This window comes from Acerihabitans arboris (assembly GCF_010131535.1).
GTDB lineage: Bacteria > Pseudomonadota > Gammaproteobacteria > Enterobacterales > Enterobacteriaceae > Acerihabitans > Acerihabitans arboris.
On the sequence record NZ_WUBS01000007.1, the window covers coordinates 1 to 115,343 of the forward strand.

The window sequence follows — 115,343 nt, forward strand, 5'->3', positions numbered from 1 at the left end:
ATGACCGGACCGGCAATGCCATGCAATCCCGGCGCATCGTCGGTGATAATGGTGAGCACTCTGGACATCTTTTCCCTCCGCCGTTAGTGTTAGCGTAGTTTAACGGCGTTTCAGCGCCTGGTGACGTTATATTCAAGCACGATTTTGCGGACTAACGGATAAATGAACGATAAAAACGCGGCTAAACCGCAACAGAGCCACAACATAACCGTTATCGACGAGTTCGACCGCCGTATCCTGGCGCGTTATCAGGATAATACACGTCATATCGCACAACTTATCGGTGAAGAGGTCGGTCTGTCGGCTGCCGCGGTGCAGCGACGGCTTAAACGGATGCGCGCGAGCGGCATCATCGAGCGGGAAACCGCCACGCTGGACGCCCGCGCACTTGGTTACCCGGTAACCTGCCTGGTGGGTGTCGATTTGCTTGAAGAACGCAACGAACAGATCAAAGCGTTTAAACAAGCTATGCTCAAACAAGAGCAGGTCCAGCAGTGTTATTACGTCACCGGAGAATATGACTTTATCCTGGCCGTGGTTTGCCGCGACCTGCAGGATTACGAACGCTTCACCCAGGAAGCGATCATGGCCGAACCCAACGTGCGTAGTTTCACTACCTGGGTGGTGATGGACAAGGTAAAATACGGCACTGCCCTCCCCCTCGCGCCGGACCAGGCCCCGCAACGATAACAACCGCTATCAGCACGGCAAATAAGATGGATGTCCCATGCGGGTTAGCCGCCAATGCCCGGATCATGGCTAACAAGACCAGACCGCAGGATGCCAACGTCCCCCGCGCCGCCTATAATGTCAAAGTTCGCAGATCAACTACCTGCAACGATAATGGCTTATGATTATTCCTGACCCCAACTGCGGTAATAGCAATATAGTCATCTTCCATCCACTCAATTTTATCCATATCATCATGAATACTGCCGATAGCTTCAAAGAAACCCAAGTAAAATCAATGCAACCGGCCAGCAGATCTTCCAGCGCAACCTTCCGATCGTTGCCGAGCAGGCGCGCAAGCCTGAATTGCGGCAATTAAGGCGAGAAATACATAAAAAACCGTATAATCAGTTACGGAGAAAATAACTGCTCATGACTCTGCGCGGGCTTAAAGCGGGGATGTTTATCTATACCTTTTTCCAACGTTCGTAAGCTGTCGATAATAGTATCGGACAAGCCTACCGCAAATACCGTTGGGCGCATTTCCTGACCGGAGCGATAAAACAAATCGCCATTGAACGTCTTGCGCAGCCGGCCCAACGCTTGGCGTAACACCGAATTGCTCATTGCAACTTCACTGGCCGCGCGGGTGGCGGATTGATGTCGAAAAACAGTATCAAAGACTTATAACAGGTTGAGGTTGAGGCCGAGACGACGAAGAGCGGAATGCGTAATATTCACCTTAAATTGATAATATTGCACTTCATGCAGCATAAATAATCACTTATGATTTAGCCTCTTTTCTTCGTTGATCGTAGGACGTAAAGCATGACATTAACTATTCGCCCGGCTGAAAAGCGCGATTCGGCCATTATCCTGGCCTTTGTACGTGAATTGGCTGAGTATGAAAAAGCTCTACATGAAGTTAAAACCAATCAGCAAGAAATAGAAAAAACGCTGTTTGGCGATTGTTCGCGTACCGAGGCGCTCATCTGCGAATGGAATGCTGAACCGGTCGGATTTGCTGTCTTTTTTACCAGTTACTCTACCTGGCTTGGTCGCAACGGCATTTACGTCGAAGATTTGTACGTATCACAACCGTATCGTGGTAAAGGCGCCGGAAAAGCGCTGCTTAAACATATTGCACAACTGGCCGTTGCGCGGGATTGTGGACGCCTGGAATGGAGTGTGCTCGACTGGAACCAACCTGCGATAAATTTTTATGATCGGCTTAGTGCAGAACCGGTGCCTGAATGGATCCGCTACCGACTGGAAGGGGCTTCCCTGCAACAAATCGCCCGTAGAGAGTAACTCCTAAAGCTTTTTTCAACCGCTATAGGTGACGAACAGTGATGGCGCGAAAATAGGGTGAAATGGAGCAATTTTAGACTTGTCAGCATCTCGCTAAGGATGTAGCACATTCTGGTGAGCGGAGACATGCTGTGAATATCGGGAAACAACGTCCAATAGGCAACCTATACGCACGTTATGCGATTTTGGTCTTACCCTGGCAGCCATTGGGCTGATGACCCTGGCATGGATAGATAAACTCTGCTTCGTCGGTCGCTGCTAGCAGAAACCCAAAATTTTTCTGGCAAGCGCGAAAAGATCCGCCGAAAATTGCTTCGCTAGAACGATGCGTTGCCAAACCGCTATCCCCGTGAGTTGCCCCATGGCGTTTTCCACAAGACCGTGAACCTCCGAAGCAGTGTTAAGGGTGCGATGCAATGACTGCACGCAAAGTTAGCCAATCGCCAAGCGGCCCGAATGAAAAGAATTGGTATTGCCGTTTCCCCCACGGCAGGCGAAAGTTGGAGGTTTTTGTCGACGATGAATATTTATGAACAGTGTTATCGGCAACTCAAACAGAGCGGTCAGCAGGCCTGGACCGGAGAGGGTTATGAGCGCGCCTGGAGGAAATTGACGGCGATCCTTCAAGCACTGAGTAAGAAGCATGTGTTGCCGGCCCCAGGTAGCGTATGTCTGGAGCTGGGATGCGGTAATGGTGCCATGGCGTCACTGTTTATGGCGCGCGCGGGCTATCAAGTTTATGGTGTCGATATTTCACCTACCGCCATCGGCTGGGCACAGGAAACCTTTTCCACTGCCGGCTTAGCCGCTGATTTTCAGCAGGGTGACGTATGTACTCTGGGCATGTATCACGATCACCAGTTTGACCTGGTCTTTGACGGCAGTTGCCTGCACTGCTTGATCGGAGACCAGCGACAGCGCTGCTACCGGCAAATTAAGCGCATCCTGAAACCAAATGGGGTATTTATCGTCAGCAGCATGTGCGGCCAGCCGAAAAGACCGGAGGATCGCCAGCACTATCGCGCAGAAAAGTATCAGTTAATGCGTCAAGGGCAGCCCTGGCGGACACTGATGCCTTTGCCGCGGCTGACAGCGGAACTGGCCGCCAGCGGTTTTATAGCGTTCAAAACTTCGGTCAGTGAAAACCCGTGGTGGGATCACGCAACGCTTTGCTGCCGGCTGATCTGAATAAAATTAATCGCCGTAAAACGCACGTCTTACTGCAAAAATGTTCGCTGGTATGATGAGATCCCGTCAAATTGCGGAAGATTCGGATTTTAGCGTCCACACATAATGAACCAGTTCACTCATGCCGCTCTATGGCGGAGAAATAATCGTAATCCCGATGATCTCAGCATCCTACCCCAGCGTTACCCAAAGAAAAAGAGAGCATTAGCCCTCTTACGCTCGTGAGGTAGCATGTCAGTAAATAAGATCCGGTGAGTTCAGGCCTTTGATTGGCGGGAAGGGATTAAGGACGCATATTCATGAAAAATAAAATCTGACAATCTCGAGAAAACTTCAACTAATTCATCCGATGGCGCCGCGGTTGTCAACGCCTTAATATTAAAAAAATATAACGCAGCATCACTTTCACCCTTGATACAGTGTTTTTTCCAGTCCTTACGGCATTCCTGAAGATAGTTATGGAGGTACTCATCACCATTGTTGACATCGGCATCATCGACAACATAGACACTAATATTGATATTCTGCTTTTTTCCTGCTCCCAATCTTCCTGACATGCAAGGTTAAAATCGCTTGACCCAATTAAAAAGGATCTCTTTCTTTTTTTCTTTATCGGGCTCATTGAAAAGAAGTTCATTGGCTTTGTCTATATCTTTACCGAAAGAGTCAAGATGGCTCCTCGGAATTTTACCGAGTCATTGTCGAATTTCCATACTTTTCTCCTTACAGGAATTTTCAGATTTACATTACATTAATGTTCACCTTTCTTACTTAATAACATACTCATCATAAGCAACGCGCAGACTGTAATAAGACTTCCCACTATCTGAATGCTTTCCATCTTTTCTCTCAGAAACAGGTATGCGCCGAAGATCCCAAAAACAGGCACCAAATTAAGAAACATCCCCGCCAATCCTGCACTGATATTTTTTAATGAAATTAAATAAAATGTGAATGCGAGAGCATATTGTAGAATGCCGGATGTAATCGCCAGCAATAGAATACCTATCGACGGCATAGAAAATGTATAATCGGTAACGATATACTCAAAAGAAAAGGCTAATATTGTAGCCAGAAGTGCAGTAACCTGTTGAAAGGCAACTATGATAATGGCATCTGCAATCGCTATCGATCGGGATGTCAACACAACATATACGGCAGCGGCAAGCATGCCTGAAATGATGAGAAGATTCCCTATCATACCATTATGTATCAATCCTGACAGACTACTTCCTATTGAAAAATAGAGTCCAATAAGAATGAAAAACGATAACATGATGAACAAGTTACCTATTTTTTCTTTAAAAATCAACGAGGCAATGATCACTATAAATATTGATTCTAACGACTGTAATAGTGCCGCATCTGTTGCTCTGGCGAACGTGAGGCCAACCAACACCAGGATATAGGTCAAAAATGGCTCAAACAGACCGAGAGAACTGACCTTTTTTAATGATCGGATATCTGGGACTTTTATTTTTTTGATAAGGACAATACACCAAATAAAAATAACGCTGGCTGTAAGTTGTATTAATAAGAGCAATATCGGCGGAAAACTTTGCAATGCACCCTTTGACATGACTAATGCCATACCCCAGCAAAAAGCTGCCAGGATAGCAAACGCAGCGCCCTTAACATGAACGTTTGGTATCATAAGTCCACCCGGTGTGTATTAAATTAAATAATACCTATTTTAACGGTTCTGCTGGACAACACTCCTGCGGACAGGCATCCAAATCGCAAAGGCGGCACACCGAATCTGACGTCTGGCGATCGGTTACTGTTTTTTCTAATATTTTTGAAATAAGCTCTAAAAAAATGTCTTTTTCTTCCTCTTTTAATGGGGAAATAAGCTGTTCTAACACGCTATATCGTTCTTTGAGGATTTTTTGCATTTTTCCCGAACCTTTATTGGTTAAATGCAACGTGGCTGAACGACTGTCCGTGACCGCGCGCTCTTTATAAACTAAACCCTGCTCTTCCAGCTTCTGAACCAGGCGCGTGGCAGCGGACTGTCCCAAAGTTAATGCGGACTGTAAATTGCTCAGCTGATTAGAGAAAAGCCCAATTTGCACCAGCGCCGAAGGATAAGATGCATTCATTCCCAATGCTTCGCTTGTTGCGGCAGAGATACGATCGGAAACCGAGAGACAAAAAGCCCCCATGATGTTAAGTAGGCGTAGTTCGGACTGATTCATCAGCACACCCCAGTGGGTTAACAATACTTAGCTTGCTATACATGTATCACTCATGCATTTACTTGGCAAGTATTATCCACTACCTTTGTAGGTGTTCTTATCCAATGCTGTTCTGCGGGATCTTCAACATCGCCCTCACCATCTAAACTGATCGGCATAGCGCCAGTGAGCAAACAACATCAGGCGCCGAACCCATTCAGCCCGGTTGGCTGCATGTCGATTTCTTTCAACGTGTCCAGCCATTCTCCTTGTTGCCAGCTGTGGCTCCTGAGCCCCCTGCTCTGCTGCGGCCGCCACTCTTTCAGCTTGGCCACTGCACGATCAACATGATGGGATAAGTTAAGCCAAGGTTTGGGTGGTAATACTTTTATTATATTAATTTCTTTGAAATTCTCCTGCGGCATGTCTTGATTCATACTTGCTTTTCAATTACGAGGAGAAATGACGATGCGAATGAGAAAACCAGGTAAAGATTTTACCGTTTCGGCTATGGGGTATGGCGCCATGAGCTTGAGCGAATTCTACGGAGAGGCCAAGGATACTGATTCTCTTTGCAATGCCGGGGCCACTTTACGGGTTATCATGGCAATGGGAAAATTCCACGGCGTGATGGCGGCGGCAACGCCGACCGGCTGTTTCAGCACCAGAATGCGGCGATCGGCGGTCGGCGCCGGGATGGTGTCGCCATAAACGCGTCGCCCTTCCTCGGCGAACCATTTAACAAAACCGGCGCCATACAGGACTTCTCCTTTGGCCTCGGCCAGCGGTTTGCCCTGCTCCGCGGTCATGATGATGGCCAAATCGCAGGCATTATCCAGGATCAGTTTGTGCCATTTTTCCAGCAGCTCGGCCCGCTGCGCATGGGGCATGCTTGCGAAGTCGTGGCGCATCCCATCGGCCGTGGAAATCTCCGTCAGCGTCTCTCGCTCGCCCAGGGCCGGAACGGTGCCTATCTGTTGCTGTGTGGAGGGATTGAATACCGGCAGCGTTTCACCGCTAACTGCCGGTTACCATTTGACCGCCAAAGCAGACCAGCTGGCGCAGGAGGTATGGATCGTTCAAGCGTTGTTCTAGCATAGCGTCCCCTTTTTACGATAGTTCCACTCTACTAAAATCTGGCAATCGATGATGCTCAAGAGACCGTGCCAATATGCAGAAAAGAAGGTTTTACGCCTTATACCGACATTTTATGCCGCGGACGCGGGATGTCGCTGAATCATCACCGCATACAGGGATCGGCACGGGTCAGAGATTGCTATTTACGACCAGGATAGGTGATAAATGCACAACCAAGGGAACAGGCATGCCGTAACCCAGTCGCACTCCCTGCCTCGTCAAATGGAGGTGAACTATGGATATCTGCTGCGTTTATTATTTATGCCATGGTGATGGCCGTCATTGCGGTCAACGTGCGGGATTGACCTCCTCCCAGCCGTGGATGACGGTATTTTAGCGTATCGGATAAGCCAAGGTAGGGTTCAGTTGATTCCTTCAAGGCCGATAAACTGTCGAACACGACTCAAGCTTTGCCCAGATGATGGCCGGCTGATGGCCTGCGGCGTGGCATCGGCTAAAATGTTGCCTTGCTCCATAAAGACCACCCGGTGTGAAATCGCCATGGCGAATTCCATTTCATGGGTCACTATCAGCATAGTCATCCCCTCATTGGCCAAGTTCTGTATCACCTTGAGCACTTCGCCTACCAGTTCCGGGTCCAGCGCGGAGGTCGGTTCATCAAATAACATAATATCCGGCGACAGCGCCAGGGCCCGAGCAATCGCCACCCGCTGCTGCTGGCCCCCGGAAAGCTGATGTGGATATTTCCCCGCATGGGCCAGCAGGCCGACTTTATCCAGCAGATGTAACGCCTGGGCCCGGTTGCGCGCCCGGTCCGGCGGTTGATGATGATAACGGGGCGCCAGCATCACGTTTTCCAATAGGGTGTAGTGCGGAAATAGATTAAATCCCTGGAATACCATGCCGATACGTCGGATGCCCTTTTGCATCGCGGAGCTAACCCGCGGATTGCCGGCGGAAATAAAGTCCTCGCCGAAAAGAACAATCTCGCCCTGATCAACGGATTCAAGACCGTTGACGCTACGGATCAGCGTGGTTTTCCCCGAGCCGGAAGGGCCGATAATGCTGACCACCTCGCCTGGCGCCAGCGCCAGGTTAACCCCTTTAAGTACCTGATGCCGGCCATAGGACTTGTGGATATTGGTCAGTTTCAGCGCGACGGGCTCGCCCGGCCGCGCCGCTTGTCGCCTGGCGGGTATAGGATGGGCAACCTGTCGCAGTCCCGCCAGCGCCACCTCGTCTAGGGTCTCGGTGCGACTTGCCTGTACATCCATCTTTCGCTCGAATAGCTGGAACAACAGCGTAAATCCGGAAACGATCAACACGTAATACACCGCCACCGCCGCCAGAGTTTCCATGACCAGAAAATTTTCCGCATACAGCCGCTGGCCGGTCATCAGCAGCTCCGGCAGGGAAATAACCGAAATCAGCGAGGTCTGTTTCACGATGGTGATAAATTCATTGATAAGCGACGGCAGCGCGATACGAAATGCCTGGGGGATAACGATAAGCCGCTGCACGCCGAGAAAGCGGATGCCCAGCGCGCGTCCCGCCTCATGCTGTCCTTTGTCCACTGAAATCAGGCCGCCGCGATGGATTTCGGCCATATAGGCGGTTTCCGCCGTCACCGTCGCCACCAAGCCGGCAAAAAAAGCGTTGCCGAGCACCACACCGGTAGATGGCAACATTTGCGGCAAGTTATAGATAAACACTACCAGCACCAGCAGCGGCACGCTGCGAAACAACCAGATATACACTTTGCTGAGGGCACGCAGCCACCAGGGGCCGGACTGGCGGCTATTGGCCAGCACAAATCCCAGCACCAGGCTTATCAGCCAGGAAAGCACGCTGAGCTCCACCACCGTCACGCACGCCTGCCAGAACGAACGCATGGAAAATAAGGAGAAAAAATAGGTCCAGTCAAAAATCATGGTATGCCTCAACGCGTCCATCAGCTGTTATATCTTTATCATGCCAAGCTGAGCCGTTATGCCGGCGCGCTTTATTGAGCGGCGGCCGTAATGCCGAATGCCTGGTATTTGGCGATAAGCTGTTCGTAGTCGCCGTTGGCGCGCAGCGCCGCCAGGGCGACGGTCAGGCGGTCAAGCAGCTCCCGGTTGCCTTTTTTGACATAAATACCGAGCGTCTGCGGATAAATTATCGCCGGCGAACTGATCACCGCCCGATCGTGGCTGCGTCCGGCAAACAGACGCGCGGCGCCCGCCATATCCACCTGGGCCTGGATATGGTTGGCGAGCAGCGCCTGCAGCGTTTCCGGCGCGGTAGGGTATTCCTTTACCAGGATAGCCGGCTTACCGCTGGGCTCGCAGTAGGCCCCCGACAGCTCTCGCAACTGTTTAACCCAGGCGGTGCCCTGTTGCAGCCCCACTGTCAGGCCGCAAAGATCTTTTTCGGTCTTCGGCATCGCCTCGCTTCCACGGCGTACCAGGATATACGCGCCGGTACCGGCATAGGCGATGGCATCCGCCTGGGCGGTTCGCTCAGGCGTAACGTACAACGCCGAGATTACCGCGTCGTGCCGCGCGGAATTGAGCCCCAGGATCAGGCCGGAGAATTTCGTATCCGCCAACTGCAATGTCGCGTTCATTTGCTTACTGAGCAGGGCGGCCAGTTCGGCGTCAAACCCCACCACCTGATCCTGTTGCCAAGACTCAAAAGGCGGATAGGCCACCTCGATGCCGACTTTGAATACCCCGGGAGTCAATGTGGCCGCCTGGCTGGCATGTGCCGGCGCGGCAGTGACGGCGCCTAGGGTCAGCGCGCACAGCGCGGCCGTGAAAATACCACGCAGCAATGGGATTAATGTCATGGGTGACTCCTTAAAATGTGGACGGCGCCGGTGAAGGGTACCGGCAGATTGGCAAAAGCGGATAAAAAGGACGACGGTACCGGCACCTCCGGCATTGACGGTTCATCTGCCGGGGCCCGCAACCAGCATCACGCGGGCGGGGGCGGAATAACCCGTCCGCGCCTGGATCTGCCTGCCCGCTGCCATCAGCGATACGCCACGCCGGGCAGTACGCAGAGCATTTCATACAGCAGGTTGGCACCCAGTTGCGCGGTCACGCCGCTGATATCATAGGGCGGCGAGACTTCCACCAGATCGCAGCCCACCAGGTTAACCCCCCGGCAGCCTCGCACAATCTCCAACGCCTGGATTGAACTGAGCCCGCCCACCTCCGGTGTGCCGGTGCCGGGCGCCCAGGCGGGGTCGAGACTGTCGATATCAAAGGAGAGATAGACCGGACCACTGCCCATGGAACGACGAATATCCTCCATCAGCGGCGTCATGGAATGATGCCAGCACTGCTCCACCGGAATGAGGCGAAACCCCTGAGCCACTCCCCAGTTAAAATCATCTTTGGTATAGCCTTGCGCCCGCTGGCCTATCTGCACCACCCGGCGGCAGTCCAGCAGCCCCTCCTCCACCGCCCGGCGAAAAGTCGTGCCATGGGCAATTTTTTCACCGAACATCTCATCATTGGTATCGGTATGGGCATCGACATGGATAAGCCCAATCGGGCCATGTTTTTTGACCAGCGCCCGCAATATCGGCAGAGTCAGTGTATGATCGCCGCCGAGCGTCAGCGGAACCAGCGGCCAGGTATTGAGTGCGGTATAGTAATTTTCGATGATATCGACAGATTTCAGCAGGCTGTAGGTATTGATCGGCACATCGCCGATATCGCCGACGCGCAGCGAATCGAACGGTGCTGCGCCGGTGGCCATATTATAAGGACGGATCATCACCGACTCGCTGCGGATATGGCGCGGACCGTAGCGGGTTCCCGCACGCTGGGAGGCGCCGATATCCAGCGGAATGCCGATAAACGCCGCATCCAGATCGGCCGGCCCGTCGCTATAAGGCAAGCGCATCATGGTCGCGCGGCCGGCAAAACGCGGCATGTCATTGCCGCCCTGAGGTTGATGATAGTGTTTTTGCATCTGTTTTCCCCTGCAATATCGCATGGCCGCGGCTTTGAGCGCCGGCCTTTGTCGTCTCCGGATATTGCGGTACGCTGGGCAGCCGAAAAATAGCAAAAAACAAAAAATCAGTTCAGGAATTTCTAAACTAACAGGCTCATCTCCGTGGACGCAGACAGATGTCAATTGGAAAACTGCCCAACCTCAGATTGCTGCACATTTTCACCTCGGTGGCAAAACATCAGGGTTTTGCCCGTGCCCAGCAGGAACTCAACCTGACGGTATCCGCCATCAGCAACTATATGAGCGAACTGGAGGAAAAACTGGGATTCGTGCTGTGCCAACGCGGGCGCGGCGGCTTTTCATTAACGGCAAAGGGCGAAGCTTTTTTGCAGCAAAGCCTGCAACTGCTCGAAAACCTGGACGATTTTGAAAATTATGCCTGTGCGCTGAAAGGCGATCAGGCCGGCACGCTAAGGCTGGGCATTATCGACTCCACCGTCACCGATCCCATGTTATCCATCGCCGATTCAATCGGCCGTTTCAGTGAACATTTCCCAGCGGTGCATCTCAACCTGCTGATTCGCAGTCCGCATGCGTTGATCCAGGGCATCCAGGATAATGAACTGGATCTGGCCGTGGGCAATTTTCCCATGAGCGGCAGTAATGTGATTTCCCATGCCCTCTATCGCGAACAACACTGGCTGTACTGCAGCGACTCACACGAGCTGTTCCGCGAACATCCCATTGGCGTTGATCGCATCGCGCAGATGCGCATGGTCAGCCGTAGCTACTGGAATTCCCTGGAGCTGGGCAAACGTGGCTTTAAACAGAGTATCGCCACAGTGGACAGCATGGAGGCGCAGCTTATCCTGATCCTGTCGGGCAAGTATATTGGCTATTTACCGGAACATTACGCCCTACCCTGGGTACGCGATCGCCGGCTCAGGGCGCTGTTGCCCACGGAGTACGGCTATCAGGCGCCTTTTTCGCTGATCTTTCGCCGCGGACGCAGCAAGGAAATCCTTATCCGCACTATGCGTGATTTGCTCAGGGCGGCATCCCGGCTGCGAAAAAACCGCACGCTGGCGTTGTAAACCTCATTATTCGCTTCGGTAGCGTTAATTATTCCCGTGTATTCGCTTGAAGTTAATTCGTCCTTAACGTAGTCGCGGTTTCGGTCTCATTATATGGAATCCGCACAGCGTACTGGGCTAAGGTATGGTTCATGGTATCTGCCAACAGCGTATGGGACAGATCCTCGCGGGCGTATCGCAACATACGAGCGACCTCACCTTTGCCCTTATCGTAGAAAAAGGTATGCGGCGCATTGTACAGGTAGGTGACGTTATCGCTGTGCTGCGATTTCACCATAAATCTCTTGCCACCTTATTTAAATAAGTCCAGAATTGAGTCCAGTCGTATTTGATTAATATGTAAAATTGTTTATTCAACAAATGGTTAGTGCATAAATTCAGGTCCAGTCAGAGGAGCCAAAATTCTAGAAAAGCCCGCCTTGGGAGACCAAGGCGGGCTTTTTGCTTTCAGCGATTTCTGGTAGCCAGCTAAGAGCGAGAAGCGGAAGCTTAGCTGCGGCTTAAAAACCTCCTAGCAGTCTGGCTCATGCATAGTGTTTCTCTTGTCGTAATATTCTCATGTTATGAGATATGTTGACTATTTTACTTCAAATGTCATGATGATTCATATTAGGCTGACACGATCCGCATGTATTGTTAGTATTTTTATATTTGGACGATAAATTATATGGTTACATTAATTATGTCCATATTTTTAGCTTTGACAAATGCGGACACAGTCCGTTGAAAAAACACTGTTAGGAGTTATAGATTGAACAGTCCAATAAGATTATGTTTTAAGTGTGCAGAGTTGTACGAAGGCGATAAATGTCTTTTTTGCGGGGAAGCGTATCCTGATGATTATGAAGCTATACTTGAACGCTCAGAGCAAACGTATGAAATGGGGATTAGGTATAGACAATTTTTCGAAGAGCAAGTTAAATCAAAAGGCAAGGTTGACTGTTATGCTTCATTGGTACCTCCAGAACAATAGTTAATATTTATCGGTGTTGCTGCTTTGAGCGGTGTTATTGGAAACGCTACATATGATTTAGTAAAAAGTGTAATCAAGAAGATTATCGAGAAAGCAAAAAGCGAAGGCGCAAATGAAATCGCAGACAAATATGACTCAGATGAAAAAATTGAAATATTAATAATTAAAATTAATGAATATGTTAACTTTCCCGAGAAAATTCATCCTGAGGTACTGCGAGGAATCAAAGAAGAGGAACGAGTTGATGACTATATGTATGGATTTTCAGAAATTATGGAGATTAAGGGTAATAAGAAGATTCCTCCCGAAGAAGTAGAGAAAAAAATTAAAAAAATAAAAGATAGAAAATCAAAGGCGAAGTCAATTGATGAAAAAATCTTTGCCCATTTTTGGGATAATCACAAGAAATAAAACTCTTAACAAGGCGAGGCAATTGATAAAATACATGTCACGAATTTTGGTTCCCCAAATATAGCTGACATTTGCCCGTAAACTAACATACCGCGATGCAAACAACGTCCGCTTATGGTATATTATGCTCTCTATAATTGACAAGATATATCGTCATTTAGGTTTTAAAAGTTTAGTATGTTTTATTTTTTTACAATAGGAGTGGGAGATGATGGGTATAAGACTAGAACTGAACACTGGAGCGCCAAGATGAAACGAGAGTGATATTAGAATTTCTGACGGCAAGAGCAATTGCTGCTTGTCCTGCTTTAATACAGTCGTCAGGTGGGCAGACTGTTTCTGCGGGTTTATGCATAAGATTATTTCGGAGGCGTCGTAAATGGTCCAAACACAACTCAGTTTCTTCAGAAATTAGACCCTCAATACGAAGAAAGTCTATCATTTCGACTGTACGAGTTTTTTGTTTTCCAGGAGCTGAGGCATTGAATAACCACTGAATACTTGATTCGATCACAAACCATGAGAGGATAAATGACATTCTGTAATCGTTTTCGGCGTAAGCTGTTTTTGCTTTGACTAAATAAGAAAGCCATCTGACTTGTTGTTCGTCATTAGCTACGACCGAAAAAGTCTCAAGTGCATTTTTGGCTGCTTCGATACTAATAAATTCATGTGGCAACCGCCATCCGTTGACTTCGAGAGGAGAAGGCCATGTAGCGCCCTTTGTAATCCATATCTTTAATTCATTCATGACGACAAACTGTGATTGTCCATATCTATGGTTGAAACTGCTGCTGCGGGGAGTGCCATTAAGCATACCTACTTTACATATATCATTCGCTCTTGTTGCTGTTGATTGTATTTCGTATGAGTTAACACATTTAATTGATTCGGACTCGACGCAAAGTTGCATAGTATTTACATAGTCTAGATATTTGTCCATCCAATGTGCTGAAAAATTATATTGAATTGGATCAGCTATGTATGGCATTGATCGAGCAAGATGTTCTATTCGCAACAGCATCAAACCGTTAACGCAAATCGCGGCTTTGAAGTATTCATTTTTCAGCTTGACAGCGAAATCAGGAATGATACCACGAAAAAGTTCAGCTTGTTCTGGATCATAAATATCTATGTGATTTCCAACCCAAAATGGGTGGGCACCATAGGAACCGATGTAGAAATCCGTTAAGTTGAGCAATTCGAAGCCATCCATTGAGATTTTCCTTTTGTACAAGTTCATAGAGTCTTATTTATCTTGGTGTGTCGACCTGTATTCTTTAACTGATGATGGAAATGCCAGAATTGTAGCCCGGAGAATCGCTCTATCTCTCACACCTATAAATGCAAAAGATGTGTGCTTGCCTATAATATAGATTTAGATTGATCACGGTCATTTCCTTTAAATAAGCAGGGCGTGAGATTGTTGTGGGTGACAGATATGGCAATCTTTTCAGTAAGGTAACCTTCCGCTGACATACGCCTACGATAGTTTTGGTTCTGTAAAATAATTGCATGACAAACGTACAGCATTTTCCCTTAAGTCGATAACGACACCTGCCCGAACGTTACCCCTAAACAGTTTTCAACAAATATTGGCAGATGACCTTGATGTCCATTTCTTTAACAGACGGGCAACTATCATGGAAACTTCTTAGACTTAGACGGACCGGCGTTCAGGACCGCACCAGTTTTACTTTCAAGGGTTTAAGTTAAAGCCGATGCAGCTCGCACTTCAGTTAAAAGGGTCAAATAGAGAATTTTCGCGCTTCCTCCATTTGCTCATGTTCAAACGCCGCAGCAAAATCTTCCAGCTCATTCTCCCTAAGCCCCACCGCAGGGCTGACCGCTATTCTGCGCCATTGAGCAACCGCAGCATACACATCCGCCAACACAGCCAAAGCGGCGGTTTTACTCAGGGAAAAATAGGAACTGCGGGCCAGCAGCATGCCCACATCGGTTATCGGCCCGTCCTCCTCGGACAACCATGTTTTGGATTCACGCTCTTTGTCAGGAAAGGGGTTAAGGTCGAAAGCCGGCGCCAATCGCCAGAGACCATTTTGCACATGCAGGAAACCGTGATTTTGCAAATGATCGTCAACGTTGGTAATCAACAGGTTAAAAACCAACCTACGCCATAACTGCTGCAAATCCGCAGTCGGCGCAAGTCCGATTGATCGTATGGCATCGGCGATTTCGGTATAGCTGCGCTCTTCCTCCCGCGAAGCTTGGAGTATGGTGGCGGCTGATTGATAGGGAATACGTCCATCGGCGCCGTCGCGATCAAATCGGCGAATGATCGCAACCGGGATTCCCTCAAATTCAACAATACGCGCAGGGGCAGACTCAATGCCGGCCTGTTGTGCAAGGCATAGGGCAAGCACTTCACCACGGGTCACACTTCGCGTGTCACCTACGCTCGGGAATTTTCCAAGAGCAAGTGAACCATCCTCATCTATCACCGTGCTTTTCGGCCGCATGCCGCCCAGAGAGGTACCTTTACCCTGGAGATAGCGCAAATCCTGAAGACTTTCCCGTCCTTGCTCAACAGCGCGACTGGCTTGATAAATACGGTTCAATTCAACCAGCGGCGGCGTACTACGTCGCCCCTCCTCTACGGTGCGATAATATCGTCCATCCAGGTCGCGCAGACGCAGGGCCCCTACCCGGCTGAAATCATCCACCGCGAGCAGATAATCCATTTCGGTCAGCGGTGCTATCACGTGATTATCTTTGCGGCGTTTTGCATGATCGCGCGCGATAACCCGCCGACCCCAGGCGTCGGGGGCCGTATCGGCAATGGCGCTATGAAAGGCGGAATCCTGGGCTGACAGTGCCTTATGCGGCTGATATCCAGCGACCAGATTCAGATCGGCGGAAACATTGAATCGTTCCGGATTGGTGAGCCAATCATAATGATAGGCAAAGGCGGTATTCTCACGGCGACCTTGTTTGACATAAACCAGAGTACCGATTGCAATGCCTGCATTGCCCAAACAGACCTGTATTTGCTGGCGGATCGAGGTCAACGCTTTCATAACGCTCCCGAAGAGGATGATTTAGCCCGTATCCGTTTGGGGAGATCCTCATCCATCATCGTCAAGCCAATATCATCACGCACCGTGTCCAAAATATCCGCCAGGACTTGTATCTCGCCAAACACATGCAAAGCCCGAGCGAAAAAGTGTATCGGCACCCGGACATCGCCTTTTTCCATACGCCGCACAGTCGATACAGACGCCCCCATACGTTCGGCCAGCGATGCCTGGGACAGATGCCTGCGTCTACGCGCCAGCGCCAGATCGCTACCTAACTTGTAAATGGCGCGTTCCACCGGCAGCGGTATAGGAACTTCTGCTTTATCGTTCCGTTGAGAATGCTTATCGACTTTATCTGTCTTCATGAAGATGATTATAACCGCTCAGATGCTCAATTTCAATATCTGCGAAATGGTGGTCATTTTGGTGGTCTTGACATGATAGCTATTTCCCTTTAGCTTAATTATTAGCCAGTTACTGGCAAAGGCGATCCCAGTCAGAGGAGCCAAAATGCTAGAAAAGCCCGCTTCAGTTCCCTGAAGCGGGCTTTTTGGTTGCCGGACAGCTGCCGCTTCAGGAGCAGAAGATTGCGCTAGAACACGTGGCGAACCGTGCAAAAGATCGTGCTCAGAAGCGTAAGATTTACGCAAGGCGGTCCGGCGAGCATTGCAAAGAGGTCAGGTTCAGGGTCTGAGGCTAATTCCCGTTTCCTGGCGCAGCCTGCGTCTGTTATTGCTGATGCGGCGAGGTTAAGAATGACCTCGCCTTGCGCCACTCAGATTGTCTGACCACCGGAAACTTCAATCCTTTGTGCGTTCACCCAACGATTGTCACTGCCCAGGAGGGAGGCGATCATCGGCCCGATATCGTCGGGAACGCCCACCCGGCCAAGCGCGGTCATGTCAGCAAATTGCTGATTCAGATCGGGAATATCGCGTACGGCGCCGCCAAGGAAATCCGTTTCAATGGCTCCCGGCGCAACGGTGTTTGCCGTAATGCCGCGGCTGCCAAGCTCTTTGGCCAGATATACCGTTAGGATTTCAACGGCGCCTTTCGCCGCTGAGTAGGCGGAGAAGCCCGGGAAAGAGATACGGGTCAGACCGGATGAGAAATTAACAATACGACCGCCGTCGGCGATTAAAGGCAGCAGCGCCTGGGTCAGAAAGAATACGCCCTTCACATGTGTATTGAACAGCGCATCAAATTGTTCCTCCGTGGTTTCATCAAAACTGGCCATTACGCCCTGACCCGCATTATTAATCAGATGGTTAAAGCAATTCCTGTTCCAGACGGAAGAGAGCGCGGCGCTGACCTCGTCGGTGAAGCGTTTTAAGGACGAGAACTGGGTAACGTCAAGATGCAGCGCCACCGACTTTTGACCCAGCGCCTCAATTTCCGCCACCACGGCTTGCGCGCTCTGTGCGTCGCTGCGATAGGTAAGGATGACATCACCGCCATGTCGGGCGATACTCAGTGCCGTATTACGACCCAGACCACGATTGGCCCCGGTAACGAGGGCGATTTTTGCCGTTGTCATTTGGCTATCCTTCTTAAGGGTTAAATGTGTGACTATGATGTGTCTGTTAAACCCTTTATGGAATACCTGAAACCGCCCTGTTTTTTGCCTAATCGTTCAATATTTTCTCGTGTCAACCGGCCGAAAAAAAATGCAATTTTCCTCCCTGCTTTCCCGATACTTTAATTATTACATATAAATTAATGAGTTATTATGTTTCATTGCCAGCGTGGGGAAAGTAATGATAAGGTTGTTCCATTCCTCCACTTACCTTTTTTCCTGACATATGCAGGGTCAACTCCTCAACGACGTCCGGCAATATGCTGAGACACATTCGCCTGGCGCCTCGGTTATCCAGACGCCCATTGCCGGCATGGTGATTTTGCGGGAACTGCGGCCCGGCGAGTTGCAGTATGCTGTATCGAAACCGCTGATTGCCGTGGTCCTGCAGGGCGGTAAATACGTTTCCATCGGCAATCTGGCATTTGATTTTGGCGCGGGGGAGTCGCTGTTGATTACCGCAGAAGTTCCCACAGTTAGCCAGATAACCCATGCCACACCCGCCGCGCCTTACTATTCGCTGGTTTTAGAACTGGATATTATGGTGATTGAAAGCCTACTGGCCGAGATCAGCTCATCTTCCGCTAAGTTGAATGGCGCGCTGCAGGTTGAGAGAACTGAGGATGAGGTGGTAGATGTGTTATCGCGGATGTTGAAGCTATTCAGGCGTCCTGCGGCATTGCCAATCCTGCAACAGTCGCTGGTGCGTGAACTCCATTATTGGTTACTCACGGGCAGCCATGGCGGAGCCATTCAGGCGCTTGGGGCGATCGATAGCCATACCCAAAGGTTGGGACGCGCAATTGGGCTGATAAGGGCAGAATATGCCAGCCCGCTACGCATGGAGCGTCTGGCGGCCTGTGCCGGAATGAGCCTTTCTGGTTTTCATACCCACTTTCGCGCGTTAACTTCGCTTACGCCGCTGCAGTTCCAAAAACAGCTGCGGCTGATTGAGGCCAGACGGATTATGCTGGCGGACGGCGCGACAGCCAGTGACGCCGCGTTTGCCGTCGGCTACGAGAGCATTCCCCACTTTACCCGCGAATATAGCCGGATGTTTGGCAATTCTCCCGGACGCGATATCCGTGAGGCGCGCGGTCGTAGGGCGAACGCGGCTTAAATCGGCTATTTCTCGCGATAAAAGACCATGCCACCGTGGTGGAGCTCGTCATCCTCGACAAAAGTACCGTCGGCCGTGAACCCTGTATCGTCCCAATAGTCAATGTGATTACCCTTGACGTCATAACGGCCCTGGTAGGCATTGCGGCGATGACCTCTGGCCTCCTCATACCGGCCGTTCGGCAGAAGCTCCTGGCGGACGTGACCGTCAGCGGTGACCCACATGCCGGTATAGAGATGTTTCATTTTGCTCTCCTGCCGATTCGCGGTGCCTTTCATCCCGTCACGCCCGTCGGCCCGGAACTGTCGCGCCGCCAAACATCAGCTGCTGCGCCATCGGGCGCCCCATGAACCGTTCCGGAAAGATTGGGGCCTGAGCGCTGGCGTTGTCGAGACGCTCGAGTTGCTCGTGAGTGAAAGCGATGGCCAGGGCGCCAAAATTGTCCTCGGCCTGGGCGACAGTGCGGGCACCCACAATCGGCGAGACCACGGCTGGATTCAGTAACGTCCAGGCAAGCGCCGCTTGCGAACTCGTGGCGCCCAGTTCTTCGGCGATCTCGCCCACCACGTCAGCAATATTCAGCGCGCGCCCGGTCAGGCGCCCGGTGGATGCGATGACTCCCTTGCGGGTCGGCGAGACGTCGGCCACATTCTCGTCCGATAGGTCGGCGCGGCTGTATTTGCCGCTCAGGATGCCGCCGCCAAGCGGGGACCAGGGTAATACGGCAAGACCCAGCGCCCGCGCCATCGGGATCAGCTCATGTTCGACGGAGCGCTCAACCAGGCTGTACTCAATCTGCAGCGCGACGAACGGGGACCAACCGCGCAAATCCGCGATAGTCTGCATCTGCGCGACGCGCCAGGCGGGTGTATTGCAGATCGCTACATACAGAATCTTTCCGGCACGTACCAGATCATCGAGCGCCCGCATCACCTCCTCGGGCGTTGTGGTGAAGTCCCAGGCATGGACGTGCAGGAGATCAATACGATCCGTATCGAGTTGGCGCAGGCTGGCCTCGACCGAGCGGACGAGGTTGAAGCGATGATTACCGCCCGAGTTAGGATTACCCTGCTCGCGCGCCATGGTGAACTTCGTGGAAAGGACGATACGATCCCGCTTATCCTTGATGAAGCCTCCCAGGATTTTCTCGGCGCTGCCATTGGTGTAGTTGACGGCAGTGTCGATGAAGTTTCCACCACGATCGACATAAGCGTCAAAGATACGCTTCGCCTCAGCCTTGTCGGCCCCCCAACCCCATTCGGAGCCAAAGGTCATGGTGCCGAGCGCAAGGGGCGACACGCGAAGGCCAGAGCGTCCGAGTAAGCGATACTGGTCAAGAGATGTTGATTTCATCATTCTTCGCTCTCCTTAATGACTGCGTACGGTTTGCGGTAGGTTCGCTTAATCTTCGTCTGTTTTCAGTCGCGGCAGGTAGCCTGCTAGTCCACATAACTTGCACGATCGTCCAGGATTATATAGCGTTGGGTTTTATGTTTTACCGTTGCCGCTATAACAAGAAGGCGTATGAACAGACTCGATATGCTCGTTGACATCATCGGCCGTCATGCTCCGGCCGATGGCGCCTATGTAAGCGCCATTGCAGGGGTGAAACTGCTTCGCGCGTCTTTGCCTACAATGCCAATGCCGACAATCTATGTGCCAACGCTCTGCCTTGGCGCCGATCACCATTCGCGAAATTCTCTACCGCCTCCTGACCGGGCCGGGCGGCGGCTTCATCCGGCATATGGCGCGGGCAGACAGTCGGCTCAATCAGATCGCCCGTGCGATTGTCTGGATCAAGACACACTTTCGGGAATCTTGTCGCATCGAACAAGCCGTCGGGATTGCCGGCATGAGTCGCTCCGCATTTCACCTTCACTTCAAGGCCATCACCACCCCATCACCACCATGAGCCCCGTCAAGTTCCGCACTCATTTGCGAATCCAATCATCAAACGCAAACTCGCGAGCTTGCCCATATCGGTGAAAGCCGCTTCTTTTGCATAAAAGCTTCATATCGGTTAACTTTCCTATTACAAAATCACCATGCCCCGTGGTTTAGCCCACGCAAAAGACAAAAATATCAAGGGAGTTTGTACGTGTCGCAACAACAACCGCGCATTTTAACCACCCATGTAGGCAGCCTGCCGCGCCCAACCCGATTGCTTGATCTGATGAAGGCCAATATTGAAGGCGCCGGCAATCAGGCCGAACTTGAAACCTGTATGCGGGAATCGGTCATCGAATCAGTTCAACAACAATTGGCCGACGGTATTGATATTGTCACCGATGGCGAAATGTCCAAAGTCGGTTTTTTTGCCTATGTACGCGATCGTATCTCTGGTTTCGAGCCTCGTCCGGGCATGGGCTATTCAGCCTTTGACGCTGAAGTGGAAGCGTTCCCCGAGTATTATAGGGAGTATTTTGGCGCGGCGATGCTGGGCGGCAACCTGGTGCCTTTCGTTCCGGTAGTCTGCACCGGGCCGGTGTCATACCATGGCGTCGCGCAGCTCAAGCGCGACCTCGCCAATCTGGCGCAGGCGCTGAAAATAACGCCCGCAACGGCTGCGTTTGTCCCTTCCGTCGCGCCTACAGGCGTTGGCGGCAATGCTTTTTATCAAAAAGAAGGTGACTACCTGTCAGCCGTGGCCGAAGCCCTGCGCGTGGAATATAACGCCATTATCGATGCCGGGTTTCTGTTGCAGATTGACGACCCCTTTTTGCCCGATCTTTTCGCGGACCGAAATCTCACCAGCGCCCAGATCCGCCAGAAAGCAACCGATTATGTCGGTATCCTGAACCATGCGCTGCGCGGCATCCCGCAGGAGAAAATACGCTATCATACCTGCTATAGCATCAATGAAGGCCCACGTATCCATGATGTGCCTTTTATTGAATTTGTACGTTATATGCTGGACATCAATGTAGCGGATTACTCATTTGAAGCCGGAAATGTTCGTCATGAGCACGAATACCATATATGGGAACAGGTCAAATTACCGCAAGGAAAACGCCTGATCCCCGGCGTCATCTGCCACGCGAGCAATACCGTGGAACACCCGGAATTGATCGCGGAACGCTTGATTCGCTTCGCTGAACGGGTTGGCCGGGAAAATGTGATAGCCGGCGCTGATTGTGGTTTTTCCTCACAGGCAACCTATAAAACCGAGGTGCACCCGACCATAGTCCGGGAGAAGTTCAGGGCATTACGCGCCGGGGCGGATATCGCCAGCAAGAAATTATGGCAACGCTAAGCGTCCATGACGCGGGCTCGCGGCGGCATTCGCCCGCTTGATTACGCCGTCATTCAATGCGGAATGCCTGTTCGATCATCTTCCGGCGCTGCGCCGGCGGATACTCAAGCAGTGAATTCTTACTATTGGATTTTTCCAGGCTGACCGCCAGCTCCCGCCGGCTGAGCGGCAGATCGTCCCGCCAGAATGGGGCGATGGCGTGGCGGGTGATAAATTCAAGCAGATAACGCGCCGGGTTGTCCCGCCGGTCGGGGAACAGCCGGGCGGCCAATCCGGCCATCAGCGCCCGCTGCCGCGGCTGTTCGCTTTCCGCCAGCAGCGCCAGGAACGGCAGCAGCAGGCGGCCGCATACCTGCCCATGGTGATAGCTGCGCAGGGCGCCGACTTCGCCGGCGATGCCGTGGATCACCCCCAGCCCCGCCATGCTCAGCGTCAGGCCGCCCAGGTAGGACGCCTGCATGATAGCTTCGCGGGCATCATCATCGCGGTTTAACGCCGGCCAGGCCTCCAGGAAAAGACGGATGCCGGTCAGCGACATCTCACGCGACAGGGCGCTCGCCGTTTTGGACAAATAAGCCTCGAATAGATGGGTGAAGGCGTCGATGGCGCAATAGGCCAGGACGCGATCAGGCGCGCCGGCCAGCAGCTGCGGATCGAGGATTGCCACCTGCGGCACGAAGTTGTTGTGGCGCAGCGAGGCCTTGACCATATTGACCCGGGTGTCGGTGACAACGGCGTTCTGCGTGACTTCACTGCCGGTTCCGGCCGTGGTGGGTATGGCGATCACCGGCAGCGTTGCGCCGCTCACCCTGCTGTCGCCGACTTTTTCCATATAGCGCAGCGTCGGCAGCGGGTGCTCCACCAGGGCGGCAAACGCCTTGGCGGCATCCAGCACGCTACCGCCGCCGATGGCCACCACGCGCCGCACTTTACCGCGCCAGCGCGCAACCCACTGGTCAATATCCCGCGGCGACGCCTCGTGACCGACGGTCTCGGTGCCCACCAGCAACAATGCCAGCGTTTCCGCCAGCCCCGCGTGTACCGCGCCGCCAAGGAACGAACGGCAGCTGAACAATAGCGTCGGCTGCGGATCGGCCTCCAGCAAGGGAATCAGCTGGTTAATGCTGCCGGCGCCGAACCAGGTTTGCCGGTTGGCGATCATCAGGCTGGTAGTCATGTTCTTTCCTCGGCGCGCGGTAAAACCACAGCATAATGCAGCGTTGTCAGGCAGACCAGGGCTTTTGTCATCGACGGCGACCCTGGCCGGCGATGTTTTCCCGGCAGCTTTGCTAGGGCGCGATGGCATGCCGCAGTGAAATTTGCCATCGGGGCTGAGACTCGCCGCACCCATGAAAGCGGGTCATGGACATGTGATCATCGGGTTCGTTACCGATATCGGTTAACACAAACACGCGGGGCCTGGAACGGAAAGGTTTTGGCGGCTGAGGCGGTAAATAAGCTAAGAAAGGTAATTACAATGATTTTTTGGACGCAGGCGCATTATTACCGCGATGATTCCTGCGGTTAACCGCGGCTACAAACGCTCGATAATCATCGCCACGCCCTGCCCGCCGCCGACGCAAAGCGTGGCCAGCCCCAGCGTTTTGTCCCTGGCGGCCAGCGCATGCAGCAGCGTCACCAGGATGCGGGCGCCGGACGCGCCGATGGGGTGGCCGAGCGCGATGGCGCCGCCGTTAACGTTGGTGTTAGCCATATCCAGCTTCAGTTCGCGGCTGACGGCGATAAACTGGGCGGCAAAGGCCTCGTTGGCCTCAATCAGATCGAGATCCCCGACCGTCAGCCCCGCCTTGCTTAACGCCAGCCGGGTCGCCGGCACCGGGCCCATCCCCATCACCGCGGGATCGACCCCGCAGGCGGCATAGCTGAGGATGCGCGCCAGGGGTTTAACCCCCTGGGACCGCGCCCAGTCCTCGCTCATCACCACCAGCGCCGCGGCGCCGTCGTTAACGCCGGACGCATTGCCGGCGGTTACCGAGCCGGCGGGATCAAATGCCGGCGGCAGCGCGGCCAGGCTTTCCGCCGAGGTATTCGCGCGCGGATGCTCATCCACGGCAAAAATGCTGTCGCCCCGCTTGCCTTTCACCGTAACCGGGATAATTTCTCGCCGGAAGGCGCCACTCTCAATCGCCGCCGCGGCCCGCCGCTGCGAAAGCAACGCCGCCTCATCCTGATCCTGGCGGCTGATATGCCAGCGTTTGGCGACATTCTCCGCGGTGATCCCCATATGGTAATGGTTGATGGCGCAGAACAGGCCGTCGTTGACCATGACGTCGGTCACCGACTGGTCGCCCATGCGGTATCCCCAGCGGACATTGTTCAGTACATAAGGCGCCGCCGACATGTTTTCCATCCCACCCGCCAGCGCCACATTCGCGTTACCGGCGGCGATGCCCTGCGCCGCGTAAATCACGCTGTTCAGGCCGGACCCGCATACCATGTTAACGCTGGTCGCCGGCGTGGCATCCGGCAGCCCCGCCAGCAGCAGCGCCTGGCGGGCGGGGTTTTGTCCCAGTCCCGCCTGCAGTACGTTACCCAAAATCACCTCATCGACCGCCGAGGGCTCAAGGCCGGCCCGGCCGACCGCTTCCCTTATCACCAGCGCCCCCAGCTCGGGCGCGGTGATGGCGCCCAGGCTGCCGCCAAATTTGCCGATAGCGGTACGCACCGCGCTGGCGATAACAAGTGATGTCATAATTGCCTCTTAAGTTAGCTATTATCAGCGGCGGTACCGGCTTCAACCGGCGTCACGTCGGTCAGCCAGATCAGCAGCAGCGCCACGGCCCCGACCGCCACCAGCAGCAGGTAGGCGCCGGTATAGCCGCCCAGATACGCCAGGCCGAAGGCCAGGATGGAAAATGCAAAGCAACGCACCACGGATTGAATGGGATGCACGATGCCGAGGGCGCGAACGTAGAGACGGCGCGGGAACTTGGTGGCGATAAGCGATGTGCTTAAATTGGTGGCGCCGGGCAGGCTGAAGCCAATCATCAGCAGCGAGACCCACAGCGTCACGCCCTGGTGGGCGAACAGGTTGATCACCACCGCCGCCATCCACCAGCCGGTGTAGGCCAGCAGCGCGCGCTTGACCCCGATCCGTTGATTGAGCCAACCCCAGCCGTAGGCCCCCAGGGTGCCGAACAGCGCCGACACGGACATATAAAAGATGGCGGTGTTCAATTCGTAGCCCAGCGCCATCAGCCGGGGCACGATCTGGCTGACCACGCCGACCAGCATGATGTAGATGGCGCCGGTAGAGAGCCCCATAAACCAGACGTCGCGCATGCGCAGCAATTGCCAGACGCCCAGCGGACAAACATAGCTGTCGTGCCGGCGCACCCGCTCGCCCACTTCGGCGGCGGTGACCCGATCGTTATCCGGGGCCAGGCCGACGTCCTCGGGTTTATTGGCGACGAACAGCAGCACCAGCGCGGCCATGATAAACATCAGCAGCGAGATACCCCAAAAGCCACGGCTCACCCCCAGCCAGATAAACAGCGCGGCCAGCGCGGGGACAAAAAAAGCGCTGGAAAAGGTCTGACCCACCGTGCACCAGCCCAACGCCAGCCCGGCCTTGCGCACAAACCAACTGGTCATCACGGCGGTGCCGCCCACGTAGGCAAAACCGGTGCCGAAGAAACATACGCCGGCGAACAGCAGGGTAAAGCCGATCAGCGATCCGCAGTGCCCCAGCAGGCCGAAGCATATTCCGCAGGCGATTAAGCAAAGGATGATATTGAATTTGGCCCCTTTCTTCTCGCACAGCCAGGCGCACAGGGGGCCGGCGGGAATAGATGCCCAGGAGGCCGGCGTCGCCAGCGCCAGCAGTGTGTTGTAGTCCAGGCCGTAAGTGCGCGACAGCGCGGGCAGCATCACGTTCAGGCCATGGGTCACCGCGCCGGCGGCCAGCCAGAACATTACCGCCTGGAAGACGATAAGGACCCAGCCGCGCGCGCCGAAACCGTTGCCGGCGGCGGTGCAGGGAGGCAAATCCTCCCGGCTGGGACAGTCTGCGATTTTTTCTAACACAATGTTATCTAACGCAATATTATTTTTGTTCCCAGTCATAAAATTCCATCCCCGCGGCGTATCACGCCGGCATAACGGCCAATCGCCCGGCGACGATCAGCCGGGGTTCGACCTGGCGCTGGATATCTTCGGGCGTTAGCCCTTCCAGCAGTTCAACCAGCACCAACCCATCCTGCGTGACGTCAATCACACACTGCTCGGTGACGATATGATCCACGCAGCCTTTGCCCGTCAGGGGGTAGCTGCATGCGTTGACGATTTTCGGCTCGCCCTGCCGGGTACGGAGTTCCATGGTGATGATCACCTTGCGGGCGCCGTTGACCAGATCCATCGCCCCGCCCATGCCGAAGACCCGACCGGGCTGCGCCCAGTTGGCCAGATCGCCGTTTTCCGCCACCTGCAGCCCGCCCAGCACCGCGGCGGCCAGCTTGCCGGAGCGAACCAGGGCGAAGGATTCGGCGCTGTCAAACGCGCTGGCGCCGGGCGCCGGCCTAAAGCGCATGGCGGTGGCATTGGAAAACCCTTCCACCGCCAGCATTCCCGAGACCAGAGGCCCCATGCCCACCAGGCCGTTTTCCGTGTGGATCATGACGCCGGGCAAGGCGTAATCACTGCACAGGCTGGGAATGCCGATGCCCAGGTTAACCACGTCGCCGGCCGAGAAATAGCCGGCGGCGCGCCGGGCTATCCTGTCACGCGCGTTCATTGGCGAGCTCCTTGGTTGTCAAAATGTTGCTTACATAAACGCCGGGAGTGACAATGCTATCCAGGCTCATCTCATCCACGTCCATCAGCATGTCGGCCTCCACCAGCGTCAGGCCTGCCGCTTTCGCCACCAGCGGGTTAAAGTTGCGCATGGTGCCGCGATAGGTCAGGTTGCCCAGCGGATCGGCCGTACGGGCGCGGACCAGGCTGATATCCGCCCGCAGCGCCGTTTCCAGCAGATAGGCCTCGCCGTCCACCATGATCAGCTGTTTGCCTTTCTCCACCACCGTGCCGATGCCGGTTTTGGTCAACACCCCGCCCAGCCCCGCGCCGCCGCAGCGTATGCGCTCAGCCAGGCTGCCCTGCGGCACCAGTTCCAGTTCAATTTTTCCGGCGTCCACCAGCGCCACCGTTTCGGTATTACGGCCGATATGCGACGCAATCAGCTTGTCCACCAGGCCGAGATGGATCAGGCGGCCCACGGTCAGATCCGCGTCGCCGGAATCGTTGGATATCAGCGTAAAATGCCTAGCGCCGCTGTCTATCACACATTGAAGCAGGCGATTCGGGACGCCGTGGTTGGCGAAACCGCCGCACATCAGCGTCTGTCCGTCTTTAAACAGACGGGTGATATCGTCCGCGGACGTTAATTTTCCCAACATGATTATTCCCTCGTCAGCAGCACCGCCACACCCTGCCCGCCGCCGACACAAAACGTGATAACGGCGTTGTTCAGATGGCGACGCCGCATCTCATAAACGGTTTTCGCCGTCAGGATGGCGCCGGTACCGGCCAGCGGATGCCCCAGGGCGATAGCGCCGCCGTTGGGATTAACGCGTTCCGGATCCATGCCGATCTCGTGAATACAGGCCAATGACTGGGCGGCGAAGGCTTCGTTCAATTCCCATAAATCAATGTCCTTGACGGCGCGGCCGGTCTGTTTCAGCAGCTTCGCGGTGGCGGGAATCGGGCCAAGGCCCATGACGTTGGGATCGACACCTACCGCCGCGTAGCCGCGGAATACGGCCAGGATATCCAGGCCGGCTTTTTCCGCCGCGCCGCGTTCCATTAACACCAGCGCGCCTGAGCCGTCGCTCATGGGCGAACTGTTGCCGGCGGTGACCACCCCGTCGCTGCTGAAACTCGGCCGCAGGGCGGCCAGGGTAGCCAGGGAACAATCGGCGCGCACCGATTCGTCACGGGTAACAAGGGTTTCCCGTCCCTTTTTGTCCATCAGCGGCACCGGGACAATTTGCTCGTCAAAGCGCCCCGCCTGCCAGGCGGCGCTGGCGAGCCGGTGGCTGCGCACGGAAAATTCATCCAGCTGCGTACGGGTGATTTCATAACGCCGGGCGATATTCTCGGCGGTTATGCCCATGGAGGGGTTGCCGATGCGGTCCGGCGACGTGTGGATGTCGACAAAGCGCGGCGGTAGTACCGACCAGGCGGTGTCGGTCTTTTCCAGCGACCAGGTACGGCGCGAGTCGCTTTCCACCCCGCCGGCGACAATGACCTCGGCGAAACCGGCCATGATTTGCATCGCGCCGTAAGCCAGGGCATTGAGCGAGGCGGCGCACTGACGGTCGAGCGTAATTCCCGGCACCGCCAGGGGCAGTCCGGCCTCCAGCGCCACCATACGGCCCATATTATTGATTTCGTTATTCATTAAATTGGCATAAATAACATCATCGATGCGCGCCGGATCGATTTTCGCCCGGCGCACCGCCTCCTTGACGGTCAGCGCGCCGAGAACATGCGCCGGCACCGGCGCCAGCGCGCCGCGACAGCGGCCAATAGGCGTACGAACCGCGGAAACAATGACTGCTTCTCTCATAACCACCTTCTTTATCCAGATTCAATCCGCCCGCCGGAACGGGTTCGCTAGCGCCGCAGCGCGGGGATGCCCAGCATGGCCCTGGCCTGGGCGGAGGTGGCCACCTGTTTGCCGGATAAGCGCACGGCCTGCGCCGCGCGTTCCACCAGCTGTGCATTGGTGGCCTTGATGCCTTTGCTGAAATAGACATTGTCTTCCAGTCCCACCCGCACATGCCCTCCCAGCGCCAGGGCGGCAAACAGGATCGGCAGATGGTGCCTGCCGACGCCGAAGGCTGACCAGGTGGCGTCGGCCGGAATATGCGCGACCAGGTAGAGCAGGTTCTCCACCGTGGCGGGCATGCCGCCCGGCACGCCGAGGCAGAATTGATAATGCAGGGGGGACGACAGTTTGCCCTGCCCGGCGAAATAGTCGGTTATGCCCAACATGCCGCTATCGAAGATTTCGATCTCCGGCTTGATCGCCCGCTCCGTCAGGATTTCACCCAGTTGCCCCAGGAACTGGGGCGAGTTGATAAATACGCCCCCGGGCATCCAGTTAAACGACCCGGCGTCCCAGGACGCCATTTCGATGCCATCCAGACCGGCGACATGCGCCATCCGCTGCGCGTCGCTGGCCCGACTGTCGCCGGAGGTGGTGCAGTTGATGATCACGTCGCAGTCGTGGTGGCCGCGCAGCAGGCGGATCGTGTGGGCAAACTTATCGCGGTCCATGGTGCCCAACCCGCGATCGTCGCGCATATGGAGATGCACGATGGCGGCGCCCCGCTGCCAGCACTGATAAGCGTCCGCGGCAATTTCTTCCGGTGTCAGGGGAATATGTTCATTGATATCTTTTGGAGTTACCGCGCCGGTCAGGGCGGCGGAAATAATAACGTCGTTTCCTGTGTTCATAGACCCACTCCCGCGCATAGCCATTAATGTTAAATAAGCCGGCATCGCGCAATATGCAGGCTGTAAATTTAGTTTCGCCACCTATTTCATGGTCCGGCGGTTTTTATTTACCGCCGCCTGCTTGAGAAAGATGTTGAATTTTACATGTGACGATCCCCGGCGATTAAAATAAATAATCGGCCCATGGCGATAAGCGATCTTTATTATTTCCCGGGTCTGCCGGGACCGTCGGCCCTTACTTTATTTCGTTTTCTTCCTGTCCGCCGCCCAGCCGTGGACGAACGACCTTGCCTTTTTTCTCGGCGGCCATGACAAGTTCGGCCTCTTCATGCGCCCAGTTCCAGTAGTTGACTTCATGAGGCGAGTGCTCGGTGGCGGTCACGAACATTTCGGTGGCGAAGGCGTTGCGCAGCTCGTTGGCGATGTCTTCCTTCCAGGCCTTGCGCAGTTGCTGCGTGGTGATGCGCCGGGTAACGCGGGTGCCGGTGCGCATGATAAGCTCGGCGATTTCCCGGGCCCGGTCATAGCATGCTTCCGTGTCAGGGCAAATTTCGTTGACCATGCCGAGGGACAAGGCCTTGCGGGCGGTGATGATCTCGCCGGTCAGCTCGGCGTAGGCAAATCTCTTGCGGCCCATCAGCTCGCGCCAGGCAATCTGGATGCCGTCGCCGGGCACCATGTTGACCCGAAAGTGCATGTCGGTGGTCCAGGCGTCCTCGGTGCACAGGGTGATATCGCTGAACAGCACCAGGTCGGTGTGGAAGGCGGCGCCGTTCCATACGCCGATGGTGGGAACCTCGATATCGAAGACCTGGCCTTCGATGTCGTTGGTGCCATCATAATATTGATACTCGTACATCTTCCACGCTTCTTCCGGCGCGGAGGCGAACTCGGTGGCCGGCTGCCATTTCCCCTGCCCATCCAGCCGGCCGATGCCCTTCATAAAGTCCTTGCCGGTTCCGCCGAGGATGATGACCTCGTTTTCCGGATCCCGTCCGGCCCAGTCGAAGAAATAATGCAGGGCCTGGTGCGCGGGGGCTCCCCACTGCAGGCTGTCGCCGTTGGTATGCAGCCGGGCTTCGAGGATGCCGTTCGTGCGCTTCATGGTGAAACAGTGTTTGAGTTTTTCCGCATATTCTTCAAATGGCATAGGGGGAATGGTGCCCAATTCCTTATGTGACATTTCTTTGCGTTTTCCGTGATCAGATTCATAATTGGCTCTAATCGTCATGATTGACTCCTTTTTTATTAAAGTTTAGTGAAGCGCATCCGACCCTTTCATCAACGTTGGCGATCCATTTTTTGCCTGACGCGAATTAAGTGATGTCTTTTATATGTTAGGGTTGGGTGCTTCCCGACGGGAAAAACATATCATCGCCCATCAAACCCCAGAAATTCTTTTAATTTTTTCGGTTATGCTGTTTCAACATAACCCGGTAGGCGCAGGCGCGGGATAATAAAAAATAAACCAGCGTTATGAATGTTTTGTGCTCTCCACCCCATTTCCCCGGCCGTGCCTCTGACAAAATCCTTATCTATAACCTCAAGATTCTCCAGGGATGCTTAATGAGTGATATTGCACTAACGGTCAGTATGCTGGCATTGGTGGCGGTGGTCGGGTTATGGATAGGCAACTGGCGAATCTACGGGGTGGGCCTGGGCATCGGCGGCGTACTGTTCGGCGGCATTATCGTCGGCCACTTCGCCCAAACGGCGGGGTTGAGCCTCAATGGCGATATGCTGCATTTTATCCAGGAATTCGGCCTTATCCTGTTTGTCTATACCATCGGCATCCAGGTCGGGCCGGGGTTTTTCTCCTCGTTGCGCGTGTCCGGCCTGCGCCTCAACCTGTTCGCCATGCTGGTGGTGGTATTGGGAATGCTATTGGCGGCCGTTATCCATAAAGCATTCGACGTGCCGTTGCCCGTGGTCCTCGGGGTGTTTTCCGGCGCGATAACCAATACGCCGGCCCTGGGCGCCGGACAGCAGATCCTGGCCGATCTCGGCACCGAGATGGTACAGATTAACCAGATGGGGATGGGGTACGCCATGGCATACCCCTTCGGCATTTGCGGCATTCTGCTGACCATGTGGCTTATCCGCTTTGCGCTGCGCATCAATATCGATCGCGAAGCCGAGCAATACGACACCGACAGCGGCGCCAGCCACGCCCAGCTGCAGACCATGAATATCCGCGTCATCAACGCCAACCTAGAAGGGCTGGCGATCCAGGATGTCCCGGTGCTGAACGGTAGTGAAATCGTCTGTTCACGCTTAAAACGCGGCGAGGCGTTGATTGTGCCGCTGCCCACCACCGTTATCCAAGGCGACGATCTGCTGCATCTGGTCGGTTTGAAAACCGATTTGGAAAAAGCGCGCCTGGTGATCGGCCAGCAGGTCGATACCTCGCTTTCCATGCAGGGCACCGACCTGCGCATGGAACGGGTGGTGGTGACTAACGAGAAAGTTCTGGGCAAAAAGATCCGCGACCTGAATTTTAAACAGAAATACGACGTGGTGGTATCGCGCCTGAACCGCGCGGGAGTGGAACTGGTGGCCGGCAGCAACGCCAGCCTGCAATTCGGCGATATACTCAACCTGGTGGGCAGGCTGGAGTCGATTAACGCCGTGGCCGCTGTGGTGGGCAACGCGCGGCAAAAACTTCAGCAGGTGCAGATGCTGCCGGTATTTATCGGCATTGGCCTTGGGGTGGTGCTGGGATCGCTGCCTTTGTATGTTCCGGGGTTCCCCGCAGCGCTGCGCCTGGGCTTGGCGGGCGGGCCGCTGGTGGTGGCGATTATCCTGGGACGCATCGGCAGCATCGGCAAGCTGTATTGGTTTATGCCGCCGAGCGCCAACCTGGCGCTGCGCGAGCTGGGCATCGTGCTGTTCCTGGCCGTGGTGGGACTTAAATCCGGTGGGGATTTTGTGCATACCTTGATAAACGGCGACGGATTATCGTGGCTGGGTTACGGGGCGTTGATGACCGCCATCCCGCTGATTAGCGTCGGTTTGCTGGCGCGGGTGGTGTTCAGGATGAATTATCTCAGCCTGTGCGGCATGCTTGCCGGCTCGATGACCGACCCACCGGCGCTGGCTTTCGCCAACGCCCTCCACGGCACCAGCGGCGCGGCGGCGCTCTCCTACGCCACCGTTTATCCGATGGTCATGTTCTTGCGTATCCTGTCGCCCCAGTTGCTAGCGTTGATTTTTTGGGTATAGCGGCGGCGGGTTCCCAGCAACGGCATCGGCCGCGTCCTCCCCGGCGGGAATTTTTTGTGGCAATTTCTGGCGTTGGCTGACGGGAATGTCAGGAAAATGTCAGCCTGGCGTTGGTGATAAGCGGCTACACTGGCAAAAAAAACGGATACCGGGCATTAACGTCGCCATGATTAACTTAATCATTTTCCTACTTCACCTCGCTTAAGTGAGCCGGCCAGGGTGTTTGCCGGTTTAAACAGTCTATCGGCGGGCACCTGACCCCAGCATGACGCGAAGATAACATTTTTGTCAGATAGTCCATTTACGCATCACGTCCGGATATTATTCGCCGCGCAGGCGCCATTTCTGACAGTGATGTCAGCCCGCGGTAAGCATCATGACCAGATAATTGCCATAAAATAGCGCCACGGCGCGCCTCCGGGTACAGGAACCACGACTATGCATGTCAATATCATTCATGAAATGCTTCAATGGCTGGAATTATATTTGGAAAAGGGCCTGTCGCTGGATGCGGTCTCCGAAAAGGTAGGCTACTCCAAATGGCATTTGCAGCGGGAATTCAAAAAAAAGACCGGCCGGGTACTCGGCCACTATATCCGCGAACGCAGGCTGTCCAAAACCGCGCTGGCGCTGCGCCTGACGCATCGTTCGGTATTGAACATCGCGCTGCACTATAACTTCGATTCGCAACAGACGTTTACCCGTGCGTTTAAACGGCAGTTCGGCATGCCCCCCGGCAGCTACCGCCGGGGAAATATCGCGGATATGACCGAGATGTGCCCGCCGATTCAACTGCCGGCGATTGCTCCCCCGGAACCTGAGTTTATCCATTTGCCCGGCAAGCAATTACAGGGCGTGACGCATCGGTTTTCCAGCACATTGGAGCAGTATCATCATCAGCAGGAGCGACAACGCCGGCTATTCTGGGAAAGCTACCTGGCTAAAATGGATAGCCTACCGCCGGTAGTTTATGGCCTGCGCCGTTCGCAGCCCAGCAGGGACAAGGATGATGAACTGGTTACGCAGTTTGCCACCGCGCTATCGGCAGACGAGACCCTGGGCGACGCATCCTCCGGCGACGCTATCTATATCCAGCCAGGACAATATGCCCTGTTTCGTTATGTTGGCGGCCTCGACCGATTGCAGGATTTCATTTTGTCGCTGTATAAAAGCAGCCTCCCGTCCTATCAGCTGATTGGCACCGGGTGTTCATACAAGTTCGGCGGCAAAGGCGGCAACCAGGCCATCGCCGCGGCCAAGGCGGGGGCCGGCGTGGCGTTCCTGGGCGCCGTGGGCGCGGACGACAACGGCCGGTTCCTGATCGCAACGCTGCGGGATTGCGGCGTCGACACCACGCATATCGAAACTATCGGCTCGATAGCGTCCGGCATGAGCGTGGCCATGACCGACGCCGAAGGTGATTATGGCGCGATAGTGGTCTCCGCCGCCAATACCCGCATCAATACGGACAGATTAGCGCATGATGACGTCTGGTCGGGCGTCGGCATGCTGATTTTACAAAACGAAGTGCCGGAAAGCGTCAATTTATCCGCCGCGCGGGAAGCCCGCAGGCGTAAGATCATGGTGTGTCTAAATGCCGCGCCCGCCACCGCGCTTTCCGCTGATTTCGAACGATGCATCGACGTATTGGCGGTCAATTCGGTGGAGGCGCGCGATATGTCCGGCGTGGCGGTAAACGACCTTGATTCAGCCGGCGAGGCGGTCTTAGCCTTAAAAGCGCGGTTCCCCATCGTGATGGTCACCGCCGGCGGGCATGGAGTCGCATTTTCCGATATCGCTGATGCTTATGCGTTTTTTCCAGCGGAACCCGTAGAACTGGTCAGCACTCACGGCGCCGGCGATTGTTTTATGGGCACATTTTGCCAGGCGTTTAATGACGGCGCACCGCTCGGCGAGGCGATTAAGGCCGCCAACCACGCGGCGGCAAAACACGTTTCCCAGCCCAAGACCGATTCGTAGCGGCTTTACCCTGCCCTGCCGGCGGCAGGTTATGCCTGGCATTCCCCAGTCATGACCGGCAGGCCCGTTTAGCCCGGCAACGCCGCCACAAAACGTTCGGTGATCTGCCTTGGGCGCGTAATCGCCCCGCCCACCACCACCGCATGGGCGCCGAGCCGTAGGCAGCGCGCCATCATCTCCGGCGTGGTGATATTGCCCTCCGCAATCACCGGTTTATCCACGGCGGCCAGGACCGCGCCGAGAAAGGCGAAATCATCCATCGGCAGCGTGCGGCCCCGGGTTTCCGCGGTATAGCCGTGCAGGGTGGTGCCGATACAGTCGAAATCCAGCGCCGCCGCGGCGCGCGCCTCGTCCACGGTGGCGATATCCGCCATTAACAGCAACTGCGGATAGCGCAGGCGAATGGTGCGCACCAGGTCGCCGAGCGTGACCCCGTCCGGGCGCGGATGCGCCGTGGCATCCAGGGCTATCATCGCGGGGGCGGCGGCCATCAACTCATCTACCTCGGCTATGGTCGCGGTGATATAGACATCGCAGCCGGGATAATCGCGTTTGAGAATGGCGATCACCGGTAACTCCACGCCGGCCATAATCGCGCGCACATCCGCCAGGCTGTTGGCGCGGATCGCCGCGGCGCCGCCCTGTTTCGCCGCCAGGGCCATGCGGCCCATGATAAAGTCGCTGTGTAAGGGCTCATCTTCCAGCGCCTGGCACGACACCACCAGTTGTCCTCTAATTGCCTCCAGCATGGAACGACTCATAACGCCAATATCTCCTCAATTTCATTTTTAATCACCGTCACGTGCGGCCCGTAGATAACCTGTATGCCTTTACCATGCCGCACCACCGCCCGCGCGCCGGTCTGTTTCAGCACCGCTTCGTTGACCCGCAGGCCATCCTTCACCGTTACCCGCAGGCGGGTGGCGCAGCAGTCCAGCTCGCTGATATTGTCCCTGCCGCCCAGCGCGCTGATGACCAGCGCCGCCCGCGAGCCTCGTTCGGCAGGCTCTCCGTCGGCTATCGCCGCATCGTCTTCGCGTCCCGGGGTTTTCAACTGAAAGCGGGTAATCAGGTAGCGGAACGAGAAGTAGTAAAGGAAGAACCAGGGCACGCCCACCAGCGGCACCAACAGCCAATGGGTTTTCGCTTCGCCTTGCAAAATACCGAACAGGATAAAATCGATAAACCCGCCCGAAAACGTCTGGCCGATGGTGATGTGCAGCATGTGCGCCAGCATAAAGGCCAGCCCGTCGAATACCGCGTGCAGCACATATAGGAACGGGGCGATAAACAGGAACGAGAATTCAATAGGCTCGGTGATGCCGGTCAGGAACGAGGTCAGCGCCGCGGAAAGCAGCAGGCCGCCGACCCGACTTTTATTTTCCGGTTTCGCCGTGTGGTACATCGCCAAACAGGCGCCCAGCAGGCCAAACATCATGGTAATAAAGCGGCCGGACATAAAACGCGACGTGCCGGCATAGAATTGCGCGGTATGCGGATCGGCCAACTGGGCAAAAAAGATGCGCTGCGTGCCCTCCACCAGCTGTCCGTTGATGATTTCACTGCCGCCCAGCGCCGTGGTCCAGAACGGCAGGTAGAAGATATGATGCAGCCCGAACGGCCCCAGCATGCGCAGGATAAAACCATACAGGAAGGTGCCCGGGTAGCCGGTTTGATCGACCAGTGCGCCCAAACCGAAAATCACCTTCTGGAAGTGCGGCCACACCACCACCATCACGCCGCCGAGCACGATCCCCGCCAGGGAACAGACGATGGGCACAAAGCGCGAGCCGCCAAAAAAACCGAGGAACTGCGGCAGGGCGATCTTATGGTAGCGCTGATGCAGCCAGGCGCTGGCCAGCCCCACCACCACGCCGCCGAACACGCCGGTTTCCAGGGTTTGGATACCCAGCGACATTCCCTGTCCCACGGCGCCGGGATTGCCGGCGGCCAGCTGGCCGGACAGGGTCAGCAGCGCGTTGATGGTGGCGTTCATGATAAGGAAGGCCAGCAGCGCGGCGAGGCCGGCGGTGCCTTTATCGTTACGCGCCAGGCCAACGGCCACCCCCACGGCAAACAGCACCGCCAGGTTGGCGAAGACAATGGTGCCGGCGCTGCTCATCACGGCAAAAATACCCTGCAGCCAGGCAATGTTGAGGAACGGATACGCGGTGATGGTGTTGGGATTTGAGAGCGCGCCGCCAATGCCCAGTAATAATCCCGCCGCCGGCAATATCGCGATCGGCAACATAAAGGATTTGCCGAAGCGCTGGGCTTTCTCGAACCAGGCGCTCTCGCCGCCGCTGTGAAATAGGGACATGAAAATTTCCTTCGGGAATCCAAGTATTGATGATAATTTTTACCACTATAAAATAAAAAAGAAATAATTATCGTCATAGCATTTAATTATCCGCCCGGGACAAGAATCGGCTGGTGAAAGTCCCGCCGTCAGGCCAAACTACGCTTCCAGGCCAGGAACCAACGAGGATCGGATGAACGAAAAAGAGAATCTGCTGCTGAATCTCAGGCTGGATATGCCGGGCCTGAGCCCGGCGCTGCAAAAACTGGGGGGCTTTGTGATGCAGCAGGCGGAACGCGTGCTGTATATGACCATCACTGAACTGGCGCGGGAAAGCGACACCAGTGAGGCGACCATCACCCGTTTTTGCCGTCACCTCGGCTGCAAGGGTTTCACCGAATTTAAAATGGCGCTGGCCATCAACCTGCAGCAGGCGGCGCCGGCGCAGCCCGATGAAAGCCGCGACGATATCGCCACGCTTATCGACGAGTGCGCGCTGGCGCTGCGCGATACCGGCAGGTTAATCAAGCGCGGCAATCTGGACGCGGCGGCGGACCTGCTGCACCATGCGCGCCATATACAGATCTTCGGCGTCGCCGCCAGCGCCACCATGGGGGATTACCTGCACTATAAGCTGCTGCGGCTCGGCATGCCGGCCCAGGTATTCACCGACGCCCATCTGGCCGCCATGAACAGCGTCAGCTTTGCCGCCGGCGATGTCACGCTGGCCATTTCCAGCTCGGGCTCGACCCGCGATGTGCTCTATGTCGTTGAACAGGCGCGCAAACGCGGTAGCCGCATCATCGTGCTGAGCAACACCTCGCGCAGTCCGCTGGCCGCCATGGCGGATGTGCTGCTGGTGGCCGCTAAACCGGAAGGGCCCTTCACCGCCGGCGCCCTGCATTCCAAGGTGGGCGTCATGCTGTTGGTGGAGCTGGTGATTATGTCGCTGCTGAAGTGCGACCCGCGTTACGCGCGACGTAGCCGGGAAACGGCCGGCGTCACCCTGCCCATGCTGCTGTAGGCGGTCATATTTATTTCCTATGACGGTTTTCCCGCGCATAAAACCGTCATTTCACGCCCAGTCCAAACCGCGCCATGCCGTAATCCCTGATTTCTCCCGCGCGCCGCCCCGCCGCTAGATGCGATAGTCGGCCTTGATCATTTCCGCCGCCCTTTCGCCGATAACCACGCACGGTGCCATCGTATTGCCGCTGGTGACATCGGGCAGGATCGAGGCATCGGCGAGGCGTAGCCGATCGACGCCGTAGACTTTCAACCGGCCGTTGACCACCGACATCGAATCACGCCCCATCTTGGCCGTGCAGCACTGGTGCCAGTAGGTAACCGCCGAGTTACGCACATAGGCTTTCATCGCCTGGGGACTGAGTTTGCCCGGCAGGACCTCACCCTTTACCAGGGTGTCGAAGACGGGGGCGTTGCCAAGTTCACGGCAAAGCTCGATATTGGCAAACGCCATCCTGAGATCGTCCGGATGCGAGAGCGTATTGGCTTCTATCCGGATCGGATCGTCCACATCTGGACCGGAAAGCAGAAGCAATCCCCGGCTCTTGGGGTGGGCAAGGCCCGCGAACATCGTCCATCCGTGCTCGGGCACGCCCAGGGCCGCCGTTTCCGCGCTCGGCACCGGGAACTCGACCTGGCAATGGAACATATCGGGACGCGCCAGGCCGGCATCGCTTTTCCAGTACAGCGTGGCTTCGGAACCGCCATGTCCGATCGGCTGCGGTTCGCGGTACTCGAAGATGCAGCCGAATGAAACGTGGTCCTGGTGGTTCCGACCCACGCCCGGCAAATGCTGCAACACCGGGATGCCGTGCCGTTGCAACTCTTGCGCGGGTCCGATGCCGGACTGCATCAATACCTTGGGCGTTTGGATCGCGCCCAGGGAGAGAATGACTTCATGCTCCGCCATATAACGACGCGTCGTCGAGCCCTCGATCGCCTCCACGCCGACGACCGCTTTGCCCTGGAAAATCAGCCTGCTCACTAGGGTCCGCGTCAGTACCGTCAGGTTGGGCTGCCCCATTAGCGGATACACATACGAACGGAAAATAGAGGAGCGCCGCCCGTCCTTGATGATCAGATCGTTGATCGCCACGCCCCCCCGGCCTTCCATCATTTCCCCGTTGGGACTTTCGAAAGCCGGTAGGCCCAGGGACTGGGCCGCTTCCACCATCGCCCTGGCGATCGGCTGCGGTTTGGCGGCGGACTGCACGTGCACCGGTCCCCCCACGCCGCGACGTAACGGATCGGGGATGCCCTGCCAGTCCTCGATACGGCGATAGATCCCGAGGACCGATTCGTAGCCCCACCCCTTATCCCCCGCTTCCGCGGCGTAGTGTTCCCAGTCGTTTCGATGCCCGCGCGCCCACACACAGACATTGATACTCGACCCGCCGCCGAGCACCTTGCCCATGTTAAGGGGGATGGCCCGGCCGTTCAAATGCGAGTTAGGCTGCGCGAAAAATGCCCAGTCACGCTCCGATCCCAGGTTCAGGGGCCATTGGGCCGGGTTCATGACTTCCGACACATCGTCGCTGCCGCCGGCCTCGATCAGGAGCACGCGCACCTGCGGGTTCTCCGCCAGCCGCGCCGCGACGACCGAGCCGGAAGGCCCGGTCCCGCAAACGATGAAGTCGTATCGTCCATGCACATCGCTGCCGTCCATGTCCACTGTCATGGTGGTGGAATTTTTCTCAGGGGTAGAATGGGTCATCAGGGCACTCCGTCTTCAAGTCTTATAGGTGGACCGGGAGGCAGCGCGAGATTCGGACGAACCATGTAATGAAGAGACGACAACTCCGGCGCCCGCTGCCAGCGAACATGATCGCCGCGGTTTGCGCGGCGCGGAGAAACTATATGATCGGGTATCAATTATGTCAAATATATCAAATTTTACCGATTTTTCATAAAAAATTGATATTTTATCAAAAATGGACCAAGCTTCGGAAAGAACCCAGCCCCCAAGCGTTAGAGACCTATGGAAAAAGATATACTGACTACGTCCCAGGCCGCGCATTTGCTCGGTATTTCTGTACGCACCGCCCAGTTGTTCATGGAAGGCGGGACCTTAACCTCGTGGAAGACCCCTGGGGGTCATCGCCGCGTGTACCGCGCCGATGTCCTGGCCTTTATGGCGAAGAAGAAAGATCATTCGCCGGCGTTTTCATCAGCGCGGGTCGTCCTGCTCGCTTCGCCGGCGCGCCGCCCGCTGCTTGAAGGGCTGCTGTCCACGGTCGGCGAATGCGCCGTCGAGGCCTACGGGGACGTCTACGCGACCTCTTTCGCCATCGGCTACCGCTTACCGGCGGTGGTGGTGGTCGATCTGGCCGACGCGCGCGCTGAGCGGCGATCCTTGTTGTATCACCTGGCCGACCATCCCGCCCTGGGACAGACGCGGCTGGTGGCCGTGGGCCGCGCCGACGCCATGGCAATGGCACCGGATCGCGCCCCGTTGCCCGTCCGGGTTGTGCCGCCCGAGCAGCTCCCGGACGCGATTCTCACCGCCTTAACTGATGCCGACGCCCCCTTGGAGCACTTTGAATTCCCGTTGTCTTTCCCCCTGGCGGACAATGAAGGCCAGCGCCTCGTGGCGGTGGATCGTTCCGGTTTGGTGGATACGGCGCCCGAGGAAGCTTTCGATCGTCTGACCTGGCTTGCCGGTCAGAATTTGCGGATGCCCATCGCGCTGATGACGCTGCTGACCCCTACGCGCCAGTGGTTTAAGTCACGCCAGGGGCTGGAACTCACGCAAACTCCGCGCAGCTGGGCTTTCTGCAATCACACCGTCCTGCAAAAAGGGGTCTTCGCAGTAGAGGACCTGTCGCGCGCGACGCTTTTTGCCGACAACCCGGCGGTCGCGAACTCCCCCCACTTCCGGTTCTATGCCGGCGCTCCGGTAGTCGATCCCGATGGCTTTGCGTTGGGGTCATTGTGTGTAATGGATTACCAACCGCGCGCGCTGAACGCCACGCAGGAGCAAACGCTGCTCGCGCTGGCGGGGTTGGCTTCCGACGAGGTCAGGCTGCGCGCCGCCAATCGCCAGTTCCGCTGGGCCCGTGATATGCTGGAGCGCCGGCAGCAACATTGAGCAGTGGCGCGATCGCCGGACGATCGCGTTTTCACACGGCTGGCTATCGCCGCGCATCTTCGCCCATCATGCCATGCCCTGCGCCGACGGGCTGGACCGCCAATCGCTGTATGTGTGGCTGGAGCAACGGTGCGGCTGCCGGATCGTCGGCGCATGGCCCAGCCCCTGGAATTCGGCCAGGGGAGCGTACGGGATCGTTTTTGCCGCCTGCCCCACCCTCCGGCGGCAACGCTGAAAATACCCATGGCATCACCAGACCCTTTCATTAAATAAATGTTATTGATTTGTGATGTCGCTCATCCACACCTTTCTGTCACTGCCATGATCGGACAAGAGCTGGCAATGGCATAAAGGCGGCGTACCGCCCTTGGTCCTAGAGTCATGATAACGCCTTCCCGGGAGGTTAATGCTTGTGATTACCGGCCATAACCTCGCAGCAACCCCGTCCCCGCGATCGCAAGTGCGCCGGGCGTCACGATCGTGCCGCATCAGTTTTAATACCCTGTATTTTCCATGCATTATTATGATCAGCTGGAGTACATACGATGAAATTAAAACGAATTCTCAGTTGTACCCTGATGTTGTCCTGCCTGGCGCTGGCGGGCACGGCCTACGCCGAAGTCAAAATCGCGCTGGTGGCCAAATCGCTGGGCAACGGCTTCTTCGAGGCGGCGAACGTCGGCGCGCAGCAGGCCGCCAAAGAGCTTGGCGATGTCAAAGTGATTTATACCGGCCCCACCACCACCACGGCGGAAGCGCAGATTGAAGTGCTTAACGGCCTGATTGCGCAAGGGGTGGATGCTATCGCGGTGTCCGCCAACGACCCGGACGCCCTGGTGCCGGTGCTGAAAAAAGCCATGCAGCGCGGCATCAAAGTAGTGTCCTGGGATTCCGGCGTGGCCAAGGAAGGCCGTCAGATACATCTCAATCCGTCCAGTAACGACCTGATCGGCCAAATGAATATCCAGCTGGCGGCGGATGCCGTCGCGGCGCTGGGCCTGCAAAAAGGGGACGCGGCGATATTAAGCGCCACCCCTACGTCGACTAACCAGAACCTGTGGATTGCCGAAATGAAAAAGGTGTTGCCGAAGTACCCTTCGGTGAACCTGGTCACGGTCGCCTACGGCGATGACCTGTCGGATAAAAGCTACCGCGAGACCATCGGCCTGCTGAAGACCTACCCCAACCTGAAGGTCATTATTTCCCCTTCGTCGGTGGGTATCGTGGCCGCGGCCCAGGCGGTCAAGGACCAGGGTAAAATCGGCCAGGTGTATGTGACCGGCCTTGGCCTGCCGTCGGAAATGGCCGGCGCGGTGAAATCCGGGGCGACCAAAAGTTTCGCCATCTGGAATCCTATCGACCTCGGTTATGCCGCTACCTATATCGCCTATGATTTGGTCAAGGGCAAGACCAAGCCCACGCAGGCCAATATGGGACGGCTGGGTCAGGTGCAGCTGGATGCGGACGGCAATGGCGCGATGTCCAAGCCGTTTGTCTACGACGCCAGTAATATCGATCAGTATTCTAAAATATTCTGATGCGCTCGCCGGCTCGCCCCCGCCGGGGATGGGCCGGTTTTTAATGCCGGGAGGGTAATACGGGGGACGTGATGACCGATACCACACCATTATTGTCATTAAAAGGGATCACCAAAAAGTTTCCGGGGGTCCGGGCGCTGGAAAACGTCCGGGTCGACCTTTATCCCGGCAGGGTGACGGCGCTGATTGGCGAAAACGGCGCGGGTAAATCGACGCTGGTCAAGGTAATGACCGGGATTTACCAGCCGGAGGAAGGCGAGATCCTGTATAAAGATATCCCGATAAAGCTGGCGAACCCGGAGTCCGCCCATAAGCTCGGCATTACCGCCATCCATCAGGAAACCGTGCTGTTTGACGAGCTGTCGGTTACGGAGAATATTTTTGCCGGGCACTACCTGTATAGCGGGATATTCAAACGCCTCGATTGGCCGGCGATGCGGCAAAAAACCACGGAGATCCTGGCCCGGCTGGACGTGCAGATTGACCCGCGCGCCGTATTAAAAGAGCTGAGTATCGCCCAGCGCCATATGGTGGCGATTGCCCGCGCCCTGTCCTTCGAGGCCCAGGTGGTGATCCTCGACGAACCCACCGCCGCGCTGTCCCAGCACGAAATCAGCGAATTCTACCAAATCGTTGCCCGCCTGAAGCAGGAAAGAAAAGCCATCCTGTTTATTTCACATAAGTTCGACGAGATTTTCGCCATTTCGGACTATTACACCGTGCTGCGCGACGGCAGTTATATCGGGTCGGGCCATATCAGCGACATGACCGAGGCAAAAATGGTCACCATGATGGTCGGCCGTGAAATCAGCCAGGCCTATCCCCGCCCTTCCCATATGCCGGGCGAAACCCTGCTGGAGGTCCGCGACCTGTGCCATCCCACCGAGTTTTCGGCCATCGGTTTTTCGCTGCGTAAAGGTGAAATCCTCGGCTTTTACGGCCTGGTCGGCGCCGGACGCACGGAGTTAATGAAAGCCTTGTTCGGCGTCACCAAACCCAGCCATGGGCAGATCATCATCAATGGTAAAGCGCGGCATTTTTCCCACCCCGCCGAGGCCATCGGCGCCGGGATCGTTTACGTGCCCGAAGAGCGCCAGCAGCAGGGGGCGATTATCGAATTGCCTATCTACCAGAATATCAGCCTGCCGCAGCTCAGCCACCTTAACCCAACCGGCATCCTCAATGAAAAGAAGGAGTGGGCCCTGGCGGATGAATACGCCAGGCGCCTGCAGGTCAAGGCGTTCAGCTGGCGGCAATCGGTGGAGACCTTATCCGGCGGCAACCAGCAAAAGGTGGTGATTGGCAAATGGCTGGCGACGCAGCCGCAGATCATCATTCTTGACGAGCCCACCAAAGGGATTGATATCGGCTCAAAAGCGGCGGTGCATCAGTTTATGGCCGAACTGGTGGGCCTTGGGCTGGCGGTGATCATGGTGTCGTCGGAGCTGCCTGAAATCATGGGCATGGCCAACCGCATTATCGTGATGCATGAAGGATTGATGGTTGGGGAATTCAACGCCGCCGACGTGACGGCGGAGATGATTGTCAGCGTCGCCAGCGGTAGCGGCGAGGAGGCCGCGTAATCATGAAAAACCTACTTAAGCACCGCGAGCTATTCCTGGCCGTGGTTATCCTGTTGATGATACTCGGGGTCGGCAGCCGGTCGCCGGAGTTTTTATACCCCGGCAACGTACTGGACATGTTCAACGATACCGCGATCCTGATTATCCTGGCCCTCGGCCAGATGATGGTCCTGCTGACCAAAGGCATCGATTTATCGATGGCCGCCAACCTGGCGCTAACCGGCATGATTGTGGCGCTGCTGAATTTCCATTACCCGGATCTGCCCATCTGGCTGCTGGTGGCCGTCGCCACCCTCACCGGTTTGCTGATGGGCGCCATCAACGGCGCGCTGGTGTGGAAACTCGGCATCCCGTCGATTGTCGTAACGCTCGGCACCATGAGCATTTACCGCGGCATCATCTTTTTGCTGTCCGGCGGCGGCTGGATCAACGCCCACCAAATGAGTTCCGCCTTTCTCAGCCTGCCGCGCGCCGTGTTCCTGCATTTGCCGGTGCTGGGATGGTGCGCGCTGGCCGTGCTGGCGGCGGTCGGCTATTTTATGCGCTACAGCCGTACCGGGCGCGCGCTGTATACCGCCGGCGGCAACCCCACGGCGGCGTACTACGCCGGCATCAATGCCGGGAAAATGCAGTTTATCAGCTTCTGTTTATCGGGAACGCTGGCCGGGTTCAGCGGCTATCTGTGGATCACCCGCTTCGCGGTGGCTTATGTCGACGTCGCCAACGGGTTCGAACTGCAGATTGTCGCCGCCTGCGTGATAGGCGGCATCAGCACCATGGGCGGCATCGGCACCGTGCCGGGCTGCCTGCTGGGCGCGTTGTTCCTGGGCGTCATCAATAATGCCCTGCCGGTCATCGGCGTATCGCCGTTTTGGCAAATGGCGATTTCCGGCGGCGTCATCGTCATCGCCGTCATCATGAATGAACGCGCCAATAAGCGTAGGGGACGCCTGATCCTGCGCGATGTAGCCCTTGCGCAACAGTCCTTACAACAGGACGGACCGACTAAAGGGACCGGTTTATGAACAAGACCTTATCCTCGCACCCGCATCCAGAGCCGGCCCCGCTGCGCCAGAACCCGTTTATCCGCTGCCTGCTGAGCTGGGAAGGTTTCCTGCTGGCCGTGACGGTGGCGGTGTTCGCCCTTAACGCCGCCGCCTCACCTTATTTCCTGAATATCTGGAACCTGTCGGACGCTACGTTTAATTTCACCGAAAAAGCGATTATCGTCCTGCCGATGGCAATGCTGATCATCGCCCGGGAAATTGATCTGTCGGTGGCGTCGATCATGGCGCTCAGCTCCACCATCATGGGATTTTGCGCCCAGGCCGGATTGGCGACGCCCGGTCTGGTGTGCGTCGGATTGGGTGTCGGGCTGCTGTGCGGCATGATTAACGGCCTGCTGGTGACGCGGCTGAATCTGTCCTCCATCGTTATCACCATCGGCACCATGAGTTTGTTTCGCGGCATCACCTATGTATTGCTGGGCGATCGGTCCATTAACCGCTATCCGCCGGATTTTGCCTGGTTCGGCCAGGGTTATGTGTTCGGCGCGCTGTCGTTCGAGTTTGCGTTATTTATCCTGCTGGCGCTGATGTTTTACTTTCTGCTGCATAAAACCAACTTTGGCCGCCGCACCTTCGCCATCGGCAATAATCCGGTCGCCGCCTATTACTCCGGCATAAATGTAAAACGCCATAACCTGGTGCTATTTATGCTGGTGGGCGTATTGTCCGGCCTGGCCGCGGTGCTGCTTACCTCGCGCCTGGGCAGCACCCGCCCCACCCTAGCCCTGGGCTGGGAGCTAAGCGTCATCACCATGGTGGTATTAGGCGGGGTTAACGTGCTCGGCGGTTCAGGCAGCATGACCGGGGTGATTATCGCCGCCTTCCTGATGGGACTGGTGACCTTTGGACTGAGCCTGCTGAACGTGCCGGGCATCGTGATGTCCATTATCGTCGGCCTGATGCTGATTGCGGTAATCTCGCTGCCGATCCTGGCCCGGCGTTTTATGGCGCGCGGCCGCTAACAACTGCGGGGTGGAACAAAAATTGCATGATCTTCCTGCCGGTTTTGGCCAGGAGAACCCATGCGCCACCTTGATAACGATACCCTGGCCGCGTTTATCGCGGTCTACGAGTGCGGCAGCTTCACCATCGCCGCCGAACAGCTGGGCAAAACCCAGGCCGCCGTCAGCATCATGTTAAGCCGGCTGGAAAAACATGTGGGCCAGCGATTGCTGGAGCGTTCGCGCCAGGGCATCTCCCTCTCCGCGTCCGGCGAAAAGCTGATTGGTTATGCCCGCCGCATGCTGGCGCTCGAGCAAGAGGCCCTGACCGCGCTGGGCTGCTTCGCGGCAAAGTCACGCATCCGCATCGGGATGCCGGATGACTATCTGGACACCATCGGCGCCAGGCTGATCGAACGGTTCTCCGAGCCCAACCCGCATTTGCAGGTGGAGATCGTCAGCGATTTTTCCTGCAAGCTGGAAAAACTACTCGGCGACGGCCATCTGGAACTGGCCATTGTTACCCGCCAGCCCGGCGAGGCCAACGGCGAATTTTTGCGCCAGGAGCCGCAGCTGTGGTGCACCGCACCAGGATGCTCCCCCGAACGGCAAGGCACGTTGCCGCTGGTGTTGTTCCCGGAAGGTTGCCGCGCCCGGCCGCAGGTGGTGACGGCGCTGGACCACGCCGGGCTGCGCTGGCGCATCGTTTGTACCTCATCCCATCTGTCCGGGGTGCAGACGGCGGTCAGGATCGGCCGGGCGCTGACGGTGTTGCCCGCGTCGGTGATCCCCGCCGACTGGCGCATTTTGGGCCCCAATGAGCACCTGCCCACCCTAAGGCCGCTCGATCTGGCGCTGCTGGTGCCGGAAGACGCGCATGTCGGCACTCGCCGCCTGGCCCAGTGCCTGCGCGACTGGGTGACCCGGCCCTGCGCGGACCAGGCCGTGCCTATGCTCACAGCGCCATAATCGACGCGCCGCACGCCGCGGCCAGCAGGTCAACCGACTGCTGGTCATGGCTGAACGACAGATAAAACCGGCCGAAGACAAACGGCATGGTTAAGATAAGCCGGCGGCGCAGGGCGATATGCAGGTCGAGACTCCACTGTTTATCGGCCGCCGCCAGCGCCTGTGGATAATCCTCCGGGGCCGACGCCCGGGGCCACAGCGTGAATACCGTGCCGTAGCCGGAGCTGGATAGCGCCACGCCCCGCGCCCGGCATTCCGCCGTCACCCGTTGGCGCAGCGCGTCCCCGCGCGCCAGCAGCTGCCGGTAATCCTGCCGGCGCAGTTCGGCCAGGGTGGCAATCACCGCGGCGCAGACCGGCGGGTTGCCGCTGTAGGTTCCCGCCCGCACCGCCCGCCCGTCGTCAAACACCGCCATATGCCGCGCTTTGCCCACCAGCGCCGCGACCACGGTCCCGCTGCCGATGGCTTTGCCGACGGTGGCGAAATCGGCGTCCACGCCGAGCAGATGCCCGGCCAACCCCGCATGCAAACGAAAACCCATCAGCACTTCGTCCAGGATAACCAGGGCGCCCGCCTGATGCGCGCGTTCGGCCAGGTATTGCAAGTATCCCGCGGCGGGTTCAATGCAACCCGCGTTGGCCATTACCGGTTCGACAATAATGGCGGCGATATCCCGATATGCGGCGAACAGGGCGTCGACATCCTGGAAATCGTTGTAGCGCAGCAGCAGCATGCCTTCTTTTTCCGGGCGCGCGGTCCCCGGCATCTCCGCCGGCGCCGACCCCGCGTTGCCGAAGGCGACGTTATCGAACCAGCCGTCATAACCGGCGGCAAACTTTACCACCAGGCGCCGTCCGGTGGCGGCGCGGGCGGCGCGGGCGGCCAGATGCACCGCCTCGCTGCCCGAGTTGACAAAAATGACTTTATCCAGCTCGCCGGTGAGGTCGCTTAACCGGGCGGCCGCCTCTTCTTCCAGCGCATGCGGAAACGCCGGCATCAGCATATCCTGCTGAGTTTGCCGCACGGCATCCACCACCGACGGCGGATTATGGCCGAGCAGCGTCGCGCCGAAACCCAGCGCGGTATCCAGGTAGCGTTGACCGCGCTGATCCCATAGCCAGGCCCCCGCCGCTTTTTCAATCACCGGCGTGTAACCGTCGATTTCAGGCAAAGCGCGGCCTGCGCTGGATATACCACCGACTAAATGTTTCATTCAGTTCTCGTCCAAGTGCGCGTCAGTAACCCATCAGGCCGGGCAACCACAGGGTTAATGAAGGAAAAAAGATCAGTAGCGCAATGGCGAACGCCGTGGCGAACCAGAACGGGATCAGCCTGCGCGATACCGGACCGATGTCGATTTTGGCCACATTGCACACCACGAAGATATTGGTGCCGATGGGTGGGGTAAACAACCCCCAGCCCAGGGTCAGCGTGAAGATAAGGCCAATCTGGTAAGGCTCGAACCCAGCCGCTTTGGCGATCGGCACCAGGATCGGCGCCAGGATAATCATCGCCGGCCCCAGATCGATCCAGAAGCCCACCACTTTGAGCACCAGGATCACCAGCAGCATGGTGACCACTGGCCCGGTCTGCAGCGCTCCAATCCATGCCGCCGCCATATGGGGCACCTGGGTCACGGTCAACAGCCAGCCGAAAGGAACCGCCACCGCCATGATAATCATCACCGACCCGGTCAGCGCCACGGACTCGATAATCGCCGGGATCAGATCGCGCCAGCCCAGCTCGCGATAAAATAACCCGCCAATCAACAGCGCATACACCACCGACAGACCCGCCGCTTCCGTGGCGGTAACGAACCCGGTGACAATGGCGCCCAGCACGAATACCGGCATAAACATGGCCGGCAATGCGCGCCACAAATCGCGCCGGAACAGGGCGAAATCAAATTTACCCTCCACGCGCGGGAAGTTTTCCCGCACGCCGATAATCCACGCCGTCGCCATAAACACCAGCGCCAGCATGCCGCCCGGAATAACCCCGGCGACAAACAACCCGCCGATGGAGGTATTGGTTAATACGCCGTACAGCAGCAGGATCACGCTCGGCGGCACTATAATCCCCAGAGTGCCGGACGCGGCGGTGACCGCTGCGGAGAAGTCGCGCGGATACCCCTTTTTCTCCATGATCGGGATCATGACCTTGGCCACCGTGCTGGTATCGGCGGTGGCCGAACCGGTCAGACCGCCGTAGACAAACGCCGTGGCGACATTTACCAGCCCCAGCCCGCCGCGGAAGCGGCCGAACACATGCTCCGCCACCTGCATGATGCGGTGCGTTAACCCGCCGCGATTCATCAGCTCCCCGGCAAACAGGAATAACGGAATGGCGATAAGCGTATAGGTGTCGGCGCCGCGAATGGTTTGCTGCGCCAGCCAGGCGACCGGCATCGGAAAATCGCCGAACATCAGCGCCGCGATACTGCCGCCGGCAATGGCCCAGGCAATCGGCACGCCGGCGCACAGAAGGATCAGAAAAGCGCACACCAGGATCAGGACGGTCATAAAGCCTCACCGGAACGCGGATAAAAGAACCGCCGGATGCGCCATGCCGCAAGCCACATCAGCATGGCGGCAAAACTGACCAGCGACAGCGTAATCACGCCGTTCGGCAACCGCAGCACCGGCGTGGGGACCCAGGCGGAGGTTTGCACAATCTTCAGGCCGCTGGCCAGCAGCCAGAGGCTGATGCCCAGCAAGACCAGCGAGGATAATAACTGTAGCCCGCGCCGGACCGCCGGCGGGCACAGCGCCACCAGGCTTAGGAAACGCACGTTTTCGCCGCGGATTTCCGCCAGCACCGCGCCGAGAAAGGTCACCCAGATAAACGAGATTTCCGCGGTTTCAAACGTCCACTCCAGGCCGGACCAGCCGAAGTAGCGGGCGATGATACCCAGCAGCGTGGATAACAACGTCACCATGAACAGCGCGCCGCCGGCCCACATCAATAAGCGGGTCAGCCAGGCGGGTCCGTTGGTGGCGGCATAATGAACGGCGGTCATGCGGGCTACTCCCGGCCGACGCCGGCGCGCAACTGTTTAATAAAATCCGCGCCCCAGGCCTTGCCGAACCGATCGTAGACCGGCGCCACTTTTGCCAGGAATGCCGCCCGGTCCACGTCGTTGAACACCACTTTTTTGGCTTTAAGCTGGTCGGTAAGCTTGCCGTAGACTTCGTCGAGCCGGCCGCGATACCAGGCGGTGGTATCGGCCGCGGCCGACCGCAGCACCTGCTGGTTTTCCGGGCTTAACGCGTCAAAGGCCGCTTTATTCATATACCAATAGTTCGCCGACCAGATGTAATTGGCCATGGAGACGTGTTTCACCACCTCATACCAACGCTGGTCGCTGAAATCACGCAGCTCGGGCTCGACGCCATCGACCACGCCGGACTGGAGCGAGGTATAGACCTCGCCAAACGGGATGGACTGCGGCAGCCCGCCCAGTTGCCTGATGGTGTCCAGGATCACCGGATTAGGCGGCGTACGGATCTTCAGGCCGTTGAGGTCCGCCGGTTCCACGATGGCGCGCTTGTTGTTGGCGAACTGGCGGAAACCGGAATCCAGCGCGGACAGCATTACGTAGCCGCGCGGTTCACCCATGGCTAAAAATTTTTTACCCGCGTCGCTGTCCAGGAAACGATGCACCGCGCCGGCGTCTTTGAACAGGAACGGTAACGACACGGCGTTCAGGCGTGGATCGATGGCGTCCACCACCCCGCCCAGCCCCATGGTAATGGCGCCGGAGCCGGTTGACTCCGCGATGGCGCCCTCGTCCCCCAACTGTCCGTCGGGGAACACCTGGATTTCAAGCGCATCATTGGATTGCTGTTTCACCTCGGCGGCGAAACGCATTACCGCCTGGTTGATCAGGCTATCGCTGCTGGAGGCATGGGCCAGCCGCAGCGTGTCGGCGGCCAGCGCGCCCGCCGGATGCAGCCCGCAACCCGCGCCCAACATGGCCAAAGCGATAAAATGCCGGCGGAATAGGTTATCCGGGGATGAAGCCATGGTCGGTTTCCTTGTTACTGGTTTGCGTGGAGTTTGATCCCAGCATAAGGATTTTGCCGCCGATGAGAAATAAAGAGTTTTAATGGCGGACGACAAATATTTATGCAAAAAATCGCCCGCGGGGACAGACATCCCTCGCGCGGCTAAATCTTCTTTTGGCTGAATGCTACACTGTGAGGATAATCCTTTTCACTATAAGGCAGCCCCGCATCATGTCAGAAAACAGCTATCAGCCACCCAAGGTCTGGACCTGGACGCCTAAAGATGGCGGCGCGTTCGCCAATATCAACCGCCCGATTGCCGGGCCGACGCACGAAAAAACGCTGCCGGTCGGCAAACATCCGCTGCAGCTATACTCGTTGGGCACCCCTAACGGCCAGAAAATCACGATACTGCTGGAAGAACTGCTGGCGTTGGGCGAACAGGGCGCGGAATACGACGCGCATCTGATCCGCATCGGCGAAGGCGATCAGTTCTCCAGCGGTTTTGTGGCCGTGAACCCCAACTCCAAAATTCCCGCGTTGCTCGATCGTTCGGCCTCACCGGCCGTTCGTGTATTTGAATCCGGCGCCATCCTGCTTTACCTGGCGGAGAAATTCGGCCGCTTCCTGCCGCAGGATCGCGCCGCGCGCACCGAAACGCTGAACTGGCTGTTCTGGCTGCAAGGCTCGGCGCCTTATCTGGGCGGGGGTTTCGGCCATTTCTATAATTACGCGCCGGTGAAAATCGAATACGCCATCGATCGCTTCGCCATGGAAGCCAAACGCCAGCTCGACGTGCTGGACCGGCAGTTGGCCGATCATCGCTTTATCGCCGGCGATAGCTATTCGATTGCCGATATCGCCATCTGGCCGTGGTACGGCAGCCTGGTTACCGGCGGCCTGTACGACGCGGGGGAATTTCTGGACGTGGCGTCGTATAAAAACTTCACGCGCTGGGCCGAGGAGATCGGCAAACGCCCTGCCGTGCAGCGTGGACGCAGGGTAAACCGCACATGGGGCGATCCCTCGGAGCAGTTGCGTGAACGCCACGGCGCGTCCGACTTTGAGCACCAAGCCGCGGACAAACGCAGCCCGTCTTGATAAAAAAACGCCCCGCCGGCGCCAGTGTCACCCGGGCGACGGCGGGGCGTTAAACGGCGCGGACCGCGCCTGCATGCCCAATCAATATCCGTCAGGCCGCATCGTTCAGGATGCTCAGTTCCCGGTCTTTCACTTCCGGCATTAACAGGGCGGAGATTAAACCGATACACGAATAGAGGATGATCATCGCGGTAATCGGCCACCAGGAACCGGTCATATTGCAGAAAATCCCCGCCAATACCGGGCCGAATCCCACCGCGACCAACCCACCCGCCTCTTTGGAAATCGCCATTCGGGTAAAGCGGTTACGCGAGCCGAACAATTCCGCCAGGGTGATATTTTCCAGCGCAAACAGCCCCAATACGGCGAAATTATGGATAATAATGATGGAAGCCATAATGGTATTCACATCGTTATTTTTATCCACAATCATCGACAGCATCGGGTAAGCGAGGATGATGGCTGAGATATTCAGCAGGATATACGGAATGCGGCGGCCAATTTTATCCGAGATCCAGCCAAGCAGGGGTATGGTCATAAACCCGATGATGGAACTGATCATCAGCGCATCGGTGGGAATACGCTTTTCAAACAACAGCGTCTGCACTAAATACCCGGCCAGGAATGTTTGGATCAGTCCTGAATTGCCCGCCTGGCCAAAACGCAGCCCCGTCGCCAGCCAAAATGCTTTACTGCCGAACATCGCGCCCAGTGAATGGGTTTGGTCGACGGCGTAAGTAACCGCCGCCCCGCCGTCGCTTTCCTTGGCTCCTTCAAACACCGGGCTTTCCTTCAGGTTCAATCGTAACCATATGGCAAAGATCATGACCACGATGCTGGACAAAAACGGGATACGCCAGCCCCACGCCAGCAGTTGATCTTTATCCAGCACAAAAAACATCAGGGCCCATATGGCGGTGGCCGACAGCGTGCCGCAGTTGGTGCCCATGGCGACCAGGGACGAAATAAGCCCGCGTTTGCCCCTTGGGGCATATTCGGCCAGCATGGTGCCGGCGCCGGATATTTCCGCGCCCGCGCCTAGCCCCTGGATAATACGTAGGGTTATCAACAGCAGGGGCGCAAAAATACCGATTTGGGCATAGGTCGGCAACACCCCGATTAATGTGGTACAGATACCCATCATCGCGATGGTGATAAAAAGCACTCTTTTTCTGCCGACGGTATCGCCCATCCGGCCAAAAACGAACGCCCCGACAATACGGGCGACATACCCCGCGCCGTAGGTTCCCATGGCCAGGATTAGCGCCATGGCCGCGGATTGCTCCGGGAAAAACACTTCATGAAACACTAATGCCGCGCCAAGCGAATAGAGCTGGAAATCCATAAATTCCAGGGCGGTGCCCAACCAGCCGGATACGGAGACTTTTACCAGATCAGAGGTACTTCTTTCAGGCTGTATTATTTCTGTTTTTATACTCATAGCGTTGTTCTCGGCCAGTAGTCTTGGAGGAAAGGACAGGGTTGCGTTATGTGGTGAAAAGATAAGCAGATGACTACTACCATACAAGTATTTTTTAGCGGATTACCGATCCCCATCACATTTATTTTACATTCGGCCTAGGCCGCGCCAGGCCGCTTTCCCTGTACATGCCTTAGTTTCATAAGTCCTTGCCAGCGACTTCACCTGGCGCTCGGGGTTTATCACGCCTACAGTAACTGTACGCATGCTATAGGAGAAACAACATGACCATGAACGTACTGGGTTACGCGGCCCAATCGGCGACAGCCCCGCTCGCGCCGTTCGAATTTACCCGCCGCGATCCACGACCCGATGATGTGGTGATTGAGGTGCTGTATTGCGGCGTCTGCCATTCCGATTTGCATCAGGCTCGCAACGATTGGGGTTTCAGCGCTTATCCGGTGGTGCCCGGTCATGAGGCGATCGGCCGCGTTATCTCGGTGGGAAAAGAGGTGACGAAATTCAAGCCAGGCGATTACGCGGGGATTGGCTGCATGGTGGATTCCTGCCGCGAGTGTTCGCCCTGCCGGCACGGCCTGGAGCAATATTGCGAAGAAGGCAATATACAAACCTACAACGGCATTGACCGCCACGATCGCATGCCCACCTACGGCGGTTATTCCCAGACCATCCTGGCATCGCAGGATTTTGTGCTGAAGATGCCGGCCGGGATAGATCTCAAGGCCGCCGCGCCGCTGTTGTGCGCGGGCATCACCACCTGGTCCCCGCTGCGCCACTGGAAAATAGGCAAAGGCAGCAAGGTGGCGGTGGTCGGCCTGGGCGGTTTAGGCCATATGGCGCTCAAGCTGGCAAACGCCCTGGGCGCCGGCGTCACCCTGTTTACCCGTTCAGCGGATAAAGAACAGGATGCCCGCCGCCTGGGGGCGCACCATATCGTGCTGTCGACCGACGACGCGCAGGTAGCGGCCGCGAAGGGCCAGTTCGACTTGATTATCGACACCGTACCCTACGTGCATGACATCAACCCCTATATGCCGACGCTGAACCTGGACGGCACGCTGGTGTTTGTCGGCTTCCTGGGGGATATCAGCCCGATGCTCAATACCGTATCGATGATCTTGGGACGCCGTTCCGTGGCGGGCTCATGCATCGGCGGCATTGCCGAAACCCAGGAAATGCTCGATTTCTGCGCTGAACACGGCATTGCGTCCGATATTGAGATGATCAGGATGCAGGATATCAACGACGCCTATGAACGTATGCTGAAAAGCGATGTTAAATACCGCTTTGTCATTGATATGGCCTCGCTGAAGGCATAGTCAGCGGCTCATGGCGCGCGCAGATACCCTGCCATATCCCCGCGCCGCCAGGAGCCTGACGCCCGCGACGGCGCCACGCCGTTCAGAACGAGGTGGTCAAGCCGGCATAATAGGCCCGTCCCGGTTCGTTATAGGTTAATGCCCCTTCGTTTTCACGATAAACGCGTTTATCCAGCAAATTGCTGATGCCCACGTTAACCCGGACATTTTTCGTCACGTCGTAATTCAGGCCGGCGCCCACCACGGAGTAGGCGCCCAGCTCTTTGCTGGACAGCGTGCCGACTTCATTGCGGATGTCGGCGTACCCACGCGGTTTCTGGCGGCCGTACATCGTCCAGGCCACATTGGCGGACAGCCTGTCGTTGACCTGCCAGTCGAGCATGGTATTGACGGTGTATTCGGGAATGACCGACAGCGGATTGCCGGTTTCCTTATTCTCGGAGGTGATCATATAGGTTGCGTTGGTGCGCCAGTTCAGCGTATCGGGCATCACCGGCACCACCAGGTTGGCCTCCAGCCCTTCCACCAGGGCCTTGCCGCCGTTTTCCCAGCGCAGGATATTGCCGCTGTCGGACGCGGTGCCGATAACATCGGTGCCGGCCACGATTTTATTGCGGTAGTCGTTACGGAAATAGGTAATGCCGGCGTCATAGCCGTTGGCGGTAAATTCCAGGCCGATCTCTTTATTGATACTGATTTCCGGATCCAAATCGTCGTTGCCGAGCAGGTAGCAGGCGCCGGTGGCGACCCCCGCCGGGCAGCCGTTGCCGTTGGTGCGCAATAGATAGCCCTCGCTGGACTGGTACAGGTTAGGCGCCTTGAATACCCGGGCGATGCCCGCCTTAAGCTGGAAAAATTCGCCGAGTTCCTGCGACATGTTCAGGCTCGGGCTCCAGTTGGCGCCGAATTTGCTGTGATAATCGAAACGCAGGCCGGGGATCAGGTCGGTGCCGGGCAAGGCTTCGATATTGTCCTCGAAATACAGCGCGCTTAATTCCGCGCTGTTTTTACTGCTGCGCTGCGCCGGATCGCCCGACACGCCGCCGATGGTGACGTTGGTCTGGCTGGTGGCACGCATCGAGGCCGGGTCGTTCAGCGCTTCGCGGTTCCATTCGGCGCCCAGCGTCGCGGTTTGATCCACCGGCAGGTCAAGCGGGATATTCAGCTCCGTGTTGGCTTTGTAGTTCTCCAGCCGGCTGGTGGAGAAAGTGTTGCTGTTGATCATGCCCTCGACGCGCCCCGTCGATCCCTCCATCAAACGGGTATTATTGGTTTTTTCATAATAGAAGCCGGTGCGTGACTGGCCCCAGTCCCATACGCCGTTATGGGTTACGCCATAATTCTGGCGGTACATACGGTTGGTTTCCTGGCCATACAGGGTGGGCACCAGGCTGCTGACGTTACCGTTGCTGTACTGGGTATCGCCGGTGTAGATATTACCCTGGCGGCTGTAGCCGTATTCCACGTCCAGGCTTTGCCGGGGATCGATTTTCCATGACAGCAGCGTATTGATGTCCCTGTTGCGCACCCCTTCGCGGCCGGCGGCATAGGAACCGTTCTGCTGGGTGTTGATATCGGGGCTGTCGGCGTCGGTTTTATTGATATTGCCGTATAGCCGCATGGTCAGCACATCATCGATCAGCGGGCCGCTCAGGCTGAAGTTGGCCCGTTTGGTGGCGCCCTCTTTATCATCCTCCGGCTGGTTGGTGTACAGGGATAACGACCCGTGCCAATCGTCGGTCGGCCGCTTGGTGATAATGTTTACCACGCCGCCCGCGGCGCCGGAACCGTAGCGCGCGGCCGCCGGCCCCCTCAACACTTCGATACGTTCGACCATCTCCACCGGCACCCAGTTGGCATCGCCGCGGGTATCCCGTTCTCCCCGCCAGCTATAGCGTACCGCGTTGCGCGAGGTGACCGGTTTGCCGTCAATCAGGATCAGCGTGTTTTCCGGCCCCATGCCGCGGATATCGATTTGGCGATTATTGCCGCGGCTGCCCGAGGCGCTGTTGCCGGTCAGGTTGACGCCGGGCATTTTACGGATGATCTCCGACAGGTCGTTGACCGGCGGGGACTTTTTGATATCTTCAGCCGTGATAATGGATACGCCGGGCTGTTGTTTCAGTTCTTCCTCGGCCGTCGCCTTGACGACCATCACGTCCTCGCCTTCGTTTTCGTCTGTTTTATCTGTGGTTTCGGCGCCGGCGCCGCTGCTGAGCATAGCGGTCAACAGTAATGCAAGGGGGCTATTGGTGAAATTTTTAGTTACACACATTTATTATGTACCTTTACATAATTACCTCTTTTAATATGAATGAGAATAGTAATAATAATCGTTATCATTGTATATGATTGAAAATGATTCTTCACACTTTCTCCACAATGTGCGGGAAAAGCGCCTTCCGCGTGGGTTTGGCTAAGACCCCGGCGTGCTGGGAATAATCATTATTAATTGTTTTTTAACAAAAATATTGGCTACGTTGTTTATTGCGTCATCAGGCGAACGCGTGAAACGGGGATGTCGTTTCCATAGCCGGGGACACGATAGGGGTAGCGGCGGACGAGGGTTCACAGGCTAAAACCACGGGATATAAATGTAATTTTATATGACGGCGTGTCTGGATATTACCGCCAGGCACGCCCGGGCGCGGCCACGAACCGATCGCCCGGACGCCTTCATCATTCAGATCACAAAAAAACCGTGGGTACCGTCTTTGTCCAGCTGCGCCACCAAACCGGCCTCCCAGTCCAGGTAGGCCTGCATGGCCTGCGTGGAATTATCCAGTCCTTCATAAGGACGGCGATAACGATCGTGGCGAGGGGACGGCAATCCCCCCGCCCCCCGCTCCGGCGCGGGCACCGGGGGAACCCAGGCCCCATACTCGGCATCATCGCCGCCGGACGACCCGTCCAGCACCCACACCCGCCAGCCCATTTGCGCCAGCCACGAGGCGGTCATATTGGCGCGCGTCAGGTCGGCGTCATCCACCAGCACGATGCGCGCCCCGCGCACGGCGGCGTAATGGTCGGTTTCCTGTACCAACTGGCCGCCGGGCGCCGGGCGCGACGCGGGAAAATGGCCGGCCGCGTACTCCTCCTCCGACCTGACATCAAACACATAGGTGGTGTAATCCGCCCGGGCAAGCCAGCGCCGCAGGTCGGCCGCGGTTATCTCCCCCGCGCCGGCGCGTTGCGCGACCCCCCTGGCGGCGGCGGCGGCCGCGCGGCGCGCGGCGTCACTGGCCGGGCCATAGCGACGCGATTGATGTTGTTCAAGCCGTTGCCCGGCCAGCATCCAGCCGATGGTGCCGTTGCGCAGCGCCGCCACCGGGTTGGGCACCCCCGCGTTGATCAGGGACTGCGTCCCGATGATGCTGCGCGTGCGCCCGGCGCAGTTGACCAGGATCAGGGTGTTCGGCGACGGCGCCATGTCGCCGGCCCGTAATACCAGCTCCGCTCCGGGCACGCTGATACTGCCGGGAATACTCATGGTGTGGTATTCGTCAAAGCGCCGGACGTCCAGCACCACCAGATCCGCCCGCTCATCCAGCAGCCGTTGCAGCGCCGGCGCCGCCATGGACGGCGTCCGCCGGTGATGTTCCACCAGTTCGCCGAAGGCCTTGCTGGGCGAATTGACGTCGGCAAACAGCTCGCCGCCCGCCGCCTTCCAGCCCGCCAGCCCGTCCTTCAGCAAGGCCACGTCCCGGTAGCCCAGCGCCGTTAAACGACGCGCGGCGGCGAGCGCGAGACCGCCGCCATTATCATACAGGGTGACCGGCGCGCCCAGGCGGGGAATGCGCGACAGCGCCTCGGTGACCAGCCGCTCCAGGGGCATATTCACCGCAAACAGCGGATGGCCTTCGGCAAACAGCGCCTCCGCGCGCACATCCACCAATGCCGTTTCCCGCCGGTCCAGCAGCGCCCGGCGGATATCCCGGTAATCCCGGTAAGGGACGCTAAAAGATTCGGTCACGATTATCCCTCCGGTTAGCAAGCGGCGGACGCCGGTTCATTTCAACGGCGCCGGCTGCCAGGTCGGCACCGCCTGCGTGTCGATGCGCTTGGGCAACAGCCCGGCGGCAAAAAAAGCGTCGGCGATGCGCTGCTGCTCGCCAAGACTGTCGCGGGTCACCGGTTTAACCTGGTAGGTGCGATGTCCGTTGGCCTGCTCGACGGTGGCGACATCCAGGTTTCCCCATAACGGCCCCAGCAACGCCGCCGCCTGCGCGGGATTGGCCTTGACCCAGGCGCCGGTCTGATCCAGTTGCCGGTAGATCAGGTTAAGGATATCGGGATGCTGTTTAGCGTAGCCGGTGGACGCCAGGTAATAGCGCTGATAGCTGGCCAGGCCCTCCCCGCCGGCCAGGACGCGCGCATGATGCCGGCGCTGCGCGCTGGCGACGAAGGGTTCCCAGGTTACCCAGGCATCGACTTTGCCGGTTTCGAATGCCGCCAGGCCGTCGGCGGGCGTCAGGTAGGCCGGCGTGATGTCCTTGAAGGTCAGGTGCGCTTTCTCCAGGGCGGCAATCAGCAGATAATGGCTGCCAGCCGCTTTGGTGACCGCGACGCGCTTGCCTTTCAGGTCGGCGAGAGTTTGCAGCGGCGAGTTTTGCGGCACCAGGATCGCCTGCGCCGCGGGCGACGGTTCCTCGCGGGCAAAATAGGTAAGATCCGCGCCGGCGGCCTGGGCAAATACCGGCACGGTGTCCGCCACGTCGGCGGAGATATCGACGTTGCCGATATTCAGGGCTTCCAGCAGCGGCAATCCGCTGGAAAATTCGTACCAGCTGACGTTAATACCCTGCTGGCTAAGATTTTTTTCCAGCACCCCTTGTAACTTCAGCAGGGTAAATAAGGTCGAGGATTTTTGATAACCGATACGCAGCTCGGTTTCGGCGCGGGCGCTAAATTGCATCAGCAACGTCAACAACGTGACGGCCGTGAGAATAAGACGGCCAAAGGTAAATTTAGGCGACATGACATTTTCCAATATTAATAAGAGACATTAAGCTCTAAAACTTTCCATGGGCTGTCAAAGGATAAAATCGGCATTGGATAGGCGTTTTTATTGTTTAACCCGCGCGCCCGTGCCGGCGCATTATTAATACCCGCATATCCATCCCGGTTCAGGAGCAGGTCATGAAACGCATCACCACCGGCTTAATGGAACGACTGGCGCCCTGGCTGCTGCCGGTGTCGCTGCTGGCCGCCTGGCAATTGGCGGTCGCCACCGGCTGGCTGTCCAGCCGGATCCTGCCGGCGCCCAGCGCCGTAATTGCCGCGGGTTGGCGGTTAACCTATAGCGGCGAACTCTGGCAGCATCTGGCCATCAGCAGCTGGCGGGCGGCGGTCGGTTTCGCCATCGGCGGGTCGATTGGCCTGTTGCTGGGTTTTATCACCGGCCTGTCGCGCTGGGGCGCGCTGCTGCTGGACAGCACCGTACAGATGATCCGCAACGTACCGCACCTGGCGCTGATCCCCCTGGTGATCCTGTGGTTCGGTATCGACGAGACGGCCAAGATTTTCCTGGTGGCGCTCGGGACCCTGTTCCCTATCTACCTCAATACCTACCATGGCGTGCGCAACGTCGACGCCGGGCTGGTGGAAATGGCGCGCAATTACGGCCTGTCGGGCCTGTCGTTGTTTTATCAGGTCATCCTGCCCGGGGCCCTGCCGTCGATACTGGTCGGCGTGCGTTTCGCGCTCGGTTTCATGTGGCTGACGCTGATTGTCGCCGAGACCATTTCCGCCAATTCCGGTATCGGCTACCTGGCGATGAACGCCCGTGAGTTTCTGCAGACCGACGTGGTGGTGGTGGCGATTATCCTTTACGCCATGCTCGGCAAGGCGGCGGATACCGCCGCCCGCGCCCTGGAACGGCTCTGGCTGCGCTGGCACCCGGCCTACCAGAAAACAGGAGTTGCCGCATGAGCCTTAACGTGTACCCGGTGAATCGCGGGGTCGCCCTGACGGTAGGCCAGCTGGACAAGTCGTTTAACGGCCGCCGGGTGCTCGGCGATATCGATTTATCCATCCCGGCCGGCCAGTGCGTGGCCATCGTCGGGCGCAGCGGCTGCGGTAAAAGCACGCTGCTGCGGCTGCTGGCCGGACTGGAGCGGCCCGATCGCGGGCAATTAACCGCCGGCAACGGTCCGTTGCGCGACCTACGCGGCGAAATGCGCTTGATGTTCCAGGATGCGCGGTTGCTACCCTGGAAAAAAGTATTGAATAACGTCGGCCTGGGACTAAACAACGGCTGGCGGGACGCGGCCCTGGCCGCGCTGGCAACCGTCGGGCTGGCCGATCGGGCCGATGAGTGGCCGGCGGCGCTGTCGGGCGGGCAGAAGCAGCGGGTGGCGCTTGCCCGGGCGTTAATCCACCGCCCGCGCCTGCTGTTGCTCGATGAACCCCTGGGCGCGCTGGACGCGCTGACCCGGATTGACATGCAGCGGCTAATCGAAACCCTATGGCAGCAGCAAGGCTTTACCCTGCTGCTGGTGACCCACGATGTGCATGAAGCCGTGACCCTGGCCGACCGGGTTATTGTGCTGGAAAACGGCCATATCGGCCTGGATATCGCCGTCGATCTGCCCCGGCCGCGCCGGCACGGCGAGGCCCGCCTGGCCGCGCTTGAACGCCGGATACTGGACCGTATTTTCTCCAGCGGCGATCGCGGGGCGCGCGACGCCGCCGCGCTGCGTTCCGGCATTAACTGAATATCGCTGGCGGGCGGGCGGACAACCGCCGTCAAATCAGCCGATAGGCGGTGCTCCGCGTCCCATCGATATAAAGATCGCGCGTTTCGCCTGCGGGCAGCAGCAGCGATAGCTCGCGCCAGGCCGGGCGGTAATCGCCCCGCTGCCGAAAACGAATATCGATACGCTGTGGATCGCAGCACATCTCCCACTCCAGCCAGAGCGCGTGCCCGTCCCGCCATTCATGGCTCTCCCCATCATCCTCATACAGCAAACCCGTTCCCCGCCCCGCCCCCGGCCAGGGGAACAGCGCCAGCCGGCGCTCATCGTCCGTGCTAGGGTCTTGGCATTGACAGCACCCGGAGAGGGGGATGGCGGCGCCGGCCCGCGCCAGCATCGGCAGGCGTTCCAACGGCGCGTCCAGCACGATATCCCGGCCGCCGGCAAACCATTGCCCGCTGTGCCAGTCATACCAGCCGCCGGCGTTGTCGGGCAGGTAAACCGCCCGGGTGCGCGCCCCCGGCTCCACCACGCTTGCGATCAGGAGATCGCGTCCCAGCATAAAATCATCGGTTTCAGCAAACGTGCGCTCATCCCGTTCATGGTCAAGGAACGTAGGACGCAGCATCGGCTCGTCGTCGTCGCATGCCTGCCAGAATAAGGTATACAGGTAGGGCATCAGCCGGTAGCGCAGGCGGATCGCCTCGCGCACCATGGCCGTCACCGCCGGATACATCCAGGGTTCGTTGACCGTGCCGTCGTCGTTCCAGGAATGGATGGTAAAACGCGGATGCATCACGCCGTTTTGCACCCAACGGACAAACAGCTCCGCATCCGGCCGGTCACCGGCGAAACCACCGACGTCGTGCCCGATGTTATATAACCCGGACAGGCTCATGCCCAGCCCCATACGGGTATTAAAACGCAGCGTTTGCCAATCGGTACGGTTATCCCCGCTCCAGGTCTGCACATAGCGCTGCATGCCCGCGCAGCCGGAACGGGAGATCAGGTACGGCCGTTTCCGCGGCGCAAAGCGCTGCTGGGCTTCCAGCGAAGCGCGCATCATCAGCAACGGCATCACCGGCCGGATATGCTTGATGGCTATCTCACGGCCAAACCCCCGGCAGCGCGCCTCGCCGTCCCACAGTTCATACTCGTTATTGTCGTTCCAGGTGGCGTCGATGCCGACCTCCAGCAGCTGCCGCGTAACATTGCGCTGCCACCAGGCCAGGGTATCCGGGTTGGTGAAATCGAGATTGGCGCCCTCGTCGTCCCAAAACGCCGAGCCAGCCGGGCCGTCATGCTGCGAATCACGGATAAACAGCCCCTGCGCCGCCGCCGCGTCATACTGGGGATGGTCCCGCAGCAGGCATGGCTTGATATTGGCGGCCAATTTGATCCCCGCCTGGTGAAAAGCCTGCGTCATCGCCGCGGGACGGGGAAATTTTTCCCGATTCCAGTTAAAGACGTAGCGCTTGTCATTGATCGACGTATAACCGGAGGAGAGCTGGAACGAATCGCAGGGAATGGCGTGTTCGCGACATAAGGCGATAAAAGCCAGCAGTTGCCGCTGCGCGTCCGGGGCGTCGGTGTAATGCATGGTCGAACCGCTGTAGCCGAGACTCCATTTGGGACCAAACAGCGTTTTGCCCGTCAGCCGCACCAAAGCCTTGGTGACGTCCAGCACCCGCGGGCCCAGGAACAGGTAATAGTCCAGATCCCCCGCCTCGGCGCGATAGCGCCGATAGGCCGGATGGTAGTTATCCAGCTCGTTGCCCAAATCAAACCAGCTGCTGCTGAGATTATCGTAGAACAGGCCGAAGCTGGCGTCGCTGCGCTGCGTGATGGTGAACGGAATATGTTTATACAGCGGATCGGTGGACGCCGCGTTATACCCCATGGCGTCGAGATTGCGCATTTCAAAGCGCTTGCCCCGGCGATTCAGGTCGCCCGCCTTTTCGCCCAGCCCATAGTAGCGTTCCTGTCCATACCGGCGCTGATAGTGCTCTATGCCGTCGCCGTGGGCGTTAAGCAGGTAGGCGCCGGTGGGGCGATCGCTGGCTAACGGCAGCCAGTTGCCCGGCGCTGCCCGGTATTCCCATTCCAGCCACAGCGGCTGGTGAACCGTCACCCTGAGACGGTCGGTGCTCAGGCGCAAGGCGGCGCCGTCGCGTTCCAGCCGATAGCCGGGCAGGGAAAAATCATCGACGCGCTCGCGCTCGCGCCCTTCCCACGGAACGTCCCCCTGCGGCGCGATGCTCCAGGTGCGATCGAGCGCCAGCTCCCCCCCTCGTTTGATCAGTACGCGGAACAGGCCGCTCTCCAGCACATACAGGCGAAATAGATGTAAACCATCCACCTTGAGCTCGATAAAATGGGCGGTTTGCCGGTTCTCTTCCCAATGCTTCAACGTCTTCATCTTTTTTGCTCCCTCTGCGTCAGGCCGGCGTGCCAACGCGGCGTTCGGCAATAAACATCACCAGGAAAATAGCGCCAATCAGGTCAAAAAAGCCCATGGCGACAAACAGCGGATTAAAACCGATGGTATCGGCGGTGACGCCGATAATTAATGAGAACAGGAAGCTGGCAATCCAGGCGCAGGAACCGCGCATGCCGTTGACCGTCGCCATCTGGCCTTTATCGAAAGATTCAACCACCAGGGCGCTGAGCATGCAGGAAATCACCTGATGGCCGAAACCGCCAATCGAAATCAGCAGGATCGCCAGCCAAGGGCTTTGCACCAGGGTCATCAACGCCAGCGACAGCATCAGGAAGGCGCCGGTAATAGAGCTGGCGACAATGGAATTGACCCGCGTGCAGCCAAACCAGCGGATATACAGGCGTGTCAGGTACCCGCTGGCGATACTGCCTAAATCGGCGGCGAGAAACGGCAGCCAGGCGAACAGGACAATCTGTTTAAGCGCCATGCCGCGCTCGTTGGCCAGGTAGAGCGGCACCCAAAAACTCAGCACGCCCCAGGCGGGCTCCGCCAGGAAGGCGGGGATGGCGATGCCGTAGAAACGCTTGATTTTGGCGATGGTTTTCAGCGATTGCCAGAACGGCTGCCTGACCGGCTCCGGGTCATGATCCTGGCCGATATAGCTGCGCTCCTCGTCGGCCAGGTTGGGATGGGTCTGCGGCGAGTGATAGAGCCACCACCAAATGGCCGCCCACAGCAGCCCAAGGCAACCCGACAGGAAAAAAGCGCCGTGCCAGCCGAAAGACGCATGCGCCAGGTAAATGACCGGCGGCGCCAGCATGGCGCCTATGGAAAAACCGACGCCGGCCCAACCCGCCGCCACGGGGCGCTCTTTTTTAGGAAACCAGTCGCCGATTGCCTTGGCGTTGGCGGGCGTGGCCGCCGCCTCCGACGCGCCCATGAAAAAACGCAGGATGGCCAACTGTATCCAACTGCCGGCGCCGGCGTGCAGCAGGCACATCACCGACCAGATCAGCGCGCAGATGAAAAAGCCCGTTTTTAGGCCGATCACATCAATCAGCCAGCCGCAAAACGGCTGGAACACCGTATAGGCCAATTGGAACGCGGCGATGATCCACGAATACTGTTCCGTGGTCATTTGCAGGCTTGCTTTTAACTCGGGCGCCAGGATCCCCAGCGCGTTGCGCGTGATGTAGTTAACGGTAACCCCCAGCAGGAACAGGACCAGCATCCACCAGCGTAGGTTTTTCACCACCCTTTTACCCGCCAGCGACACCGCTTTGGAATGGCTGTCAAAATTCATGATTTACCCTAGGTTTCGGCCGGCAGCCGCTGGGGAAGAAATGTTCAGGGTTTCTCCCGCTTGCCGTCCATGAGGTTTCAGCAATTCACATCGCCCGCGACCAGACGTAAAACGTGACCATCGCTCGACGGTAAAAGAGCCGAAAATGTGGGTCCATGCAATTTTTTGCAAAAATTTTCATGAAATAGTGACGACAGCGCGGATGTCGGCCAGCCGGGCGCATGGCAGCTATCGGTCGCGTGGTGAAAATTTTTTCATGGGCTAATTTGAAGGCGATCACAAAATGAAAGGAAAGTTAAATATCACCGAAATCGCCCGTGAAACCGGCCTGTCCATCAGTACCGTTTCACGGGTGCTGGCGGGAAAAACCAATACCAGCGCCGGGACGCGCGCCCGCGTATTGCAGGCCGCGCGCCGGGACGGCGTGATGAACAATCTTTCCAGCGGCCGGCTGCTGTTGAACGGTCTGCTGGTTTTTGCCCCGCCCCGGGCCTTCGACGTGCGTACCGATATTTTCTATTACAAGGTGATCCAGGGGATAACACGGGCGCTTGAGCGGCACGAGGTGCGGCTGCGCTACTGCGCGCTGGAGGAAAACGACAGCGACGCCGCCTTGTTCCTGGCAAAGATGAGCCAGCCGGAGACGGAAGCGGCGCTGATTGTCGGCATTGACGATGCCAGGATCCATACCCTGGCGGCCGAGCTGCGCAAACCCTGCGTGCTGATTAACTGTTATGACCGGCGCATGCGCCTGCCGTCGGTTTCTCCCCATCATCAACTGATTGGCGAGTTTTCCACCCATTATCTCATTGAGCAGGGACACCGCAATATATTGACCCTGCAATGCCTGCGGCGCTACACCATGGAACTGCGGATGAACGGCATACGCGAAGCCTGGAATACCCATAACCTGGCGTTTGACGAAGAACGCCACCAACTGGTGGCGCAGGGGTTCGGCACCGCGGAATCGGAACAGCGGCTGGGCGAGTTTATCCGCCGTTGCCCGCCGTCGGAACGCCCGAGCGCCATCCTGGCCGGCGGCGATTTTATGGCGGTGGGCGCCGTCAACGCCTTGCGGGAGGCCGGCCTGCGCGTCCCGCAGGATGTGTCGGTGATGAGCATGGACGGTTTTAACCTGGCGGCGATACATGATATCCCGCTCACGTCGGTGCATGTGCCGCGCGACGAACTGGGGATGGAAGCCGTCAGGATGCTTCAGCAGCGGCTGTTATGCCCCGACGGCCCGGTGGGCAACCTGCTGCTTAACGGCAGGCTGATGATCAGGGATTCCGTGCGCCGCATCCGCGCCAATAAAAATCACTCCGCCGTGCAGCGGGACGGCTTATATGACTGACGCGCGGGACAAGGGTGGCGCATGGGGAGAAACGGCATGAACAGCCGTAAACCTGTATGACGTGGTGCGGCTGCCGGCCTGCTCGGTGATTGTCCTGGCCGCCTCCGTCATCGCGCCGCTGCTATTGATTGCAATGATGCGGCCTGTAAGGCGGGTGACGGCGCGGTTATTGGATAAAATTCTTGAACTCCCGCAAAAAAATGCCCATGCCGGGATTGGCGTTTTTGTTGTCCCAGACCAGCTCCAGGTTAAACCAGCAATCCTCCTCGGCAATATCCACCAGCACGCAATTATCCCCCAGCAGATACCCCCGATGCCGGGGCATCAGCAGCGCCGCCTGTTTATTGAACTCCAGGTTGAAACAGCATGTCTTCAGGTTGGGATATTCCCGGGCCAGGGCGAACTCGACGCCGTGGCCGGTTAAAAACTGGGTGCTGTAGGCCTCGGACAAGGCAAACGCCTGGGGATCCACGCGAATAATCGGCCAGTCGCCGATCTCGCGCAGCGTTACCCTGGCGCGATCGGCCAGGGGATGCTGTTTATTAAACGCCACGCACAGCGGATCGGTCTGAAAGGATAAGGTACTAAACCGGGGATCATGCGCCATAAAGTTGGGCCGGATCAGGAAGCCAAAATCGCAGATATGGCTATCGAGCAGCGCCAAGGCCTCATCCAGCTCGCTGTCGCGGCACTCAACCGCAATGTCGCCATGCGATTGATGAAACCGGTTCAGGAAGCTGATAAGAAAGGAATGGATGGCTTCCCCCAAAAACGCGATTGCCAGCCGGTGGCGACCCTTGCCGCAGAACGCGTGCATAACCGCCAGCGAGGATTCATACTGCGTAATGATCTTGCGCGCTTCCCCGGCAAACAATTTCCCCGCCGTGGTCAGTTCGACCTTGTGCGTATCACGCCTGAGCAGCGCCACGCCCAACCTGTCTTCCAGATATTTTATATGGCGGCTTAACACCGGTTGCGTCACATTCATCATTTGCGCCGTCTTGCTGAAATTCAACACTTGCGATAAAACAATAAATTCGTTAATCAAGTGTATTTTCATACTCATTCTCTTTCGATATTCATTTTACAGTAAAGCGCGGTTTAATGAACGATGATATCAAGGCGCCGGCGGACAAACTGTGCGAAGTATCAAAAGGCGGGAACTCAAAACACCAATATTATTATTTTTGCATAACAGGAATTGAAATAAACATAAACCAAGCCCCCGCCTTTAATGTAATTATTTCGTTAAACAAATAATTTCTCTCCACACTTTTTCACTAAAACGTGATATCGGCTGTTTAATGTGTGATTGATTTCACATTATCGGCAATTTCTTTTATTTATAACAACGGAAATCACGCAATGTTGCATCCTTATGATGCATTATTGTATTGGTCTTGCCGACTAACTCTTGCTATTTTCGTTGAATGCCCTTAGCCGCTCGGCGCTTGGAAAATAGTGTTTGTATTGCGCGTTATGGAGGATACAATGAGCCAGGAACATCTTCTTGATAAAGACTCGATAGACTTTAAGAAAATCGTCGATAATCTAGAATGCCCGGTCTATATCACCAATTCCACCGGCGTCACCAAATATGTTAATAAAGCGTACATCCGGGAAAATCCGCTAATCAATCCTGCCGATATCATCGGCCGGTCGGTAGAGGATATTATTCAAGAAGGTAAATATTTTAACAAATCCATTACACGCGAGGTCATCAATAGCAAAAAGGAGGCGATAGGATTTTTTGCCCATCACCTATTGCCGGATAAAATGGCTTTTGTCTCCGGCAGGCCGGTGCTCGACGATGAGAATGAAATTGAACATGTGGTATCAATCCTGTATGCGCAATCCTTTTTCCGCCGGCTGGAAGCACATTTTAACTATCCCATTTATTCCTTTGACTCATACCGGAGCTTATTACTCAAAAATCATGCTCCTTGCCTGGATCCCTTTGCCAATATGATCGGCACCAGCAAATGCATCGAAGCATTAAAATGGATTTTGCTCAAAGCGGCCAAAACCGACGCCACCATCCTGATCCAGGGCGAGTCCGGCACCGGCAAAGAAGTCGCGGCGACCAACATCCAGAACATCAGCCTGCGGGCCGGCAAGCCTTTTATCAAGATTAACTGTGCGGCCATACCGGCCAACCTGATCGAGAGCGAGCTGTTCGGATACGAAAAAGGCGCGTTTACCGGCGCCGCCGTGGGCAGGGCCGGTTTTTTTGAGCAGGCGAACGGCGGTACCATTTTTTTAGATGAAATCGGCGATTTGCCTTTTGATGCCCAGGCTAAACTGTTGCGCGTTTTGCAGCAAAAAGAGATCCAGCGCCTGGGCGGGAATAAATTAATCAAGCTCGATATTCGCGTGATTGCCGCGACCAATTCCAATTTACGTGAAAAAATAGTCAATAAGGAATTCCGCGAGGACCTTTATTATCGGCTGAACCTGATTCCTGTTTATCTTGCGCCACTGCGGGAAAGAAAAATTGACATTCCATTATTGGTGGAGTTTTTTTGCCATAGGTTTGACGCTATCTATAACCGGATTATCAGATTCGAGGGGCCGGCGCTTAATGCGTTACAATATTACGATTGGCCGGGAAATATTCGCGAGCTGGAAAACTTTCTTGAATACCTGTATATCTGCTCCGACGAAAATATCGTTCCCGACGATGTGATCAACACCCTGCTGACGCAAAAATACCTCCCGCCGGAAGAGAACCTCAAGGAAACGTTGGTGGAAAACTTCTGCCATGGTGAAATAGAAAACAATAAATACCTGAAAGACAGCATGTTGCAAATTGAACGTAAGCTCCTGCAGCTGGCGTTGGATAAATATAAAACCACCTACAATATGGCGGTTGCCATGGGCGTTTCCCAACCGACGGTGGTCAGGAAAATGCACTCCTTAGGCATCGGCCACAAGAGTCATACCCCGGCATGACCCATCCATGGTCATCGCCACGCCGCGCGTGGCGTAGCGGTTTGACCGGGCCGGACAGGCCGGCAGGCGCGCCCGGCCACGGGCTATCGGGCCATCGCCGGGCGGGCGGCCTGCGATCGCGCCCGCCGGCGCGTCGACCAGCAATCAGCGCGCGGGATGGCCGCTCAACCCCAGCATATCGTCGATCAATAAGGTGGCGAACAGCCCAAAGGCCAGTCCGTCGCGCGGTGCGGACCAGGCATAGGGATTCATCCAGGTATTGGCGTTGAAGGTGCGGATCACATAACCGCTGAGGATAACGCCGTCCGTCAGCATAATATTCGCATCCAGGCTCAGGCTATATTCATTACGCTTGGCGCGATAATCACCGGTCCCTCCTGAGGCGGTATACGCCTGCGTTTCAAGACGTTGTTCATCCCGGGTCAGGCGTCCCCAGCCGACGTTCAGTCCATAACTGTCGAACGGCCGGCTTTGCCATGGGCTGGAGATAATCAACCCGGCGTATCCCTGGCTTGCCAAGCCATTGCTGACGTCCTTATCGATGGTTTGGGCAAAACTGGCATAAGCGCTCAGGGCCGTGGGGTTGGCCGCGCCCGCGATGCCGTCATCCCGCCGCCAGAAGGTTTTTTTCCCGCCCATATAATAACCGGAGACGCCGCTGCTGGTGCGCGCCGCAGCCGTCGGATCGCTGACCAGCGACGTGCCGGTGGCGGAATTTTTCCGCTATCAATCCTGTTTTTTGGCATAATATTCCCCGGCGTAATGACGGGGAACATAGGTTGCGAAAAGCTTATTTCCCCAAGGCATACCTGGCGGCGCTTTCGCCGGCGATACGGCCGGAGTTATAGGCAAACCCCAGGGCCAGCCCCTGATACGGCGGGTATGAGTTATAGAAGCCGGAGGCATTATTACCGGTCGCATACAGGCCGCGGACCGGATGTGAGTCAATATTCAGGGCTTCGAGATTTTCATTAACCCTAATACCGCCGATGGAGCTTAAATTGACCACCCGCGCCTTGAACGCGAAAAACGGACCTTGATTGACGGCATAGACCAAATTAGCCGCGCTTTTACCAAATCGCCCGTCTTTTTTAGTGCCGATCGCTTGGTTATAGGCGGTTATCGACGCCTCCAGGACGGCGGCATCCATACCGGCGTTTTTGGCCAATTCCCCAAGGGTAGCGCCTTTGAACACCTGTCCGGAAGCCAGGCTGTCATTGGCCAGCTTCACGAAGTCGCCGGTGCCCTCCGGATTAGGGGCGCCGGCGCCGGAAAGCTCAAAGGGCTGTTTCCCTTTGGTAAAGGCATTTAAGGTATTTTCATCGACGATAATATAATAATCGCCGCCGACGGCGTAGGCGGCATTAGCCCAATAAGCGGTATCATAAACCAATTCTTCATTGGCAAAACGGGTACCGGCCATATCCACCCACATCAGCGGCGTTTTTATCAGCCTGATCAGCAAGTTGCTATTAAAACCGTCGGCTTTGGTGCCGCTTAGCGCCAGGAGTTCGGCGGCGTGGATCAGCGCGGACTGCTGCCCTTTGGCGGCGCCGGCATCCCAGGCCATCTTGACGCCCTCGCCCCTATTCGGCCATGCCAGGGAGGACATATTCGGCACGTTCATTTGCTGCTTGACCCTATTGACGTCGCCGCCGTAGCCGCCGGTCGCCAACACCACCGATTTGGCATGGATGGTCAGGGTACCGCCGTCCTCTTTTAACGCCACCAGGCCGTTAACCGTGCCATCAGCGCCTTTCAGCAGCGATTGCCCGGTCACCCCGGTCATCAACTCCCCATGCATTTTCTGGAAGTTATCATACATATTCTTGAACGCTTCGCCGCTGTCCTTATAACGATGGTACATGCGCCATTTAATCGGATCATCGTTCTGCGCCTGCTGGACATTATGATCGGATAAATACAGTTTCACGCCATATTTAGTCAACCAGTCAATGGTCGAGGGTGATTCCTCGATAATTCTCCGGGTCAGCGGACCGTTTGACAGATAATGGTCATATTCCATCAGCCGGTTGAACAGATCGTCCGTCTTAAACTCTAGTTTTTTCGCTTTTAACATCGGCGAACGCACCGCGAACAGCCCGCTGGCCAGTTTGCCCGCGCCGCCGACGGAAGGAGACCGCTCGACAACCAGCACCCTGGCGCCCGCCTCGGCCGAAGCCAGCGCCGCGGCGGTGCCGGACGCGCCGGCGCCCACCACGACCACATCAACCGTTTTTTCTTCGTTTACGCCGTTTTTAACCACCTTGACCGCTTTTAACGCCTCGACGTCGACGCCGGATTGGGCAATCGCCGCCTGCGCCGCGCGCAGCACGGCGTTGCTGGTCACCGTCGCGCCGGTGACGCCGTCAATGGCCAGGCTTTGATTCCTGACGATTTCCTTCGCCAGTTTCGGCGCCGCCTGGCCGCCCAGCTCCGGGGTTTCCTTTGGCGCGTCCACCTTGATATCCTTGATGACGCCGGCGTCATCCACGGTGGCGGTGACGGTGACATCGCCGCCGATGCCCTGCTCCACCGCCGAATAGCTGCCCGCGGTGATCTTGGCGGCGCTTTTCTGCGCGGCGTCGCCGGCGCCGCCGTCTGCGCCGGCATACCCCGCCGAAAAAGCCAACGTCAGCGATAACATGATCAGTGACCATTTCTTGCTGCCTGCATACCTGTTTAGCGCCTTTATCGACATATTTTTCACCTTTCGGTTTTGTGGTTCTCAATAAAAAAAGTTATCTGCGTTCGCAGGAATGCCATCCGGACATCCGGCAGATAAAACTCATCCTGTTTGTATACATTGGGCAGGTTTACCAACCATAAGGTATTGCCTGATATCATCAGGATATAAATAAACTTATGAAAATAGTGATACCTTTAGTTAATGACCTGTTTTGGATCCGGTAGTTTCTCGACCCCCTGGATAAACCCATCGCCGTCGTTATTTTCCAGCCTCAGGAAAATAAAACAGCACAGCAATAAACCCAGCCCCATTAATGAAAACAAGGCATGGTACGCGTCCATCCCGCCCAGGCTGCCGGCATCCCTTAAATAGCGTAGTGACGAAAAAGTAAAGGCCACGCTGATAATGACCGACAATAATTGGCTCAGCGTCAGGAGGCTGTTGCCGGTATTATAGGTATCGTCGGTCAGGTCGCTGAATGTCAGCGTATTCATTGCGGCATAGAGCACCGAGCTCAGCATGCCGACGACCATGATCAACAGCGCGATTAATGATAACGACGCGGTCAATAACGGACAGGTCAGGGAATACAGGGCCGCCGCCGTCAGGCCCGTGGTCGCCAGCAGCAGGCGGCGATATCCCAGCCGCGCCAATATCCGGCGCAGTAAAAAACGGGCCAGCAGCGCGCCCAAGGCAAACGACAGCATGATGTAGCTCACCGCCGGCGGCGGGTAATTGAATTCCAGCTGCAGCATCAGGGATAACGCCAGGGGAACCGAGGCCAGGAAGATCCGCACGCCAATGTTGCCGGCGATGCCGATGGCAAAGGTGCGGTGGCGGAATAATGACCACGAAAATAACGGATCGGGCGTGGTTATATAATACTTTCTATAAAGATGGACCAATAACAGGGCCAGGGCAAACGACGCCATTATCCAGACGGCCGGAACACCCGGCCTGCCCATGCCATAGAAGCCCAGCATCAGCAGGATGATGGCGGGGGTCATCAGCAAAAAGCCCCTGAGGTCAAAATCGCCGCTGTCCCGCATCTTTATCGGCATATGCGCCCTGGCCAGGAAAAAACAGGCCAGGCAGAGGGGAAGGTTGATCAGGAAAATCAGGCGCCAGGAAAAATGCATCACCAACAGGCCGCTGACCAGCGGCCCGGCCAGGGTGCCCAGCAGGCCGAGCAATGTCATCTTGTTCAGCGCGGCCAGTTTCCGCCGCGGCGCGATGCTTTTAAGCATGCCCACCCTAACGGCCGGCAACATTAATCCACCGCCGATGCCCTGGATAACGCGCGACGCGCTGATGGCGAACAGCGAACCGGACGCGGCGCAAAGACAGGAACCGGCGGCAAACAACGCCAGGGCCAACAGATAGGTTTGCCGGTAGCCGAAGGTATCGTTCAGCCAGCCGCTGACCGGGGTGAACATCACCACCGTCAGCAAATAGGCGCCGACCAGGATGCCCATGTTTAATATGGATTGGTGTAACGATACCGCCATGGTGGGAATGGCCAGATACAGCATGGTGGTATCCATTGACTGCATAAAGAAGGTGATTGAGGCAATGGACAGCAGTGGTGTGGCGTTGTTCATCATGCCGTCACCATCTGGCCGGCGTACAGGATAAACATTCTTAATAGCAACACGCTGCACAAGCCTATCCCCGCGGTGGCCAGCAGAAAGCCCCGGCGATGCCTGAAGCGGCTGTTGCACAGCAGGTTAAGCAACAGCGGCAACACGATGCCGCAGCCAACGATGCCGGCCCAGAATATCGCGCCCCAAAAGCCCTGCAACGCGGTCAGCGCGGCCAGGTGTTTTTTCTCCCCGCCGTAAAACAGGCCGAGGAAAAACAGCATCAGCAGCGACAGCTCCACCCAGATCAAGGGCTTTTCAAACCGCTGCAGGAGCGGCAGGGACGACGGCGCCGGCCCGTTAAAGAATATGCCGCGGCATAAGGTGGCCACGGCCAGCGCCGAGGCCAGTCCGGAGGTTAAAAACAGTAGCGGCAGGATAGGATTATTCAGCAACGGATAGGATTTCAGCGCCAGCAGCAGGCAACCGGTATAAACGCCCAACAGTATCGCCAGCGCGGCCACCAGGGTGTCCAACAGCACGTTAAACCGGCCGATATACCGCGCCGCCCGCGCGTACCGGCCGTTGCCGGTAAAATTTTTATGATAAATATTCAGGATCCAGAGCATCAGGATCACCATGTAGACCTGGAACAGCATGACCCCCAGCGACATCACCGAACGAGGGTTGTAGTAGATCATGAGATACCAGAACGTCCAGGGGCGGGCCAGGTGAAAGATCAGGATAGCCAGCCCCAGCATCACGGCCAGGGGGGCGATGACCGTGGCCGCCCTGATAATGATGTCGTCGGCGACTTCCGCCGGGGGAATACGCCGCTTGAGCAGCACCGCGATAATCACCATGCCGGACGATATCCCCACCAGCAGCAGGTAAATGGCGATCGGCCAGTCCCATACGAGGGTGGCGAAATGAAACGCATTGTTCATTGCGGGATCTCTCCGAACTTGCCCGGGATGTGGTACAGCTTGGGCGCGGTGCCAAGATGGATTTTTGAGCGGTATACCGTCCTGCCGGCAATGGCCTTGGCAATCTCGCTATCGGGATCGTCCAGGTTGCCGAAGGTTAACGCCTTGGTCGGGCACACCGCGACACAGGCCGGCAGCCTGCCTTTCGCCAGGTTGGTATCCCGGCAGAAATTGCATTTATCGGCGGTTTTGGTCACCGGATGGATAAAGCGCACATGGTAAGGACAGGCGGCCAGGCAATAGCGGCATCCCACGCAGCGATTGGCATCAACGTCGACGATGCCGGTCTTGGCATCTTTATACGACGCGCCGGTAGGACAAACCTCGACGCAGGGCGGGTTATCACAATGCTGGCAGGATTTACGCGCAAACTGTTTTTGGGTTTTGCCCTGATCCTGCCAGGTGCCGTTATCCACGATATCCACCCGGGTAACCCCGGCCGGCACATTATTGATGTTATGACAGGCCACCACGCAGGCTTTGCAGCCGATGCACCGGGTTTCGTCGTGGAGCATGCCGTAGCGAACGTTATCAATGACAATGGTTTGCCGGGATAACGTCCCGGCCAAAAAACGATGGACGGGATAGGTGACCAATATCGCCCCGCCTATCCCCCGAATAAAACTACGACGTGAACAGCTCATGCCAGCCCCTTGCTAAATAATTCAAAAACAGCACGTAATTTTTAACCATCCTTGCCGGATTTAATCATTCTTCTTCATCACGACGTCTGCCGTCTGAGGCTATTAAACCGGCGGCCGTAAAGCTAAAAGCATAAAGGGTGCCAATATGGCGATAACCAGGATAAGCGGGCCGGGTTACTATCATGACCTCATATTCAATAGGCCTTTCAGCCGGGAGGACGTCGAAAACAACCCCGCCAATCGCGTGCCGCGTCCCCTGCGCGGCGCTATTTTTTATCGCGGTAAAATACATCCGTGAATTATTCCGATGCAAAAATGCATCGCGTCACGCCGGCGGCGCGGTTTTATCCATGCCGTGGGAAATAAATACGCGGGTAAGCGGGAGAAATATCCCATTAAATAGAGGAAATCAGGTATGACCGGCCATATTGCCGAAAAAGCCGGGATGGCACAATTTATGCTTTATCCCTGCGCCCGCCGGCGCGTGGCGGCGTATTTCACAGGCGCCTCCCGGTCGCGGGCCGCGGCGATGATCCGCCGTACCGGCGGCAAATTACGCTCAATACTTTACGGCATAAGGTGACGGCAATGCGTCTTAACTTCGATGTGGATATCCATTTAGCCCTGGCGTGCGCTTTCCTGTTTTTTTTGGTGTTATTGCTTAACGCGCTGCCTTGAACGCCAGGACATCATGGCCGGTGGCCATGATGCCGCCCCGCCTCCCCGCCGTTCCGGCGAAAAAATCATTACCCCCCGCCACGGTATTGCACTATCTTATGCCGGCACTTATACCGGCGCCTATACCCGCAGGTATCTCAGCAAACCAGCGTTACGACTGAATCTATATCGGCCAGTAGAGCCGCACAATATCACTGACAGGAATATGTCTATATGGTTGATCATTCGACAGAGAACCATTTAACCGCGGAGGAGCCGGATACGCTCCAGCGTAACCTGAACAACCGCCATATCCAGCTGATCGCCATCGGCGGCGCCATCGGCACCGGCCTGTTCATGGGATCCGGCAAAACCATCAGCCTGGCCGGGCCCTCGATTATCTTTGTGTATCTGATCATCGGTTTTATGCTGTTTTTCGTGATGCGCGCCATGGGGGAGCTACTGCTCTCCAACCTGGAATATAAATCCTTCAGCGATTTCGCCGCCGACCTGCTCGGCCCGTGGGCGGGTTATTTTACCGGCTGGACCTACTGGTTTTGCTGGGTGGTCACCGGCATTGCCGACGTGGTGGCCATCAGCGCTTATTTCCAGCTGTGGTTTCCCGGATTCTCCGTCTGGATGGGCGCCCTGCTGTGCCTGGCGGTGTTCTTTTCACTGAATATCGCCACCGTCAGGCTGTTCGGCGAGCTGGAATTCTGGTTTGCCATCGTGAAAATCATTGCGATTGTCGCCCTGATCGCCACCGGCATCGCGCTGGCGGCGGTGCACTACCCTTCCCCGGCCGGCGGCACGGCGTCGCTATCGAATATCTGGCAGCACGGCGGCCTGTTTCCCCAGGGACCCAGCGGCTTTTTTGCCGGTTTCCAAATCGCGGTTTTCGCCTTTGTCGGCATTGAACTGGTCGGCACCACCGCGGCGGAAACCCACAATCCGCATAAGGTGTTGCCGCGCGCCATCAACGCCATTCCCATCCGGGTGATTATGTTTTATGTGCTGGCGCTGATGGCCATCATGATGGTGACGCCCTGGGATAGCGTGGTGCCGGAGCGTAGCCCGTTTGTTGAAATGTTTATGCTGACCGGCCTGCCGGCCGCCGCCAGCGTGGTGAATTTCGTGGTATTGACGTCCGCGGCCTCCTCGGCCAACAGCGGTATGTTTTCCACCAGCCGCATGCTGTACGGCCTGGCGGAACAGGGCGTGGCCCACCGGCGCTTTGCCCTGCTGTCCCGGCGCGCCGTGCCGACCAACGGCCTGATGTTCTCCTGCCTGTGCCTGGCGATCGGGGTGGCGCTTATCTACCTGATCCCCAACGTCATGACGGTGTTTACCCTGGTGACCACGGTTTCCGCCATTCTGTTCATGTTTGTCTGGACGATGATCCTTTGTTCCTACCTCGCTTACCGTAAACAGCATCCGCAGCGTCACCGCGAGTCGCACTTTAAAATGCCGCTGGGCAAGGTGATGTGCTGGGTGTGCATGGCGTTCTTTCTTTTTGTGCTGGCGTTGCTGACGCTGCGGGAAGATACCCGCCAGGCCCTGCTGGCCACGCCGCTGTGGTTTGCGATCCTAGCCGTCGGCTGGCGGCGGCGCGGCAGAAAAATGGCCGGTCGGCGGCGATAGCCTCAATCGGGTCGCGCGCCCGCGCCCGATCTTGATGCGCGCCGGTCAATGCTGGCGCAAATCGGCCAGGAAGCGCTGCGCGCGCGGGTGCCGGGGCGCGGTAAAAAAGGCCGCCGGCGCGGCTTTTTCGAGAATTCGCCCTTCATCCATGAACCAGATGGTATCGGCCACCTCGCGGGCAAGGTTCATCTCATGGGTGACGCACATCATGGTCATGCCTTCGTTGGCCAGGCCCCGCATGACATTGAGCACTTCGCCGACCATTTCCGGGTCCAGCGCGCTGGTGGGCTCATCGAACAACATCACCGGGGGGTTCATCGCCAGCGCGCGGGCAATGGCCACCCGCTGTTGTTGACCGCCGGAAAGCTGGGCCGGATAGGCGTTGGCTTTATTGGCCAGCCCCACCCGGTCGAGCAGCTCGACCGCATGCCGTCGCGCCTGCGAACGCTTCACTCCCAGCACCTTGGCCGGCGACAGCATAATATTGTCGATAACGGAAATATGCGGGAATAAGTTAAAGCTCTGGAACACAAAACCGATGCGGGTACGTAGTTGATTAAGGCGGGTGCTGGTGCCGTGGATATCGACGCCGTCGAACAGGATTTGCCCTTGCCCGATAGGCTCCAGGCGATTGACCGTACGGCTCAGCGTGGACTTGCCGGAGCCGGACGGCCCGCAGATCACCACCACTTCCCCGCTTTTGATCTCCGCGCTCAGGTCGGTCAAGGCTTGGTATTCGCCATACCATTTATTGACCTGGTTAAACAAAATCATCGGGATCATCGAAAGCCTCTGTGTTATCAGGATTTGGGCGACAACAGCGGATCGGCCCGCGCGACCGCCGGCGGTTGGTTAAGACGCCGGCGCGCGATGCGCTGTTCAAGGTAGCTCGCCAACCGGGTCAGGCTCAGGCTCAGGCTCAGGCTCAGGCTCAGGCTCAGGCTCAGGCTCAGGCTCAGGCTCAGGCTCAGGCTCAGGCTCAGGCTCAGGCTCAGGCTCAGGCAGATAACGTAATAGCCCAGCGCCACGATGCCAAACACCTCGAAGTGTTTGGTCAGCAGTTGGTTGTTCACCTGGTTGGCGGCAAACGTCAGTTCGGGAACATTAATCACATAACCGAGGGTATTGTTTTTTATCACCGAGACCCGTTGGCTGACCAGGCTGGGCGGCAATATCGGCGGTCATTTGATTCGCGGTTTTTCAGGTAGCGGCGGGATGTATTTTGACTATCTTGCCCTGGCTTATATTTCCCTGGCCGACGTCACCGCCCTGAGTTACACCGCCCCGTTGTTTACCGTTATCCTGGCCGCCTGCCTGCTGGGCGAGGTGGTGCGCCCTTCGCGCTGGGCGGGCGTGGTCGTCGGCCTGCTCGGCATCATGATCATGCTCTCCCCCATCTCGGCGGCGCGGAACATGACGCACCGGGCGGCGAAGGCCTCCTCTGGGCCGACCGGCGGCGCAGGTTTTACCTGGATCTCGACGGCAATCCCAAATGATCGCCATGACACGGCTGCCGATGGTTAATATTTGGATATAGTTTTAATGAGTTATAATATTATATAAAAATAGTTTTCAAATGAAATTATTGGTAGTTTGACTGGCCCAACACCAGGATAACTTACGGAAATTTTATGAAAAAGACCAACGCGCTCGTCTTGTCAATGGCACTGTTTTCCACCGCAGCACTGGCTGAGAAAGCGCCCCAGTGCGCTAAAATCGATAAACAGCAGGTTGAAAAGCTGTTTGACCGCTGGAATGATTCCTTGAAAACCGGCGATGCCAGGAAAGTATCGGAGAACTATCTCAGCGACGCAGTATTGCTGCCGACGGTATCCAATCAAGTCCGGCTCACCGACGCCGAACGCATCGACTACTTTAAACACTTCCTGGCCAAACAGCCGGTGGGCAAAATAGATACCCGCACAATCCGCATCGGCTGCAACAAAGCGATCGATGTCGGTACCTATACCTTCACGTTTAAAGATAAATCCACGGTTTCCGCCCGTTATACGTTTACCTATTTTTGGGACGGCCGGAACTGGAAAATTTCGTCCCACCACTCTTCCGCCATGCCCGAGTAACCCCCCGCGATAACCCGGTCACTCCTGCCTGAACAGCAGCAGCGCGGATTCCGGATCCAATACCGGTAGTGCGAAGCCCACCTTCTCCAGCCATTCACCGCTGAGCACGCATTGGCTGTCAAACCAGGCGGGATACCGCTTCATGGTATGATTGCGCGGCTGGTGAAAGCTCTGCGGCATATCCAGGATCTCCAGCCGGTATCGCCCGACCGGGTTGAGATAGGGAATGCGCAGGTTGCCGCTCAGCGCATACTCCGGCAGCTGGCGCTGGCAGATAAGCACCACCGCTTCGGTTTGGTCATCGGCCACCACCCCAAGGATCGGTTGATCGGGCTGGTTGGCGTCCAGACGGAACGCACGGCCGCCGTGCAGCAGGGGGCGCAGCCGTTTATGCAACGCGATATAACGGCTAAAACCCTACTGCTCAGCGGCGTCGGCCGTCAACGGATCCACTTCTGGATAAGGCGCGCAGCGTACCAACAGGCTTACGCGACAACTTCGCAGCAGTATCACCGAGGTTTCCATCCGGTTCTCCCAAGATTCAATACCAATAACGTGTTTAGGATTCGACGACACGGCTCTTGCCGGTTAATCCGGCCGGCCGCCGGCCGGAGAGGGTGAATGCCGAAACCAGGGTAAAGGTCAGCACTACGGCGCCCAGCGCCATGTAGGTCGGTTTAAAGCCCAACTGGTCGTACAGCTGGCCGGCAAAGTAGGACATAAAGATCATCGACAGCTGTTTGCTGAAGCAGAAACCGATGAGATAGACGGTGGCGGAGCAGCGCACGTCAAATACCTGGGTGATGTATTTAAACGATCCCACCAGCAGGAAGGGGACTTCAAACATATGCAGCATCTTCAGCACCACCACCTGCGCCGCGCTGGTGGCAAACGCCGAGCCGATGATGCGCGTCGACATAATCAGGCCCGCCAGCAGCAGGGCATTTTTGCTGCCGATCTTGCTGATGATAAACGGCGCGCAGAACATAATGGCCGCGTTAAGGATCTCGCCGCCGGTGGTGACAAATCCGAAGATTTCGGTGCCCTGCTGCTTGGTCGCAAAAAATGAGGTGAAAAAGTTGGCGAACTGCTGGTCAAACACATCCATTTGCCGTTCCTGGCGCTGGGGCGCAGTGAACTGGCGCAGCAGTACGCCTGGTTCGACTTTGATAACCACGCCGGCAGCCGGCTGGCGGTCGCCCGGCTGGCGGCCCTCGGCCACCGCCGCATCGCCTGGCTGGGCAGCAGCAACCGCCAGACCTATGTCAAGCAGCGGCCGCGGGGGTATTTGGACGGCATGGCGCAGGCGGCGCTGCCGGTGCCGCAGGCGTATTGCCTGGAGGCCGAGGCCAACCGGCGCGACGGTTTTCTCGCCACCCAGCGTTTACTGGCGTTGCCCTCCCCGCCGACCGCCATTATCACCGATTGTAATATGCACGGCGAGGGGGCGGCCAATGCGCTGCAGCAGGCGGGCCTGCTGGACAGGATTTCGCTGATTGCCTATGACGGGCTGCCCGCCGACAGCCTGGTGACCCGCAACGTTACGCCGATCTTGCAGGCGACCCGCGCCGAGGTGGGGAAACAGATTGCCGCCATGACCTGTGCGTTGATCGAGGGCGAACCCGTCGACAACCTGCAGGTACTGTGGCAACCGACTCTGGGGGAAGGCGACACCGCGCGGGCGCCTTACGGTGATGAATAGGCCGGCATGACGGCGTAAGCGCCTCATGGTGACCCGGTGCTGGCCGCCGCGCGGCGCGGGCGGCCAGTCCGGCGGCAAGGGTGCCGCACGCCGGGTCCTGCCCGGCATTACCCGCCCCAGGTGGCTTCCAGCACCCTGAGCCAGTTGCCATAACAGATTTTTCGCAACAGCGGCCAATCATATCCGTGACGCTGTAATGCTGCCACCAGCACCGGCAGGCCGGCCACGTCCTTAAGATCGGCAGGGAGGGTGGTACCGTCAAAATCCGAGCCAAACCCCACGCCGTCTTCCCCCAGCGCGTCCAGCAGGTAATCCACGTGCCGCACAATCTCATCCACCGTGGCGTCCGGCGCCTTCTTGCCGTCCTGGCGCAGGAACATGGTGCCGAAGTTGACCCCGACAAAACCGTTGCGCTCGCGGATCGCCGCCAACTGGGCGTCGGTCAGGTTGCGTGACTGCGCGCACAGCGCATGGGCATTGGAATGGCTGGCGACCAGCGGCGCGTCGGAAATGCCGGCCGTTTGCCAGAACCCCTTTTCATCCATATGCGAGACATCCACCATAATGCGTTTGGCATTGCAGGCGCGCACCAGCCGCAGGCCCGCGGCGGTGAGTCCCGGCCCGGTATCCGGCGAGGAAGGAAAACGGAACGGCACGCCGTGGCCGAAGATATTCGGCCGGCTCCACAGCGGCCCCAGGGTGCGCAACCCCGCCTGGTGGAGCACGTCAAGCAGATGCAGATCGGGATCCAGCGCCTCCGCCCCTTCGATATGCATCACCACCGCCAGCACGTCCCGCGCCATGGCGTCGCGGATTTCCGCCGCGCTGCGGCAAATTTTCACCCGCCCGCCCGAGGCCGCTTCGATGCGCAGCAGCAGGGATAGCATGGCAAAGGTCGTTTCCCGCGCCGACTCCATGTTCGGCGCGACGGGAATATTAGTGAAATCAAGCAGATCTGGCGCGCTTTTTGCTGCATTTGATACCGAGGGCACCCAGGTGGCAAATAAGCCGCCCGCCAGCCCCCCCCGGCGGATGCGCGGTAAATCCATCTGACCGGCCGCGGGGCCGCTCAGGAAGCTTTCAACCGCATTTTCGGGATGTGCGCGCCATAAACGGCACAGCACGTCGTTGTGGCCGTCAAAGATGGGCATGATGTCGGGTATTTGCGGCGCTGTTACGGACATAAATTATTATTCCGGTGCAATTTTTGGCGGTTCGGCCGGCTCCCGCCCCGTGATGACGCGGGCGCGCACCAAACGGGTGCGGTGGGCCGAGACAATCCGTGCGTGGAGGTTAGGCGATATCCACAGTAGAGCCCGCCGCATAAAGGAATGTCAAGCGGAAAATGGTAAAATAAACCCATAATAACATTATTTATCAATATATTAGGAGTCAGTATGCTTACCAGAAGACATTTTATCGCCGGCGCCGGCGCGCTACCCTTCCTGTCCTATCTCAGCCTGGAGTCGGCGTTTGCCGCCACCCCCGCCTCGATCCTGGTGATGGCGATGCAGCTCGACAATATGACCAGCCTGGATCCCCATGAAAGCTTCGAGGGGACCGGCAACGAAATCTGCGGCAATTTATATCAGCGCCTGGTCGCCCCCAACCCGGCCAAGGCCGATGAAATCATCGGCGAGCTGGCAACAGGCTGGGACGTCGGCAACGACGGCAAAACCTTTACCTTCCATCTGGATCCGGCGGCCAAATTTGCCGACGGCAGCCCGGTAACCGCCGAGGACGCCGCATTTTCCCTCCAGCGGGTGGTGATGCTGGATAAAAGCCCGGCGTTTATCATCAACCAGTTCGGGTTTACCAAGGACAACGTCGCCGGGCATATCAAGGCGGTCGATGCCCATACCCTGGTAATCAATACCGACCAGCCGGCGGCGGAAACCTTCCTGTTGTACTGCCTGTCGGCGCGGGTCGGCAGCATCGTGCAAAAATCCCTGGCCCTGGCCAACCAGCAGGGCAACGATTTGGGCAACGGCTGGATCAAACAGCACAGCGCCGGCTCCGGCCCCTTTACCCTGCGCGCCTGGAAAGCCAGCGAAAGCGTGATCCTGGAGAGCAACCCCAACTCCCCGCTGGCCGGCAAGATCAAACGCATCATCCTGCGGCATATTATCGACCCCTCCTCCCAGCTGCTGATGCTGCAAAAGGGCGACGTGGACATTGCGCGCAACCTGACCACCGAGCAGCTGCGGCCGCTGTCGCAGGACGGCAATTTCCACCTGGTGCGCCAGCCGGTATCGCGCATCATGCATTTATCCTGTAATACCGCCCACGAGCACCTGGCCAAACCGCAGGTCTGGCAGGCGATCAAATGGGCGCTGGATTATGACGGCATCCAGAAAAACATCGTCCCGCTGACCCATGAAGTGCATCAGAGCTTCCTGCCCAAGGGATTCCCGGCGGCGCTGGACGATACCCCGTTCCACCGGGATGTCGCCAAGGCCAGGGCGTTGATGGCCGACGCCGGCCTGGCCGATGGCTTTGACATTACCCTCGATCATTACTCCCCGCAGCCTGGCCCGGATATTGCCCAGGCGATACAGACCCAGCTTGGCGCCATCGGCATCAGGGTCGAGCTGATTGCGGCGGAAAACCGTCAGGTGCTGACCAAGATGCGCGCCCGCCAGCAGCAGCTGGCCCTGACGGTCTGGGGCGCGGATTATTTCGATCCCAATTCCAATACCGAAGCCTTCTGCGTCAATACCGACAATGGCGACGGCGCGCGCAACCGTACCCTGGCCTGGCGCTGCGCGTGGTCCAATCCGCGGTTTAACGAGCTGACCGCGCAGGCGCTGCACGAAGCCGACGGCCAGAAGCGTATCGCGCTTTATGAGCAGTTGCAGCGCGAGCACCGCGAAAACAGTCCGTTTACCGAGCTGCTACAGGAGTCAATCACCGCCGCCTGCCGCAAAAACGTCAGCGGCGTGCAGATAAGCGTGCTGCTCGATAGCCCGTACGAGAAGGTGCAAAAAACCTGATGCCGGCGTTAAAATCTATGGTGAATACCCTCGGCAGCCTGCTGCTCACGCTGTTCGGGCTGGCGCTGCTGACTTTTTTCATCGGCCGGGTGATGCCGACCGACCCGGTGCTGGCGGCGGTGGGCGATAATGCCCCGCAGGCGGTGGTGGAAAGGGTGCGGCAGGAAATGGGGCTGGACCGTCCCTTATGGTATCAGTTCGGCCATTACCTCAATCAGCTGCTGCACGGGGATTTAGGCCGTTCGGTGCTGACCTCCAATCCGGTGCTGACCGATATTGCGCGCTTTTTCCCGGCGACGCTGGAGCTGGCGACCGCGGCGGTGATGGTCGCGACGCTGCTTGGCGTCCCGCTCGGCGTCTGGGCGGCGGTGCGGCAGGGAAAAGGCATCGACCAGGCCATCCGCGTGGTCTGCCTGGCCGGTCATTCGCTGCCGGTGTTTGTGCTGGCGCTGCTGAGCCTGCTTATTTTTTACGCGGTGCTGGGCATCGCGCCCGGCCCGGGGCGGCAGGATATCATCTTCCAGGATATGGTGCCGCAGGTAACCGGGCTGCTGACCGTCGATTCGCTGCTGGCCGGCGATTACGACGCCTTCCGCGACGCGCTGGCGCATATGGTGCAGCCGGTATTGATCATGGCCTACTTCAGCATGGCCTATATCACCCGCATGACCCGCACCTTTATGCTGAACGCGCTCGGCGGCGAATTTGTGATTACCGCGCGCGCCAAGGGCCTGTCGTCGGCCAGGGTTATCTGGCGCCACGCCTTTCCCACCGTGGCGGTGCAGTTGATCACCGTGCTGGCGCTGACCTATGCCGGCCTGCTGGAAGGGGCGGTGATTACCGAAAACGTTTTCGCCTGGCCCGGCCTGGGGCAGTATCTCACCACCTCATTGATGAACGCCGATATGAACCCGGTGATCGGCGCCACGCTTATCGTCGGTTGTGTCTATGTGGTGCTCAACCTGCTGGCCGACATTCTTTACCGACTTTGGGATCCCCGCGTAAAATGACGCTTTCCGCCGCACGAGCCTGGCTGCTCGACGATACCCCCGCCACCCGCCGCCAGGCGGTATGGAGCCGCCGTTACCGCATGTGGCTGGGACTGCGCGCCAATCCGATGGCGCTGACCGGGCTGCTGATCATTATCGTGGTCATGGCGCTCTCGCTGGCCGCCCCCTGGCTGACGCCTTATGACGCCGGTTTCCAGGATTTGGCCAACCGCCTGGCGCGCCCCTCTGCCGGCCACTGGCTGGGCACCGATGAACTGGGACGCGATATCTATACCCGCATCCTGTTCGGCGGGCGCACCACGCTCGGCATGGTGTGCGCGGTGGTGACGCTGATTGCGCCGCTCGGCCTGCTTATCGGCTGTATTGCCGGCTACGCCGGCGGCTGGCTGGATAAAGCGCTGATGCGGGTAACCGATATCTTCCTGGCGTTTCCGCGCCTGATCCTGGCGCTGGCGTTTGTCGCCGCGCTGAAACCCGGCATCGAGAGCGCGGTGCTGGCCATTGCGCTGACCGCCTGGCCGCCCTATGCGCGGCTGGCGCGGGCGGAAACGATGCAATTGCGCCACAGCGACTTTATCGCCGCCTGTCGCCTGACCGGCGCGACGCCGCTGCGCATTATCCTGCGCCATGTCATGCCGTTGTGTATTCCCAGCCTTATCGTGCGCATCACCCTGGATATGAGCGCGATTATCATTACCGCCGCCAGCCTGGGATTTTTGGGCATGGGCGCGCAGCCGCCGTCGCCGGAATGGGGCACCATGATCGCCACCGCCCGGCGTTTCCTGTTCAGCGAATGGTGGGTGCCGCTGATGCCGTGCGTGGCTATTTTTGTCACCTCGCTGGCGTTTAATTTTCTCGGCGACGGTCTGCGCGACGTCCTCGACCCCAAGGAGCGCTAACATGCTGGTTGAAATAGAAAACCTGCGTATCTCCTTTGCCCGGCAAGGCGGCGCGGTCGAGGCGGTGCGCGGCGTTTCCTTTGCCATGGACAAGGAAAAATTCGCCATCGTCGGCGAAAGCGGGTCCGGCAAATCACTCACCGCGCGCAGCCTGATGCAGCTATTGCCGGGCAACGCGCGCTGCCAGGCCGATAAGCTGATGTTCGACGGCATCGACCTGCGCGGCGCCGATGAAAAAACCATGCGCAAAGTGCGCGGCAGGCGGGTCGGCTTTATCCTGCAGGATCCTAAGTATTCACTTAATCCGGTGATGACCATCGGCCAGCAGGTGGCCGAATCCTGGCGCGCCCATAAGGGCGGCGGCAGGCGCCAGGCCATGACGGCGGCCATCGGGCTGCTTGAGCAGGTGCAGATCCGTGACCCGCAGCAGGCGGCGAAACGTTATCCGCACGAGGTGTCGGGCGGCATGGGCCAGCGGGCGATGATTGCCATGATGCTGGCGCCCGATCCGGAACTGCTGATTGCCGACGAGCCGACCAGCGCGCTGGACGCCACGGTGCAGGCCGAGATCCTGCGGCTGATTGACGTGCTGGTTTCGGATCGCGGCATGGGGCTGATCCTGATCAGCCATGATTTGCCGCTGGTATCGCATTTTTGCCATCGGGTGGCGGTAATGTACGCCGGCCGCATCGTCGAAACCCTGGCGGCCGGCGATTTGACGCGGGCCGTCCATCCCTATACGCGCGGCCTGCTGGAATGCCTGCCGTCCCTGCGCCATCCCCGGGCGCGCCTGCCGGTGATGACGCGCGACGTCGCCTGGAACCCATCATGATTGTTTTGGATAAATTACGCATAGCCTTCGGTAATACCGACGTGGTGAAAGGGGTCTCCTTTACCGTGGCCGGCGGCGCCAGCTTCGGCATCGTCGGTGAAAGCGGTTCGGGCAAATCCACCATACTGCGCGCGCTGGCCGGGCTGAATCCGCACTGGTCCGGCGGCATGTCCTTTGACGGCGAAGCGCTGATGCCCAGGCGGGATCGCCGCTTCTTCCGCCGGGTGCAGATGGTGTTCCAGGATCCCTACGGGTCGCTGCATCCGCGCCAGACCGTCGATCGCATCCTGCACGAACCGCTGCTGGTGCATGGTTTCGATCGGGCCGAACAGCGCATTGCCCAGGCGCTGGCCGAGGTCGGCCTGCCGCCCGCGGTCCGCTTTCGTTTTCCCCATCAGCTGTCCGGCGGCCAGCGCCAGCGGGTGGCGATAGCCCGCGCCCTGATTGCCGAGCCGGACGTATTGCTGCTTGACGAGCCCACCTCGGCGCTGGATGTGTCGGTACAGGCGGAAATCCTTAACCTGCTGACCGATCTGCGCGCGCGCCGCCGTCTGACCTTTATCATGGTCAGCCATAACCTGGCGGTGGTCACCCACCTGTGCCAGCGCCTCGGCGTGATGCAAAACGGCGAGATGGTGGAACAGCTCAGCGCCGATGATTTGCGCGCCGGGCGTATCCGGCATCCGCATACCGCCGAACTCTTTACGCTAAGCATGAGCCTGGAGGAGCCGGTATGAGCGGGCGCGCAGCGCGACCGGACTGGCAACGCGCCGGCGCGGCGGCGGCGGCCATCGCGGCGCAATGGGCACGGCCGGGCGAGCCGGGGGGCGCCATCGTACTGTTCGACAGCGAACGCATCCAATCGGTGGCCTGCGGCGGCCTGGCGGACCTGGCGCGCGGTGAGCCGTTTAGCCTCGATAGCGTGACGCACTTTGCCTCGGTGAGCAAACATCTGTTCGCCGCGCTGGTTACCGGCCTTGCGGGACAGGTGCCGCCGCTGGACGAGGCGCCTGCCGCCGGCATTGCGCGACCGATGCTGGCGCTGGACGACGAGCTGGCGCGTCATCTGCCGCAGCTGCGCGGCGCGCAGCGCCGGGTAACCGTCGGCCAGGCGCTGGACATGACCTCCGGTTTGCCCGATGCGCGCGAGACGCTGTCGCTGCTGGGCATCTCGGCCTTCCAGCCGGTCGGCGCGGCGGCGGCGCTGGAGTTCCTCGCCGGGCTCACCACGCTCAACTACCCGGCCGGCGGCGAAATATCCTACACCAATACCGGCTACCGCCTGGTGGAGGAAGCCCTGAGAACCCGGGGCATCGGCTTTAACGATATATTGCGGCGCCATATTTGCCAACCGCTGGACATTGCCCTGCGGGCGCCGGAAACCTGGTTCGATGTCGTGCCCGGGCTGGCGCCGGGGTATTGGTTCGGCCCGCAGGGCTGGCAGCTGGCCGGCGCCGGGCTGCATCTTTCCGCCGCCGGCAGCGTCATGGGCAGCGCGCGCCATCTTACCGTCTGGCTACAGTCGCTGCTGGCCGATAGCGGCCCGGGCCGGGGCGTGCTGGACCGGCTCTGCGCCCCGCGTTTCCTGGCGGACGGCAGGCCGACCGACTATGGCCTCGGCATCGCCCACAGCCGGATCGGCAACCGGGATTGGGTAGGACACGGCGGCTCCCATCTCGGTTACAAAAGCTATTTTTTGCTCGATAGATCGGGCAAAACCGGCATGGCGATGCTGGCTAATCGCGACGACGTGGCCGGTTACCCCGCCGCGCTGGCGGTGATGTCGGCGCTGCATGGGCAGCCCCTGCCCGCGCCGGGCCACGACCTGCGCCCCGGCCGGTACGCGGCGTTAACCGGCGGCGATTGGCTGGAGGTTAAGAGTGACAGCGTCACATGGATGGGCGCGGACCAAACGTTGTATCCCAGCGGGGAGCCCGGCGTGGCCCGTTCGCTGACCGCCCACCTGCCGATGCGCCTGTTCCACGACGGCGCGGCGATCCGCGGCGAGATTGGGCACGTGCCGCGCGTGTTGTACCCGGTTGCGCCCGACGCCTGCCTGCAACGGGCTCAGGGCGCCTGGCGTCATGCACAATATCGCAGCGAACTGGTGATTACCGGCGATCGTCTGGAAATGGGCATCGGCCCGGCGGCATTGCAGGCGTCGCTGACGCCGCTCGGCGGCGGACGCCTGCTGGCTTGTGGCGCGGACGGCGCTTGGAGCAAAAAATTTGTGCTGGTGTTTAACGATAATTGTGTGCAAGTGCAGGATAATCGCAGCAGGACGTTGACTTTTCAACGACAATAGGGCCGGATGTTCCGACAACCCAGGAATCCAAAGGAACCAGCGTATGGCAAAGATTCGGGTAGGCGTCATTTTTGGCGGTAAATCTGCCGAGCACGAAGTCTCCTTGCAATCGGCAAAAAATATCGTTGAAAATATCGATCGGGAAAGATTTGATGTCACGCTGCTGGGCATTGATAAACAGGGCATCTGGCATGTCAACGACGCCTCGGATTACCTGCTTAACCAGGAAAACCCGGCGCGCATCGCCCTTAATCCCTCTACCACCAACGTGGCGCTGGTGCCGGGCCAGGCCTCCCACCAGCTTATCGAAAGCCATAACGCCGGCGCGCTGGACCAGCTGGATGTGATTTTCCCCATCGTCCACGGCACGCTCGGCGAGGACGGTTCGCTGCAGGGCCTGCTGCGCATGGCCAATATCCCGTTTGTCGGCAGCGGCGTGCTGGGGTCGGCGATGTGCATGGATAAGGATGTCGCCAAACGCTTGCTGCGCGACGCCGGCCTGCCGGTGGCGCCGTTTGTTACCCTCACCCGGGCCAACATCGGCCGCCATGATTTCAGCTCGGTGATCGCCCGGCTCGGTCTGCCGTTGTTTATCAAGCCGGCCAACCAGGGATCGTCCATCGGCGTCAGCAAGGTCGGCAACGAAGCCGAGTATCACCGGGCGGTGGAGCTGGCCTTTCGCTACGACCATAAAGTCGTGGTGGAGGAAGCCATCACCGGCCGCGAGATTGAATGCTCGGTGTTGGGTAACGAGCAGGCGCGGGCCAGCCTGTGCGGCGAGATTATCCTCAGCGACGAGTTCTATACCTACGAGACCAAATATATTAATGAGCAGGGCGCGACGGTGGCCATCCCCGCCGATATCCCCACCGCGGTCAACGAGCGCATTCGCGGCATCGCCATCAAGGCGTTCCAGGCGCTGGAGTGCCAGGGCATGGCCCGGGTGGATTTATTCCTCACCCCCGCCGGCGACGCCATCATCAACGAGGTCAATACCCTGCCCGGCTTTACCAATATCAGCATGTACCCTAAACTATGGGAAGCCAGCGGCATAAGCTACGCGCAGTTGATTACCACCCTGGTGGAGCTTGCGCTCGAGCGTCACCGGCTGAATAATCAGTTGCACAGCACGCATCTGCCGTCGCCGGAATCATGAACCGCGCCTCGCTCTCGCGGGCGATGTGCCCCAGCTTGTTCCTGATCACCTGCTTGAGCCGCGCGACCGCCCGTGACTGGGCGTGGTCGCGGCGGCTTATCAGCATGACTTCAAACGGCAAGGGTTCGGCGATGGGTAAAATCTTCAGCTGATCGGCGTAGCGGCGGGCGGTAAACAAATCGACCACCCCCACGCCGCCGCCCGCCAGCACCATATCGGCAATCACCGAATAGGTCTTGATATACAGCGATCCCGCGGGCTTGAGGGCCTGCTGGCGCAGGGCCCGGTGCAGCACCTGTCCCAGGGGATCCTGGCTTTGCATCATCAGCAGGTTGTTTTCATACAGCCAGGTTAGGGAAACCGGGCCTTCGACCCGGCTGTCCCTGGGCAGCAGCGCCACCATAGACGATTGGAACAGCGGCTCGGCCAGCAGCTCGCCGGACACCTGCTGGCCGAAGACCAGGGCAAAATCGAGCCTGTTTTCCAGGATATCCCGGCACAGCGTGCTGAAATGCTCCGTGACCAGCTCGACGTTGACCAGCGCCGACTGCTGGTGAAACGCCACCATGGCCGGCGCCACCACCATTTGGCCGAACGCATGCGCCGCGCCAAGGCGAACCAGCTGCCCTTCCCCTTTGCGCATCTGCTCGGTCAGGGCGCCAATCGACTGCAGCTGGCTGTACAGCGCCTGCACCTCGGGCAGCAGGCGGCATCCCTCTGCGGTGGCCACCATGCCCTGGGCGCGCCGCTCGAACAGGGCAAAACCCAGTTGCTGTTCGGCATGGCCGAGCACCCGGCTGATATTGGGCTGCGACACGTTAAGCAACCGGGCGGCGCCGCTGATTGTGCCGGCCTGCACAATCGCCTGAAAAACTTCGATATGACGTAAACGCATCAGGCCTGTGCTCCATGTGGCGGAATCTCCGTTAACATGTGCAATTATCAAGCCAGTTTGTTGCGGTTTACTGATTAAAACGGTATAGCCGCACCGGCGCCCCAACGCGCGCCGGGTAAAAGACGCCGCGGGCAATTGCCGGGTCACGCGTCGGGACATGCCTGCGCGCGCCGCTTAACCTCAGTTTTGCGTGGTCGCCAGATAGGAAAACGCGCTCAGCAAGCTGATGATATCGGCCATGGCCAGGCTGGAATAACCTACCGTCACCGCGTCCAGGCGTTCAACGCCCGGGATCAGGCAGAACAGATCGGCCAGCACCGGCCGCGCCGCCATCAGCTCCAGTCGGTACGGCGGCTGGATACGTGACGTACACCGGTTGCCCGCCCGGCCGACGGCCTGCGCCGCCAGCTCCCGAATGGCGCGGCACGCGGCCCCGGGGCTTAAGGATTCCGCCGCATGCTGTGAAATGGCCCGTTTCACGCACACATATTCCGCGCCGGGATAATAACGCCCCACCCAGCCCTGCAACATATCGTCACCGCTGACCAGCCACAGCGGGGCGTGGTATTCGGCGCCGGCGGCGGCGTAGATATCGCACTCGCCCATCGCCTCGCCGTTAATTTTAACCCGGTAAAACGCCCGGCCGTTAATGGTGTGCGCCAGCACGCCGAACTCGCCGGCGGCGCTGTGGTAACCGATAAACATCATGCCGTCGAAACGCTGCCGCTCCAGCCCCTCGACCATCGACAGACCGCGCGGTTTTCCCTGCACCAGCCGCGCCCGCTCGTCGATATTGCCGGCCCGCAGGTTGGTCATGGCCGCGTGGCTGTCCGCCACCACCACCTCGGTGGCGCCGCCGGCAAACGCCCCGTCGATGGCCGCGTTCACCTCCTGCTCCATCAGGCCGCGCGCCAACTGATACTCCGCCGTGCCCGGGCTGCACTGCTCCGGACGCATGACCCCGGCGATGCCTTCGATATCCGCTGAAATAAATACCTTCATTATCACGTCCTCAATCGGGTAAACCCTGCGCCAGCCGATCCAGTACCTGGCAAAGTGACGGGCGAAAATGCCCGCGAAAACCGCTTACCGCGTCGGCGCTTAACAACGCGTCCAGCACCGCGTGTTCGGTCGCGTCCGCCGCCGCGGCCAACAGCGGCTCGAGCGCCGCGTCCGGCGGTGGTTCCGGCCGGCGGCGGGTGGAAAAGGCCACGGCGATATCGCCGGAGCCATGGCCCCAATAGCTGCCCAGGCGCCCCAGGCCGGCCCCGGCCCGTTTGGCGATACGCCCCAATTGCCGGGCGTCCAGCGGCGCGTCGGTGGCCATGATGATAATGATGGAGCCTGCGTCGTCCTGCGGCGCCAGCCCCGGCAGCAGGGGTTCCACGGCCTCGCCGACGCGCACCCCGTCCAGCGTCAGGGCGGCAAGCGCGCCAAAATTCGCCAGCACCAGCACCCCCAGGGTGGCGTTCAGCGCCGGAATGGGGCGTGACGCGGTGCCGATGCCCCCTTTCAGGCCAAAACAGCTCATCCCGCGCCCCGCGCCCACGCTGCCGCGGGCAAACGCCGGGCCGGCGTCCGCCAGCGCCTCGCGCGCCATGTCCTCGGTCACCGCCAGCGCCTGGATATCATTCAGCCAGCCGTCGTTACACTCCAGCACCAGCGGATTAACGGTGGGCAAGGCGCGGCCCAGTTCCGGATTGCGGTCGATGGCGTCGCGCGCCAGCGCGGTAAACAGCGTCCCGACCGCCAGCGTATTGCCGAGCAGGATGGGGGTTTGCAGCTCGCCCAGTTCGGCTATCTGCACCAATCCCGCCGGCTTGGCGAAACCGTTAAGCACCGCCGCGCCGCAGGGCAGCGGCCGGACAAACAGGTTGCCACCCGGCGGGACAATCGCCGTCACGCCGGTTTGGATGGCGCCCCGCGCCAGCGTGCTGTGGCCCACGCGCACCCCGGGCACATCGCCAAGGCTATTGCCGGGGCCGCAGGCGAAGCGCGGCGTTGCCAGCCGCCGTTCGGCCCGCCAGCGGCGCAGCAGCAGTTGCATCTGGGCCTGTTGCCAGGAGTCCATGGTCGTTCCTCAGGTTTCCAGTTTTGGGTCCAGGGCATCGCGCAGCGCGTCGCCCAGCAGGTTAAACGCCAGCACCGTGACAAAAATCGCCAACCCCGGGAACACGCTGACGTGCCATAAACCGGCCATCATCATATTACGGCTCATCGCCAGTATATTCCCCCACTCCGGCACGTCAGGCTCCGGCCCGAGGCCGATAAAACTCAGGCCGGCGGCGGTCAATATACTGGTGCCGATACGCATGGTGAAATACACAATCACGTTCGACAGCGTCCCCGGCAGGATATGGCGCAACAGCACGATGCGGTCCGGCGCGCCGGCGCAGCGCACCGCCTCCACATACGCGGTCTGTTTTAACGCCAGCGTGGAGGCGCGGACGATGCGGGCGAACACCGGCACGCTGAACACCGCAACGGCGATAATGACGTTATTCAGCCCCGGCCCCAGGATAGCCACCACCGCAATGGCCAGCAGCATGCCGGGAAAAGCGAACAATACGTCGGATCCCCGCATGATCAGCATATCCACCCAGCGGCCGTAATAACCCGCCAGCAGCCCCAGCGCCACGCCGGCCAGCATGCCCAGGGTCACCGACAATACGCCGATATATAGCGAGATGCGCGCGCCGTAGATGATGCGGCTCATGACATCGCGGCCAAGATCGTCGGTGCCCATCCAGTGGGCGGTGGAAAGCGGCGCGGACAGCGCCATCCAGTCCGGCGTCATGGGGTCCCAGGGCGCAAGCCAGGGCGCGAACACCGCCACCAGGACCAGCAGCAGGATAAAGCCGCCGGATACCAGCGCGACCGGATTGGCCAGGAACGTATGGATAAAATCATGCCAGGGCGATCGGATGGCGCCGCTGGCCGCGCTTGAGACGGCCGGATCGGAAGAGAGGTTCATGCTAGCTCCTAGCGTAAGCGAATCGCCGGATTGACCACCGCGTACAGCAGGTCCACCAACAGGTTGATCAGGATAAATTCGAACACAAACAGCATCACCAGCGCCTGGATAACCGGCTGGTCCTGGGTCTTGATCGACTCGATCAGCAGCCAGCCTAGCCCCGGCCAGCTGAAGACGCTTTCGACGATAATCGACCCGCCGAGCAAAAAGCCAAACTGTAGCCCCAGCATGGTGATCACCGGGATCAGGGCGTTGCGCATCACGTGTTTCCAGGTCACCAGCCGGTTGCGCAGCCCTTTTGACCGGGCGGTGCGCACGTAATCCTCCTGGGCGACCTCCAGGAACGCGGAACGGGTAAAGCGCGCCATCACCGCCGCCACCGAGGCGCCCAGGGTCAGCGCCGGCAGGATGATGTCGGCGGGCTGGTTAAACCCGCTGACGGAAAAAATCCCGAACGGCATGGCGACAAACTGGATCAGCAGCAAACCTAGCCAGAACGTGGGCATCGAAATGCCCCCGACCGCCATGCTCATCAGCGCCCAGTCCTGCCATTTCCCCCGTTTAAGCGCGGAAATCACGCCAATCAGCAATCCCAGCAGCACCGACCAGATAAAACCGGCCAACGCCAGCCACAGGGTGGGCATAAAGGCGGCGGAAATCACCCGGCTTACCGGCTGCTGGGTGCGGTAGGTGGTGCCCAGATCCCCCTTGAACGCGCCCGCCAGCCAGTGCAGGTATTGCTGGGGCAGCGGATCGTTGAGGCCCAGGTGGGCGCGGGCCGCCGCCACCGCCTCCCGGGAGGCGTCGTCGCCGGCATAGATACGCGCCGGATCGCCAGGCAGCAGCTTGATAAAACCAAACACCAACAAGGAGATCGCCAATAGTACCGGAATCATTTCCAGCATACGTCGGGCAAAATAGGTCAACATGGCGCCTCCACCGGCTTACTTGAATTCCGCCTGGTCGAAGACCAGCGAACCATCGGCCAGCATATAGACACCGGACAGGTTTTTCTTTTTGCCCACCAGGTTGTCCGGCGAGCCGAGAAACGCGATCGGCGCATCCTGCCAGATCAGTTTCTGCGCTTCGGCGTAAGCGGTGGCGCGCCCGACCGGATCGGCGGTTTTCAGGCCGGCCATGATGGCGGCGTCCACGGCGGGATTGCTGTAATAAGAGACGTTATAGGCGGTCGGCACCCAGGATTCGGTGGCAAACAGCGGACGCAACGCCCAGTCGGCATCGCCGGTGGAAGGCGACCAGCCGCCGTAATAGAGATCAAACCCGGCTTTTTTCGGGTCGCTCACGCCCCATAATTTATCATTACGGGTGCCCGAGTCCATCGGCACCACCTTCACCAGGATCCCCACCGCGCCGAGCTGTTGTTTCAGGAACTGCGCGCTGCGCACCGCGCTGGTCTTATTGGATACCCACAATTGCAGCGTCTGGCTCTGGTCATAACCGGCCTCTTTCAGCAACGTCTTGGCTTTTTCGGGGTTATAGGTATAGTCCGGCGCGGTCTGCTTCTGGTGGAACTGGACATTCGGCGACATGGCGGAATCCGCCGGAGTGCCCATGCCGGCAAAACCCACTTTCAGCCAGATATCGCGGTTGATGGCGTAGTTGATCGCCTGGCGCACGCGAATATCCTGCAACGACTTATGCTGGGTATTGAGCGCCAGGTAATAAAGGTAGATACCGACGTCGCGCTGGATATCCAGCCTGGCGTCGTTTTTCACCGTATCCACCAGATCGGACGGCAGCGGATAGACCGCGTCCACCTCGCCGGCCTTCAGTTTAGCCACCTGGGTGGAGTCTTCCGGGGTGGGATAGAAGGTGATGCCGTCCACTTTCGGCCAGCCTGGTTGCCAATAATGGTCATATTTCACCAGCTTGACATCCTTGCCCTGCTGCCATTCGGCGAAGGTGAACGGCCCGGTGCCCACCGGGTGCAGCCGTAACTGGGCCTCTTGCGGATAATCCTTCAGGGATTGCGGGCTGTGCATCACCGCCGAAGGATGGGCCAGCGTATTGATAAAGGCGCCGAACGGTTCGTTGAGTTCAAACTTAACCCGGTCCGGCGCCAGCACGGTGACGGCTTTGATCACTTTGAACAGGCTGTTGCGCTTTAGCCCCTGGGTTTGGTCCGCCAGCCGGTCTAGATTGGCCTTTACCGCCTGCGCGTCAAACGGCGTGCCGTCCTGGAAGGTCACGCCCTGGCGCAGCGTCACCTCGAACTCGGTGGCGATAGCGTTGCTGGTATAGGCGGTCGCCAGCTGCGGCACGATTTTCATCTGGCTGTCGAACTGGAACAGGCGCTCAAAAATACCGCTCTGGATCGAGTAGCTCAGCGTATCGGTAGTATCGTGCGGGTCCAGTCCGGTAATGTCGGCGTACATGGAAATATTCAGCTCCTGCGCCTCGGCGCCCAGGGCCAAGCCCATTGACAGCCCGATGGCGAGGATTGATCGACAACATAAAGACTTCATGACATCTCTCCAGAAAAGGTTGATTAATAAAAAACAGGCACGATAAACCGTTGCGTTGTTGTTCATGACGACGGGCTTATCCCGGCGGATCGCCGTCATCGGCCACCCAATGATGCGGGCCGGCCTGGCGATAGCGCGTTTTCAACACCTTGACGCCGTTTTTTTTCAATGGCGACGGCATTTCACTGTCATCCGGCCGGCGCTCGCCGCGCAGGGCGGGATCGGCTACCGGCACCGAGGACAATAAACGGCGGGTATAAGGATGCTGGGGGGAATTGAATACCGCCTGGCGCGGCCCAATCTCGACAATCCGCCCGAGGTACATCACGGCGACCCGATTGGCGATGCGTTCGACCACCGCCATATCATGCGAGATAAAAATCCACGCCACGCCGGTTTTGCGCTGCAGTTCCATCATCAGGTTGATCACCTGCGCCTGGATCGACACATCCAGCGCGGACACCGCCTCGTCGGCGATAATCACCCGGGGCTTCAGCGCCATGGCGCGGGCAATGGCGATACGCTGCCGCTGGCCGCCGGAAAACTCATGGGGATAACGCGCGGCGTGTTCGGGCAGCAGCCCGACGCTTAACAACAGTTCCCGCACCTGCGGCGTGGCCTCTTGCAGCGATCCGGCCAGGCCGTGCAGCAGCAGCGGCTCGGCGATGGTGAACCCCACCGTAAGGCGTGGATTTAACGAGGCGTAGGGATCCTGGAACACCATCTGCATCTCGCGGCGCAGCTGTTGGAACGCATTCCTCGACAACAGGGTGATTTCCTCGCCCTGGAAATGAATGCTCTCCGAATCGCTGTCGGTCAGGCGCAGCAAGGCGCGGCCGGTGGTGGATTTGCCGCAGCCGCTTTCCCCGACAATGGCCAGGGTTTCGCCCGGCCACAGGCTGAAATCGATCTGTTCCAGCGCATGGACATGGTGGGTGAGCGTGGAAAAGATGCCGCTGCGCACCGGGAAGTAAACGCGCAGGCCGCGCACGTCCAGCAGCGGCGGGCCGCCATAGCGCGCGGTTTTATGATCGCCGCCATCGACCGGCTGGTTGACCATGGGAAAGGGCCTGGGCCACGCGTGCTCGCGCATGTCCCCCAGTTTCGGCACCGCCGCCAGCAGGGCGCGGGTGTAGGGATGCCGCGGCGCCGAAAAAATAGCGCCCACCGGGCCGTGCTCCACCACCTCGCCCCGGTACATCACCACGACCCGGTCGGCGATTTCCGCCACCACGCCCATATCATGGGTGATAAACAGCACGGCCATACCGCTTTGCCGCTGCAGGTCGCGCAGGATTTGTAAAATCCGCGCCTGTACCGTGACGTCCAGCGCCGTGGTCGGCTCATCGGCAATCAGCAGTTGCGGATCGCAGGCCAGCGCCTGGGCAATCATCACGCGCTGGCGCATGCCGCCGGACAGCGAGCCCGGGTAGCTTTCCATCACCCGATCCACATCGGCGATACGCACCTTTTGCAGCAGTTCCCGCGCCTTCCGCCTGGCCGCCGCCGCATCGCACAGGCCGTGGTCCAGCAGCGCCTCGGTGAGTTGGTCCACCACCTTCAGCACCGGATTGAGCGACGACATCGGCTCCTGGAAAATCATCGCCATTTCGCGGCCGCGCAGCTTACGCCTGGCCTCGGCCTTCATGCCGGCCAGGGCATGTTGGCGCCCGGCGCGATCGGTAAACACAATATCGCCGCGTTCAATGCGCGCCGACGCCGATAACAGCCCCATCACCGCCAGCGAGGTCACCGATTTACCCGAGCCGCTCTCGCCGACCACCGCCACCACTTCGCCTTTATTCACCGTAAAGCTGACGCGGTTCAACGCTTGATGGGTGCCCGAGCGCCCGCTGAAGCTGATGCTCAGGTCGCTCACGGTCAGCACCGGTAAACCTTCCCCGGCAGGTACCGGCACTAGCGCTGAAGGCCGCGCCTCCGCTGGGTCAAAAGAGGGATTCGCCATGGTCGTCACTCCGGGTTGCCGGGTTGCGGTATTGACCGCCTCATCCGCGCTCGTTCAGCAGCGCGGCGATGGCGGTAATGCCGAAACGCACCGGATCCGTGGCGGGCACGCCAAATTGTCCGCTGACCTGCCGGCAGTACTCGCGCGCCTCCCGTTCGCCGGCGTTGGCGGTATTGATGGCGAATCCGGCCAGCTGGACGTCCGGGCTGGTGACCCGGGCGGCGCGTAAATTGGCCTCGACGCACTCTTCCAGGCCGACCAGCCGCTGGTGCGGCAGATGGCGGGTATGCTTGCGGCCCAATTCGTGGCACATCACCAGCCAGTGCGGCTGGGCGCCGTGCAGCAGTCCCATGCTGACGCCGGCGTAGGAGGGATGGAATAGCGAGCCCTGCCCTTCGATGATATCCCAATGATCGCTGTCGTTAGCCGGGGACAGGGCTTCGGCCGCTCCGGCGATAAAATCGGCGATCACCGCGTCAATTGCTATCCCTTCGCCGGCGACCAGCATCCCGGTCTGGCCGGTGGCGCGGAAATCCGCCTTCATGCCCAGTTCGCGCATCGCGGCTTCCAGCGCCAGGGAGGTGTACATTTTGCCGACCGAGCAGTCGGTCCCCACCGTCAGCACGCGTTTGCCGGCGCGTTGCTCGCCGGTACCCACCGACAGCGCCGGACGCATATGGCGAATATCGAACAGCGCCACCCGATAACGCGCGGCCAGCTCCACCAGTTCGGGAATATCCGACAGGCGCTGGTGCAGGCCGCTGGCCACGTTCATGCCGGCCTTAATGGCGTCGCGAACCGTGTCCAGCCAGTGCTGCGGCAGGAAACCGCCCGCGTTGGCGGTACCCAGCACCAGGGTCCTGGCGCCCAGGGCCTTGGCGGCGGGGATATCCAGGTCCTCCAGGCCGAGCGACACCGTGCAGCCGGGCAATCGGATCTGCCCGACACACTGTTCGGGACGCCATACGTGAATGCCGCGGGCGGTTTTCGCCGCCAGCGGATCGGTCACGTCGCCAAGGAATAACAGATAAGGTTGGGAGATCGCCATGATAGTTCTCTTGTGGATATGCGGATTGCTTGCAAGGAACTATTCCACTGAATGCGCGGGCGGGGATAATGCTTGTTTGGCGGTAGGGCATAACCTGAGGTTATACCCTATGCGTTCGCTATCGGACCGGTGTACGCGCGGGCTTGGCCGAGGTTACCGCTCGTACTGCGCCAGGAGCGCTTCGACCGGGTTATTGCCTCGGTATTTGTGTGTCAAAAACCGTGGCATACGGTTAAGACATAATCATGCCGCCGTCGATATTAATGGTTTGTCCGGTCAGGTAGCGGGCGTCGTCGGACGCCAGGAACGCCACCAGCCCGGCGACATCCTCCGCCCGGCCGGCGCGGCCGAGCGGTATGCCCCGTACCCACTCCGCCATCAGTTCGCCTTTGCCGTAGCGCTTTTCCGCGGTGCCGAGCATTTCGCCCCAGACCTGGTCATTGTAGTCCCACATTTCGCTTTCGATAATCCCCGGGCAAAACGCGTTGACGGTGATATGGTGCGGCGCCAGCTCCAGGGCCAGGCTTTGCGTAATGCCGATGACCCCCATCTTGCTGGCGGCATAGTGCGGCGTATAGATAAAGCCCTGACGGCCCTGGCCGGAAGAGGAGTTTATCAGGCTGCCGTATTGCTGCTTCACCATGATTTTCGCCGCTTCGCGGCAGCACAGCCAGACGCCGGTGGTATTCACCGCCAGCACCCGGTCGAAATCTTTTTTCGGCATGGCGTCAAAATAATCGATGGTGATGATGCCGGCATTTTGTATCGACACATCCACCGCGCCAAATTTCGCCAGCGCCTGCCGATAGAGATCCGCCACCTGCCCTTCGTCGGTCACATCGACCCGCAGGGGCAGGATATCCACCGGATACTGCTGCGCCAGCCGCTCGGCGGTATCGAATATGCGTTCGGCCTCCGAAGCCAGCACCAGGTTGGCGCCGTCGCGGGCAAAGCGCGCGGCGATGCCGGCGCCGATGCCCCGGCAGGCGCCGGTAATCACCACGGTTTTACCTGTGAAATCTCTGTTCATCGCATCGTCTCCACATCAATTGTCAATATACCGAACCCTTGACCGACCACCGGGCCGGCGTCAGCGGCGCTATTATTCCGCGCCACCCGGATAGCGGCCGACTCACCCCGCCCTAACCTTGCCTTGCCTCGGGCAGCGGCTGGGTCGCCTGCCGCTTTTTCTCGTGGCGGCGCATCAGCGTGACCTTGCCTTGCAGGCGCTGCTGGAACTGGTCGATAACCACCGCGGTAACAATGACCAGGCCTTTGATCACCATTTGCCAGAATTCGCTGACGCCCATCATCACCAGGCCGTCGGCCAGGAATACGATGACAAACGCGCCGATAATCGAGCCGAACACCCGCCCGCGCCCGCCGGCCAGGGCCGTGCCGCCCAGCACCGTGGCGCCGATGGCGTCCATTTCGAACATATTGCCGGTCATCGGGTGGGCGGTTTGCAGCTGCGAGGACACCACCAGGCCCACCAGCGCCGCGCACAGGCCGGAAAAGGCGTAGACGAATATCTTTACTTTCACGATCGGCACCCCCGCCAGGCGGGCGGCCGGTTCGTTGCCGCCGATTGCATAGATATAGCGGCCCAGCGGCGTTTTTTTGGTCAAATAGATACCCAGCAGCAGTATGCTGAGCATCAGCCAGATCGGGTTATATACCCCAAGCAGGGTGCCGGAACCCAGGGTGGCGAAACCGGTATTGCCCAGCGCCGCCATGCCGACCAGGTTGGGAAAGGTCTTGCCGTCGGTAATCAGCAGCGCCGCGCCGCGCGCCACATACATCATGCCGAGGGTACAGATAAAGGGCGCCACGCCCAGGCGGGTGATCACCACGCCGTTGATCGCGCCGATGGCGGTGCCGGCGATCGCCACCACCACAATCACCTCGATGACGTTTAAAAACAGCAGGTTGTCGCCCCACAGCGGCACGCCCAGCGTCAGCAGCGCGCCGCCGATCATGCCGCAAATCCCCGCCACCGCCCCCACCGATAAATCGATGCCGCCGGTCAGGATTACCAGGGTCATGCCCACCGCCAGCAGGCCGGTGATGGCCACGTGCTGCGTCATGATCAACAGGTTGGAAGGGGTAATAAAGTTCGGCACCGTGGCGCTGAAAAAACCGACCACGATTAACAGGGCAATAAACGTGCGCGCTTTCAGTAGATACATGTACAACAGATATTTTCGGCTCTGCATAACCCGCCCTTAATCGTGAGGCGTCGAGGCGCGGATAAGGGTTTCCCTATCCACCCCGGCGCGCGGCAGATCGGCGGTAATCCTGCCGTCCGCCATGACAATTACCCGGTCCGCCAATTGCATCACCTCGTCCAGTTCGGAGGAGGAAAACATGACGGCCAGCCCTTGCTGCGCCATCGCGCCGATCAAATGATAGACATCGGTTTTCGCGCCCACGTCGATGCCACGGGTAGGCTCGTCCAGGAACACCACCCGGGGATCGGTCATCAAGGCCTTGCCCAACACCACCTTTTGCTGGTTGCCGCCGCTCAGGGAGGTGACCGGCAGTTCGACATCGCTGACCTTGATCGCCAGGTTGTCGATCATCCGCCGGACGGCGCCGCCTTCCCGCCCCTGGCGAATCGGCAGCAGCGCGCGCCAAAAACCCTTGCCGCACAGGCTCGACAGGGTCATGTTGATCTTTACCGACAGCAGTTGGACCAGACCCTCGGCCTGGCGATCCTCCGGCACCAGCGCCATGCCCCGCGCCAGCCGCCGCCTGAACGGCAGATGCTCCACCCGCAGGCCGTTCAGGCTGATCGCCCCCGCGTCCTGTTTCATCAGTCCGGTCAGCGTCTTGAACAGCTCGGTGCGCCCGGCGCCCAACAGGCCGTAAACCCCGACCACTTCGCCCTGGCGTAAGGTCAGGCCGACGTCATTAAGCGCGTAACCGCCGTTTTGGCGCAGCAGGGTCAGTCCGCTCACCTCCAGCATCGGCATGCCTTTGACGGCGGGCGAATAATCAAAATGCTTCGCTTTATCGCCCACCATGCTGGTAATGATCCAGGGGATGCTCGCCTGCTTGCGCTCCCGCTCGTCGACAAATTTACCGTCGCGGAACACCGTAAAACGATCGCCGATGGCCATCAGCTCTTCCAGCCGGTGGGAAATATAAATAATGGTGACGCCGCGCCGCTTGAGCTGGCCGATGACATCGAACAGGACCCTAACCTCCGATTGGCTTAACGCCGAGGTCGGTTCGTCCATGATCAGCACCCGGGTGTCCTTTGACAGCGCGCGGGCGATTTCAACCAGTTGCTGATGGCCGATCGCCAGTTCCTCCAGCGGCGTCAGCGGGTCGACGTCCAGTTCCAGCCGGTCGAGCAGCGCTTTCGCCAGTTGATACTGATACGCCACGTTGACGCGGCCGCGCTGGAAAAACTCATTGGCGATAAAGATATTGTCCATCACGTTCATATTGGGAAACAGGTTCAGCTCCTGGAAGATAATGCTGATGCCCAGTTTTTCCGCCTGGTGGGTCGAGGCGAGCGATACCGGTTGGCCATCGAGAAAAATCTGTCCGCTGGAGGGCGTCTCGACGCCGGCCAGCATCTTCATCATGGTCGATTTGCCGGCGCCGTTTTCCCCGATCAGCACGTTGACCTGGTTGCGGAAGACCCGGTAATCGACGTTATCCAGCGCCACGACGCCGGGATACAGGCGCGAAACCCGGCGGGTCTCGATAATCACCGGCGAGCCCTGGCGCAGGGTGGAACCCGGCAACCGGCCATTGCCGCGCCCGGCGGGAAACTGATCCGACATATGGTGTTCTCCTTATTGCCCGATGCCGACCGGCGTAAGCAACAGCGGCGGCTGCGGCTGGTCAAAGGCGCTGAATACGCCATAGACCTTGACGCTGTCGCCCGGCTTGAAGGTGTGATTGGCCAGCTTGGCTATCGCCTGCTGGTTAATGGCCTTGCCGAAATCGCCGAACAGGTTCTGGTCGTTAAAGTCGCCGTAGCTCAGCCCGCGATAGCTGTCGCGCAGATCGGTGCCGCGAAAGGTCGGTCCTATCTGCACTTTTACCTCTCCCACGCTGTCGTCATCGCTTTTCACCACCATCTGGCCGTTGCGGGATTGGCTATTGACCCCGGTAATGACGCCGCTCACCTGGGCGGTAAACACGCAGGGATTTTCGTCCTGGCTGCGATAGCCGTATAGCCGGCAGGCGTCGGCAAAATCCTTGGCCTGGCCGATTTGCCGCAACAATGCGCCCAGCGGTTTGGCCGAGGCGATCGCCTCGGGGGCGATATGCCGATCGAACAGCGCCGCCGCGCGGGCCATATTGGGGTTAGGCGGATTTTTCAGCTCCGCCAGCCGCTGCTGCGACACGATGCGGCAACCGCCCAGCAAAAGAGACGCCGTCACCGCCAACATCATGCGTGTAGACATTACGCTGCTCCTGAACGGCCCCTGCGCGGGGCCATGGCTATGATCCGGTGGGAAATCCGGGCAGGCCCGGCGCGGCGATCACTGTTGGTAATTGAAATTATTCACTCTGTCGGCATTAGCCTTTTTGATCAAAATGCCGCGGAACATAATGCGTTCCTTGCCGTCATACTTGCCGGTTTGCAGGTAGCCATCGAGGATCTCCACCCCCTGGGAGGCGATGGCCTGCGCCTGCAGCATCACGCTGGCATACAGATCGCCGGCTTTGATCGCGTCGCGCTCATCATTGCTGCCGTCGATGCCGACTACGGTCACATCGGTGCGGCCGGCGGCTTTCAGCGCGGCGATCGCGCCCAGCGCCACCGGTCCGTTGCCGGCGATGACGCCTTTGATATCGGGATGGGCCTGCAGGATGCTGTCGGTGACGCGTTTGCCTTCCAGCAGGTTGCCCTTGGCATCCTGGCGGGCAATCATTTTCATATCGGGGTATTGATCGATAACGTTGTGGAAAGATTTCGATCGGGTGACGCAGTTATTGTCGGCCAGATTGCAGGTCAGCTCGGCATAGCTGCCTTTTTCCCCCATCTTTTCCACGAACTCATTGGCCACATCCGAGCCGGCCTGGAAGTTATTGTGGGTGATTTGCGCCAACGCCACGCCGTCCACCGGTATTTCCCGGTTGATAAGCACCACGGGCACACCCGCGTCCCTGGCCTGTTTCACCGCCGCGACGCTGGCCTGCGAGTCGGCGTTGTCCAGTATCAGGCCCTGCACTTTTCGGCCGATAACCAGGCTTATCTGCTCACCCTGGCGTTTAACATCCTCGCCGTGCGACAGCACCAGGGTTTTGTAGCCCATGGATTGCGCCTTGGCCTCGGCCCCCTTGGCCTCGGCGGAGTAATAGGGATTATCCAGCGAATTGACCAGGATGGCGATGGTGCCCCTCTCCACCGCCATGGCCTGGGGCAGATAACAACCGGCCAGGATCAGTAATAGCGTAAGTTTTTTGTTCATCGTAGGGTCTCTCTCGTCGTGTTTGTTATCGTGGGAAAGCTGTGCCGTGACAGCTTTTATTTTATTGATTTTTAAGCTATTATCGGTCAAATAGTTCGGTTACCAGATGGTGAAGCCGCCATCAATCATCAAATCGGCGCCGGTTATCATGTCGCTGCCGTTGGTGGAGAAGAACAGGATGGCGGCGGCGATTTCGTCGGTATAGGCGAAGCGTCCCAGCGGGATCAGCTTTTTCATTTCCTCGCCCCTTTCGCCGCGCCAGGCTTTTTCGCCCATGGGCGTCAGCACGACGGTGGGCGAAAGCGTGTTGACGGTAATGCGATGCGGCGCCCACTCTTTTGCCATCACCTTGGTCATGCCCAGCAGGCCGGCCTTGGCCGACGTATAGGCGCAATGATTATCGATGGCGATTGACGCGGCCTGCGAGGCGATGGTGATAATTTTTCCGCCCAGGCCCCGGGCTATCATGCTGCGCGCCGCGGCCTGGGAGCACAGGAACGGGCCGGTCAGGTTGACCGCCAGATTTTTGCGCCAATTTTCGAATGTGGTGTCTAACGCCGGCTCCAGGTGGACATACCCGGCGCAGTTGATCAACACGTCTATCTGCCCGCAGCGTCGTTCGATCCGTTGAAACACGTCCGCCACCTGCGCCGGGTCGCTGACATCACATTCGAAATAACTGACGCGCGCGTCGCCCAGTTCGGCCACCACCCGCTCTTTTACCGACCTTTCGAAGTCGGGATACAGCAGCGCCAGGCTGGCGCCTTTTTCCAGCATCATGCGGTTGCTGGCCATGGCGATACCGCCGAGGCCGCCGGTCACCACCACGACTTTGCCGGTCAGCGACATCGAGGTATCCACGCCGTAGCGTAGATTGACGTCATATTGGTTAGTACTCATAGGGAGTCTCCATGGGTGGATGGTCGATAACGGGTCCGGCACGGCCGTTGGCCGGGGGTATTAAAGGAAGACTTCATTTTCGAATAAAACTATATAGTGCCATTTCGATCAAAAATGCGGCAAAGATCAACTTTCGAATAAAAGCCATTTATCACATAATATTGATTAATATCAGCATGTTGATTGCAATGGTTATTTTGGCGTCTGGAATAACCTGCTGAAAATTAGGATTTTATTGCTAAAAACTCGCGCTTTGATTTTCGAATGATAATCAAAAAACAATGGCCGCTTCTCGCTTTACCCGACGGGCAACGTTACTATTTAGTATCTTTGCGGGTTCGGCGGACAGGGGATCGGGAGAGGAGGCGGATGATTGAAAAGCAAAAATGAACAGCTGGCGGAGATGAAGCATCGCCGCGACAAGATCCTGGAGATGATCAAGGAAGACGGCACGGTGACGGTTAAAAGCCTCACCAGCACCTTTGATTTGACCGAAGCCACCATCCGCTCCGACTTGCGTACGCTGCAGCACCAGGGGTATATCCAGCGCTATCACGGCGGCGCCACGCTGCTCGACGGCAAGCAGAACACCCATGCGCTGTTGCTCGAGCGCCAGACGCAGCTGGGTGAAAAGGATGCCATCGGCCGTCTGGCCGCCAATTTTATCGAGCCAGGCGACACCATCATCCTGGATTCCGGCACCACCACCACGGCCATCGCCAACCATCTCAGCCATATTAAAAAGCTGTCGGTTATCACCACCGGCGTCAACATCGCGTTGCAATTAGGCGGCGAACCCGGCGTCAATATCCTGTTGACCGGCGGAACCTTTAAATTTCCCACCCTGTCCACTTCAGGCGAAAAAGCCGCCAGCTTCTTTGAAAACATGCTGGCGGAAAAATTGTTCCTGGCCACCGCCTGCATCTCCCCGCGCGCCGGCCTGAGTTATCCCAGCGAGACCGATATCAAAGTGAAGACCGCGATGATCAATTCCGCCAATACCGTATTTGTGGTGGCGGACTCCACCAAAATAGACAAAGTGTCGATGTTCGCCCTGCCGTGCGAATGGGAAAAGCTGCATTACCTGATAACCGACAGCGGCATTACCGCCGAAGCCAAAGCGGCCTTCGAGTCGCTGGGCGTCATTGTGCTGGTGGCGGATACGCCTGCCTAGCGGCTCACGCCTCCCGCTGGCCGGCGTAGCGTTCTATATCCGGGATGCCGAGCCCCGGCTCGGCGGTTAATACCGAGGCCAGCAGAGCACGGGTATAGGGATGCCCTGGTCGTTGAAATATCTGTTCCCGCGATCCCTGTTCCACGATGGCGCCCCGGAACATGACCGCCATGCTGTCCACCAAGTACTCCACCACCGCCAGGTTATGGCTGATAAACAAATAGGTCAGGCCGAATTCCTGCTTGAGATCCAGCAGCAGGTTCAGGATTTGCGCCTGGACCGACACATCCAGCGCCGAGGTCGGCTCATCGCAAATCACGATATCGGGACGCATAATCAGCGCGCGGGCAATGGCCACGCGCTGGCGCTGTCCCCCCGACAGCCGATCGGGATACCGATCGTGGGTGCGCGCCGGCATGCCGACCATATCCAGTATTTGTTTTACCCGCGCGCCGCGCTCGGCGGCGGAGCCGAGCTTATGCAGACGCAGCGGCACCTCGACGATCTCCGCCACCGTGCGGCGCGGATTCAGCGACGAATACGGATCCTGGAAAATAGGCTGGATACGCCGCGCCAGCGCGCGCCGGTCGCCGCCGTCGATTTCCCGTCCCTCTACCAGTACATTGCCGGACGTGGGCGCCAGCAGGCCGAGCAGCATTTTCGCCAGTGTGCTTTTGCCGCAGCCCGACTCACCCACCAACCCCAGCGTTTCGCCACGGCGCAGCCGCAAGGAGACATTATCCACCGCCACGAACTCACCGGGCCTGGCCCACAATCCCCGGTTCAGTTTGAAGACCCGCGTCAGGGCGCAAAGCTCCAGCGCGTACTGGTTATCACACCGTGCGTCGGCGGCCGGCGCGAGTGCGGAAATCCCGATATCCCGTTGGCTCATAGCGCCTCCATGGGTTGAGGCAGCGCGCGGACGCAGCGCACGGCGTGACCGACGCCCGCCGCCACATACGGCGGCGGCTGCCCGCAGGCCGGGCCGGCCTGCGGGCAGCGGTTAAGGAAGGCACAGCCGACGGGCTGGCCGGTCAGGTCCGGCACCACGCCGGTGATGGCGTGCAGGCGCCGCCCGTCCCGCGCGCCGCCGCGCGTGGGGATGCAGGCGAGCAGCCCACGAGTGTAAGGATGCAGCGGCCGGGCAAACAGTTCGTTGACCGGCGCGGTTTCGACGATTTCGCCGGCATACATCACCGCCACCCGGTCGGCAATGCGCGCCACCACCCCCAGATCGTGGGTGATAAACGCCACCGCGGTGCCGAACTCCCGTTGCAGCTCGCGGATAAGCCGCAGGATCTGCGCCTGGATGGTGACGTCAAGGGCGGTGGTGGGTTCATCGGCGATAATCAGATCCGGTTCGCACATCATCGCCATGGCAATCATCACCCGCTGGCGCAGCCCGCCCGAAAGCTGGTGCGGATACTGATCCAGGCGGGCCGCGGCCATCGGCACGCCCAGCCGCTCCAGCAGGTAGATCGCGCGATCGCGCGCCTCCCGGGCCGAGGTGTTGCGGTGGGCGAACAGCATCTCGCACAGCTGGTTGCCCAAGGTAAACGACGGGTTCAGCGACGTCATCGGCTCCTGGAATATCATCGCCATCTTTTCGCCGCGCAGCGCGCGCATACCGGCTTTATTCAGCCGTTGCAGGTCCACGCCGTCGAACAGGATATGATCGGCGGCGCGCTGCGCCCGGCCCGGCAGCAAATCCATCAGCGCCAGCGACGTCATGGACTTGCCGCACCCCGACTCCCCCACCAGGCACAGCAGTTCGCCGCGCCGGATATGGAAATCGATGCCGCGCACCGCGCGCAGCGTGCCCCGGGGCGTGGGCAAACTGACGCTGAGATTCTTGACGCTCAGTAAAATATCGTTATTCATCAGGTCGGCCTCAGTTGCGTCCGTCAAGGGCGGTGATATCGCGCAGGCCATCGCCCACCAGGTTGATACCCAGCACCAGCACCGCCAGCGCCACGCCCGGGATCAGGATCACCCAGGGCTGGAAGAACATATACCCCTTGCCTTCGGCCACCATCAGTCCCCAGGAGGGCATCGGCGGCTGCACGCCCAGCCCCAGGAACGAAAGCGTGGCCTCCAGCAGGATGGCGTGGGCGATCTCAAGCGTCGCCACCACGGTCAGCGGCCCGGTCAGGTTCGGCAGGATCTCCCGCAGCATGATAAAGGCCGACGAGGCGCCTAATGAGCGGGCGGCGGCAATAAATTCGGCCTGGCGCAGTTGCCGGGTGACCGAACGGGAAACTATCAGGAAGCGATCCCAGAGCAGCAGTCCCAATAGCAGGATGACCACTTTTACCGAGCCGCCCACCAGCGACGCCATCGCCAGGGCCACCAGCACCACCGGCATGGAAAGCCGTACCGTCAGGAGATAGTTGATGGCGGCGTCAATCCGGCCGCCGTAATAACCGGCGATCACCCCAAGCGTAATGCCGATGGCGCCGGCGACCAGGGCGGTCATCAGCCCGATGGCCAGCGACACCCGCGCGCCGAATAGCAGGCGGCTCAGGTAATCCCGCCCCAGCTTATCGGTGCCCAGGATATAATCCCAGCCGCCGGTGTCCCGCCATACCGGCGGGATAAGGCGCCGCGCGACATTCTGCAGATAAGGGTCATGGGGGCTTAACCAGGGCGCCAGCAGCGCCGCCAGCAAAACCACCACCATGATCGCCACGCCCACCGTCATGCCATGGTGGCCGAACAGAGGGCCGAGCCCGGCGCGCCGCGCCGGGACGGCATCCGGCGCCGGCTCGGTTAACGCGGCCTTGGCCGTCAAAGAAGCAGGGGTAAATTTCATCATCTATCCTTACTGTGCGCGCATACGCGGATCGAGGGCTGCGTTCAGCACATCCGCCAGGAACGCGAGGCCGATATAAAACACCGCGATAATCAACACCACCGCCTGGACCACCGGGAAATCATTGCGCGAGATGGAGTCCCAGGCCAACTGCCCCATGCCCTGAAGGGAAAACACCGATTCAATCACCACCGAGCCGCCGAGCATAAAGCCCAGTTCCACCGTGGCCAACGCCACCACCGGGATAATGGCGTTGCGCAGGCCGTGCTTGAGGATCACCCGGGCCGGGCTCAGCCCTTTGGCGCGGGCGGTGCGCATATAGTCCGCGCCGAGCACGTCCAGCATGCCGGAGCGGGTCATGCGCATCAGCGACGGCATGGCGTAGTACCCCAGCGCGACGGTGGGCAGTACAAAATGTTGCCAGGTGCCGTTTCCCGCCACCGGCAGCCATTTCAGCCCCACGGAGAACAGCAGGATCAGCACCAGGGCAAACCAGAAATTAGGCATCGCCTGCCCCATCACCGCGATAAACATCGACAGCCGGTCCACCCAGGTATTGCGGAACACCGCCGCCAGCACCCCGAGCGGAATGGCCACCGCCAGCGCGGTTACCAGCGCGGCGCCGCCCAGCTTCAGGGTGATGGGCATCCGCTGGCCGATAAGCTCGATGACGCTGTTTTGAAAGTAAAACGATCGGCCGAAATCCAGCTGCAATGCCGATGCCATCCAGTGGAAAAACTGGGTGGCCAGCGGCCGATCCAGCCCGAACTGCACCCGGATACGCGCGACGGTTTCGGCGGTAGCCTCAGGGCCGGCGATGGCGGTGGCCAAATCCCCGGAGAGGTGCAGCAGGGCAAAACTTATCACCGCGACGGTCATCAGCACCGCCAGCGCGACCAGCAGCCGGCGCAAGATAAAGACAAGCATGGTCGATTCCTCCAGTGGCGCAACGGGTGAGCGGGCGGGGCCCGCCGGGGTTATTTCCAGGACGACTGCACAAAACGCGGCAGTTCGTCCGGCCAATCGTTAAACAGCAAGTCGGCGTTAAAGGCATAGTTGGTGGAATAGGAAAACATCGGCACCAGGTAGGCCTGGGATGAGATCCGGCCGAGGATATCGGCATACAACGTCTTGCGCGCGGCGTTGTCCACGGTGGACTCGGCCTGGTTCAACTGGTCGATGACCGTGCGGTCTTGCCAAACATCGTCGCCCTTGCCGTTGAAAAACGCGCCGACAAACGCGCCCGCGTCGTTAATGGACAGCGATCCCCAGGACATCACCGCCATCGGCGCCTGGCCCGAGGCGAAGGCGGTTTTCATCACCGGATACTGCACATAATGCAGCCTGGCGCGAATGCCGACGTTACGCAGATCGCCGATAATCGCCTCGGCGTAGTCGCGTTCCCGATAAGCCCAGATATCGGTGTCAAAACCATCGGCGTACCCCGCCTGCGCCAGCAGCTCTTTTGCCTTGGCGGGGTTATATCCATAGCGGGTCACCTTGGTGGTATCGCAGGCGGTCTGGGTATGGAAACAGGCGGCATAAGCCGGCTGGCTGCCGCCGCGGATCATATTGTTGACCATGCCCTCGCGGTTGATGGCGTAGTTGACCGCCTGGCGGACCCGCAGATCCGCAAAGGGTTTGCCGGCGATGTCAGTGATATTGGGATTCATTTCAATAAAGCCGATGCGCATGGTTTCGCCGCTTTTAACCGTCAGGTTGGGCATCGATTGCAGCGAGGACACCTGATCGGTCGGCACCCGCCAAATCCAGTCCACCTGGCCGGTCATCAATTGGGCCAGGCGGGTTTCCGGATCGCGGATCGCCTCGAACCGGATCTTGCCTATGCGCGGCTGTCCCACCGGGCTCTCTTTAAAGTAATCCGGGTTTTTCGCAAGCCAAACGCCCTGTCCCGGCATCAGTTGGGTGATTTTATAGGGACCGGTGCCAACCGGCGCCTGGCTGTAGCCCGCCAGCTTAACCTTCTGGTAATAGCTGGCCGGATAGATGGGCATCGGTCCCGATAGGTAGTCCAGCGCCGCCGGGAAAGGTTTGTCCAGATGGAGCCGGACGGTAAAATCGTCCACTTTTTCGCTGGTTTTTATCCAGCTGACGCTCTGCGGCATAACGGTTTGCGAATTCGGCCCGGCGATAGTCGTAAAGGTATACACCACGTCGTCGGCGCTGAAGGGGTCGCCATTATGGAATTTCACTCCTTTGCGCAAATGAATAAGCAGGCTGGTCGGCGATTCCCATTTCCAGTCGGTGGCCAGTTCCGGTAAAAATTCGCCGGTCTTGGGATCCCGGTAAACAAGCGTATCCCAGGCCAGGTGTGCCAGGATCACGCCCTCCCGCAGGACATTATGATACGGACTGATATTTTCAACTTCATTATCGGAGGCATATACCAGGGTATCGTCCTGTTTACCGGCATGGCTATAGGCGGCGCATCCAAGCAATAGCGCGGACAGGGCGCTTTTATTTATCCAGCGGATGCGTATCCGGCTGAGCAAGGAATAATCCATCTTGATTCTCCCGAAAATAATTCCGTCATTGGTTTAACTTATCGATGGCAGAATGGCCTGCCATTTCCCCTAATCCAGTGTTGGCGCAGGCATCTCCGTCTCGGACATTGGCGTAGCAGCACGGAATATTAGCCTTGACGCATTTATTGAATAAATTTTTTATTACGCTAATCGCTATTATCAGTTGGTTTGACAGTAGGCTTCCGGCTTTATTCAGGTAGCGTAATATAATTAATTCTTATACTCAGGCATTTAATCAGTGGATGTAATTATATTTCGCAGTTAATTCATTTTTTTCACTTCAACCCCATAGTAACCCAGACACCGTATTGTTATATTGCAAAAAGAGACGTCATTTTTTAATTTCTCTTCAAAAAAACCATCATGAATTTATGAAAGTTGCGAGGTAGAATGAAAGCGATATCCAAGCCGGCACCCGCTAAATTTTCGGCGAACAAGGAATACGATCTGGATCGTTTCGATTTGGCCTTGTTGCGGACGTTACAGGAGGATTCATCCATTTCCAATGTCGCCCTGGCGGAAAAAGTGAATCTCAGCCCGCCGGCCTGTCTGCGCCGGGTTGAACGCCTGCGGCAGGTGGGATTGATCAGGCATTATGTCGCGCTGCTCAATCCCGTGGCATTGAATGTCGGCATGGTGGTGCTGATAGGCGTGGTGCTGGACCGCTCGACTCCGCAGTCCTTTATGGACTTTGAGGACGCGGTGCAGAAGATCAGCGGCTGCATGGAGTGCCATGTGGTCACCGGGGAATTTGATTATATCCTGATGATCCGCACCCGGGATAATCAGAGCTTTAACCGCCTGCACGCCGAGCAACTGCTGTTTTTACCCGGCGTCAGGCAGGTCCGGTCTTTTATCGGCCTGCGGGAGGTGTTTTCCACCACCCGGCTGGAGTTTTAATAAAAAACCACCCGCACGTTCGGGCAGGTGAATGAAATTCAGAGGGTTGTCCGCCTGGGCGCCGGTATAAACCCACCGCCGGTTGTCAGCCGTTGCGGAAAATATAGCTGTAGGCGCTTAACGCCGGCGCGCCGCCAAGGTGGGCGTAAAGTACCTTTGATCCCTTCGGGAACTCGCCGTTGCGCACCATATCAATCATGCCTTGCATGGACTTGCCCTCGTACACCGGATCGGTCAGCACCCCCTCGTGGCGGGCGCACAGGCGGATGGCCTCCAGGGTGCCGTCGTTGGGCAGGCCGTAGGCCGGGTGGGCGTAACGGGTATCGAGCACCACGTCCTCTTCGGTAATCTCCTGCCCCAGTTCCACCAGCTCGGCGGTATGTCGCGCAATACGTAAAATCTGCGCCTTGGTTTTTTCCGGCTTGGCCGAGGCGTCGATGCCGATAACCCGGCGCGCTCGCCCGTCGGCGGCGAACCCCACCACCATGCCGGCCTGGGTGCTGCCGGTCACCGAACACACCACGATATAATCGAATGTAAAGCCCAGGTCCGCCTCCTGCTGGCGCACCTCCTCGGCAAAACCGACAAAACCCAGGCCGCCGTACGGATGTTCAGAACAGCCGGCCGGGATGGGGTAGGGCTTGCCGCCGTCGCGCGCCGCTTCCTCCATGGCGCTTTTCCAGCTTGCGCGGATGCCGATGTCGAAGCCGGCGCTGTCCAGGCGGACGTCCGCGCCCATGATCCGCGACAGTTCGATATTGCCCACCCGGTCATACACCGCGTCGGCGTAATCCACCCAGTTTTCCTGCACCAGGATACATTTCATGCCCAGGTGCGCGGCCACGGCGGCGACCTGGCGGGTTTGGTTCGACTGGATGCCGCCGATGGAAACCAACGTATCGCATCCCTGCTCAATGGCTTCTGGAATAAGGTATTCCATCTTACGTGTTTTATTTCCACCGAATGCCAGGCCGCTATTACAGTCTTCACGTTTAGCATATAATTCCACGTCGCCGCCTAAATACGCGCTCAGCCTTTTTAGCGGGGTAATAGGTGAAGGACCAAAGGTTAACGGATAGCGGGGAAATTTATCCAAATTCATAGTAGCACTCCGGAAATATAAGATAGCTGTGCAGATTGGGAGATAACCCAATATGACATACCGTTATTCAACATGACACATACTAGCGCAGTTCTGATTGTTTTAAATTGCAATAATCAGCAATTTTCAGGCGAAAAATTTCATAAAAAAGCTAACCATCAGGGGATAATTGCTGAAATCATATTTTACACGCAATAAAATTCCCTCGCCCCCGGACGCATCGACGCAAAGGGCCCGGCATGGCGCCGCTGGACTGCCTGCGGCGGT

The 115,343-nt window shown here is 58.4% G+C and carries 100 protein-coding genes and 5 pseudogenes; 37 read left to right on the top strand and 68 right to left on the bottom strand.

Annotation, left to right across the window (positions count from 1 at the left end):
* Window positions 1–162 precede the first annotated feature (162 nt).
* Window positions 163–690 carry an Lrp/AsnC family transcriptional regulator gene (locus tag GRH90_RS10695; RefSeq protein WP_162365944.1) on the top strand — a complete coding sequence of 176 codons (528 nt, stop codon included), beginning with the start codon at window positions 163–165 and terminating at the stop codon, window positions 688–690.
* A 390-nt stretch (window positions 691–1,080) separates the two neighbouring features.
* Here GRH90_RS10695 and GRH90_RS10700 read toward each other — a convergent pair whose 3' ends face one another.
* A complete protein-coding gene (locus GRH90_RS10700) occupies window positions 1,081–1,296 on the bottom strand; it encodes a hypothetical protein (RefSeq protein WP_246235981.1) in 216 nt (71 codons plus the stop codon).
* A gap of 201 nt (window positions 1,297–1,497) precedes the next feature.
* On the opposite strand from GRH90_RS10700, the gene GRH90_RS10705 reads away from it, so the two are divergent.
* Both GRH90_RS10705 and GRH90_RS10710 read left to right on the top strand, forming a co-directional pair.
* Window positions 1,498–1,980 (top strand): GNAT family N-acetyltransferase, encoded by a 483-nt coding sequence (locus GRH90_RS10705; RefSeq protein ID WP_162365945.1) that lies wholly within the window; start codon window positions 1,498–1,500, stop codon window positions 1,978–1,980.
* Between the two features lie 456 nt (window positions 1,981–2,436).
* Window positions 2,437–3,168, top strand: a complete 732-nt coding sequence (locus GRH90_RS10710; RefSeq protein WP_246235983.1) for a class I SAM-dependent methyltransferase — start codon at window positions 2,437–2,439, stop codon at window positions 3,166–3,168.
* A gap of 257 nt (window positions 3,169–3,425) precedes the next feature.
* Here the strand turns inward: GRH90_RS10710 and GRH90_RS10715 are convergent, their stop codons facing one another.
* The 8 genes and pseudogenes from GRH90_RS10715 to speB form a co-directional block, all read right to left on the bottom strand.
* Window positions 3,426–3,725: a hypothetical protein gene (locus GRH90_RS10715; protein WP_162365946.1), complete on the bottom strand. Its 300-nt coding sequence runs from the start codon at window positions 3,723–3,725 to the stop codon at window positions 3,426–3,428.
* A gap of 194 nt (window positions 3,726–3,919) precedes the next feature.
* On the bottom strand, window positions 3,920–4,822 hold the full coding sequence (locus GRH90_RS10720) for a DMT family transporter (protein WP_162365947.1): 903 nt from the start codon (window positions 4,820–4,822) through the stop codon (window positions 3,920–3,922).
* A gap of 34 nt (window positions 4,823–4,856) precedes the next feature.
* On the bottom strand, window positions 4,857–5,366 hold the full coding sequence (locus GRH90_RS10725; protein WP_162365948.1) for a MarR family winged helix-turn-helix transcriptional regulator: 510 nt from the start codon (window positions 5,364–5,366) through the stop codon (window positions 4,857–4,859).
* Between the two features lie 179 nt (window positions 5,367–5,545).
* The gene (locus GRH90_RS10730; RefSeq protein WP_162365949.1) at window positions 5,546–5,782 is read right to left on the bottom strand and encodes a hypothetical protein; all 237 of its coding nucleotides are present in this window, start codon (window positions 5,780–5,782) and stop codon (window positions 5,546–5,548) included.
* 138 nt (window positions 5,783–5,920) lie between these two features.
* A pseudogene (locus tag GRH90_RS10735) lies at window positions 5,921–6,443 on the bottom strand (aldehyde dehydrogenase family protein); the annotation flags it as partial.
* Window positions 6,444–6,844: 401 nt separating this feature from the next.
* Window positions 6,845–8,374 carry an amino acid ABC transporter permease/ATP-binding protein gene (locus tag GRH90_RS10740; RefSeq protein WP_162365950.1) on the bottom strand — a complete coding sequence of 510 codons (1,530 nt, stop codon included), beginning with the start codon at window positions 8,372–8,374 and terminating at the stop codon, window positions 6,845–6,847.
* A gap of 71 nt (window positions 8,375–8,445) precedes the next feature.
* Window positions 8,446–9,273, bottom strand: a complete 828-nt coding sequence (locus GRH90_RS10745; RefSeq protein WP_162365951.1) for a transporter substrate-binding domain-containing protein — start codon at window positions 9,271–9,273, stop codon at window positions 8,446–8,448.
* Between the two features lie 185 nt (window positions 9,274–9,458).
* Window positions 9,459–10,409, bottom strand: a complete 951-nt coding sequence (gene speB / locus GRH90_RS10750) for an agmatinase (RefSeq protein ID WP_162365952.1) — start codon at window positions 10,407–10,409, stop codon at window positions 9,459–9,461.
* A 158-nt stretch (window positions 10,410–10,567) separates the two neighbouring features.
* Here speB and GRH90_RS10755 point away from each other — a divergent pair, with 158 nt between their 5' ends.
* Complete coding sequence (locus GRH90_RS10755; RefSeq protein WP_162365953.1) at window positions 10,568–11,485, top strand: LysR family transcriptional regulator; 918 nt, start codon at window positions 10,568–10,570, stop codon at window positions 11,483–11,485.
* Window positions 11,486–11,603: 118 nt separating this feature from the next.
* On the opposite strand, the pseudogene GRH90_RS10760 reads toward GRH90_RS10755, so the two are convergent.
* A pseudogene (locus GRH90_RS10760) lies at window positions 11,604–11,762 on the bottom strand (sugar phosphate isomerase/epimerase); the annotation flags it as partial.
* 720 nt (window positions 11,763–12,482) lie between these two features.
* On the opposite strand from GRH90_RS10760, the gene GRH90_RS10765 reads away from it, so the two are divergent.
* On the top strand, window positions 12,483–12,869 hold the full coding sequence (locus GRH90_RS10765) for a hypothetical protein (RefSeq protein ID WP_162365954.1): 387 nt from the start codon (window positions 12,483–12,485) through the stop codon (window positions 12,867–12,869).
* 223 nt (window positions 12,870–13,092) lie between these two features.
* Here the strand turns inward: GRH90_RS10765 and GRH90_RS10770 are convergent, their stop codons facing one another.
* The 4 genes from GRH90_RS10770 to GRH90_RS10785 form a co-directional block, all read right to left on the bottom strand.
* Complete coding sequence (locus GRH90_RS10770) at window positions 13,093–14,085, bottom strand: hypothetical protein (protein WP_162365955.1); 993 nt, start codon at window positions 14,083–14,085, stop codon at window positions 13,093–13,095.
* 532 nt (window positions 14,086–14,617) lie between these two features.
* Window positions 14,618–15,907, bottom strand: a complete 1,290-nt coding sequence (locus GRH90_RS10775; protein ID WP_162365956.1) for a type II toxin-antitoxin system HipA family toxin — start codon at window positions 15,905–15,907, stop codon at window positions 14,618–14,620.
* Entirely contained in the window at window positions 15,904–16,272 is a 369-nt protein-coding gene (locus GRH90_RS10780; protein WP_162365957.1) for a helix-turn-helix domain-containing protein, read from the bottom strand. Before GRH90_RS10780 ends, GRH90_RS10775 begins: the two co-directional genes overlap by 4 nt.
* Window positions 16,273–16,682: 410 nt before the next feature.
* Window positions 16,683–17,444 carry an SDR family NAD(P)-dependent oxidoreductase gene (locus GRH90_RS10785; protein ID WP_162365958.1) on the bottom strand — a complete coding sequence of 254 codons (762 nt, stop codon included), beginning with the start codon at window positions 17,442–17,444 and terminating at the stop codon, window positions 16,683–16,685.
* Window positions 17,445–17,709: 265 nt separating this feature from the next.
* Here GRH90_RS10785 and GRH90_RS10790 point away from each other — a divergent pair, with 265 nt between their 5' ends.
* Window positions 17,710–18,603, top strand: a complete 894-nt coding sequence (locus GRH90_RS10790; protein WP_162365959.1) for an AraC family transcriptional regulator — start codon at window positions 17,710–17,712, stop codon at window positions 18,601–18,603.
* 5 nt (window positions 18,604–18,608) lie between these two features.
* Here the strand turns inward: GRH90_RS10790 and GRH90_RS10795 are convergent, their stop codons facing one another.
* Entirely contained in the window at window positions 18,609–18,848 is a 240-nt protein-coding gene (locus GRH90_RS10795; RefSeq protein WP_246235985.1) for an Atu4866 domain-containing protein, read from the bottom strand.
* A gap of 37 nt (window positions 18,849–18,885) precedes the next feature.
* Window positions 18,886–19,959, bottom strand: a complete 1,074-nt coding sequence (locus GRH90_RS10800; protein ID WP_162365961.1) for an aldo/keto reductase — start codon at window positions 19,957–19,959, stop codon at window positions 18,886–18,888.
* 316 nt (window positions 19,960–20,275) lie between these two features.
* Here GRH90_RS10800 and GRH90_RS10805 point away from each other — a divergent pair, with 316 nt between their 5' ends.
* Window positions 20,276–20,515 (top strand): AraC family transcriptional regulator, encoded by a 240-nt coding sequence (locus GRH90_RS10805; RefSeq protein ID WP_162365962.1) that lies wholly within the window; start codon window positions 20,276–20,278, stop codon window positions 20,513–20,515.
* 186 nt (window positions 20,516–20,701) lie between these two features.
* Window positions 20,702–21,856, top strand: a complete 1,155-nt coding sequence (locus GRH90_RS10810; protein ID WP_162365963.1) for a cobalamin-independent methionine synthase II family protein — start codon at window positions 20,702–20,704, stop codon at window positions 21,854–21,856.
* A gap of 49 nt (window positions 21,857–21,905) precedes the next feature.
* Here GRH90_RS10810 and GRH90_RS10815 read toward each other — a convergent pair whose 3' ends face one another.
* The 8 genes from GRH90_RS10815 to GRH90_RS10850 form a co-directional block, all read right to left on the bottom strand.
* Window positions 21,906–23,033, bottom strand: a complete 1,128-nt coding sequence (locus GRH90_RS10815) for an iron-containing alcohol dehydrogenase (RefSeq protein ID WP_162365964.1) — start codon at window positions 23,031–23,033, stop codon at window positions 21,906–21,908.
* A 357-nt stretch (window positions 23,034–23,390) separates the two neighbouring features.
* On the bottom strand, window positions 23,391–24,569 hold the full coding sequence (locus GRH90_RS10820; protein WP_162365965.1) for an acetyl-CoA C-acetyltransferase: 1,179 nt from the start codon (window positions 24,567–24,569) through the stop codon (window positions 23,391–23,393).
* 14 nt (window positions 24,570–24,583) lie between these two features.
* On the bottom strand, window positions 24,584–25,942 hold the full coding sequence (locus GRH90_RS10825; protein WP_162365966.1) for an MFS transporter: 1,359 nt from the start codon (window positions 25,940–25,942) through the stop codon (window positions 24,584–24,586).
* A gap of 22 nt (window positions 25,943–25,964) precedes the next feature.
* The gene (locus GRH90_RS10830) at window positions 25,965–26,609 is read right to left on the bottom strand and encodes a CoA-transferase (protein WP_162365967.1); all 645 of its coding nucleotides are present in this window, start codon (window positions 26,607–26,609) and stop codon (window positions 25,965–25,967) included.
* Window positions 26,596–27,270: a 3-oxoacid CoA-transferase subunit A gene (locus GRH90_RS10835; protein WP_162365968.1), complete on the bottom strand. Its 675-nt coding sequence runs from the start codon at window positions 27,268–27,270 to the stop codon at window positions 26,596–26,598. The genes GRH90_RS10830 and GRH90_RS10835 overlap by 14 nt, the downstream gene beginning before the upstream one ends.
* A 2-nt stretch (window positions 27,271–27,272) precedes the next feature.
* On the bottom strand, window positions 27,273–28,442 hold the full coding sequence (locus tag GRH90_RS10840) for a thiolase family protein (RefSeq protein WP_162365969.1): 1,170 nt from the start codon (window positions 28,440–28,442) through the stop codon (window positions 27,273–27,275).
* Between the two features lie 47 nt (window positions 28,443–28,489).
* Window positions 28,490–29,335: a beta-keto acid cleavage family enzyme gene (locus GRH90_RS10845; RefSeq protein WP_162365970.1), complete on the bottom strand. Its 846-nt coding sequence runs from the start codon at window positions 29,333–29,335 to the stop codon at window positions 28,490–28,492.
* A 235-nt stretch (window positions 29,336–29,570) separates the two neighbouring features.
* Complete coding sequence (locus GRH90_RS10850) at window positions 29,571–30,518, bottom strand: enoyl-CoA hydratase/isomerase family protein (protein ID WP_246235987.1); 948 nt, start codon at window positions 30,516–30,518, stop codon at window positions 29,571–29,573.
* A gap of 383 nt (window positions 30,519–30,901) precedes the next feature.
* Between GRH90_RS10850 and GRH90_RS10855 the strand changes: the two genes are divergently transcribed.
* Together GRH90_RS10855 and GRH90_RS10860 are read left to right on the top strand one after the other, a co-directional pair.
* Complete coding sequence (locus tag GRH90_RS10855; RefSeq protein WP_162365972.1) at window positions 30,902–32,557, top strand: putative transporter; 1,656 nt, start codon at window positions 30,902–30,904, stop codon at window positions 32,555–32,557.
* Window positions 32,558–32,995: 438 nt separating this feature from the next.
* Entirely contained in the window at window positions 32,996–34,537 is a 1,542-nt protein-coding gene (locus GRH90_RS10860; RefSeq protein ID WP_162365973.1) for a PfkB family carbohydrate kinase, read from the top strand.
* A gap of 68 nt (window positions 34,538–34,605) precedes the next feature.
* Here the strand turns inward: GRH90_RS10860 and GRH90_RS10865 are convergent, their stop codons facing one another.
* Both GRH90_RS10865 and GRH90_RS10870 read right to left on the bottom strand, forming a co-directional pair.
* Window positions 34,606–35,298: an N-acetylmannosamine-6-phosphate 2-epimerase gene (locus tag GRH90_RS10865; protein ID WP_162365974.1), complete on the bottom strand. Its 693-nt coding sequence runs from the start codon at window positions 35,296–35,298 to the stop codon at window positions 34,606–34,608.
* Window positions 35,295–36,857: a PTS transporter subunit EIIC gene (locus GRH90_RS10870; protein ID WP_162365975.1), complete on the bottom strand. Its 1,563-nt coding sequence runs from the start codon at window positions 36,855–36,857 to the stop codon at window positions 35,295–35,297. Before GRH90_RS10870 ends, GRH90_RS10865 begins: the two co-directional genes overlap by 4 nt.
* A gap of 172 nt (window positions 36,858–37,029) precedes the next feature.
* Between GRH90_RS10870 and GRH90_RS10875 the strand changes: the two genes are divergently transcribed.
* A complete protein-coding gene (locus tag GRH90_RS10875; RefSeq protein ID WP_162365976.1) occupies window positions 37,030–37,860 on the top strand; it encodes a MurR/RpiR family transcriptional regulator in 831 nt (276 codons plus the stop codon).
* Window positions 37,861–37,974: 114 nt separating this feature from the next.
* Here GRH90_RS10875 and GRH90_RS10880 read toward each other — a convergent pair whose 3' ends face one another.
* A complete protein-coding gene (locus tag GRH90_RS10880) occupies window positions 37,975–39,576 on the bottom strand; it encodes a GMC family oxidoreductase (RefSeq protein WP_218586237.1) in 1,602 nt (533 codons plus the stop codon).
* 264 nt (window positions 39,577–39,840) lie between these two features.
* On the opposite strand from GRH90_RS10880, the gene GRH90_RS10885 reads away from it, so the two are divergent.
* From GRH90_RS10885 to GRH90_RS10915, 7 genes are all read left to right on the top strand, one after another.
* Window positions 39,841–40,950, top strand: a complete 1,110-nt coding sequence (locus GRH90_RS10885) for a GAF domain-containing protein (protein WP_162365977.1) — start codon at window positions 39,841–39,843, stop codon at window positions 40,948–40,950.
* Window positions 40,919–41,185 (top strand): GntR family transcriptional regulator, encoded by a 267-nt coding sequence (locus tag GRH90_RS10890; RefSeq protein WP_162365978.1) that lies wholly within the window; start codon window positions 40,919–40,921, stop codon window positions 41,183–41,185. The genes GRH90_RS10885 and GRH90_RS10890 overlap by 32 nt, the downstream gene beginning before the upstream one ends.
* A gap of 343 nt (window positions 41,186–41,528) precedes the next feature.
* Window positions 41,529–42,488 (top strand): rhamnose ABC transporter substrate-binding protein, encoded by a 960-nt coding sequence (rhaS, locus tag GRH90_RS10895; protein WP_376766072.1) that lies wholly within the window; start codon window positions 41,529–41,531, stop codon window positions 42,486–42,488.
* A gap of 71 nt (window positions 42,489–42,559) precedes the next feature.
* Window positions 42,560–44,071 carry a sugar ABC transporter ATP-binding protein gene (locus GRH90_RS10900; RefSeq protein ID WP_162365980.1) on the top strand — a complete coding sequence of 504 codons (1,512 nt, stop codon included), beginning with the start codon at window positions 42,560–42,562 and terminating at the stop codon, window positions 44,069–44,071.
* A complete protein-coding gene (locus GRH90_RS25905) occupies window positions 44,071–45,096 on the top strand; it encodes an ABC transporter permease (RefSeq protein ID WP_162366189.1) in 1,026 nt (341 codons plus the stop codon). Before GRH90_RS10900 ends, GRH90_RS25905 begins: the two co-directional genes overlap by 1 nt.
* Window positions 45,093–46,100: an ABC transporter permease gene (locus GRH90_RS10910; RefSeq protein WP_162365981.1), complete on the top strand. Its 1,008-nt coding sequence runs from the start codon at window positions 45,093–45,095 to the stop codon at window positions 46,098–46,100. Before GRH90_RS25905 ends, GRH90_RS10910 begins: the two co-directional genes overlap by 4 nt.
* Before the next feature lie 60 nt (window positions 46,101–46,160).
* The gene (locus GRH90_RS10915; protein WP_162365982.1) at window positions 46,161–47,048 is read left to right on the top strand and encodes a LysR substrate-binding domain-containing protein; all 888 of its coding nucleotides are present in this window, start codon (window positions 46,161–46,163) and stop codon (window positions 47,046–47,048) included.
* Here the strand turns inward: GRH90_RS10915 and GRH90_RS10920 are convergent.
* Genes GRH90_RS10920 through GRH90_RS10935 form a run of 4 tightly spaced genes read right to left on the bottom strand, consistent with a single transcriptional unit; the run spans window position 47,035 to window position 51,074 of the window.
* Window positions 47,035–48,261 (bottom strand): aminotransferase class III-fold pyridoxal phosphate-dependent enzyme, encoded by a 1,227-nt coding sequence (locus GRH90_RS10920; RefSeq protein WP_162365983.1) that lies wholly within the window; start codon window positions 48,259–48,261, stop codon window positions 47,035–47,037. The genes GRH90_RS10915 and GRH90_RS10920 overlap by 14 nt on opposite strands.
* A 22-nt stretch (window positions 48,262–48,283) precedes the next feature.
* The gene (locus tag GRH90_RS10925; RefSeq protein ID WP_162365984.1) at window positions 48,284–49,570 is read right to left on the bottom strand and encodes a TRAP transporter large permease; all 1,287 of its coding nucleotides are present in this window, start codon (window positions 49,568–49,570) and stop codon (window positions 48,284–48,286) included.
* A complete protein-coding gene (locus tag GRH90_RS10930; RefSeq protein WP_162365985.1) occupies window positions 49,567–50,067 on the bottom strand; it encodes a TRAP transporter small permease in 501 nt (166 codons plus the stop codon). Before GRH90_RS10930 ends, GRH90_RS10925 begins: the two co-directional genes overlap by 4 nt.
* A 5-nt stretch (window positions 50,068–50,072) precedes the next feature.
* Window positions 50,073–51,074: a TRAP transporter substrate-binding protein gene (locus tag GRH90_RS10935; RefSeq protein WP_218586238.1), complete on the bottom strand. Its 1,002-nt coding sequence runs from the start codon at window positions 51,072–51,074 to the stop codon at window positions 50,073–50,075.
* A 212-nt stretch (window positions 51,075–51,286) separates the two neighbouring features.
* Between GRH90_RS10935 and yghU the strand changes: the two genes are divergently transcribed.
* On the top strand, window positions 51,287–52,156 hold the full coding sequence (gene yghU / locus GRH90_RS10940) for a glutathione-dependent disulfide-bond oxidoreductase (RefSeq protein ID WP_162365986.1): 870 nt from the start codon (window positions 51,287–51,289) through the stop codon (window positions 52,154–52,156).
* A gap of 91 nt (window positions 52,157–52,247) precedes the next feature.
* On the opposite strand, the gene GRH90_RS10945 is transcribed toward yghU, so the two are convergent.
* Window positions 52,248–53,597: an MFS transporter gene (locus GRH90_RS10945; RefSeq protein ID WP_162365987.1), complete on the bottom strand. Its 1,350-nt coding sequence runs from the start codon at window positions 53,595–53,597 to the stop codon at window positions 52,248–52,250.
* Between the two features lie 263 nt (window positions 53,598–53,860).
* On the opposite strand from GRH90_RS10945, the gene GRH90_RS10950 reads away from it, so the two are divergent.
* A complete protein-coding gene (locus GRH90_RS10950; RefSeq protein ID WP_162365988.1) occupies window positions 53,861–54,916 on the top strand; it encodes an NAD(P)-dependent alcohol dehydrogenase in 1,056 nt (351 codons plus the stop codon).
* A gap of 82 nt (window positions 54,917–54,998) precedes the next feature.
* Here the strand turns inward: GRH90_RS10950 and GRH90_RS10955 are convergent, their stop codons facing one another.
* From GRH90_RS10955 to GRH90_RS10965, 3 genes are all read right to left on the bottom strand, one after another.
* Window positions 54,999–57,191 (bottom strand): TonB-dependent siderophore receptor, encoded by a 2,193-nt coding sequence (locus GRH90_RS10955; protein WP_162365989.1) that lies wholly within the window; start codon window positions 57,189–57,191, stop codon window positions 54,999–55,001.
* 408 nt (window positions 57,192–57,599) lie between these two features.
* Complete coding sequence (locus GRH90_RS10960; RefSeq protein WP_162365990.1) at window positions 57,600–58,889, bottom strand: rhodanese-like domain-containing protein; 1,290 nt, start codon at window positions 58,887–58,889, stop codon at window positions 57,600–57,602.
* Window positions 58,890–58,925: 36 nt separating this feature from the next.
* Window positions 58,926–59,894 carry an aliphatic sulfonate ABC transporter substrate-binding protein gene (locus GRH90_RS10965; protein WP_162365991.1) on the bottom strand — a complete coding sequence of 323 codons (969 nt, stop codon included), beginning with the start codon at window positions 59,892–59,894 and terminating at the stop codon, window positions 58,926–58,928.
* Between the two features lie 161 nt (window positions 59,895–60,055).
* Here GRH90_RS10965 and ssuC point away from each other — a divergent pair, with 161 nt between their 5' ends.
* Window positions 60,056–60,847 (top strand): aliphatic sulfonate ABC transporter permease SsuC, encoded by a 792-nt coding sequence (gene ssuC / locus GRH90_RS10970; RefSeq protein WP_162365992.1) that lies wholly within the window; start codon window positions 60,056–60,058, stop codon window positions 60,845–60,847.
* The gene (ssuB, locus tag GRH90_RS10975; RefSeq protein WP_162365993.1) at window positions 60,844–61,632 is read left to right on the top strand and encodes an aliphatic sulfonates ABC transporter ATP-binding protein; all 789 of its coding nucleotides are present in this window, start codon (window positions 60,844–60,846) and stop codon (window positions 61,630–61,632) included. The genes ssuC and ssuB overlap by 4 nt, the downstream gene beginning before the upstream one ends.
* A 31-nt stretch (window positions 61,633–61,663) precedes the next feature.
* Here the strand turns inward: ssuB and GRH90_RS10980 are convergent, their stop codons facing one another.
* Together GRH90_RS10980 and GRH90_RS10985 are read right to left on the bottom strand one after the other, a co-directional pair.
* Window positions 61,664–64,030 (bottom strand): glycoside hydrolase family 31 protein, encoded by a 2,367-nt coding sequence (locus GRH90_RS10980; protein ID WP_162365994.1) that lies wholly within the window; start codon window positions 64,028–64,030, stop codon window positions 61,664–61,666.
* Window positions 64,031–64,049: 19 nt separating this feature from the next.
* A complete protein-coding gene (locus tag GRH90_RS10985; protein ID WP_162365995.1) occupies window positions 64,050–65,354 on the bottom strand; it encodes an MFS transporter in 1,305 nt (434 codons plus the stop codon).
* Window positions 65,355–65,637: 283 nt separating this feature from the next.
* Between GRH90_RS10985 and GRH90_RS10990 the strand changes: the two genes are divergently transcribed.
* The gene (locus GRH90_RS10990) at window positions 65,638–66,708 is read left to right on the top strand and encodes a LacI family DNA-binding transcriptional regulator (RefSeq protein ID WP_162365996.1); all 1,071 of its coding nucleotides are present in this window, start codon (window positions 65,638–65,640) and stop codon (window positions 66,706–66,708) included.
* A gap of 166 nt (window positions 66,709–66,874) precedes the next feature.
* Here GRH90_RS10990 and GRH90_RS10995 read toward each other — a convergent pair whose 3' ends face one another.
* Window positions 66,875–67,768: a LysR family transcriptional regulator gene (locus GRH90_RS10995; protein ID WP_162365997.1), complete on the bottom strand. Its 894-nt coding sequence runs from the start codon at window positions 67,766–67,768 to the stop codon at window positions 66,875–66,877.
* Between the two features lie 431 nt (window positions 67,769–68,199).
* Here GRH90_RS10995 and GRH90_RS11000 point away from each other — a divergent pair, with 431 nt between their 5' ends.
* Window positions 68,200–69,660, top strand: coding sequence for a sigma-54 interaction domain-containing protein (locus GRH90_RS11000; protein ID WP_162365998.1), 1,461 nt, complete (start codon window positions 68,200–68,202; stop codon window positions 69,658–69,660).
* Window positions 69,661–69,804: 144 nt separating this feature from the next.
* Here GRH90_RS11000 and GRH90_RS11005 read toward each other — a convergent pair whose 3' ends face one another.
* From GRH90_RS11005 to GRH90_RS11025, 5 genes are all read right to left on the bottom strand, one after another.
* Window positions 69,805–70,356, bottom strand: coding sequence for a carbohydrate porin (locus GRH90_RS11005; RefSeq protein WP_281352753.1), 552 nt, complete (start codon window positions 70,354–70,356; stop codon window positions 69,805–69,807).
* Window positions 70,357–70,450: 94 nt separating this feature from the next.
* A complete protein-coding gene (locus GRH90_RS11010) occupies window positions 70,451–72,307 on the bottom strand; it encodes an FAD-dependent oxidoreductase (RefSeq protein WP_162365999.1) in 1,857 nt (618 codons plus the stop codon).
* 236 nt (window positions 72,308–72,543) lie between these two features.
* Window positions 72,544–73,953, bottom strand: a complete 1,410-nt coding sequence (locus GRH90_RS11015; protein ID WP_162366000.1) for an MFS transporter — start codon at window positions 73,951–73,953, stop codon at window positions 72,544–72,546.
* Window positions 73,950–74,876, bottom strand: coding sequence for a cytochrome c nitrite reductase subunit NrfD (gene nrfD / locus GRH90_RS11020; protein WP_162366001.1), 927 nt, complete (start codon window positions 74,874–74,876; stop codon window positions 73,950–73,952). Before nrfD ends, GRH90_RS11015 begins: the two co-directional genes overlap by 4 nt.
* The gene (locus GRH90_RS11025) at window positions 74,873–75,559 is read right to left on the bottom strand and encodes a 4Fe-4S dicluster domain-containing protein (protein WP_162366002.1); all 687 of its coding nucleotides are present in this window, start codon (window positions 75,557–75,559) and stop codon (window positions 74,873–74,875) included. The genes nrfD and GRH90_RS11025 overlap by 4 nt, the downstream gene beginning before the upstream one ends.
* Before the next feature lie 891 nt (window positions 75,560–76,450).
* Between GRH90_RS11025 and cycA the strand changes: the two genes are divergently transcribed.
* The gene (cycA, locus tag GRH90_RS11030) at window positions 76,451–77,857 is read left to right on the top strand and encodes a D-serine/D-alanine/glycine transporter (protein WP_162366003.1); all 1,407 of its coding nucleotides are present in this window, start codon (window positions 76,451–76,453) and stop codon (window positions 77,855–77,857) included.
* A gap of 45 nt (window positions 77,858–77,902) precedes the next feature.
* Here cycA and GRH90_RS11035 read toward each other — a convergent pair whose 3' ends face one another.
* Together GRH90_RS11035 and GRH90_RS26675 are read right to left on the bottom strand one after the other, a co-directional pair.
* Window positions 77,903–78,640 carry an amino acid ABC transporter ATP-binding protein gene (locus GRH90_RS11035; RefSeq protein ID WP_162366004.1) on the bottom strand — a complete coding sequence of 246 codons (738 nt, stop codon included), beginning with the start codon at window positions 78,638–78,640 and terminating at the stop codon, window positions 77,903–77,905.
* A 17-nt stretch (window positions 78,641–78,657) separates the two neighbouring features.
* Window positions 78,658–79,023, bottom strand: a pseudogene (locus GRH90_RS26675) (hypothetical protein); the annotation flags it as partial.
* Window positions 79,024–79,027: 4 nt separating this feature from the next.
* Between GRH90_RS26675 and GRH90_RS26240 the strand changes: the two are divergent.
* Both GRH90_RS26240 and GRH90_RS11050 read left to right on the top strand, forming a co-directional pair.
* Window positions 79,028–79,256: pseudogene (locus GRH90_RS26240) on the top strand (EamA family transporter); the annotation flags it as partial.
* A gap of 232 nt (window positions 79,257–79,488) precedes the next feature.
* On the top strand, window positions 79,489–79,938 hold the full coding sequence (locus GRH90_RS11050; protein WP_162366006.1) for an SgcJ/EcaC family oxidoreductase: 450 nt from the start codon (window positions 79,489–79,491) through the stop codon (window positions 79,936–79,938).
* An 18-nt stretch (window positions 79,939–79,956) separates the two neighbouring features.
* Here GRH90_RS11050 and GRH90_RS11055 read toward each other — a convergent pair whose 3' ends face one another.
* Both GRH90_RS11055 and GRH90_RS11060 read right to left on the bottom strand, forming a co-directional pair.
* Window positions 79,957–80,334 (bottom strand): GH36 C-terminal domain-containing protein, encoded by a 378-nt coding sequence (locus tag GRH90_RS11055; protein ID WP_246235989.1) that lies wholly within the window; start codon window positions 80,332–80,334, stop codon window positions 79,957–79,959.
* Window positions 80,335–80,497: 163 nt separating this feature from the next.
* A pseudogene (locus GRH90_RS11060) lies at window positions 80,498–81,043 on the bottom strand (oligosaccharide MFS transporter); the annotation flags it as partial.
* A gap of 3 nt (window positions 81,044–81,046) precedes the next feature.
* On the opposite strand from GRH90_RS11060, the gene GRH90_RS11065 reads away from it, so the two are divergent.
* Window positions 81,047–81,640 (top strand): substrate-binding domain-containing protein, encoded by a 594-nt coding sequence (locus GRH90_RS11065; RefSeq protein WP_246235991.1) that lies wholly within the window; start codon window positions 81,047–81,049, stop codon window positions 81,638–81,640.
* Between the two features lie 107 nt (window positions 81,641–81,747).
* On the opposite strand, the gene GRH90_RS11070 is transcribed toward GRH90_RS11065, so the two are convergent.
* Window positions 81,748–82,824 (bottom strand): dipeptidase, encoded by a 1,077-nt coding sequence (locus GRH90_RS11070; protein ID WP_162366007.1) that lies wholly within the window; start codon window positions 82,822–82,824, stop codon window positions 81,748–81,750.
* Window positions 82,825–83,037: 213 nt separating this feature from the next.
* Between GRH90_RS11070 and GRH90_RS11075 the strand changes: the two genes are divergently transcribed.
* The 7 genes from GRH90_RS11075 to ddlA are packed head-to-tail and all read left to right on the top strand — an operon-like array spanning window position 83,038 to window position 90,835.
* Window positions 83,038–84,633 (top strand): ABC transporter substrate-binding protein, encoded by a 1,596-nt coding sequence (locus GRH90_RS11075; protein WP_162366008.1) that lies wholly within the window; start codon window positions 83,038–83,040, stop codon window positions 84,631–84,633.
* Entirely contained in the window at window positions 84,633–85,643 is a 1,011-nt protein-coding gene (locus GRH90_RS11080) for an ABC transporter permease (protein ID WP_162366009.1), read from the top strand. Before GRH90_RS11075 ends, GRH90_RS11080 begins: the two co-directional genes overlap by 1 nt.
* A complete protein-coding gene (locus GRH90_RS11085) occupies window positions 85,640–86,542 on the top strand; it encodes an ABC transporter permease (protein WP_162366010.1) in 903 nt (300 codons plus the stop codon). Before GRH90_RS11080 ends, GRH90_RS11085 begins: the two co-directional genes overlap by 4 nt.
* A gap of 1 nt (window position 86,543) precedes the next feature.
* On the top strand, window positions 86,544–87,374 hold the full coding sequence (locus tag GRH90_RS11090) for an ABC transporter ATP-binding protein (protein ID WP_162366011.1): 831 nt from the start codon (window positions 86,544–86,546) through the stop codon (window positions 87,372–87,374).
* On the top strand, window positions 87,371–88,111 hold the full coding sequence (locus GRH90_RS11095; protein WP_162366012.1) for an ABC transporter ATP-binding protein: 741 nt from the start codon (window positions 87,371–87,373) through the stop codon (window positions 88,109–88,111). The genes GRH90_RS11090 and GRH90_RS11095 overlap by 4 nt, the downstream gene beginning before the upstream one ends.
* Window positions 88,108–89,679 (top strand): serine hydrolase domain-containing protein, encoded by a 1,572-nt coding sequence (locus GRH90_RS11100; protein WP_162366013.1) that lies wholly within the window; start codon window positions 88,108–88,110, stop codon window positions 89,677–89,679. The genes GRH90_RS11095 and GRH90_RS11100 overlap by 4 nt, the downstream gene beginning before the upstream one ends.
* A 43-nt stretch (window positions 89,680–89,722) precedes the next feature.
* Entirely contained in the window at window positions 89,723–90,835 is a 1,113-nt protein-coding gene (ddlA, locus tag GRH90_RS11105; RefSeq protein ID WP_162366014.1) for a D-alanine--D-alanine ligase, read from the top strand.
* On the opposite strand, the gene GRH90_RS11110 is transcribed toward ddlA, so the two are convergent.
* From GRH90_RS11110 to GRH90_RS11175, 14 genes are all read right to left on the bottom strand, one after another.
* Window positions 90,750–91,730 carry a LysR family transcriptional regulator gene (locus GRH90_RS11110; protein ID WP_162366015.1) on the bottom strand — a complete coding sequence of 327 codons (981 nt, stop codon included), beginning with the start codon at window positions 91,728–91,730 and terminating at the stop codon, window positions 90,750–90,752. The two genes, ddlA and GRH90_RS11110, sit on opposite strands and share 86 nt — an antisense overlap.
* A 180-nt stretch (window positions 91,731–91,910) precedes the next feature.
* Entirely contained in the window at window positions 91,911–92,732 is an 822-nt protein-coding gene (locus tag GRH90_RS11115) for a M55 family metallopeptidase (protein WP_162366016.1), read from the bottom strand.
* Window positions 92,733–92,742: 10 nt separating this feature from the next.
* A complete protein-coding gene (locus GRH90_RS11120; protein ID WP_162366017.1) occupies window positions 92,743–93,801 on the bottom strand; it encodes a DmpA family aminopeptidase in 1,059 nt (352 codons plus the stop codon).
* A gap of 9 nt (window positions 93,802–93,810) precedes the next feature.
* The gene (locus GRH90_RS11125) at window positions 93,811–94,704 is read right to left on the bottom strand and encodes an ABC transporter permease subunit (protein WP_162366018.1); all 894 of its coding nucleotides are present in this window, start codon (window positions 94,702–94,704) and stop codon (window positions 93,811–93,813) included.
* 8 nt (window positions 94,705–94,712) lie between these two features.
* On the bottom strand, window positions 94,713–95,633 hold the full coding sequence (locus GRH90_RS11130; protein ID WP_162366019.1) for an ABC transporter permease: 921 nt from the start codon (window positions 95,631–95,633) through the stop codon (window positions 94,713–94,715).
* 15 nt (window positions 95,634–95,648) lie between these two features.
* The gene (locus GRH90_RS11135; RefSeq protein ID WP_162366020.1) at window positions 95,649–97,190 is read right to left on the bottom strand and encodes a glutathione ABC transporter substrate-binding protein; all 1,542 of its coding nucleotides are present in this window, start codon (window positions 97,188–97,190) and stop codon (window positions 95,649–95,651) included.
* 76 nt (window positions 97,191–97,266) lie between these two features.
* Window positions 97,267–99,156 (bottom strand): ABC transporter ATP-binding protein, encoded by a 1,890-nt coding sequence (locus tag GRH90_RS11140; RefSeq protein ID WP_162366021.1) that lies wholly within the window; start codon window positions 99,154–99,156, stop codon window positions 97,267–97,269.
* A gap of 40 nt (window positions 99,157–99,196) precedes the next feature.
* Window positions 99,197–100,204, bottom strand: a complete 1,008-nt coding sequence (gene dgcN, locus GRH90_RS11145) for an N-acetyltransferase DgcN (RefSeq protein ID WP_162366022.1) — start codon at window positions 100,202–100,204, stop codon at window positions 99,197–99,199.
* A gap of 232 nt (window positions 100,205–100,436) precedes the next feature.
* Window positions 100,437–101,234 carry an SDR family oxidoreductase gene (locus tag GRH90_RS11150; RefSeq protein WP_162366023.1) on the bottom strand — a complete coding sequence of 266 codons (798 nt, stop codon included), beginning with the start codon at window positions 101,232–101,234 and terminating at the stop codon, window positions 100,437–100,439.
* A 112-nt stretch (window positions 101,235–101,346) separates the two neighbouring features.
* Window positions 101,347–102,420: an ABC transporter permease gene (locus GRH90_RS11155; protein WP_162366024.1), complete on the bottom strand. Its 1,074-nt coding sequence runs from the start codon at window positions 102,418–102,420 to the stop codon at window positions 101,347–101,349.
* 9 nt (window positions 102,421–102,429) lie between these two features.
* Window positions 102,430–104,001, bottom strand: coding sequence for a sugar ABC transporter ATP-binding protein (locus GRH90_RS11160; RefSeq protein WP_162366025.1), 1,572 nt, complete (start codon window positions 103,999–104,001; stop codon window positions 102,430–102,432).
* Window positions 104,002–104,013: 12 nt separating this feature from the next.
* Entirely contained in the window at window positions 104,014–104,631 is a 618-nt protein-coding gene (locus tag GRH90_RS11165; RefSeq protein WP_162366026.1) for a DUF2291 family protein, read from the bottom strand.
* 78 nt (window positions 104,632–104,709) lie between these two features.
* The gene (locus GRH90_RS11170; protein ID WP_162366027.1) at window positions 104,710–105,642 is read right to left on the bottom strand and encodes a D-ribose ABC transporter substrate-binding protein; all 933 of its coding nucleotides are present in this window, start codon (window positions 105,640–105,642) and stop codon (window positions 104,710–104,712) included.
* Window positions 105,643–105,741: 99 nt separating this feature from the next.
* On the bottom strand, window positions 105,742–106,542 hold the full coding sequence (locus tag GRH90_RS11175; protein WP_162366028.1) for a GolD/DthD family dehydrogenase: 801 nt from the start codon (window positions 106,540–106,542) through the stop codon (window positions 105,742–105,744).
* A gap of 373 nt (window positions 106,543–106,915) precedes the next feature.
* Between GRH90_RS11175 and GRH90_RS11180 the strand changes: the two genes are divergently transcribed.
* The gene (locus GRH90_RS11180) at window positions 106,916–107,716 is read left to right on the top strand and encodes a DeoR/GlpR family DNA-binding transcription regulator (protein WP_162366029.1); all 801 of its coding nucleotides are present in this window, start codon (window positions 106,916–106,918) and stop codon (window positions 107,714–107,716) included.
* A gap of 4 nt (window positions 107,717–107,720) precedes the next feature.
* Here GRH90_RS11180 and GRH90_RS11185 read toward each other — a convergent pair whose 3' ends face one another.
* From GRH90_RS11185 to GRH90_RS11205, 5 genes are read right to left on the bottom strand one after another with little or no spacing between them, the layout of a single operon-like run.
* Window positions 107,721–108,608 (bottom strand): ATP-binding cassette domain-containing protein, encoded by an 888-nt coding sequence (locus tag GRH90_RS11185; protein WP_162366030.1) that lies wholly within the window; start codon window positions 108,606–108,608, stop codon window positions 107,721–107,723.
* Entirely contained in the window at window positions 108,605–109,597 is a 993-nt protein-coding gene (locus tag GRH90_RS11190) for an ABC transporter ATP-binding protein (protein WP_162366031.1), read from the bottom strand. The genes GRH90_RS11185 and GRH90_RS11190 overlap by 4 nt, the downstream gene beginning before the upstream one ends.
* Before the next feature lie 10 nt (window positions 109,598–109,607).
* Window positions 109,608–110,531 (bottom strand): ABC transporter permease, encoded by a 924-nt coding sequence (locus GRH90_RS11195; protein ID WP_376766069.1) that lies wholly within the window; start codon window positions 110,529–110,531, stop codon window positions 109,608–109,610.
* A 6-nt stretch (window positions 110,532–110,537) separates the two neighbouring features.
* Window positions 110,538–111,455 (bottom strand): ABC transporter permease, encoded by a 918-nt coding sequence (locus GRH90_RS11200; protein WP_162366033.1) that lies wholly within the window; start codon window positions 111,453–111,455, stop codon window positions 110,538–110,540.
* Window positions 111,456–111,505: 50 nt separating this feature from the next.
* A complete protein-coding gene (locus GRH90_RS11205) occupies window positions 111,506–113,053 on the bottom strand; it encodes an ABC transporter substrate-binding protein (protein WP_162366034.1) in 1,548 nt (515 codons plus the stop codon).
* 411 nt (window positions 113,054–113,464) lie between these two features.
* Here GRH90_RS11205 and GRH90_RS11210 point away from each other — a divergent pair, with 411 nt between their 5' ends.
* Window positions 113,465–113,974 carry an Lrp/AsnC family transcriptional regulator gene (locus GRH90_RS11210; protein ID WP_162366035.1) on the top strand — a complete coding sequence of 170 codons (510 nt, stop codon included), beginning with the start codon at window positions 113,465–113,467 and terminating at the stop codon, window positions 113,972–113,974.
* An 85-nt stretch (window positions 113,975–114,059) separates the two neighbouring features.
* Here the strand turns inward: GRH90_RS11210 and GRH90_RS11215 are convergent, their stop codons facing one another.
* Entirely contained in the window at window positions 114,060–115,076 is a 1,017-nt protein-coding gene (locus GRH90_RS11215; RefSeq protein WP_162366036.1) for a 1-aminocyclopropane-1-carboxylate deaminase, read from the bottom strand.
* Between the last annotated feature and the right edge of the window lie 267 nt (window positions 115,077–115,343).

Excerpts from the sequence above, each read along its gene's own strand:
- GRH90_RS11200 (WP_162366033.1), bottom strand. The coding sequence starts at position 111,455 with ATGCTTGTCTTTATCTTGCGCCGGCTGCTGGTCGCGCTGGCGGTGCTG.
- GRH90_RS11075 (WP_162366008.1), top strand. The coding sequence starts at position 83,038 with ATGCTTACCAGAAGACATTTTATCGCCGGCGCCGGCGCGCTACCCTTC.
- GRH90_RS11160 (WP_162366025.1), bottom strand. The coding sequence starts at position 104,001 with ATGTCGGATCAGTTTCCCGCCGGGCGCGGCAATGGCCGGTTGCCGGGT.
- GRH90_RS10980 (WP_162365994.1), bottom strand. The coding sequence starts at position 64,030 with ATGAAGACGTTGAAGCATTGGGAAGAGAACCGGCAAACCGCCCATTTT.
- dgcN (WP_162366022.1), bottom strand. The coding sequence starts at position 100,204 with ATGGCGATCTCCCAACCTTATCTGTTATTCCTTGGCGACGTGACCGAT.
- GRH90_RS10900 (WP_162365980.1), top strand. The coding sequence starts at position 42,560 with ATGACCGATACCACACCATTATTGTCATTAAAAGGGATCACCAAAAAG.
- GRH90_RS10725 (WP_162365948.1), bottom strand. The coding sequence starts at position 5,366 with ATGAATCAGTCCGAACTACGCCTACTTAACATCATGGGGGCTTTTTGT.
- GRH90_RS10825 (WP_162365966.1), bottom strand. The coding sequence starts at position 25,942 with ATGACTGGGAACAAAAATAATATTGCGTTAGATAACATTGTGTTAGAA.
- speB (WP_162365952.1), bottom strand. The coding sequence starts at position 10,409 with ATGCAAAAACACTATCATCAACCTCAGGGCGGCAATGACATGCCGCGT.
- GRH90_RS10935 (WP_218586238.1), bottom strand. The coding sequence starts at position 51,074 with ATGGCTTCATCCCCGGATAACCTATTCCGCCGGCATTTTATCGCTTTG.
- GRH90_RS11000 (WP_162365998.1), top strand. The coding sequence starts at position 68,200 with ATGAGCCAGGAACATCTTCTTGATAAAGACTCGATAGACTTTAAGAAA.
- GRH90_RS10985 (WP_162365995.1), bottom strand. The coding sequence starts at position 65,354 with ATGAATTTTGACAGCCATTCCAAAGCGGTGTCGCTGGCGGGTAAAAGG.
- GRH90_RS11205 (WP_162366034.1), bottom strand. The coding sequence starts at position 113,053 with ATGGATTATTCCTTGCTCAGCCGGATACGCATCCGCTGGATAAATAAA.
- GRH90_RS11185 (WP_162366030.1), bottom strand. The coding sequence starts at position 108,608 with ATGAGCCAACGGGATATCGGGATTTCCGCACTCGCGCCGGCCGCCGAC.
- GRH90_RS10755 (WP_162365953.1), top strand. The coding sequence starts at position 10,568 with ATGTCAATTGGAAAACTGCCCAACCTCAGATTGCTGCACATTTTCACC.
- GRH90_RS11215 (WP_162366036.1), bottom strand. The coding sequence starts at position 115,076 with ATGAATTTGGATAAATTTCCCCGCTATCCGTTAACCTTTGGTCCTTCA.
- GRH90_RS11010 (WP_162365999.1), bottom strand. The coding sequence starts at position 72,307 with ATGTTATCGCTGACGTTGGCTTTTTCGGCGGGGTATGCCGGCGCAGAC.
- GRH90_RS10795 (WP_246235985.1), bottom strand. The coding sequence starts at position 18,848 with ATGAAACATCTCTATACCGGCATGTGGGTCACCGCTGACGGTCACGTC.
- GRH90_RS11100 (WP_162366013.1), top strand. The coding sequence starts at position 88,108 with ATGAGCGGGCGCGCAGCGCGACCGGACTGGCAACGCGCCGGCGCGGCG.
- GRH90_RS11140 (WP_162366021.1), bottom strand. The coding sequence starts at position 99,156 with ATGGCGAATCCCTCTTTTGACCCAGCGGAGGCGCGGCCTTCAGCGCTA.
- GRH90_RS10910 (WP_162365981.1), top strand. The coding sequence starts at position 45,093 with ATGAACAAGACCTTATCCTCGCACCCGCATCCAGAGCCGGCCCCGCTG.
- GRH90_RS10925 (WP_162365984.1), bottom strand. The coding sequence starts at position 49,570 with ATGACCGTCCTGATCCTGGTGTGCGCTTTTCTGATCCTTCTGTGCGCC.
- GRH90_RS10700 (WP_246235981.1), bottom strand. The coding sequence starts at position 1,296 with ATGAGCAATTCGGTGTTACGCCAAGCGTTGGGCCGGCTGCGCAAGACG.
- GRH90_RS10840 (WP_162365969.1), bottom strand. The coding sequence starts at position 28,442 with ATGAGAGAAGCAGTCATTGTTTCCGCGGTTCGTACGCCTATTGGCCGC.
- GRH90_RS10740 (WP_162365950.1), bottom strand. The coding sequence starts at position 8,374 with ATGATTTTTGACTGGACCTATTTTTTCTCCTTATTTTCCATGCGTTCG.
- GRH90_RS10915 (WP_162365982.1), top strand. The coding sequence starts at position 46,161 with ATGCGCCACCTTGATAACGATACCCTGGCCGCGTTTATCGCGGTCTAC.
- GRH90_RS10715 (WP_162365946.1), bottom strand. The coding sequence starts at position 3,725 with ATGTCAGGAAGATTGGGAGCAGGAAAAAAGCAGAATATCAATATTAGT.
- GRH90_RS10785 (WP_162365958.1), bottom strand. The coding sequence starts at position 17,444 with ATGACAACGGCAAAAATCGCCCTCGTTACCGGGGCCAATCGTGGTCTG.
- GRH90_RS11085 (WP_162366010.1), top strand. The coding sequence starts at position 85,640 with ATGACGCTTTCCGCCGCACGAGCCTGGCTGCTCGACGATACCCCCGCC.
- GRH90_RS10955 (WP_162365989.1), bottom strand. The coding sequence starts at position 57,191 with ATGTGTGTAACTAAAAATTTCACCAATAGCCCCCTTGCATTACTGTTG.
- GRH90_RS11095 (WP_162366012.1), top strand. The coding sequence starts at position 87,371 with ATGATTGTTTTGGATAAATTACGCATAGCCTTCGGTAATACCGACGTG.
- GRH90_RS10745 (WP_162365951.1), bottom strand. The coding sequence starts at position 9,273 with ATGACATTAATCCCATTGCTGCGTGGTATTTTCACGGCCGCGCTGTGC.
- GRH90_RS10790 (WP_162365959.1), top strand. The coding sequence starts at position 17,710 with ATGCAGGGTCAACTCCTCAACGACGTCCGGCAATATGCTGAGACACAT.
- yghU (WP_162365986.1), top strand. The coding sequence starts at position 51,287 with ATGTCAGAAAACAGCTATCAGCCACCCAAGGTCTGGACCTGGACGCCT.
- GRH90_RS10835 (WP_162365968.1), bottom strand. The coding sequence starts at position 27,270 with ATGTTGGGAAAATTAACGTCCGCGGACGATATCACCCGTCTGTTTAAA.
- GRH90_RS10990 (WP_162365996.1), top strand. The coding sequence starts at position 65,638 with ATGAAAGGAAAGTTAAATATCACCGAAATCGCCCGTGAAACCGGCCTG.
- GRH90_RS10770 (WP_162365955.1), bottom strand. The coding sequence starts at position 14,085 with ATGGATGGCTTCGAATTGCTCAACTTAACGGATTTCTACATCGGTTCC.
- GRH90_RS11150 (WP_162366023.1), bottom strand. The coding sequence starts at position 101,234 with ATGAACAGAGATTTCACAGGTAAAACCGTGGTGATTACCGGCGCCTGC.
- GRH90_RS10920 (WP_162365983.1), bottom strand. The coding sequence starts at position 48,261 with ATGAAACATTTAGTCGGTGGTATATCCAGCGCAGGCCGCGCTTTGCCT.
- GRH90_RS11115 (WP_162366016.1), bottom strand. The coding sequence starts at position 92,732 with ATGAAGGTATTTATTTCAGCGGATATCGAAGGCATCGCCGGGGTCATG.
- GRH90_RS10800 (WP_162365961.1), bottom strand. The coding sequence starts at position 19,959 with ATGATGAAATCAACATCTCTTGACCAGTATCGCTTACTCGGACGCTCT.
- GRH90_RS11125 (WP_162366018.1), bottom strand. The coding sequence starts at position 94,704 with ATGAACCTCTCTTCCGATCCGGCCGTCTCAAGCGCGGCCAGCGGCGCC.
- GRH90_RS11190 (WP_162366031.1), bottom strand. The coding sequence starts at position 109,597 with ATGAATAACGATATTTTACTGAGCGTCAAGAATCTCAGCGTCAGTTTG.
- GRH90_RS11155 (WP_162366024.1), bottom strand. The coding sequence starts at position 102,420 with ATGCAGAGCCGAAAATATCTGTTGTACATGTATCTACTGAAAGCGCGC.
- GRH90_RS11090 (WP_162366011.1), top strand. The coding sequence starts at position 86,544 with ATGCTGGTTGAAATAGAAAACCTGCGTATCTCCTTTGCCCGGCAAGGC.
- ddlA (WP_162366014.1), top strand. The coding sequence starts at position 89,723 with ATGGCAAAGATTCGGGTAGGCGTCATTTTTGGCGGTAAATCTGCCGAG.
- GRH90_RS11050 (WP_162366006.1), top strand. The coding sequence starts at position 79,489 with ATGAAAAAGACCAACGCGCTCGTCTTGTCAATGGCACTGTTTTCCACC.
- GRH90_RS11210 (WP_162366035.1), top strand. The coding sequence starts at position 113,465 with ATGAAAGCGATATCCAAGCCGGCACCCGCTAAATTTTCGGCGAACAAG.
- GRH90_RS11170 (WP_162366027.1), bottom strand. The coding sequence starts at position 105,642 with ATGAACAAAAAACTTACGCTATTACTGATCCTGGCCGGTTGTTATCTG.
- GRH90_RS10705 (WP_162365945.1), top strand. The coding sequence starts at position 1,498 with ATGACATTAACTATTCGCCCGGCTGAAAAGCGCGATTCGGCCATTATC.
- GRH90_RS11195 (WP_376766069.1), bottom strand. The coding sequence starts at position 110,531 with ATGATGAAATTTACCCCTGCTTCTTTGACGGCCAAGGCCGCGTTAACC.
- GRH90_RS10820 (WP_162365965.1), bottom strand. The coding sequence starts at position 24,569 with ATGACATCACTTGTTATCGCCAGCGCGGTGCGTACCGCTATCGGCAAA.
- GRH90_RS11070 (WP_162366007.1), bottom strand. The coding sequence starts at position 82,824 with ATGTCCGTAACAGCGCCGCAAATACCCGACATCATGCCCATCTTTGAC.
- GRH90_RS11165 (WP_162366026.1), bottom strand. The coding sequence starts at position 104,631 with ATGTCTACACGCATGATGTTGGCGGTGACGGCGTCTCTTTTGCTGGGC.
- GRH90_RS10995 (WP_162365997.1), bottom strand. The coding sequence starts at position 67,768 with ATGAAAATACACTTGATTAACGAATTTATTGTTTTATCGCAAGTGTTG.
- GRH90_RS11035 (WP_162366004.1), bottom strand. The coding sequence starts at position 78,640 with ATGATCCCGATGATTTTGTTTAACCAGGTCAATAAATGGTATGGCGAA.
- GRH90_RS10945 (WP_162365987.1), bottom strand. The coding sequence starts at position 53,597 with ATGAGTATAAAAACAGAAATAATACAGCCTGAAAGAAGTACCTCTGAT.
- cycA (WP_162366003.1), top strand. The coding sequence starts at position 76,451 with ATGGTTGATCATTCGACAGAGAACCATTTAACCGCGGAGGAGCCGGAT.
- GRH90_RS10720 (WP_162365947.1), bottom strand. The coding sequence starts at position 4,822 with ATGATACCAAACGTTCATGTTAAGGGCGCTGCGTTTGCTATCCTGGCA.
- GRH90_RS10950 (WP_162365988.1), top strand. The coding sequence starts at position 53,861 with ATGACCATGAACGTACTGGGTTACGCGGCCCAATCGGCGACAGCCCCG.
- GRH90_RS11175 (WP_162366028.1), bottom strand. The coding sequence starts at position 106,542 with ATGAGTACTAACCAATATGACGTCAATCTACGCTACGGCGTGGATACC.
- GRH90_RS10865 (WP_162365974.1), bottom strand. The coding sequence starts at position 35,298 with ATGAGTCGTTCCATGCTGGAGGCAATTAGAGGACAACTGGTGGTGTCG.
- GRH90_RS10815 (WP_162365964.1), bottom strand. The coding sequence starts at position 23,033 with ATGACTACCAGCCTGATGATCGCCAACCGGCAAACCTGGTTCGGCGCC.
- GRH90_RS11025 (WP_162366002.1), bottom strand. The coding sequence starts at position 75,559 with ATGAGCTGTTCACGTCGTAGTTTTATTCGGGGGATAGGCGGGGCGATA.
- GRH90_RS10860 (WP_162365973.1), top strand. The coding sequence starts at position 32,996 with ATGCATGTCAATATCATTCATGAAATGCTTCAATGGCTGGAATTATAT.
- ssuC (WP_162365992.1), top strand. The coding sequence starts at position 60,056 with ATGAAACGCATCACCACCGGCTTAATGGAACGACTGGCGCCCTGGCTG.
- GRH90_RS10830 (WP_162365967.1), bottom strand. The coding sequence starts at position 26,609 with ATGAACGCGCGTGACAGGATAGCCCGGCGCGCCGCCGGCTATTTCTCG.
- GRH90_RS10695 (WP_162365944.1), top strand. The coding sequence starts at position 163 with ATGAACGATAAAAACGCGGCTAAACCGCAACAGAGCCACAACATAACC.
- GRH90_RS10730 (WP_162365949.1), bottom strand. The coding sequence starts at position 5,782 with ATGAATCAAGACATGCCGCAGGAGAATTTCAAAGAAATTAATATAATA.
- GRH90_RS10710 (WP_246235983.1), top strand. The coding sequence starts at position 2,437 with ATGAAAAGAATTGGTATTGCCGTTTCCCCCACGGCAGGCGAAAGTTGG.
- GRH90_RS11130 (WP_162366019.1), bottom strand. The coding sequence starts at position 95,633 with ATGTTGACCTATTTTGCCCGACGTATGCTGGAAATGATTCCGGTACTA.
- GRH90_RS10880 (WP_218586237.1), bottom strand. The coding sequence starts at position 39,576 with ATGACCCATTCTACCCCTGAGAAAAATTCCACCACCATGACAGTGGAC.
- ssuB (WP_162365993.1), top strand. The coding sequence starts at position 60,844 with ATGAGCCTTAACGTGTACCCGGTGAATCGCGGGGTCGCCCTGACGGTA.
- GRH90_RS11110 (WP_162366015.1), bottom strand. The coding sequence starts at position 91,730 with ATGCGTTTACGTCATATCGAAGTTTTTCAGGCGATTGTGCAGGCCGGC.
- GRH90_RS10850 (WP_246235987.1), bottom strand. The coding sequence starts at position 30,518 with ATGTCACATAAGGAATTGGGCACCATTCCCCCTATGCCATTTGAAGAA.
- GRH90_RS10885 (WP_162365977.1), top strand. The coding sequence starts at position 39,841 with ATGGAAAAAGATATACTGACTACGTCCCAGGCCGCGCATTTGCTCGGT.
- GRH90_RS10930 (WP_162365985.1), bottom strand. The coding sequence starts at position 50,067 with ATGACCGCCGTTCATTATGCCGCCACCAACGGACCCGCCTGGCTGACC.
- GRH90_RS11015 (WP_162366000.1), bottom strand. The coding sequence starts at position 73,953 with ATGATGAACAACGCCACACCACTGCTGTCCATTGCCTCAATCACCTTC.
- GRH90_RS10780 (WP_162365957.1), bottom strand. The coding sequence starts at position 16,272 with ATGAAGACAGATAAAGTCGATAAGCATTCTCAACGGAACGATAAAGCA.
- rhaS (WP_376766072.1), top strand. The coding sequence starts at position 41,529 with ATGTTGTCCTGCCTGGCGCTGGCGGGCACGGCCTACGCCGAAGTCAAA.
- GRH90_RS10775 (WP_162365956.1), bottom strand. The coding sequence starts at position 15,907 with ATGAAAGCGTTGACCTCGATCCGCCAGCAAATACAGGTCTGTTTGGGC.
- GRH90_RS10845 (WP_162365970.1), bottom strand. The coding sequence starts at position 29,335 with ATGAACACAGGAAACGACGTTATTATTTCCGCCGCCCTGACCGGCGCG.
- GRH90_RS11080 (WP_162366009.1), top strand. The coding sequence starts at position 84,633 with ATGCCGGCGTTAAAATCTATGGTGAATACCCTCGGCAGCCTGCTGCTC.
- GRH90_RS11135 (WP_162366020.1), bottom strand. The coding sequence starts at position 97,190 with ATGAAGTCTTTATGTTGTCGATCAATCCTCGCCATCGGGCTGTCAATG.
- GRH90_RS11120 (WP_162366017.1), bottom strand. The coding sequence starts at position 93,801 with ATGGACTCCTGGCAACAGGCCCAGATGCAACTGCTGCTGCGCCGCTGG.
- GRH90_RS10855 (WP_162365972.1), top strand. The coding sequence starts at position 30,902 with ATGAGTGATATTGCACTAACGGTCAGTATGCTGGCATTGGTGGCGGTG.
- GRH90_RS10870 (WP_162365975.1), bottom strand. The coding sequence starts at position 36,857 with ATGTCCCTATTTCACAGCGGCGGCGAGAGCGCCTGGTTCGAGAAAGCC.
- GRH90_RS10965 (WP_162365991.1), bottom strand. The coding sequence starts at position 59,894 with ATGTCGCCTAAATTTACCTTTGGCCGTCTTATTCTCACGGCCGTCACG.
- nrfD (WP_162366001.1), bottom strand. The coding sequence starts at position 74,876 with ATGAACAATGCGTTTCATTTCGCCACCCTCGTATGGGACTGGCCGATC.
- GRH90_RS10875 (WP_162365976.1), top strand. The coding sequence starts at position 37,030 with ATGAACGAAAAAGAGAATCTGCTGCTGAATCTCAGGCTGGATATGCCG.